Annotated in this window: 99 protein-coding genes, 1 tRNA gene and 1 riboswitch (1 of these 101 running past the window's edge); of the genes, 50 read left to right on the forward strand and 50 right to left on the reverse strand. The window is 34.9% G+C overall.

Annotated features, from left to right (window positions below):
* Positions 1-330 precede the first annotated feature (330 nt).
* The 3 genes from infB to rimP form a co-directional block, all read right to left on the reverse strand.
* A complete protein-coding gene (infB, locus tag ACP7AQ_RS07915) occupies positions 331-3228 on the reverse strand; it encodes a translation initiation factor IF-2 (RefSeq protein ID WP_426095064.1) in 2898 nt (965 codons plus the stop codon).
* A gap of 112 nt (positions 3229-3340) precedes the next feature.
* A complete protein-coding gene (gene nusA / locus ACP7AQ_RS07920) occupies positions 3341-4594 on the reverse strand; it encodes a transcription termination factor NusA (protein WP_282710868.1) in 1254 nt (417 codons plus the stop codon).
* A 13-nt stretch (positions 4595-4607) separates the two neighbouring features.
* A complete protein-coding gene (gene rimP / locus ACP7AQ_RS07925; RefSeq protein ID WP_426095269.1) occupies positions 4608-5072 on the reverse strand; it encodes a ribosome assembly cofactor RimP in 465 nt (154 codons plus the stop codon).
* A 175-nt stretch (positions 5073-5247) separates the two neighbouring features.
* On the opposite strand from rimP, the gene ACP7AQ_RS07930 reads away from it, so the two are divergent.
* The gene (locus tag ACP7AQ_RS07930; protein WP_426095065.1) at positions 5248-6072 is read left to right on the forward strand and encodes a universal stress protein; all 825 of its coding nucleotides are present in this window, start codon (positions 5248-5250) and stop codon (positions 6070-6072) included.
* A 134-nt stretch (positions 6073-6206) separates the two neighbouring features.
* On the opposite strand, the gene ACP7AQ_RS07935 is transcribed toward ACP7AQ_RS07930, so the two are convergent.
* Positions 6207-6277, reverse strand: a tRNA-Gln gene (locus ACP7AQ_RS07935).
* Between the two features lie 238 nt (positions 6278-6515).
* On the opposite strand from ACP7AQ_RS07935, the gene ACP7AQ_RS07940 reads away from it, so the two are divergent.
* Both ACP7AQ_RS07940 and ACP7AQ_RS07945 read left to right on the forward strand, forming a co-directional pair.
* A complete protein-coding gene (locus ACP7AQ_RS07940) occupies positions 6516-9797 on the forward strand; it encodes a glycosyltransferase family 117 protein (protein WP_426095066.1) in 3282 nt (1093 codons plus the stop codon).
* 71 nt (positions 9798-9868) lie between these two features.
* On the forward strand, positions 9869-10510 hold the full coding sequence (locus ACP7AQ_RS07945) for a polysaccharide deacetylase family protein (RefSeq protein WP_426095067.1): 642 nt from the start codon (positions 9869-9871) through the stop codon (positions 10508-10510).
* An 11-nt stretch (positions 10511-10521) separates the two neighbouring features.
* Here ACP7AQ_RS07945 and ACP7AQ_RS07950 read toward each other — a convergent pair whose 3' ends face one another.
* From ACP7AQ_RS07950 to ACP7AQ_RS07960, 3 genes are all read right to left on the reverse strand, one after another.
* Positions 10522-10818 (reverse strand): thioredoxin family protein, encoded by a 297-nt coding sequence (locus ACP7AQ_RS07950; RefSeq protein WP_114754879.1) that lies wholly within the window; start codon positions 10816-10818, stop codon positions 10522-10524.
* A 73-nt stretch (positions 10819-10891) separates the two neighbouring features.
* Entirely contained in the window at positions 10892-12127 is a 1236-nt protein-coding gene (locus tag ACP7AQ_RS07955) for a metallophosphoesterase (protein WP_426095068.1), read from the reverse strand.
* A gap of 204 nt (positions 12128-12331) precedes the next feature.
* Complete coding sequence (locus ACP7AQ_RS07960) at positions 12332-13822, reverse strand: hypothetical protein (protein ID WP_426095069.1); 1491 nt, start codon at positions 13820-13822, stop codon at positions 12332-12334.
* A gap of 368 nt (positions 13823-14190) precedes the next feature.
* Between ACP7AQ_RS07960 and polA the strand changes: the two genes are divergently transcribed.
* Positions 14191-17034: a DNA polymerase I gene (gene polA, locus ACP7AQ_RS07965; protein WP_426095070.1), complete on the forward strand. Its 2844-nt coding sequence runs from the start codon at positions 14191-14193 to the stop codon at positions 17032-17034.
* An 83-nt stretch (positions 17035-17117) separates the two neighbouring features.
* Here polA and ACP7AQ_RS07970 read toward each other — a convergent pair whose 3' ends face one another.
* Positions 17118-18140 (reverse strand): LacI family DNA-binding transcriptional regulator, encoded by a 1023-nt coding sequence (locus tag ACP7AQ_RS07970; protein WP_426095071.1) that lies wholly within the window; start codon positions 18138-18140, stop codon positions 17118-17120.
* A 435-nt stretch (positions 18141-18575) separates the two neighbouring features.
* Here ACP7AQ_RS07970 and ACP7AQ_RS07975 point away from each other — a divergent pair, with 435 nt between their 5' ends.
* The 17 genes from ACP7AQ_RS07975 (at position 18576) to ACP7AQ_RS08055 (ending at position 32704) form a co-directional block, all read left to right on the forward strand.
* Positions 18576-19319 (forward strand): ferritin-like domain-containing protein, encoded by a 744-nt coding sequence (locus ACP7AQ_RS07975; protein WP_426062925.1) that lies wholly within the window; start codon positions 18576-18578, stop codon positions 19317-19319.
* Positions 19320-19338: 19 nt separating this feature from the next.
* Complete coding sequence (locus ACP7AQ_RS07980; RefSeq protein ID WP_426062924.1) at positions 19339-20145, forward strand: ferritin-like domain-containing protein; 807 nt, start codon at positions 19339-19341, stop codon at positions 20143-20145.
* Positions 20146-20374: 229 nt separating this feature from the next.
* Positions 20375-20830: a 50S ribosomal protein L13 gene (gene rplM / locus ACP7AQ_RS07985; RefSeq protein ID WP_091202984.1), complete on the forward strand. Its 456-nt coding sequence runs from the start codon at positions 20375-20377 to the stop codon at positions 20828-20830.
* The gene (gene rpsI, locus ACP7AQ_RS07990; protein ID WP_091202987.1) at positions 20830-21216 is read left to right on the forward strand and encodes a 30S ribosomal protein S9; all 387 of its coding nucleotides are present in this window, start codon (positions 20830-20832) and stop codon (positions 21214-21216) included. The genes rplM and rpsI overlap by 1 nt, the downstream gene beginning before the upstream one ends.
* 219 nt (positions 21217-21435) lie before the next feature.
* Positions 21436-22263 (forward strand): 30S ribosomal protein S2, encoded by an 828-nt coding sequence (gene rpsB, locus ACP7AQ_RS07995; RefSeq protein ID WP_426095072.1) that lies wholly within the window; start codon positions 21436-21438, stop codon positions 22261-22263.
* Positions 22264-22373: 110 nt separating this feature from the next.
* Positions 22374-23198 (forward strand): translation elongation factor Ts, encoded by an 825-nt coding sequence (tsf, locus tag ACP7AQ_RS08000; protein ID WP_426095073.1) that lies wholly within the window; start codon positions 22374-22376, stop codon positions 23196-23198.
* A 154-nt stretch (positions 23199-23352) separates the two neighbouring features.
* Positions 23353-24006 carry a queuosine precursor transporter gene (locus ACP7AQ_RS08005; RefSeq protein WP_426062921.1) on the forward strand — a complete coding sequence of 218 codons (654 nt, stop codon included), beginning with the start codon at positions 23353-23355 and terminating at the stop codon, positions 24004-24006.
* A 2-nt stretch (positions 24007-24008) separates the two neighbouring features.
* Positions 24009-24569, forward strand: a complete 561-nt coding sequence (locus ACP7AQ_RS08010) for a DNA-3-methyladenine glycosylase I (RefSeq protein ID WP_426095074.1) — start codon at positions 24009-24011, stop codon at positions 24567-24569.
* A gap of 91 nt (positions 24570-24660) precedes the next feature.
* Positions 24661-24757: riboswitch (TPP riboswitch) on the forward strand.
* A 63-nt stretch (positions 24758-24820) separates the two neighbouring features.
* On the forward strand, positions 24821-25027 hold the full coding sequence (gene thiS, locus ACP7AQ_RS08015; protein ID WP_426095075.1) for a sulfur carrier protein ThiS: 207 nt from the start codon (positions 24821-24823) through the stop codon (positions 25025-25027).
* A gap of 255 nt (positions 25028-25282) precedes the next feature.
* Positions 25283-27106, forward strand: a complete 1824-nt coding sequence (gene thiC / locus ACP7AQ_RS08020) for a phosphomethylpyrimidine synthase ThiC (RefSeq protein WP_426095076.1) — start codon at positions 25283-25285, stop codon at positions 27104-27106.
* Positions 27107-27144: 38 nt separating this feature from the next.
* Positions 27145-27744: a thiamine phosphate synthase gene (locus tag ACP7AQ_RS08025; RefSeq protein WP_426095077.1), complete on the forward strand. Its 600-nt coding sequence runs from the start codon at positions 27145-27147 to the stop codon at positions 27742-27744.
* Positions 27717-28472, forward strand: coding sequence for a hydroxymethylpyrimidine/phosphomethylpyrimidine kinase (locus tag ACP7AQ_RS08030; protein WP_426095078.1), 756 nt, complete (start codon positions 27717-27719; stop codon positions 28470-28472). The genes ACP7AQ_RS08025 and ACP7AQ_RS08030 overlap by 28 nt, the downstream gene beginning before the upstream one ends.
* Positions 28465-29097, forward strand: coding sequence for a thiamine phosphate synthase (locus tag ACP7AQ_RS08035; RefSeq protein WP_426095079.1), 633 nt, complete (start codon positions 28465-28467; stop codon positions 29095-29097). Before ACP7AQ_RS08030 ends, ACP7AQ_RS08035 begins: the two co-directional genes overlap by 8 nt.
* On the forward strand, positions 29084-29854 hold the full coding sequence (locus ACP7AQ_RS08040) for a thiazole synthase (RefSeq protein WP_426095080.1): 771 nt from the start codon (positions 29084-29086) through the stop codon (positions 29852-29854). The genes ACP7AQ_RS08035 and ACP7AQ_RS08040 overlap by 14 nt, the downstream gene beginning before the upstream one ends.
* 310 nt (positions 29855-30164) lie before the next feature.
* Positions 30165-30542, forward strand: coding sequence for a GxxExxY protein (locus ACP7AQ_RS08045; RefSeq protein WP_426090825.1), 378 nt, complete (start codon positions 30165-30167; stop codon positions 30540-30542).
* A gap of 120 nt (positions 30543-30662) precedes the next feature.
* Positions 30663-31805, forward strand: a complete 1143-nt coding sequence (thiH, locus tag ACP7AQ_RS08050) for a 2-iminoacetate synthase ThiH (RefSeq protein ID WP_426095081.1) — start codon at positions 30663-30665, stop codon at positions 31803-31805.
* Between the two features lie 188 nt (positions 31806-31993).
* The gene (locus ACP7AQ_RS08055) at positions 31994-32704 is read left to right on the forward strand and encodes a HesA/MoeB/ThiF family protein (protein ID WP_426095082.1); all 711 of its coding nucleotides are present in this window, start codon (positions 31994-31996) and stop codon (positions 32702-32704) included.
* A gap of 3 nt (positions 32705-32707) precedes the next feature.
* On the opposite strand, the gene aat is transcribed toward ACP7AQ_RS08055, so the two are convergent.
* The 3 genes from aat to ACP7AQ_RS08070 form a co-directional block, all read right to left on the reverse strand.
* Complete coding sequence (aat, locus tag ACP7AQ_RS08060) at positions 32708-33346, reverse strand: leucyl/phenylalanyl-tRNA--protein transferase (RefSeq protein WP_426095083.1); 639 nt, start codon at positions 33344-33346, stop codon at positions 32708-32710.
* A gap of 107 nt (positions 33347-33453) precedes the next feature.
* Entirely contained in the window at positions 33454-33831 is a 378-nt protein-coding gene (locus tag ACP7AQ_RS08065; RefSeq protein ID WP_426062909.1) for a DUF3127 domain-containing protein, read from the reverse strand.
* A 32-nt stretch (positions 33832-33863) separates the two neighbouring features.
* Complete coding sequence (locus ACP7AQ_RS08070) at positions 33864-34736, reverse strand: flavin reductase family protein (protein ID WP_426095084.1); 873 nt, start codon at positions 34734-34736, stop codon at positions 33864-33866.
* 172 nt (positions 34737-34908) lie between these two features.
* Between ACP7AQ_RS08070 and ACP7AQ_RS08075 the strand changes: the two genes are divergently transcribed.
* Positions 34909-36054: a sensor histidine kinase gene (locus ACP7AQ_RS08075; RefSeq protein ID WP_426090820.1), complete on the forward strand. Its 1146-nt coding sequence runs from the start codon at positions 34909-34911 to the stop codon at positions 36052-36054.
* Between the two features lies 1 nt (position 36055).
* Here the strand turns inward: ACP7AQ_RS08075 and ACP7AQ_RS08080 are convergent, their stop codons facing one another.
* The 3 genes from ACP7AQ_RS08080 to greA form a co-directional block, all read right to left on the reverse strand.
* Complete coding sequence (locus ACP7AQ_RS08080) at positions 36056-37222, reverse strand: transglutaminase domain-containing protein (protein WP_426095085.1); 1167 nt, start codon at positions 37220-37222, stop codon at positions 36056-36058.
* A gap of 99 nt (positions 37223-37321) precedes the next feature.
* Positions 37322-37711, reverse strand: coding sequence for an HIT family protein (locus ACP7AQ_RS08085; protein WP_426062905.1), 390 nt, complete (start codon positions 37709-37711; stop codon positions 37322-37324).
* Between the two features lie 34 nt (positions 37712-37745).
* Positions 37746-38222, reverse strand: a complete 477-nt coding sequence (gene greA, locus ACP7AQ_RS08090) for a transcription elongation factor GreA (RefSeq protein ID WP_426062904.1) — start codon at positions 38220-38222, stop codon at positions 37746-37748.
* Positions 38223-38384: 162 nt separating this feature from the next.
* Here greA and ACP7AQ_RS08095 point away from each other — a divergent pair, with 162 nt between their 5' ends.
* A complete protein-coding gene (locus ACP7AQ_RS08095) occupies positions 38385-38798 on the forward strand; it encodes a hypothetical protein (RefSeq protein ID WP_426095086.1) in 414 nt (137 codons plus the stop codon).
* A gap of 90 nt (positions 38799-38888) precedes the next feature.
* On the opposite strand, the gene ACP7AQ_RS08100 is transcribed toward ACP7AQ_RS08095, so the two are convergent.
* From ACP7AQ_RS08100 to ACP7AQ_RS08130, 7 genes are all read right to left on the reverse strand, one after another.
* Positions 38889-39338 carry a hypothetical protein gene (locus tag ACP7AQ_RS08100; RefSeq protein WP_426062902.1) on the reverse strand — a complete coding sequence of 150 codons (450 nt, stop codon included), beginning with the start codon at positions 39336-39338 and terminating at the stop codon, positions 38889-38891.
* Positions 39339-39709: 371 nt separating this feature from the next.
* Entirely contained in the window at positions 39710-41878 is a 2169-nt protein-coding gene (locus ACP7AQ_RS08105; RefSeq protein WP_426095087.1) for a TonB-dependent receptor, read from the reverse strand.
* A gap of 265 nt (positions 41879-42143) precedes the next feature.
* Positions 42144-42548 (reverse strand): alternative ribosome rescue aminoacyl-tRNA hydrolase ArfB, encoded by a 405-nt coding sequence (gene arfB, locus ACP7AQ_RS08110; RefSeq protein WP_426095088.1) that lies wholly within the window; start codon positions 42546-42548, stop codon positions 42144-42146.
* Between the two features lie 13 nt (positions 42549-42561).
* Positions 42562-44685: a DUF4301 family protein gene (locus tag ACP7AQ_RS08115; RefSeq protein WP_426095089.1), complete on the reverse strand. Its 2124-nt coding sequence runs from the start codon at positions 44683-44685 to the stop codon at positions 42562-42564.
* A complete protein-coding gene (pnuC, locus tag ACP7AQ_RS08120; protein ID WP_426062898.1) occupies positions 44634-45269 on the reverse strand; it encodes a nicotinamide riboside transporter PnuC in 636 nt (211 codons plus the stop codon). The genes ACP7AQ_RS08115 and pnuC overlap by 52 nt, the downstream gene beginning before the upstream one ends.
* Positions 45269-45988 carry a geranylgeranylglyceryl/heptaprenylglyceryl phosphate synthase gene (locus ACP7AQ_RS08125; RefSeq protein WP_426095090.1) on the reverse strand — a complete coding sequence of 240 codons (720 nt, stop codon included), beginning with the start codon at positions 45986-45988 and terminating at the stop codon, positions 45269-45271. The genes pnuC and ACP7AQ_RS08125 overlap by 1 nt, the downstream gene beginning before the upstream one ends.
* Positions 45989-46132: 144 nt before the next feature.
* Positions 46133-46774, reverse strand: coding sequence for a 4'-phosphopantetheinyl transferase family protein (locus ACP7AQ_RS08130; protein ID WP_426095091.1), 642 nt, complete (start codon positions 46772-46774; stop codon positions 46133-46135).
* Between the two features lie 260 nt (positions 46775-47034).
* Between ACP7AQ_RS08130 and ahcY the strand changes: the two genes are divergently transcribed.
* From ahcY to ACP7AQ_RS08145, 3 genes are all read left to right on the forward strand, one after another.
* Entirely contained in the window at positions 47035-48351 is a 1317-nt protein-coding gene (gene ahcY, locus ACP7AQ_RS08135) for an adenosylhomocysteinase (protein WP_426095092.1), read from the forward strand.
* Positions 48352-48677: 326 nt separating this feature from the next.
* Positions 48678-49016, forward strand: a complete 339-nt coding sequence (locus tag ACP7AQ_RS08140) for a DoxX family protein (RefSeq protein WP_426095093.1) — start codon at positions 48678-48680, stop codon at positions 49014-49016.
* A gap of 7 nt (positions 49017-49023) precedes the next feature.
* Positions 49024-49362 (forward strand): DoxX family protein, encoded by a 339-nt coding sequence (locus tag ACP7AQ_RS08145; RefSeq protein ID WP_091203024.1) that lies wholly within the window; start codon positions 49024-49026, stop codon positions 49360-49362.
* A 214-nt stretch (positions 49363-49576) separates the two neighbouring features.
* Here the strand turns inward: ACP7AQ_RS08145 and rpmA are convergent, their stop codons facing one another.
* Together rpmA and rplU are read right to left on the reverse strand one after the other, a co-directional pair.
* Entirely contained in the window at positions 49577-49843 is a 267-nt protein-coding gene (gene rpmA / locus ACP7AQ_RS08150) for a 50S ribosomal protein L27 (RefSeq protein WP_086453627.1), read from the reverse strand.
* 23 nt (positions 49844-49866) lie between these two features.
* The gene (rplU, locus tag ACP7AQ_RS08155) at positions 49867-50289 is read right to left on the reverse strand and encodes a 50S ribosomal protein L21 (RefSeq protein ID WP_426062894.1); all 423 of its coding nucleotides are present in this window, start codon (positions 50287-50289) and stop codon (positions 49867-49869) included.
* A gap of 238 nt (positions 50290-50527) precedes the next feature.
* Between rplU and ACP7AQ_RS08160 the strand changes: the two genes are divergently transcribed.
* Together ACP7AQ_RS08160 and ACP7AQ_RS08165 are read left to right on the forward strand one after the other, a co-directional pair.
* On the forward strand, positions 50528-51853 hold the full coding sequence (locus ACP7AQ_RS08160; protein ID WP_426090809.1) for a M16 family metallopeptidase: 1326 nt from the start codon (positions 50528-50530) through the stop codon (positions 51851-51853).
* 11 nt (positions 51854-51864) lie between these two features.
* A complete protein-coding gene (locus tag ACP7AQ_RS08165) occupies positions 51865-53913 on the forward strand; it encodes an insulinase family protein (RefSeq protein WP_426095094.1) in 2049 nt (682 codons plus the stop codon).
* 86 nt (positions 53914-53999) lie between these two features.
* On the opposite strand, the gene ACP7AQ_RS08170 is transcribed toward ACP7AQ_RS08165, so the two are convergent.
* Positions 54000-54866, reverse strand: coding sequence for a DMT family transporter (locus ACP7AQ_RS08170; RefSeq protein ID WP_426095095.1), 867 nt, complete (start codon positions 54864-54866; stop codon positions 54000-54002).
* 109 nt (positions 54867-54975) lie between these two features.
* On the opposite strand from ACP7AQ_RS08170, the gene ACP7AQ_RS08175 reads away from it, so the two are divergent.
* Positions 54976-55380 carry a heavy-metal-associated domain-containing protein gene (locus ACP7AQ_RS08175; protein ID WP_426095096.1) on the forward strand — a complete coding sequence of 135 codons (405 nt, stop codon included), beginning with the start codon at positions 54976-54978 and terminating at the stop codon, positions 55378-55380.
* Positions 55381-55555: 175 nt separating this feature from the next.
* Here the strand turns inward: ACP7AQ_RS08175 and gldD are convergent, their stop codons facing one another.
* From gldD to mutY, 4 genes are all read right to left on the reverse strand, one after another.
* Positions 55556-56119, reverse strand: a complete 564-nt coding sequence (gldD, locus tag ACP7AQ_RS08180; protein WP_426095097.1) for a gliding motility lipoprotein GldD — start codon at positions 56117-56119, stop codon at positions 55556-55558.
* A 90-nt stretch (positions 56120-56209) separates the two neighbouring features.
* Complete coding sequence (locus ACP7AQ_RS08185; protein ID WP_426095270.1) at positions 56210-57505, reverse strand: gliding motility-associated protein GldE; 1296 nt, start codon at positions 57503-57505, stop codon at positions 56210-56212.
* A 23-nt stretch (positions 57506-57528) separates the two neighbouring features.
* Complete coding sequence (locus ACP7AQ_RS08190; protein WP_426062888.1) at positions 57529-57969, reverse strand: single-stranded DNA-binding protein; 441 nt, start codon at positions 57967-57969, stop codon at positions 57529-57531.
* A gap of 44 nt (positions 57970-58013) precedes the next feature.
* A complete protein-coding gene (gene mutY / locus ACP7AQ_RS08195; protein ID WP_426095098.1) occupies positions 58014-59081 on the reverse strand; it encodes an A/G-specific adenine glycosylase in 1068 nt (355 codons plus the stop codon).
* 133 nt (positions 59082-59214) lie between these two features.
* Here mutY and ACP7AQ_RS08200 point away from each other — a divergent pair, with 133 nt between their 5' ends.
* Positions 59215-59505, forward strand: a complete 291-nt coding sequence (locus ACP7AQ_RS08200; protein WP_066080765.1) for an HU family DNA-binding protein — start codon at positions 59215-59217, stop codon at positions 59503-59505.
* Positions 59506-59817: 312 nt separating this feature from the next.
* Positions 59818-61362, forward strand: coding sequence for an Rne/Rng family ribonuclease (locus ACP7AQ_RS08205; protein ID WP_091203035.1), 1545 nt, complete (start codon positions 59818-59820; stop codon positions 61360-61362).
* Between the two features lie 187 nt (positions 61363-61549).
* On the opposite strand, the gene pbpC is transcribed toward ACP7AQ_RS08205, so the two are convergent.
* From pbpC to ACP7AQ_RS08225, 4 genes are all read right to left on the reverse strand, one after another.
* Positions 61550-63925 (reverse strand): penicillin-binding protein 1C, encoded by a 2376-nt coding sequence (pbpC, locus tag ACP7AQ_RS08210; RefSeq protein WP_426095099.1) that lies wholly within the window; start codon positions 63923-63925, stop codon positions 61550-61552.
* A gap of 256 nt (positions 63926-64181) precedes the next feature.
* Entirely contained in the window at positions 64182-64772 is a 591-nt protein-coding gene (locus tag ACP7AQ_RS08215) for a transposase (protein ID WP_426095100.1), read from the reverse strand.
* Positions 64773-64900: 128 nt separating this feature from the next.
* Positions 64901-70558 carry an alpha-2-macroglobulin family protein gene (locus tag ACP7AQ_RS08220; protein ID WP_426095101.1) on the reverse strand — a complete coding sequence of 1886 codons (5658 nt, stop codon included), beginning with the start codon at positions 70556-70558 and terminating at the stop codon, positions 64901-64903.
* A 299-nt stretch (positions 70559-70857) separates the two neighbouring features.
* Positions 70858-71301, reverse strand: coding sequence for a nucleoside deaminase (locus tag ACP7AQ_RS08225; protein ID WP_426090800.1), 444 nt, complete (start codon positions 71299-71301; stop codon positions 70858-70860).
* Positions 71302-71362: 61 nt separating this feature from the next.
* Here ACP7AQ_RS08225 and ACP7AQ_RS08230 point away from each other — a divergent pair, with 61 nt between their 5' ends.
* From ACP7AQ_RS08230 to ACP7AQ_RS08240, 3 genes are all read left to right on the forward strand, one after another.
* On the forward strand, positions 71363-72214 hold the full coding sequence (locus ACP7AQ_RS08230) for an energy transducer TonB (protein ID WP_426095102.1): 852 nt from the start codon (positions 71363-71365) through the stop codon (positions 72212-72214).
* Between the two features lie 185 nt (positions 72215-72399).
* Positions 72400-74181 carry a 1-deoxy-D-xylulose-5-phosphate synthase gene (locus ACP7AQ_RS08235; RefSeq protein WP_426095103.1) on the forward strand — a complete coding sequence of 594 codons (1782 nt, stop codon included), beginning with the start codon at positions 72400-72402 and terminating at the stop codon, positions 74179-74181.
* A gap of 38 nt (positions 74182-74219) precedes the next feature.
* Positions 74220-75254 (forward strand): DUF3078 domain-containing protein, encoded by a 1035-nt coding sequence (locus tag ACP7AQ_RS08240; protein WP_426095104.1) that lies wholly within the window; start codon positions 74220-74222, stop codon positions 75252-75254.
* Between the two features lie 3 nt (positions 75255-75257).
* Here ACP7AQ_RS08240 and ACP7AQ_RS08245 read toward each other — a convergent pair whose 3' ends face one another.
* Both ACP7AQ_RS08245 and ACP7AQ_RS08250 read right to left on the reverse strand, forming a co-directional pair.
* Complete coding sequence (locus ACP7AQ_RS08245; protein ID WP_426095105.1) at positions 75258-76604, reverse strand: deoxyguanosinetriphosphate triphosphohydrolase; 1347 nt, start codon at positions 76602-76604, stop codon at positions 75258-75260.
* 134 nt (positions 76605-76738) lie between these two features.
* On the reverse strand, positions 76739-77200 hold the full coding sequence (locus tag ACP7AQ_RS08250) for an Lrp/AsnC family transcriptional regulator (protein ID WP_426062877.1): 462 nt from the start codon (positions 77198-77200) through the stop codon (positions 76739-76741).
* A gap of 157 nt (positions 77201-77357) precedes the next feature.
* On the opposite strand from ACP7AQ_RS08250, the gene metE reads away from it, so the two are divergent.
* On the forward strand, positions 77358-79682 hold the full coding sequence (metE, locus tag ACP7AQ_RS08255; RefSeq protein ID WP_426095106.1) for a 5-methyltetrahydropteroyltriglutamate--homocysteine S-methyltransferase: 2325 nt from the start codon (positions 77358-77360) through the stop codon (positions 79680-79682).
* Between the two features lie 83 nt (positions 79683-79765).
* Here the strand turns inward: metE and ACP7AQ_RS08260 are convergent, their stop codons facing one another.
* From ACP7AQ_RS08260 to ACP7AQ_RS08285, 6 genes are all read right to left on the reverse strand, one after another.
* Positions 79766-80461: a type 1 glutamine amidotransferase gene (locus ACP7AQ_RS08260; RefSeq protein WP_426095107.1), complete on the reverse strand. Its 696-nt coding sequence runs from the start codon at positions 80459-80461 to the stop codon at positions 79766-79768.
* Positions 80462-80517: 56 nt separating this feature from the next.
* Entirely contained in the window at positions 80518-81012 is a 495-nt protein-coding gene (locus ACP7AQ_RS08265) for an RDD family protein (RefSeq protein ID WP_426095108.1), read from the reverse strand.
* Positions 81013-81440: 428 nt separating this feature from the next.
* On the reverse strand, positions 81441-82172 hold the full coding sequence (locus tag ACP7AQ_RS08270; RefSeq protein ID WP_426095109.1) for a DUF3800 domain-containing protein: 732 nt from the start codon (positions 82170-82172) through the stop codon (positions 81441-81443).
* Between the two features lie 10 nt (positions 82173-82182).
* Complete coding sequence (locus ACP7AQ_RS08275) at positions 82183-84597, reverse strand: ribonucleoside-diphosphate reductase subunit alpha (RefSeq protein ID WP_426095110.1); 2415 nt, start codon at positions 84595-84597, stop codon at positions 82183-82185.
* A gap of 243 nt (positions 84598-84840) precedes the next feature.
* Entirely contained in the window at positions 84841-85818 is a 978-nt protein-coding gene (locus ACP7AQ_RS08280; protein ID WP_426095111.1) for a ribonucleotide-diphosphate reductase subunit beta, read from the reverse strand.
* 253 nt (positions 85819-86071) lie between these two features.
* Positions 86072-86647, reverse strand: a complete 576-nt coding sequence (locus ACP7AQ_RS08285; protein WP_091203042.1) for a DUF3109 family protein — start codon at positions 86645-86647, stop codon at positions 86072-86074.
* 1109 nt (positions 86648-87756) lie between these two features.
* Here ACP7AQ_RS08285 and ACP7AQ_RS08290 point away from each other — a divergent pair.
* The gene (locus tag ACP7AQ_RS08290) at positions 87757-88335 is read left to right on the forward strand and encodes a MarC family protein (RefSeq protein WP_091203045.1); all 579 of its coding nucleotides are present in this window, start codon (positions 87757-87759) and stop codon (positions 88333-88335) included.
* 131 nt (positions 88336-88466) lie between these two features.
* On the forward strand, positions 88467-88667 hold the full coding sequence (locus tag ACP7AQ_RS08295) for a hypothetical protein (RefSeq protein ID WP_113634088.1): 201 nt from the start codon (positions 88467-88469) through the stop codon (positions 88665-88667).
* 831 nt (positions 88668-89498) lie between these two features.
* Here the strand turns inward: ACP7AQ_RS08295 and ACP7AQ_RS08300 are convergent.
* Genes ACP7AQ_RS08300 through ACP7AQ_RS08310 form a run of 3 tightly spaced genes read right to left on the reverse strand, consistent with a single transcriptional unit; the run spans position 89499 to position 92100 of the window.
* Entirely contained in the window at positions 89499-91073 is a 1575-nt protein-coding gene (locus ACP7AQ_RS08300; protein WP_426095112.1) for a S41 family peptidase, read from the reverse strand.
* Complete coding sequence (locus ACP7AQ_RS08305) at positions 91074-91505, reverse strand: deoxycytidylate deaminase (protein ID WP_426062867.1); 432 nt, start codon at positions 91503-91505, stop codon at positions 91074-91076.
* A gap of 1 nt (position 91506) precedes the next feature.
* Positions 91507-92100 carry a HupE/UreJ family protein gene (locus tag ACP7AQ_RS08310; RefSeq protein WP_426095113.1) on the reverse strand — a complete coding sequence of 198 codons (594 nt, stop codon included), beginning with the start codon at positions 92098-92100 and terminating at the stop codon, positions 91507-91509.
* Positions 92101-92280: 180 nt separating this feature from the next.
* Between ACP7AQ_RS08310 and ACP7AQ_RS08315 the strand changes: the two genes are divergently transcribed.
* Positions 92281-92712, forward strand: coding sequence for a TerB family tellurite resistance protein (locus ACP7AQ_RS08315; RefSeq protein WP_426062865.1), 432 nt, complete (start codon positions 92281-92283; stop codon positions 92710-92712).
* A 60-nt stretch (positions 92713-92772) separates the two neighbouring features.
* Here ACP7AQ_RS08315 and fbp read toward each other — a convergent pair whose 3' ends face one another.
* Positions 92773-93792 carry a class 1 fructose-bisphosphatase gene (fbp, locus tag ACP7AQ_RS08320; protein ID WP_426062864.1) on the reverse strand — a complete coding sequence of 340 codons (1020 nt, stop codon included), beginning with the start codon at positions 93790-93792 and terminating at the stop codon, positions 92773-92775.
* 170 nt (positions 93793-93962) lie between these two features.
* Here fbp and ACP7AQ_RS08325 point away from each other — a divergent pair, with 170 nt between their 5' ends.
* The 4 genes from ACP7AQ_RS08325 to ACP7AQ_RS08340 all read left to right on the forward strand — a co-directional run bounded on the left by ACP7AQ_RS08325 (position 93963) and on the right by ACP7AQ_RS08340 (position 100544).
* Positions 93963-94469, forward strand: coding sequence for a GNAT family N-acetyltransferase (locus ACP7AQ_RS08325; protein WP_426095114.1), 507 nt, complete (start codon positions 93963-93965; stop codon positions 94467-94469).
* A 29-nt stretch (positions 94470-94498) separates the two neighbouring features.
* A complete protein-coding gene (locus tag ACP7AQ_RS08330; RefSeq protein ID WP_426095115.1) occupies positions 94499-95755 on the forward strand; it encodes an aspartate kinase in 1257 nt (418 codons plus the stop codon).
* 193 nt (positions 95756-95948) lie between these two features.
* A complete protein-coding gene (locus ACP7AQ_RS08335) occupies positions 95949-99380 on the forward strand; it encodes a hypothetical protein (RefSeq protein WP_426095116.1) in 3432 nt (1143 codons plus the stop codon).
* Between the two features lie 96 nt (positions 99381-99476).
* Positions 99477-100544, forward strand: coding sequence for a glycosyltransferase (locus ACP7AQ_RS08340; RefSeq protein WP_426095117.1), 1068 nt, complete (start codon positions 99477-99479; stop codon positions 100542-100544).
* A gap of 80 nt (positions 100545-100624) precedes the next feature.
* On the opposite strand, the gene ACP7AQ_RS08345 is transcribed toward ACP7AQ_RS08340, so the two are convergent.
* Positions 100625-101674, reverse strand: coding sequence for a sensor histidine kinase (locus tag ACP7AQ_RS08345; protein WP_426090770.1), 1050 nt, complete (start codon positions 101672-101674; stop codon positions 100625-100627).
* A complete protein-coding gene (locus ACP7AQ_RS08350) occupies positions 101675-102358 on the reverse strand; it encodes a response regulator transcription factor (RefSeq protein WP_426062858.1) in 684 nt (227 codons plus the stop codon).
* Positions 102359-102533: 175 nt separating this feature from the next.
* Here ACP7AQ_RS08350 and ACP7AQ_RS08355 point away from each other — a divergent pair, with 175 nt between their 5' ends.
* From ACP7AQ_RS08355 to ACP7AQ_RS08370, 4 genes are all read left to right on the forward strand, one after another.
* Positions 102534-105314 (forward strand): outer membrane beta-barrel protein, encoded by a 2781-nt coding sequence (locus tag ACP7AQ_RS08355; RefSeq protein WP_426095118.1) that lies wholly within the window; start codon positions 102534-102536, stop codon positions 105312-105314.
* 194 nt (positions 105315-105508) lie between these two features.
* Positions 105509-106696 carry a hypothetical protein gene (locus tag ACP7AQ_RS08360; RefSeq protein ID WP_426095119.1) on the forward strand — a complete coding sequence of 396 codons (1188 nt, stop codon included), beginning with the start codon at positions 105509-105511 and terminating at the stop codon, positions 106694-106696.
* Positions 106697-106800: 104 nt separating this feature from the next.
* Entirely contained in the window at positions 106801-107139 is a 339-nt protein-coding gene (locus tag ACP7AQ_RS08365; RefSeq protein ID WP_426062855.1) for a T9SS type A sorting domain-containing protein, read from the forward strand.
* 146 nt (positions 107140-107285) lie between these two features.
* Positions 107286-108266: an acyl transferase gene (locus tag ACP7AQ_RS08370; protein WP_426095120.1), complete on the forward strand. Its 981-nt coding sequence runs from the start codon at positions 107286-107288 to the stop codon at positions 108264-108266.
* Between the two features lie 69 nt (positions 108267-108335).
* Here ACP7AQ_RS08370 and tyrS read toward each other — a convergent pair whose 3' ends face one another.
* Complete coding sequence (tyrS, locus tag ACP7AQ_RS08375) at positions 108336-109628, reverse strand: tyrosine--tRNA ligase (protein ID WP_426095121.1); 1293 nt, start codon at positions 109626-109628, stop codon at positions 108336-108338.
* 183 nt (positions 109629-109811) lie between these two features.
* On the opposite strand from tyrS, the gene ACP7AQ_RS08380 reads away from it, so the two are divergent.
* Positions 109812-110801, forward strand: coding sequence for an NAD-dependent epimerase/dehydratase family protein (locus ACP7AQ_RS08380; protein ID WP_426095122.1), 990 nt, complete (start codon positions 109812-109814; stop codon positions 110799-110801).
* 13 nt (positions 110802-110814) lie between these two features.
* Here the strand turns inward: ACP7AQ_RS08380 and ACP7AQ_RS08385 are convergent, their stop codons facing one another.
* From ACP7AQ_RS08385 to ACP7AQ_RS08395, 3 genes are read right to left on the reverse strand one after another with little or no spacing between them, the layout of a single operon-like run.
* Positions 110815-111240 (reverse strand): DUF4296 domain-containing protein, encoded by a 426-nt coding sequence (locus tag ACP7AQ_RS08385; RefSeq protein WP_426095123.1) that lies wholly within the window; start codon positions 111238-111240, stop codon positions 110815-110817.
* Positions 111241-111250: 10 nt separating this feature from the next.
* Complete coding sequence (locus ACP7AQ_RS08390) at positions 111251-112591, reverse strand: dihydroorotase (protein ID WP_426095124.1); 1341 nt, start codon at positions 112589-112591, stop codon at positions 111251-111253.
* Between the two features lie 12 nt (positions 112592-112603).
* A complete protein-coding gene (locus tag ACP7AQ_RS08395; RefSeq protein ID WP_426062849.1) occupies positions 112604-113329 on the reverse strand; it encodes a polyprenol monophosphomannose synthase in 726 nt (241 codons plus the stop codon).
* Positions 113330-113432: 103 nt separating this feature from the next.
* On the opposite strand from ACP7AQ_RS08395, the gene ACP7AQ_RS08400 reads away from it, so the two are divergent.
* The 3 genes from ACP7AQ_RS08400 to ACP7AQ_RS08410 all read left to right on the forward strand — a co-directional run.
* The gene (locus ACP7AQ_RS08400; RefSeq protein WP_426062848.1) at positions 113433-114104 is read left to right on the forward strand and encodes a DUF4271 domain-containing protein; all 672 of its coding nucleotides are present in this window, start codon (positions 113433-113435) and stop codon (positions 114102-114104) included.
* A gap of 12 nt (positions 114105-114116) precedes the next feature.
* On the forward strand, positions 114117-114866 hold the full coding sequence (locus tag ACP7AQ_RS08405; RefSeq protein WP_426062847.1) for a uroporphyrinogen-III synthase: 750 nt from the start codon (positions 114117-114119) through the stop codon (positions 114864-114866).
* 292 nt (positions 114867-115158) lie between these two features.
* Positions 115159-115343 carry the 5' portion of an Lrp/AsnC ligand binding domain-containing protein gene (locus ACP7AQ_RS08410; RefSeq protein WP_426062846.1) on the forward strand. The gene runs 286 nt beyond the window's last position, so only the first 185 of its 471 coding nucleotides appear in the window; the start codon lies at positions 115159-115161; the stop codon falls past the right edge of the window.

Raw genomic sequence — 115343 nt, forward strand, 5'->3', positions numbered from 1 at the left:
AAGACAATACATACCCAAATCATCATCATTTGATGAAATAACTCCAGAGAGAATTATAGAAATACAAGAGAAATTAAACAATAGACCAAGAAAAAGATTTAATTTTGAAACACCTAATTATATGTTTAATCAAAAAGTTGCATTTATAACTTGAATCCTGCTCTTTTAAAGATATTTTATGATATTCCATTTTATTTTGAGAAAACGCAACAGTGCAGACTGCAATAAAAAATAATATAAGTAATTTATTCATGGCTAAATTTTTAAGTAAGTTATAAAAATAAAAAAAATCCCGATTGCTCGGGATTTTAGTTTTATTATAATGAAATTTTATTTCAACTTCTTTTTGATAGCAACTTCATGGTACGATTCAATAACATCTCTTTCTTCGATGTCATTATATCCTTTTACTTGAATACCACAATCGTAACCTTTGGCAACTTCTCGCACGTCATCTTTAAATCGCTTCAATGCTAAAAGCTCTCCGGTAAAGACTACCACACCATCTCTGATGATTCTCATTTTGGCGTTCTTAACAATTTTACCATCCATTACCATACTTCCGGCAATTGAACCTACTTTAGAGATTTTAAATATCTCTCTGATCTCAGCTGTACCCAGAATTTCTTCTTTCATTTCCGGAGCTAACATTCCTTCCATGGCATCTTTCAAGTCATCAATAGCAGCATAGATGATAGAGTAGTAACGGATATCGATTTCCTCTTTGTCTGCTAATTGTCTTGCATTTCCAGCAGGACGAACATTAAATCCAATAATAATTGCATCTGAAGCAGAAGCTAACATTACGTCAGTTTCAGTTATTGCTCCAACACCTTTGTGGATAATATTAATTTGAATTTCTTCAGTAGATAATTTAGAGAATGAATCAGATAAGGCTTCAACAGAACCATCCACATCTCCTTTAAGGATAATGTTTAATTCTTTAAATTGACCCAATGCAATTCTACGTCCAATTTCATCTAATGTAATATGACGTTGTGTACGTACGGATTGTTCACGCATTAACTGAGAACGTTTTGAAGCAATTTGTTTCGCTTCTTTTTCGTCTTCAAAAATATTGAACTTATCACCCGCAGTTGCTGCTCCATCAAGACCAAGAACTGAAACCGGAGTCGAAGGACCCGCAACAGTTACAATGTTCCCTCTTTCATCATGCATGGCCTTAATTTTACCATGATGCTTACCCGCCAACATATAATCTCCAATTTTCAATGTTCCGTTTTGAACTAATATTGTACTAACATATCCTTTTCCTTTGTCAAGGAAAGCCTCAACAACAGTTCCAGAAGCCGCTTTATTTGGATTTGCTTTCAAATCTAAAAGTTCCGCTTCTAATAATACTTTTTCTAATAATTCTTTCACACCTGTTCCCACTTTCGCGGAAATATCATGAGATTGAATTTTTCCACCCCAATCTTCTACAAGTAAATTCATACCTGCTAATCTTTCTTTTACTTTTTCAGGATTAGCATTTGGCTTATCAATTTTATTGATAGCAAAAATGATTGGAACTCCAGCAGCTTGAGCATGGCTAATTGCTTCTTTGGTTTGCGGCATAATGTCATCATCAGCAGCAATCACAATAATAGCAATATCTGTGACTTGAGCACCACGCGCACGCATCGCAGTAAACGCTTCGTGACCCGGTGTATCTAAGAATGCGATTTTTTGTCCGTTATCCAAAGTTACTCCGTAGGCACCAATATGCTGTGTGATTCCTCCAGATTCACCTGCAATTACGTTTTCTTTACGAATGTAATCCAGTAACGATGTTTTACCGTGATCGACGTGACCCATTACGGTTACAATCGGAGCTCTGAAAACTAAATCTTCTTCTCTGTCTTCAACAACCTGAATTGCTTCTTCGATGTCTACAGTGATAAATTCAACTTCATAACCAAATTCATCAGCAACGATAGTCAAGGTTTCTGCATCAAGACGTTGGTTCATGGTAACCATGATTCCAAGTGACATACACGTACCAATAACTTTAGTAATTGGCACATCCATCATGATGGCAATTTCACCAACTGTAACAAATTCAGTAACCTTTATAGTTTTACTTCCTTCGTCAATCGCTCTTTGTTCATCATCAGACTTCTGACGGTGCGTATCTCTTTTGTCTCTTCTATATTTAGCCGCTTTAGATTTACCACCTTTACCTTGTAGTTTCTCTAAAGTCTCTCTAATTTGATTTTTAACTTCTTCCTCAGTAGGCTCCACTTTGGCAACAATTGCAGGTCTGTTTCCTTTTACAAAACCAGGTCTTGCACTTCTGTTTGCGTTGAATCCACCGCCACCTACATTAGGTGTAATCTTGTTAGGATTTGGCGCACCAGGAACTCCTGGTACTGCAGGCGGTCTTGGAGCACCTGGTTTGGGAGCAATCCTTTTACGCTTGTTTTTATTTGCATTGGCTGCAGCCGAACCTGGAGCACCCGGTTTATTCGGAGTGATTTTTGGTTCTTCTTTTTTCTTTTTTGGTTTATTGAATTGCGATAAATCAATTATTTGGCCAGTTAAAGTAGTTCCCGATAGTTTTTGATATTGCGTTGTGATGGTTTCATCAACAGGAACTTCATCAACCTTAACTGCTTCGGTTTTCGCAACAACTTTTGGTTCCGCAGCGACTTCTTTTACAGCCTCTGTTTTCACCTCTTTAATTCCAACAACAGGTTTCACCTCTTTTTTGTCTGTAACAACTTTTTCTTCCAAAGGTTTTTCTGCTGACGGTTTTTCAGCTAAAACTTCTTTTTGAACAGCTTTTACCTCAGCGATCTTAACAACCGGAGCCTCCACTTTTTCAACAGCTTTTACAGGCGGTACTATTGAAGGTTTCTTACGATTCAGATCAATCTTACCAACTTGAACAGGAGCAGCTATTACCGCTCTCGCTTTTATAACTTCTTGTTGCTTCAGACGATCTTCCTCTAGCTTACGTTTGTCTTCAATTTCTTTTTCTCGTTCTAAACGCAAAGCTTCTTTTTCTTTTCTTTTCTCTTCGCCAACTTCTTTTGAAGCTTCTTTATTCCCCTTGTCACCAGCAAACTGACCGCACAAGACATTGTATACATCATCAGAAATTTTTGCGTTTGGATTTGCTTCAATAACAATCCCCTTATCTTTTAGATAATCCACAGCTCTTTCTAAAGAAATATTCAATTCCCTTAAAACTTTGTTTATTCTAATAATTCTCTCTTCAGACATAAAACCTTTTTATTATTACCTTTTTTGTTATTCCTCACTTTACTCCCAACTCGATACCTACCGAGCAAGAATTAATTGTAAAGTGGCATGTTTATCGTTGAAGACACATTGACTAACTATCAAATTCTTCTTTCAATATTCTCATTACATCCAGAATTGTTTCCTCTTCTAGGTCTGTTCTTCTTACTAAATCTTCTACATCTTGTTTTAAGATACTCTTTGCTGTATCCAAACCAATTTTTGCAAACTCTTCAATAACCCAGTCTTCAATTTCATCCGAAAACTCTGTTAATTCAACATCATCCTCATCAGCTGTAGCACCTGCAACATCTCCTTCACGAATAACATCTAACTCATAGCCAGTTAATAAACCTGCTAATTTAATGTTATGCCCACCACGACCAATAGCTTTTGAAACCTCTTCCAGTTTCAAGAAAACTTCTGCTCTTTTTGTATCTTCATTAATTTTAATAGAAGACACTTTTGCAGGACTTAATGCCCTTGTAATAAACAACTGTATGTTGCTGGTGTAATTGATAACATCGATATTTTCGTTTCCTAATTCCCGAACAATTCCGTGAATACGAGACCCTTTCATACCTACACAAGCTCCAACAGGATCAATTCTGTCGTCATAAGAATCTACGGCTACTTTTGCTTTCTCACCAGGTATCCTTACCACTTTTTTAACCATAATTAAACCGTCAAATACCTCAGGAATTTCTTGTTCAAACAATTTTTCCAAAAACTTCTCAGAAGTTCTAGACATAATAATTTGAGGCTTATTTCCTTTTAATTCAACGCTTTCTATTATTCCTCTAACATTATCTCCTTTACGGAAAAAGTCAGAAGGTATTTGTTTTTCTTTAGGTAAAATGATTTCATTTCCTTCATCATCAACCAAAATCACAACTCTTGGGCGCACGTGGTGCACTTCAGCAGTATAAATATCGCCTATTAAATCTTTAAATTGTTTGTAAAGATTCGTATTATCATGTTCATGAATTTTAGAAATCAAATTCTGACGTAAAGCTAAAATTGCTCTTCTCCCTAAATCAATTAATTTTACTTCTTCGGAAACTTCTTCACCAATTTCAAAATCAGGCTCGATTTTTCTAGCTTCAGTTAAAGTAATCTCAAGATGGTCAAAATCTAAGTCTTCATCCGCAACGATTACTCTTCTCTGCCATATCTCCATATCTCCCTTATCAGGATTTATAATGATATCGAAATTATCATCTGAACCGTATTTTTTCTTCAATGCATTTCTAAATACATCTTCTAAAATTGCCATAAGCGTTACACGATCAATAAGTTTATCATCTTTAAACTCTGAGAATGAATCGATTAATGCTAAATTTTCCATGCGAATTCTTTAATTAAAATGTTACTGTAACAATTGCTTCTTTAATGTCTCCGTAATGAAGTTGTAGTTCTTTTTGAACTGTTTCCTTTCCTTTACCTATTTTTTTCGGCTCTCTTGCTTTCCATGACAAAACTACAAAATCATCATTAGCTTCCACTAATTCTGCTTCAATTAATTCTGCCCCAGTCTTCAAAATCAATGTGCGTCCTATATTTTTCTTGTATTGTCTTATTAATTTCAATGGTGAACCTACTCCTACCGACGCTACTTCTAAAGAGTAATCCTGCTCTTCGCGATCCAATTCATTATCTATAAAACGACTTACATCGATACAGTTCTGAAGTGCTACTCCATTATCCCCATCTAAAGTCACAATAACCTTGAAAGCATCAGTAATAATAAGGTCTATCAAAAAAATTGATGGCCTTTCTAAAAGGCATTCCGCCAATAACGAATTTACTTTTTCTTTAAATGTCATATTTTTATAAAAAGAGGGGACATTTAGTCCCCTCATTATCTAGATTTTAATAAATAATGGTGCAAATATAGTGTTTTTTTTGTAAACTAAAATAATCGATTGCTGTAAAATAATTTCTTACCTTTATTAGCGTAACAAAATAGCAGTTATTAACATAATTTAACACTTCTTAATTATGAAACGCATTTTAGTCCCAATCGATTTTTCCGAACATGCTGAAAACGCTCTAAAAGCAGCTGCCATAATCGCAAAAAAGAACAAATGCGAGATCTTTTTACTACATTTATTAGAACTACCAAACCAAATGAGTGACGCCATGAAAAATGGCGGCAGTATTCCTGAAGTAATGTTATTCATTAAAAAAGCGAATGAAACCCTGCAAAAAATAACCGAACAACCCTTTTTAAACGGACTCTCTATAAATACTACTATTCAATTTGAAAGAGCATTTGACGGAATTTTATCGTTCAACAAGAAAAACAAGATTGACTTAATTGTTATGGGATCTCACGGAACTACCGGAATCGAAGAAACACTCATTGGTTCTAATACCGAAAAAGTGGTGCGCCTCTCCGAAGTTCCAGTTTTAGTTATAAAAAAAGATGTTGGCGAAATAAAATTTAAAAACATTGTATTTGCATCTGATTTTTCAACAGAAATCAAAAAACCTTTCAAAAAAATGATTGAATTCGTTGAAATTTTTGATGCAAACCTGTTGTTAGTGATGATTTGCACCCCAAATAGCTTCAAGGCTACTGTTTCTGCTGAAAAAACAATGAAAGAATTTATCGAAAACTATGATATAAAAAACTACTCTTTACATATTTTTAATGATGCCAATATTGAAAGTGGTATTTCCAATTTTTCAAAGACTGTTGATGCAGATTTAATTGGACTTTGCACTCATGGCAGAACCGGATTGGCACATTTTTTTAACGGAAGCATAAGTGAAGACTTAGTGAATCACACCACAAAACCTTTAATTACTTTTAAAATCTGATGGATGTGAAATTTGAACTGTAATAAATAATCAATCCTAAAATTGATAAATCCAGGAACAAAGTATTAAGTAGATAATTCTGTTTAAAAATAAAAATAAAAAAAAACCTCTCAAATTATGAGAAGTTTTCTTTGTTGGTCTACAAGGACTCGAACCTTGAAAGACTGCACCAAAAACAGTTGTGTTACCATTACACCATAGACCAGTATTGCTGTTAAGCGAGTGCAAATTTATACTAATTTTTAGTTTGAGCAAACTTTTTTCGTCTTTTTATCAAAAAATATTTTTCTAAAATTAAATTTAATTTCAAAAACAAACGAAAAAGATTCATAGTCAACACGTTATTCAATTGCATTACTTTTCCAGAAAATAGTGTTAATGCGATGGAGGTTAAACAAAAAAACATTTTCTTTGTGACTTACAATTAAATTAAACTTTAGTACATGGATAAAGCAGCATTCAATTTTAATAAATGGAATACAATTATTGGTTGGCTTACATTTGGAATCGCATTATTAACCTACACGCTGACAGTTGAGCCCACCATGAGTTTCTGGGATTGCGGCGAATACATTGCGACAGCGGCTAAATTAGAAGTTGGCCACCCACCGGGAGCTCCTTTATACCAAATGATTGGTGCTTTCTTCGCCATGTTTGCTGCAGATGAAACTAAAATTGCCTTAATGGTGAATATGATGTCCGTGTTTTCGAGTGCTTTTACCATTTTATTCCTATTTTGGTCTTCCTCGATGATCTTAAAAAAATTAGTTTCCCGATTTTCAGAATTAAACAGAAACAATGAAATTGTAATACTAGGAAGCTCACTTGTAGGCGCTTTGGCTTATACTTTCTCTGATAGTTTTTGGTATAACGCAGTCGAGGCCGAAGTTTACGCCATGGCTTCCTTATTTATTGCGTTATTATTTTGGCTCGGATTACGCTGGGAACAAGACATGAACAAACCAAGAGGAAATAAATGGTTATTAATCATTTCACTTGTTGTTGGACTTTCGTTTGGAGTTCACTTCATGGCTTTATTAACAATCCCTGCAATTGGATTTTTATACTTTTTCAAAAACTATAAAGTTGTTACAGTCAAAAGTTTCCTTATTGCAAACGTGGTTGTAATCGCTATTTTACTTTTTATATTCAAATTACTTCTTCCCATGACCATGGGATTCTTTGGTAAAACCGAAGTTTTTATGGTGAATAGCTTAGGATTACCGTTTGACTCAGGAACTATATTAGTAACTGTTTTGCTGGCTGCGCTGTTTTATTTTGGATTAAAATACACCAACAATAAAGGTCTTGCAAATTACAACACTTTAATTCTCTGTGTTCTTTTTATCCTAATCGGATTTTCTACTTGGACAATGTTACCAATTCGTGCCAACGCCAACACCGTTATTAACGAAAACAAACCTTCTGATGCTCGTGAAGTTCTTGCGTACTATAACAGAGAGCAATACGGTGTTAACCCATTGTTTTACGGTCCTCAATACACCGAAGCTTTTTCAGGTTTAGACGACGACAATCCTTATCTGGACAAAGCCCCCAATTATGAAAGAGATTACAAAACAGGAAAATATGTTATTGTCAATAATTTCAAAAATGCCGAACAAAATACGGATGACAACCACAAAACTATTTTACCAAGAATGTGGAGTGGCGATCATATTGAAAATTACATGAATTTCACAAATCCGCCAGAGTTCAGATTAAATCCTAATTATTCGTACGAAGACGATCTGGCCAAATATGGGATTGACCCTAGCCAACTTAGTGAAGAAGAATATAATAAAGCGATCGCGCAACTGAAAAATGAAACTGAAAAAATCGTCAACGAATTCAGACAAGCTTACTCTCAAAAACAAATTGACAACGAAGGTTACATTAAATTTCTAAAAAGTTACGGTGATTATTTATTGGTTGACAAACCAACAACCGTTGATAATATTGGCTTTATGGTTGAATACCAATTTGGCTATATGTATTGGAGGTATTTAATGTGGAATTTCGTTGGTCGTCAGAATGATGTTCAGGGAAGGTACGATTACTTAGACGGGAATTGGCTTAGCGGAATTTCATTTATAGACGAATTACACTTGGGCAGTCAAGAAAATTTACCATCAGATGTATTGAACAACAAGGGTAGAAATGTCTATTTCTTTTTACCGTTTATTCTTGGTTTAATAGGTTTAATGTACCACGCCAATAAGGATTTAAAAAGTTTTTACGTTCTGCTGGCTTTATTTCTTTTTACAGGAATAGCATTAAAAATATACTTGAACGAAAGACCTTTTGAACCACGAGAACGGGATTATGCGTTAGTTGGCTCTTTTTACGTGTTTGCCATCTGGATTGGTTTTGGAGTTTATGCATTATACGAAAGCATCCAAAAATATTTAGCTCCAAAAATTGCCGGCCCAATAATTATCTGCGCCAGTTTACTGGCTGCTCCTGTATTAATGGCTGCTCAAAACTGGGATGACCATGATCGTTCAGGAAAATCTACTGCTGTAGCCATGGCAAAAGCATACCTTACTTCTTGTGATCCTAATGCTATTTTATTTACTATTGGCGATAACGACACTTTTCCGCTTTGGTATGCCCAAGAAATTGAAAAAGTAAGAACGGATGTCAAAATTGTAAATACTAGTTTATTCATGACGGATTGGTATATCGATCAGATGAAAACCAAAACATACGAGTCAGATCCATTACCTATTTCATTTACACACGATCAGTATGTAGGAGATAAATTGGATTATGTGGCACATATTCCAAAAGTGGAAACCCGTTGGGATATAAAAGATTTTATTGATTTTATAAAAAATCCAAAATCAACGGTTGAAATGCAAAACGGACAAACCATTCATTTTTATCCTACGAATAAAATTAGAATTCCAATTGACAAAAACATCATTATGCAAAATAAAGTAGTTTCTGCCAAATACAATGATTCTATAGTTCCCTATATTGATTTGGATATAAGTAAAAATGCATTGTACAAAAACAGATTAATGATGCTGGATATTGTTGCCAATAACAATTGGAAACGACCTATTTATTTTAGCGGAGGCGCATTTGATGACGAAGATTACATCTGGATGAAAGAGTATCTTCAACTGGAAGGAATGGTATACAAATTAGTACCGATAAGAACAATTATTCCTAAAGATGGAGGCCCGCTTGAAATGGGACAAATAGACTCCGATAAAATGTATGATAAAGTAATGAAATGGGATTGGGGAAACAGCGAAAGCAAAACCATATATCACGATCCTGAAACAAGAAAAAACAGCATTAATTATCGTTCATACCTTTCAAGATTAATGAATCAACTGATTATTGAAGGCAAAAAAGACAAAGCAAAAATCATAATTGATTTGGCTATGACAAAAATGCCTTTGGAATTTTTCGGTTATTACTCTCTTTTAGAGCCTTTTGCTGGTGGTTATTATAAAATTGATGAAAAAGTAAAAGCACGACAATTGCTGGAAAAACTAATCGGTAAGTATCAAGAAAACCTCAACTATTACGGTAAACTTAAATCTTCCGAGCAAAGTAGTATTGCAACTCCTATAATAATCGATATCGAGCGTTATAGAAGCCTTTTGCAAGCCATGAAAGAAAATGGAGATTTAGATTTTTACAATAAGCATAAAATCACTTTCAACACGTACATCAAAATGTTTGAACGTTTTGGAAGAGAGAAAGAGTAATTTTAAATTCAATTAGAAAAAATAGCGGTGTTGAAAAATGTCGCTATTTTTTTTAATCTTAAAACTAAAAAATGAAATTTTACTGGGTTAAGACAAATTGGATCATCAAAAAAATATTTTCTAATTATACTTGGGATGTTTCCAATTCAGGAAATACCGTATATCTCACTTTCGATGACGGACCTATTCCAGAAATTACAACATGGGTTTTGGAAGAATTAAAAAAATACGACTTGAAAGCTACTTTTTTTTGTATCGGAGAAAATATTGAGAAGCATCCCGAAATATTCAAAAAAGTAATCCGCGAAGGTCATGCCATAGGTAATCACACTTTCAATCATTTAAACGGATGGAAAACGCCGACTGAAGCTTACATTAAAAACATAAAATTGTGCGAAGAAGTAATCGAAAAAACTACAGATTACAATTCAAAATCTAATCTATTCCGTCCGCCTTACGGCAAATTAAAAACCGCTCAAGCAAGAGCAATAGAAAAATTGGGATATGAAATAATTATGTGGGATGTACTTAGCGCAGATTTTGATACAACACTATCTAAAGAACAATGTTTAAATAATGTGCTGTCAAAAGTAAAACCCGGAAGTATTATTGTGTTTCACGATAGTATTAAAGCCTTCAAAAATCTTGAATATGTTTTACCAAAAACACTGGCTTTTTTAAAAGAAAATAATTTTAATTGTGATGTTTTGTGACATAAACAATTTTAGAATTGTTCCTGAACGATTCCAATAAGCGTATTGGCATCTAATTCGCCAGATTGTCTCCAGATCATTTGACCTTGTTTGTAAATCATCAGTGTTGGCAAACCTTTGATGCGCAAAGCATCTGCTAACTCTTGATTTTTATCTACATCAATTTTTATCACTTTCGCTTTATCGCCAAGAGCTGCTGCTACATCTCTGATAACAGGATGCATTGAAACTGAAGATTCGTTCCACTCTGTATAAAAATCAATTAATACAGGCACTTGAGTATTTATAAGTTCTCCAAATTTTGACATAAAACCAAAAATTTAATTTTTAAAATTCACTAAAAAGAGATATTTATTTTACAAATGTAGCATTTTAAACGAATTATGCCACATTAACGCCTTTTTTTAGTTCAATGACTGTTATTTCCGGCATAATACCTACTCTACCTGGATATGCGTGGAAACCAAATCCTCGATTGACATAAACGTATCGTCCAAGATTTTCATATAAACCAGCCCATTGCTTGTAAACATATTGAGCCAGGCTCCATTTGAAATAACCCGGAATTTCGATACCAAATTGCATTCCGTGCGTGTGACCAGAAAGCGTAAGGTGATAATGTTTCTCATCATGTTGCACGACATGCTCCCAATGTGAAGGATCGTGACTCATCAAAATCTTGAAATCTTCTTTCTTTAACGGTCCCCCAGCTTTATTTAAATCTCCGGCCTGCTTGAAGTTATGACCCCAGTTTTCGACACCAACCAACGCTATTTTAGCTCCTTCTTTTTCGATAAAAGTATGTTCATTCAGCAACAAATTGAAACCAATTTCCCCATACAGACTTTTTATAGCCCTAAAATTCTCTTCTTTGGCAGCCTCTGTTGGCCATGTTACATATTCGCCGTAATCGTGATTCCCCAACACGGAATATTTACCGTATTCGTGTTTTTTAATTCTATTGAAAGTTTCTATCCAAGGATGCATTTCCTTGGCATCCGTATTTACGATATCACCCGTAAACAAAATCAAATCTGAATTTTGTTCATTAACTAAATCAATAGCGTAATTAATTTTTTCTGGGTTATCAAAACTTCCGCTGTGAACATCCGATATTTGAGTAATCGTAAACCCATCAAAAGCTTCTGGCAAATCCGGGAAAAAAATACGTTGTTTGATTACTTTATAATTGTATTTTCCAATGGTCACACCATAAATTAAAGATAAAAAAGGAACTGCCGCTAACCCTAATCCTATTTGACTGACAAACTTTCGTCTGGAGTTGAGGAAATCCGTGCTCTTGTCATAATCGACAAAATAATTTACTATTCCTGCTCCCAATCTAAAAATATCTTCGCTCATTAGGACAAGAGTCAAAATTAATTTGGGAACATAAACAATAAGCAGTAAGCCTACAACACCCATCAATTGCCTAGTTTGCCCTGAATTTCGATCAAATTGCATCAAAGAATAAACAATATATACTAAAACCAATAGGCTTATAAGCTGAATTGAAAATAATACTGGCTTTGATTTTATTAAAGTTTTTAAAACTTGAAAAGAGTAAAGCTCAATAATAAGAAGGATGAGACACAAGAATACGATACGAAAGATCATTTTAATCAAATTTTACACAAAGTAACGACTTATGAAAATAGCTTAATTAATATTATAATAATTTTAACGTACCAATAGCAGCTAAATTTAAAAATAAAATCTTTGGAATTTTTTACCAAAGATTTTGTTTTTCTGCAGCCTATATCTTTTGTTTAAAGGAGACATTAAAGCAATGTGTAAAGTATTCTACTACTTTTTACCAAATTAATTGGCAGATAAATTAACGGAAGCAATTTTTACGTTTCCTGTTCCATCTTCACGAGCTACCCATAATTCAACAAAATTATTAGTTGTTAATTCAACTAATGTTTGGATTGATAATGAAATAACATCATCGGCAACACTAGATCGTACAAACACTTTTGATTTGTCAATAAGGATACCATTCTTTGCGATATAAAATACAAATGTAGTATTGTTGGCAGTGGTTTGAAAAGAAATAGAACCTCCTACTCTAAAAAAACGTTTTTTACTACCTAAATACGTTATCTTATTATTACCATCTTTAGCAAATCTAAAAAGATCTTCAGATGTAGTAGCACCATCCACTTTTTGAGCGGTAGTACCCGTTAATACTGTTGGAGATGGAGCTGCTACAGTATAATTGAAATTAATATTACCCACAGCGGATAAATCTGTTTCGGTAGGAATTCCTGCGCAGCGAACATTCCATTTATTATTAAAATTATAACCTGCATAAACCCTAGGTGTATATGGATTTACATATCCTGCTGGATAATCTCCTGTAAACACAACGGTCTCCATGACAGCATCTCCTGTTATTGTTGGATTGGAAGACACATCAAAGCCAATGCTTGAACCAGAAACCTCACTAAATCCTCCTTGCTTGGCCACTTGTCCAAATGTACCAACAATCTTTTCATAAGTCCCAGAATTTCCGAGAGGTAAAGCACCTCCGAACCAACCTGCATTGTTAATCAACAACTTTTTAATATCTTGATAAATAATTCCATTTGCATTACCTACATATTGTATAATACTCACAAATACTAGTGAAAAACCTTTGATAAGACCTACATTAGCTGAATTGGCAATGATACCATCTCTTAAAATTAAATTTGAAGTTCCGTCACCAGTAATATTAAAAACATTACCCCCCGCACCTGATGCCACTAACGCTAATCCCCTAATTGACCCACCTGTTGTTCCCATAAAAAGATCTCCACTAAGTTTAACCAACTTATCCTCTCCAGAATCTAAACCAATAACATAAGCATTATTCAATTCTATCGGCAAATCTACTATAATGGTACCGTTAATTTCATACAAAGTTGTCGCATCCAAAAGATATTTATTATTAGCACCTGCTGCTTTCTCCGCCGCCAAAACCGTCGCTAAAACGTCCGTAGATTTAATTCTTTTAAATTTTAATCTACCGTTAGTACCGCTATTAATAACATTCCAAGACGTTATAGAGGAATTGAAATGATAAAAAGATTTTAAATCCGTGTCGTACACCATTAAACCGTCAGCTGGAGATACAATGGCAACACGTTGTGCCGTTGTCATTCTGGGTGTCAACATTCCTTGAGTTGTAGAGGACACATCTAACACAGAACTTGCGTTCGGAGTAATAGTTCCAATGCCTACTTGAGCAAATACATTTGTTGTTATTGTCATAAAAAATAACAAATAGGCTAGTAATACCTTTTTAGTAAAGTAATGTTTTTTCATAACAAATAAGTTAAATTATTAAACTTCAAGACTATAATTGAGCTTTTTAAACTGTTGCTCAAAAATATACTTTACATCGATTAAATACTAATTTAATCGATTAAACGCACTTTTTTAAATTTACTATACTTATAATCTTACATTTTAATAGTATTAAAAATATCCATTTTACTTTTTGTAATTATTTTCTTATATGTAAAAGCTGGTAAAATATTTATTCCAAACAAAATGATAAAATTTGGATTATACCTTAAATTTATTCTTTTCAAAATTGGATTTTATGGCTCATCTTAGAAGAAATAATTCGCTCCTTTACTCCTTTATCTACCAAGTTTCGTACTTTTGAAAACTTTACAAAATCACAATTCATGTCACAACAGAAACGACTTTTTCTTCTAGATGCTTATGCCTTAATCTTTAGAGGTTATTATGCCTTCATAAAAAACCCAAGAATCAACTCAAAAGGACTCGATACATCGGCCATTATGGGATTCATGAATTCCTTGATGGATGTTATAAAAAGAGAAAAACCAGACCATTTAGCCGTTGCATTTGATAATGGTGGAAGCCAATTGCGAAATGACATATTTCCCGATTACAAAGCCCATCGAGATGCCACTCCTGAAGCCATAAAAATTGCCATTCCATACATACAAGAACTATTGAAAGCCATGCACATTCCTATTATTGAAGTAAAAGGATATGAAGCTGATGATTTAATTGGGACTATTGCAAAACAAGCGGAAAAAGAAAACTACAAAGTCTTTATGGTAACCCCAGATAAGGATTTCGCACAGCTTGTTTCCGAAAATATATTTATGTATAAACCCGCCCGAATGGGAAATGGAATAGAAATTTGGGGGATTCCTGAGGTTTTGGCAAAATTTGAAATCGAACGACCAGATCAAGTAATTGACTTTCTTGGAATGATGGGCGATGCTGCCGATAACATTCCGGGACTGCCCGGCGTGGGAGAAGTAACGGCTAAGAAACTTTTAAAGGAATTTGGAACCATGGAAAACCTTCTGGCCAACACAGACAAGCTGAAAGGAAAAATGAAAGAGAACATTGAAGCCAACAAGGAAAAAGGATTATTGTCCAAAACTTTAGCAACTATTCTTCTAGATTGTCCCGTTATTTTTGACGAAACAGATTATGAATTATCCACTCCTGATGTCGAGAAAACGGATGCGCTATTCAATGAATTAGAATTTAGACGAATGGCGGAACAATTTGACGCTATATTTAAAAAAGGCGGAACTGCCTCTAACAACACCAACCCAGTTGATGAAACCAAATTGTATAAAAAACCTCAAGCTAAAAACGAAGAACAGTTCGACCTTTTTGGAACTACCATTCATGACGATTCTTCTGAAGAAACACGTCATCAATATTACAGTTCATTAGCAAATACAGAACATTCGTATCAGATAATCCTAGGGGATTTAGGACTGAAATTGCTGTTGCAAAATTTACAAAAACAAACTTCAGTATGTTTTGATACCGAAACGACGGGTTTAGATCCTTTGCATGCAGAGTTGGTTGGAATATCATTCTCTTACGAAAAAGGAAAAGGATTTTATGTTCCGTTTCCGGAAAATCAAGAGGAAGCACAGACTTTAATCGAGAAATTCATTCCTTTTTTCGAAAATGAAAGCATCGAGAAAATTGGTCAAAATTTAAAATATGATTTAAAAATTCTTTCTAATTATAATGTTACCGTAAAAGGAAAGCTATTCGATACCATGATTGCGCATTATCTTATTAATCCGGATATGCGTCATAATATGGATATTTTATCGGAAACATATTTGAAATATTCGCCTCAATCCATTGAAACATTAATTGGAAAAAAAGGAAAAAACCAGAAATCAATGCGCGATGTTGAACTGGAAGAAATCAAAGAATATGCTGTTGAAGATGCCGATGTAACCTTGCAACTTAAAGAGATATTCACTTTGGAATTAGACAAAACCGGTACCAAAAAACTTTTTGAGGAAATCGAAATTCCATTGGTAAAAGTCTTGGCTGATATGGAAAAAGAAGGAATTCGTGTAGATGTGGATTTCCTTAAATCGCTGTCGAAAACATTGGATGATGATATCAAAATTTTAGAAGCGAACATATTTGAAACTGCGGGTGAAAAATTCAATCTCGCTTCCCCAAAACAATTAGGTGATGTTTTATTTGACAAATTGAAAATTGGTGGTGCAAAGCAAAAGAAAACCAAAACCGGTCAATACGCAACAGGAGAGGAAATCTTAAGTTATTTAGCCGCCGAAAACCCAATTGTAAAGGACATTCAGGACTGGCGACAATTAGTAAAACTGCAAAACACCTATGTTGATGCGCTGCCCAATCAAGTCGATGAAATCTCTCGCCGCATTCACACCGATTACATGCAAACTGTTGCCGCAACCGGTCGTTTGAGTTCCAATAATCCTAATTTACAAAATATTCCGATTCGTACGGAACGTGGTCGACAAATACGGAAAGCATTTGTGGCCCGAGATGAAAATTACACGTTGGTTTCTGCGGATTATTCTCAAATAGAATTGCGTGTAATTGCCGCATTAAGCGGGGAAGAAAACATGATAAAGGCATTCCAAAATCAGGAAGACATTCACAAATCTACTGCTTCTAAAGTGTTTAATGTCCCGCTTGAAGAAGTGACACGTGAGCAGCGAAGTCATGCCAAAACGGTAAATTTCGGAATTATATATGGAGTTTCAGCTTTTGGACTGAGCAATCAAACTTCATTGTCCAGAAGTGAAAGTGCGGCTCTGATTGAAGCGTATTACCAAACTTATCCAAGATTAAAATCCTATATTCAGGAACAAATAGAATTTGCCAGAGAGAACGGCTATGTGCAAACAATCCTTGGCCGTCGCCGTTATTTAAAAGATATCAATTCACAAAATGCCATTGTTCGTGGCGGTGCAGAACGAAACGCGGTAAACGCGCCGATACAAGGAAGTGCCGCCGATATTATCAAAATTGCGATGATTAACATTCATCAAAAACTAACCTCCGAAAACTGGAAAAGCAAAATGCTGCTACAGGTTCATGATGAACTTGTTTTCGATGTGCATAATTCGGAACTCGAAAAAATTAAACCGATGATAAAATATGAAATGGAACATGCGTTTAAACTCGATGTACCTTTGGATGTAGATTTAGGATCAGGAAAAGACTGGCTGGAAGCGCATTAAAATTATCTCTTATTGTGCCAAAAAAAATCTCTAATCATTCCGAAACGATTAGAGATTTTTTTGTAATTATAGTAAACGAGTTGCTACAATTTTCTTGTTGACTCTCTTTCTTTCAATTTTGTTTTAATGACAACGGTTTCATAAGGAACATGCTCTTCTTTGGATTCTAATCTGTCGATGAGCAATTTAGCAGCTACTTCTCCTATTTCTATTCCGTGCTGACTGACGGTTGTTAAACTGGGAGACAATCTACGGGAAGCAAGAATTCCATCGGCAAAACCAATGATTGAAATATGTTCTGGAACTTTAAATCCTTTTTTAAGCGCGATTCGTAAAGCGGCAACAGAATCATTTTCTTCCAAAGCAAAAATCCCATCAATTTTATTTTCAAAAACTTTTTCGATTTTCTCTTTTAAATCTTCTTCAGAGTCCGTTCTTAGGATTACGGCGCTATTCACATCAATATTATTTTTTTCCAAAGCTTTCAAATACCCTTCTGCTCTTAGCTTACCAACACTTAAATTATCGATAGAAGACAACAAAGCGATATTTTTGCAGCCCAAATCAATTAAATATTGGGTGGAATTTAAAGCAGAATCAAAATCATCTACAATTACTTTGTCACAATCAACGCCTTCCGCAATTCGGTCAAACATAACAATGGGAGTTCCATCATTAATAATTGCTGAGAAATGACCGTAATCCTGATTTTTTTGTGCTTCCTCAGAAACTGAAACAATAAAGCCATCAATAGTTCCATTACTCAACATTTCCAGTGTATGCGCTTCTTTCTCTGACGATTCATTGGAAATACACATAATAACGTTGTATCCTTTTTCGTCCGCTACTTTTTCGATACCGCTAAATACTTTAGCAAAAAAAGAATTTAAAATATTTGGTATGATGACACCAATGGTTTTTGTTTTTCTGTTTTTAAGATTCAGACCAATAACGTTGGGTTTGTAGTTTTTTAGTTTTGCGTATTCTTTAATTTTCACTTTAGTTACCTCACTAATTTCCGGACTATCATTAAGAGCTTTTGAAACTGTTGAGACAGAAACGTTAAGTTCTTTTGCTATTTGTTTTAATGTAGCTTTGGCTTTCATATATTTTAAAATATTAAAGGGAAACGAGAAGACGATATGGTAATTATACAAACTATTTCAACAATTCTATAATAATAATCAATATAATTACATCAATTTTACATTGTAATTAATTGAAAATCAATACACAAGACGTGGCTTATTATCATTATCTTTGTAATAACAATTCATCAATCGCAAATATACATATTAAATCATTAATCAGAAAGAATACAACTACTAACCTTTTAAATGTTCACAGTATGAAAAAATAGAGTTTTGATTCAATAAGTTAAACCAAAAACTACTCCTAATCTGCCCGAAAAATTACCGTAATTAAGTTTTTTATGTGGTATTATTAAAAAAATATAAAAATCTAAAACTGAACACCTTAAGAATTCGTTTATACCTACTAAACGTGTAATTACTATTAATAACCCTTAAAGAAAGTAAATTATGAAAAATGTAGTTTCGATTCAAGAAGTAAAACCATCTTGCACAAACAGAAGGAGCTTCCTGAAAATTAGTGGCCTCACACTTGTGGGCACCAGTTTGTTATTAGCGGGCTGTAATAATGACGATGATGAAAATAAACCAGTAAATCAGTTTCCCGGAGCACGAAATGGAGTTTTTGATTTAGGAGGCGGAGATTTTGGTGTTTTAACCTATGCTTATGCATTGGAACAATTAGAAGCCGATTTTTACACTAAAGTAGTAAACTCTTCAGGATTCACGACGAATTTCACAGCGCAAGATCAAATAATTCTTACCGATTTGTATCGTCATGAAGTAATTCACAGAGAATTTTTCAAGGCTGCCTTAACCGGTGCTTTACCCGACTCTAAAACTCAATTGCTACCCAACTTGTCTTTTACCTACGGAACCTTGAATTTTAGCAACCGCACCCAAGTCTTGGCTACGGCCAAAGCTTTAGAAGACACAGGAGTAGCTGCTTACAACGGTGCTGGAAAATTATTAGCTAGTCCCGACTACCTTTTATTAGCAGGGAAAATAGTTTCTGTTGAAGCAAGACACGCATCGGCTATTAGAAGTTTAATTAATCCAAATTCAAAAGATTTTGCCGGCGATGATGTTGTAAATGTAACTACGGGATTAGATGTTGCAAGTAATCCATCGCAAGTAATTCCAATAGCTGCCGGATTTATTACCACAAAATTTACTGCTCAGTATTTACCTTAAACTTTTAAATTTAGAAATTATGAACATATTAAAATTTATAGAGTCTCTTGCAGATGAAAGTGTAATGCAAGCTAAAGGCTCCAGAAGAGAAAGTTTGGGCCAATTCAGTAAATTAGGTAAAAATTTAGCACTAGCAGCTATCCCTTTCGGATTAGCATCAACTTCAGCCTATGCTGCTGATATTTCGCCAACTCCGAGTACGCCAATTGGAGCTTTACAATTGGCCTTGACATTAGAATATCTTGAAAAAGAATTTTATCAGATGGGTTTAGATTCCGGAGTCATTCCTCTACTTGAAAATTCAGGTCGTGATAGGAAAGTTTTTGAACAAATCTCCAAACACGAAACTAGTCATGTAACTTTTTTAATCGCAGGGTTGGGCGGTACGGCAAGTGCAAATTTTGTACCTAAACCCACTTTTGACTTTACAGTTGGCGGTGCTTTTAGACCCTTTAACGACTATCCAACATTTCTTGCCTTGGCGCAAGCCTTGGAAGACACAGGAGTAAGAGCGTACAAAGGACAGGCTGGAAATCTAATTTCAACTCCTGACTTGTTAACCGCTGCATTACAGATTCACTCTGTTGAAGCCCGACATGCCTCGGAAGTAAGAAGATTAAGAGGATTAAAAGGATGGATTACAGGAAATCAAAGAGGTGCAGGTATGCCCGCAGCAACACAAGCCGTATATGACGGTGAAGAAGTTACACTGCAAGCAGGATACAATACAGCTACACTGTTTGGAGCAGATGCAGGTTCAGAATCTTATGACGAGCCACTGACTACAGCTCAAGCGGTAGCAATAGCAAATATTTTTATCGTATAAAACAATTGCACTACTGATTAAAACCATTTGAATTTATAATTCAAATGGTTTTTTTATGTATCACACTATATATTACCGTATTATTACATTTATTATCATTATTTTCATAAAATAATAATCTATGGATTCCTCGTTAAAATTATCTTTTACAGGTGTTTGTATTTAAAATAATTAATTGTACTTTTGCAACCCCTTTATTGGGGATGGAATGTTTAATTAAAAATATATTATGGACGCATTAAGCTACAAGACACAATCAGCAAGCAAAGCCACCGTTACAAAAGAGTGGATTGTTGTAGATGCTGATGGTCACAACTTAGGTCGTCTTGCTTCAAAAGTCGCTATGATTTTGAGAGGTAAGTACAAGCCAAGTTACACACCACACGTGGACTGCGGAGATAACGTAATCGTTATCAACTCAGAAAAAATTAACCTTACAGGTAACAAAATGGATGAAAAAACATACATCCGTCACACTGGTTACCCTGGAGGTCAAAGAACTTTAACTGCTAAAGTATTGCAAGCGAAGAATCCTGCATTACTAGTAGAAAAAGCGATAAAAGGAATGTTGCCAAAAAATAAAATTGGCGCTGAACTTTTTAGAAATTTAAATGTTGTTGTAGGATCAGAGCACAAACAAGGCGCTCAAAAACCTAGAACAGTTAACCTTAACGATCTTAAGTAATGGGAGTTATTCACAAAATCGGTAGAAGAAAAACCGCTGTTGCACGTGTTTATGTTTCGGAAGGAACAGGAGTAATCGTTGTAAACAAAAAACCATTCGAAACTTATTTCCCAACTGCAACTTTACAGTACAAAGTATTACAACCAATGTCTATGACAGAAAATGTAAGCAACTTTGACGTAAAAGTGAACGTTTACGGAGGTGGTTCAACTGGTCAAGCAGAAGCTGTAAGAATGGCATTGGCACGTGTTATGTGTGAAGTAAATGCTGAAAACAGAGCTATCTTGAAACCACAAGGTTTATTGACAAGAGATCCAAGAATGGTTGAACGTAAGAAATTCGGTCAGAAGAAAGCCCGTAAGAGATTCCAATTCTCTAAACGTTAATATTCAATCTGAGCTTGTTTCAGATTATCAAGTTCATACGCTGGTTTTATTACCAGCCTAAAGTGAAAAGATGCTGAAATAAATTTAGCATAAAAATTTAAAAAAAACAGTTGTTGTTGCTCTCCTACTGAGGTAGGAAATAGTTTAGCATCTAAATGTATAAAGCCGAGAAATCGCCATTTATTCATTGCTAATCAACAGAACGTAAACTAGAACAAAATGGCAAACAAAGTAGAAGTAAAAGACTTACTAGAAGCAGGTGTTCACTTTGGACACATGACTAGAAAATGGGATCCAAACATGGCTCCTTACATCTATATGGAGCGTAATGGTATTCACATTATCAATCTATATAAAACTGCAGCAAAAATTGAAGAAGCTAATGAAGCTTTGAAAAAAATCGCTGCATCAGGTAGAAAAATATTATTCGTTGCTACCAAAAAACAAGCAAAAGACATTGTTGCTGAAAAAGCAAAAGCTGCAAACATGCCTTACATCACAGAAAGATGGCCTGGTGGAATGCTAACTAACTTCGTAACTATCCGTAAAGCTGTTAAAAAAATGGCTACTATTGATAAAATGAAGAAAGATGGTACATTCATGACTCTTTCTAAAAAAGAGCGTTTGCAAGTAGATCGTCTTCGTGCTAAATTAGAGAAAAACTTAGGTTCAATCGCTGACATGTCTAGACTACCGGCTGCATTGTTCGTAGTTGATATCAAAGCGGAACACATTGCAATAAAAGAAGCACAAAAATTAAACATTCCAGTTTTCGCAATGGTGGATACCAATTCTGACCCAAGAGAGGTTGAATTTGTAATCCCATCTAACGATGATGCTTCTAAATCAATTGATAAAATTTTAACTTTAGTTACAGCTGCAATTGTTGAAGGACTTTCTGATAGAGGTTCTGACAAGGAAGGTGATGCTACTGCTGAAGTTGTTGCTCCTACTGCTGAAGTTGTTGCTCCTACTGCTGAAGTTACTCCTGCTGTAGAAGCCGCTCCTGCTGCTGAAGCTGCTGCGCCGACTGCAACTGAAGAATAAATAAAATAAATTTAAAGATTGAAGGGTTTAAAGATTAAAAATTATTGATTGTAGAATTAGTAATTAAATCCTTAAATTTTTCAATCTTTTAATCTTTAAATATAAAAATTATGGCAACAATTACTGCTGCAGACGTAAATAAATTAAGAACAATCACTGGTGCAGGTATGATGGACTGCAAAAAAGCCTTGGTTGAATCAGAAGGAGATTTTGATTTAGCAATCGAAAACTTACGTAAAAAAGGACAAAAAGTAGCTGCTAACCGTTCTGACAGAGAATCTACTGAAGGTGCTGCAATTGCTGTTGTAAACGCTGATAAAACTGCTGGAGTTGTTATCACATTGAACTGTGAGACTGACTTCGTGGGGATGAATGAAAACTTTGTAAAAATGGCTACTGAAATGGCTAATTTAGCATTGAACTTCAACACTAAAGAAGAATTTTTAGCGGCTGATTTCAACGGAATCACTGTTGCTGACAAATTAATCGAGCAGACAGGAGTTATTGGTGAAAAATTAGAAATCAGAACTTTCGAGAAATTAGAAGGTGCTTTTATCGGATCTTACATCCACTCTGGAAACAAAATCGCCACTTTAGTTAGTTTATCAGCAAAATTAGAAGGTGCTGATGAAGTAGCAAGAAATATCGCTATGCAAGCTGCAGCTATGTCTCCTATTGCTTTAGACGAAAATGGTGTTGATGCTGAAACTATCGCTAAAGAAATCGAAATCGCTAAAGATATCCTACGTCAAGAAGGAAAACCAGAAGCAATGTTAGACAATATAGCTAAAGGTAAACTGGCTCGTTTCTTCAAAGACAATACTTTAGTAAACCAAGATTATATCAAAGACAACAAAATGAGCGTTTCTGCTTATGCTAAATCTTTAGATAAAGATCTTATTGTTACCGGTTTCAAAAGAGCTGCGTTAGGATAATTTACTCAAAATTTATTACAGAATCTTAAATTTATTTATATTTTGTTTAAAAATTCAAAATCCCATTCTTTAAATCGAATGGGATTTTTTTATTCCTTAAAACCACTTCTAAAAAAAAAATTAAAAGACTAAATTTGAAATTTAAATTTTATTTATGTTCAAAACCAAAAAAGACCTTGTCTTTGTTATTCTGGCCGGAATCTTCATTACTAACGCCGTTACAGCAGAACTAATTGGTGGAAAATTGATACAAATAGGTCCGTTTGTAATGAGTATAGGTATTTTGCCTTGGCCTATCGTTTTCCTGACGACTGATTTAATCAATGAATATTTTGGCGAAAAAGGAGTAAAAAAACTTTCATTGATCACAGCCTGTTTAATTTCCTATTCTTTCCTTGTTTTACTTTTTGCAATCAATATTCCTGCAGCAAAAGGAATAAGCCCGGTAAATGATGAACAATTTTTTGCAGTTTTTGGTCAAAGCATGTGGATTATTGTAGGTAGCATTATTGCCTTCATGGTTTCTCAATTAATAGATGTGACTGTTTTTTGGTTTTTCAAAAACCGTACGGGAAACAACAAAATCTGGCTCAGAGCAACAGGCTCCACTATAATTTCTCAATTATTCGATTCTTTTATTGTGTTGGGAATCGCTTTTTGGCTACCCGGAAAAATCAACTTTGATACTTTTATAACTTCGGCATTGACTGGTTATACATTCAAACTCGGAATTGCCATTCTCTTGACTCCTTTAATTTATTTGGGTCACTATTTAATAAAAAATTACTTGGCCTCTGAAAAAGAATAATTATGGATGAGAAAATGCGATGTGGTTGGTGCTCCTCGAGTGATTTATATAAAAAATACCATGATGAAGAATGGGGAGTTCCCGTTTATGACGATCAAAAATTATTTGAATTTCTAATCTTGGAAACGTTCCAAGCTGGACTAAGTTGGATTACAATTTTAAGAAAAAGAGAAAACTTTAAATTAGCTTTTGATGATTTTGACTATAAAAAAGTAGCACTTTACACCGAAGATAAAATCCAGGAATTACTTCAAGATGCCGGAATAATTCGCAATCAATTAAAAATTCGTGCAGCTGTTTCCAATGCGATTGCCTTTATGAAAGTCCAACAAGAATTTGGCAGCTTTTCCAAATACATTTGGGAATTCACCGAAGGAAAACCCATTCAAAACTACCGGCAATCTTTACAAGAAGTTCCTTCAACCACGCCACTTTCTGATGAAATAAGCAAAGATTTGAAAAAACGCGGCTTCAAATTCGTCGGTTCTACAGTAGTTTATGCACACATGCAAGCAACCGGCATGGTCGATGATCATGTAGCAAATTGTTGGAAAAAACAGTAATTTTTCAAAAATCAATAACAAAATAAGTTTAAAAAGTTTCTTTTTTTTTCAAAATTTAAGAATCACATCTAAAAAAATATCCTACATTTGTTTAACACTTTAGGGGTGTCTACAACATTGTAGGCTGAGAATTACCCTCTGAACCTGATCTAGTTCATACTAGCGTAGGGAAAAGTAAGATGACTTCCTGGTACATTTATGTACTCCTGTAGCCATTCCTAAAGTATAATTGTATACTAAATTCAAAAGGAATGGAACTCAAAATCAACAATCAAACGAAACAATTTGCAAATGACAGTCTAACTGTTCAGGCACTTCTTGACTTGGAAATTCCCATTAAACAAAATGGAATTGCCGTAGCCATTAACAACACCGTTATTCCAAAATCCAACTGGAAATCCCACATCATTCAAGAAACCGACGACATTCTAATCATCTCTGCAACTCAAGGAGGATAGTTTGGCTGCTCGGGCGGGCTATCCATTTCAAGTCCGCACTTGCAATCCTATAAAACATAGTCTTAGTCAAAGCTTCCTAACGGTCGCTTCACTAATCCTTGTTTTATCTGGCTTTCTACTTTACGGGCTTTCCATTTCTATCCCTAGCAGAAAAAGAACCAAGAAAATAGAGAAAATAAAAATAATCATACTAATTAATCCCGTCTTGGCTCCCTCCCCTTCGGGGAGGGCTGGGGTGGGGAAAACTTCAAACAAATGAAATCCGAAGAAAAAATATCAACCACTCCTTTTCCAAACTCTACAAAAATTTATGTAGCCGGAACCATTCACCCCATAAAAGTAGCGATGCGGGAAATTGCATTGGCGGATACTAAAATGTCAAATGGCAGAATAGAAAAAAACCCTCCCGTTACCGTTTATGACACATCCGGCCCATTCACCGACCCAAATATCGAAATTGACATTCGAAAAGGACTACCCCGCATTCGGGAACAATGGATCTTGGATCGTAATGATGTAGAAGAGTTAACTGAAATCTCTTCCGAATATGGAAAAAAGCGTTTGAATGACGAAAAATTAAACGAATTGCGTTTTGGATATTTACACAAACCCATGCGTGCCAAAAAAGGAGCCAACGTTTCCCAATTGTATTACGCAAAACAAGGAATTATTACTCCCGAAATGGAATATATTGCCATTCGTGAAAACCAACGCTTGGAGTTGATAAATGAACAAACTAAGGCAATGCAATGCCAACACAATGGAAATAGTTTAGGAGCCAATACGCCAAAATCTAAAATCACACCTGAATTTGTCCGCAGCGAAGTAGCCAGAGGCCGTGCCATTATTCCAAATAACATCAACCATCCCGAAAGTGAGCCTATGATTGTAGGTCGCAACTTCTTGGTAAAAATTAATGCTAACATTGGGAACAGTGCCGTAACCTCAACTATCGAAGAAGAAGTAGAAAAAGCAGTTTGGGCTTGCCGCTGGGGAGCTGACACTATTATGGATTTGTCTACGGGTAAAAACATTCACGAAACCAGAGAATGGATTATTCGAAATTCTCCAGTGCCAATTGGAACGGTGCCTATTTACCAAGCGCTAGAAAAAGTAAATGGTGTTGCCGAAGACCTGACTTGGGAAGTCTATCGAGATACGTTAATCGAACAAGCAGAACAAGGTGTTTCATATTTTACAATCCATGCTGGTGTTCTATTGCGTTACATTCATTTGACTGCGGAACGTGTTACCGGAATCGTTTCCCGTGGAGGCTCTATCATGGCAAAATGGTGTTTGTTTCACCATCAGGAAAACTTTCTTTACACCCATTTTGATGAGATTTGCGAAATCATGAAACAATATGATGTAGCGTTTTCATTGGGAGACGGTTTGCGCCCAGGTTCTATTGCCGATGCGAATGATGCCGCTCAGTTTGCCGAATTGGAAACACTGGGTGAACTGACAAAAATAGCGTGGAAACACGATGTCCAAGTATTTATTGAAGGCCCTGGTCACGTACCAATGCACATGATAAAAGAAAACATGGATAAACAACTGGAACATTGTGACGAAGCTCCGTTTTACACTTTAGGACCATTAACAACGGATATTGCTCCAGGTTATGACCACATCACTTCTGCCATTGGCGCGGCAATGATTGGTTGGTACGGTTGTGCGATGTTGTGTTACGTGACTCCAAAAGAACACCTTGGTTTACCCAACAAAAAAGACGTTAAAGACGGCGTAATCACGTATAAGATTTCGGCTCATGCCGCTGATTTGGCCAAAGGGCATCCCGGATCGCAATACCGTGACAATGCTTTAAGCAAAGCTCGTTTTGAATTCCGTTGGGAAGACCAATTCAACTTATCCTTAGATCCAGATACAGCTCGTGAATTTCATGATGAAACATTACCGGCAGATGGCGCCAAAGTAGCTCATTTTTGTTCCATGTGCGGACCAAAATTTTGTTCTATGAAAATCTCCCAGGAAATTCGTGATGTAGCCGAAATCGAAAAAGGAATGAAAGAGAAATCACAAGAATTTGTGGAAAGCGGAAAAGAAATTTACATATAAAAAATTAGAAGATCTAGAAAGGAGAATAGAGCAAAGTCATGATCGTAATCACAAATCCCCTTCCTGTACCTAATGAAATCGACACCATTCATTCTCTTTTTGAGAATGGACTGGAGTTGCTTCATATTCGGAAACCTGATTTTTCAGAAACAGAAATGAACGTTTTTTTATCAGAAATAAAATCCGAATTCAGACAGCAATTGGTTTTGCACAGTCATCATCAACTAGCTTCCGCAGCTGGAATACATCGGATTCATTTTACAGAAAAAGCAAGAATTGAAACATCCGAGAAAAGTTTAAAAATCTGGAAGAAAAACGGATTTTCACTCTCTACTTCGATTCATCAAATGATTGATTTTGAAAAATTATCTACTGTTTTTGACTATGCTTTTTTTGGTCCTGTTTTCGAAAGTATTTCTAAACCAAAGTACATTTCGAATATTGACTTTGTAAAGGAATTGGAACAAAGAAAGAATAACGAAACTTCATTAGTAGCACTAGGAGGAATTACTTATGATAAAATCAAAACTGCATTAAAATATGGCTTTGACGATGTGGCCCTTTTAGGAACCATTTGGAACAGTAATCATTCAATAGGAAATTTTAAACTATGTCAGAAAATAGGTCTTTCGTATTAACAATTGCAGGCTTTGATCCGTCTGGAGGCGCAGGAGTTTTAGCAGACATCAAAACATTCGAGCAACATCACGTTTATGGTTTTGCTGTCAATACCGGCAATACCATTCAAACCGAAAATCAGTTCTTCGAAATGGAATGGACTGACCAAGCTTATGTTTTGAAAACACTGGATAAACTGTTTAAAAATTACAGTATCAAAGCAGTAAAAATTGGAATTGTTCCTTCACTAGATTACCTGAAAGATATTGTTTTTGCTATAAAAAAGCTTTCGCCAAAAACAAAGATCGTTTGGGACACCGTTTTAAAATCTACAACCGAATTCCCTTTTATAACGATAGACAATCAAACTCTTTTGATTGAAATAGTAGAACAAATAGATTTGATAACACCCAATTACAATGAAATATTACAGTTTTCTACAGCAGAAAAAAATCCGAATTTAATTGCTCACGATGTATCAAAACATTGTGCTGTATTACTAAAAGGGGGTCACAATCCTCTGGTAATTGGTGTTGATTGTTTATATACTGGAAAGGAAATCTTCAGGCTCGCGCCAAATACTACTTTGGTTTTCGAAAAACACGGCTCCGGCTGTGTATTATCATCAGCGATTACAGCCAATTTAGCTTTGGAACAAGATTTAAAAACAGCTTGCATCAATGCCAAAAAATATATAGAAACTTACTTACAATCAAACCAAACAAAATTAGGATACCATCATGTATAATAAGTTACAATACATTTCGCAAGGAAATTCCGTTCAAGAACAATTGCATAACATTCATAAAGCACTGGACAATGGCTGCCATTGGATACAAGTGCGATTCAAAAATCAAAACGCACTTGAAGTTTGTACTTTGGCGGAAGCCGTAAAAATGTTGTGCAAAGAATATTTGGCCACTTTTATCATCAATGACAACGTCCATTTAGCACAACAATTGGATGCGGATGGAGTCCATCTGGGTTTAAGTGATATGAAAGTGGAAGAGGCCCAAATTCTTTTAGGAAAAACAAAAATTATTGGAGGAACGGCAAATACTTTTGAAGACGTGCTCCAAAGAACAGCCGAAAACTGTGATTATATAGGTCTGGGTCCGTTTCAATTTACGACAACCAAACAAAATTTAAGTCCCATTTTAGGATTGGAAGGGTATCGATCGATTATTAAACAAATGAAAATAAAAAACATCCAAATTCCCATTTATGCCATTGGAGGAATCACACTAGAAAACATTCAAGACCTGATGGAAACCGGAATTCACGGTATTGCCGTTTCTGGTTTGATTACACAAAGCGAAAATCCAGCCCTAATTATTAACCAACTTAACGAAAAATTATATGGTACCATTTAAAATAGGAGACAAAATCTTTCAATCCCGCTTGTTTTTAGGCACAGGAAAATTCGGTTCGAATCAACAAATGGAAGAAGCCATTTTAGCCTCTGGAACCGAGTTAGTAACCTTGGCTCTAAAACGAATCGATTTAGAAACCAAAACCGATCCCATTTTATCCCATCTTAAACATCCGCTGATTAATTTGTTACCCAATACTTCTGGAGCAAGAAATGCTAAAGAAGCCATTTTTTCGGCGCAATTAGCGCGAGAAGCGTTGGAGACCAATTGGCTTAAACTGGAAATTCATCCTGATCCAAAATATTTAATGCCCGATGCAATTGAAACCTTAAAAGCTACGGAAGCTTTAGCCAAATTAGGGTTTATTATTTTGCCTTACATCCATGCAGATCCGGTTTTGTGCAAGCGTTTGGAAGACGCCGGAACTTCAGCGGTGATGCCTTTAGGTTCTCCAATAGGCAGTAACAAAGGATTAAAAACCATCGATTTTTTAGAAATAATAATCGAACAGAGCAACGTTCCCGTGATTATAGATGCCGGAATTGGCGCACCATCTGATGCTGCAAAAGCAATGGAACTTGGCGCTGATGCAGTTTTGGTAAACACAGCAATTGCTGTGGCAGGAAATCCAATATTGATGGCAGAAGCTTTTAGAGAAGCGGTTATTGCCGGCAGAAAAGCTTACGAAGCGCAATTAGCGCAAAAAGTAAATCGTGCGATAGCTTCAAGTCCTTTGACAGCGTTTTTGTACGAGTAATGTTTTTTGGTCTATTTACAAGAAAACCACTGAAAAAATGGCCCGCAGATTTTACAGATTTACGCAGATGGTAAATAAAAAATCTGCTGAAATCCCTAGAATCTGCGTGCAACAAAAATTTATAAGCTAGTCGAAAGTTTAAACGTCGTAAAGTCAAAAGAAGTACTATTGTAAACAGTAATTTAAAATCAATCTATTGCGTCATTTTGTCTGATTTTAAAATACGAAATTATACAATAGCTGTTACTTAATTGTATGAAAATAACTATATTTAGTTTTTAATTAGTACTAATTTTTAAATTCTTAAAAAATGACTGAAAACGACATATCATTTAAAATAAGAGGAGCCATTTTCAAAGTGTACAACACTCTCGGTCCAGGATTATTTGAATCTGTTTACGAAAGTGCTTTGTATTATGAATTAACTAAAATAAATTTAAAAGTTGAAAGACAACTTGAAATCACTATTCCTTACGGCGAAATCATATTAGATGTTGCTTTTAAAATTGATTTATTAGTAGAAGACAAAGTAATTATTGAATTAAAATCTGTCGAAGATTTAGCACCTATTCACTATAAACAAATTACAAACTATTTAAAACTTACTGATAAAAAATTAGGCCTACTTGTCAATTTTAACACAGTCACTATTTTAGATGACATTAAAAGAATTGCAAATAAATTATAATTGAGAATAAAAGATTAGTACTCAGATTTTGCAAATAAAATTGACAAATCATAGAAAAATCTGCAAAAATCCGTAAAATCTGCGTGCCAAAAAACAGCATATTCTTTTCACAAAAAAACTATGAAAACATTTAATTCGGTTTTTAACACCTATGATTGGGATAGTATTAAATCCAAAATATACGGCACAACAACACTGGAAGTTGAACAGGCTTTGGCTAAAAACAAACGCAGTCTCGATGATTTTTTGGCATTAGTTTCACCAGCTGCCAAACCTTACTTAGAGCAAATGGCACAGCTAACGCATGAATCAACCAAAAAAAGATTTGGCAAAACGATTCAAATGTATGCGCCTTTGTATTTAAGCAACGAATGCCAAAACATTTGCACCTATTGTGGTTTTAGTTTAGACAACAAAATCAAACGAAAAACACTTACTGAAAATGAAATTACGCAAGAAATTGAGGTCTTGAAAAAAGCGGGATTTGATCATGTTTTATTGGTTACTGGCGAAGCCAATCACACCGTAAATATTCATTATTTTCTAAAGGTAATTGCTCAAATAAGAAATGATTTCTCTACCATTTCAGCCGAAGTACAACCGCTTTCTACAGCAGAATATGAACAATTACACGAAGCGGGTGTCTATTCGACTTTAGTATATCAGGAAACCTATCATCGTGATGTTTATAAACAATACCATACAAAAGGCAAAAAATCCAATTTTGATTTTCGTTTGGAAACACCGGATAGGATAGGAACTGCCGGTATTCATAAAATAGGATTGGGTGTTTTATTAGGATTAGAAGATTGGCGCACTGACAGTTTTTTTAACGCCTTGCATTTAGATTATTTACAAAAAACCTATTGGCAAACTAAATATGCAGTTTCATTTCCCAGATTACGACCGGCAGAAGGAGTGATTGCGCCCAACTTTATCATGGATGATGCTGATTTGACCCAACTCATTTGTGCCTATCGTTTGTGGAATCAAGATTTAGAAATCTCCCTTTCCACCCGAGAGAACGAAAAATTTCGAGATAATATTATTCCAATTGGAATCACCAGTATGAGTGCGGGTTCCAAAACTAATCCTGGTGGTTATGCAGTTGATCCACAATCCTTGGAGCAATTTGAGATCAGTGACGAACGCTCTGCTGCCGAGATTGCAAAAATTATTTCCAGTAAAGGATACGAACCCGTTTGGAAGGATTGGGATAAAAATTTTAGTCAAAGGTCGAATGTCGAAAGTCAAAAAATTTAGTCAAAGGCCAAGAGTCAAGAGTCTAAAAGTTTAGAAAGCAACATGGGTCCACACCTTATATCTATTACTAATAGCAACCGACTTTAAAAAAGTTCTCCATTGCGCTCGAACTGACATGTTTTTAACCTTTGACTTATGGACTTTATGACTTTTGACTTTATGACTTTTCAACTTTAAGACTAAAAAAAATGAGTATCATTCAAGATTTTTTACGATATAACCGTCAGATGATGCTGCCGGAAATAGGCGATTCCGGACAGGAAAAACTCAAAAAAGCTAAAGTTTTAGTGATCGGCGCAGGCGGATTGGGTTGTCCTATTTTACAGTATATAGCAACCGCCGGAGTAGGAACTATTGGCATCGTTGATTTTGACAAAATCGAATTGCACAACTTGCACCGTCAAATTTTATATACAGAGCAACAAGTTGGCAAATCAAAAGCACTTACAGCAAAATCAGTTTTGGAATCTTTAAATCCATTGATTGATATTGTTGCTTTTGAAGAAAAACTAACTATGGAAAATGCTATGCAAATCATCATGAATTTTGATGTAGTTGTGGATGGGAGTGATAATTTTGCTACTCGCTATTTAGTAAACGATACCTGTGTGATCTTAGGAAAATCATTGATTTACGGCAGCATTTTAAAATTTGAGGGACAAATGGCGGTTTTCAACTATAATGGAAATAAAAATCTTCGTGACTTATTCCCTGAACCACCAAATCCTAAAGATGTTCCTAATTGCAATTTTAATGGTGTACTGGGCACGCTTCCGGGAATTATTGGCACAATGATGGCGCATGAAACGTTGAAACTGATTATGGATTTACCTACATTGAAAAACGAATTGGTCCTTTTTAATACGCTGGATTGGAGTTTTAAGAAGCTAAAATTTTAAATATTATTTACTTTTTAATATTTCCATAAAATCTGTTCTGTCAATTTCCCTGCAACCCAAACTTTCGAGATGAGGATTATAAACCTGACAATCCAAGAGTTTATAATCTTCCTTTTTTAATTGGTTGACCAACGCTATAAGAGCCACTTTTGACGCATTTGATACTATTGAAAACATACTTTCACCACAAAAAACATGTCCCAAATCGATTCCGTACAAACCACCAACTAATACTTTATCTTGCCAGACCTCAACTGATTTTGCTATTCCTAATTCATGAAGTTTACAATAGGCTTCTATCATGTCATTGGTAATCCAAGTTCCGTTTTGACCGTCACGTTCTATATTTTGACACTTTGAAATTACGTCTCTGAAATTTTGATTGAAAGTAACAGTGAAAATATTCCTATTCAGAATGTTTCGCATACTTTTTGAAACAATCAATTCACCCAAAAATAGCACCATTCTCGGATTTGGTGACCACCACATAATGGGTTCGCCTTCTTCAAACCATGGAAAGATGCCGCTTTTATAAGAAAGCTGCAATCGTTCCAAAGATAAATCTCCGCCAATGGCCAAAACGCCATCCCAATTGGCTTCGGAAACAGGCGGAAAAAATAAATCTGAAGATAAATAATACATTTTTCAATTTAAAAAATTAATGGCAATCGCAATTTAAAAAAATAAAAAAGTCAGAAATTTAAGTAAAACTCAAACTTCTGACTTGTAACTTGTGACTTTTTTATCTCTTAGAATGGTAAATCGTCTGCTTCTTCTTCGTTTAGGTTTGTTGCTGGTGCAAATGCTTCAGCCGCTGGCATAGGAGGCATTTGCGCAGCAGTCGCTTCAGTCGATACTCTTTCTACTCTCCAACCTTGGATGGCGTTAAAATATTTAGTCACTCCTTGCGGATCAACCCATTCGCGTCCTCTCAAATTGATAGAAACTTTAACCGCTTCACCCACTTTAAAACTGTTCAATAAATCACACTTATCTTGTACAAATTCTACTAAAATATGTTGTGGATACTGCTCCTCAGTGGTTACAACTAATTCTCTTTTCAAGAAACTTCCGCTTCCCACATTTTTTGCATCCCCAAGCATTTTAATTTTTCCTGAAACTTCCATCTTCGTTGTTTTTAATGTTATTTATAATATTATTATTTTGCCAAAAGTACTTTCCAAGCCGATAAAACATCATTGTCATCCAGATATTTTTTTGCCGCCAGGTGTACTTTTTGCTGATCATCAGCACTTAAAACTCCTTTTACAGCAAAATTCTGTTGTACAAATATACTAACTTCTTCTGGTGTAGGCAAGGCTTCTACATTCCCCAACATACCTAAATCATTTCCGTTGAAAACCGGACTTTCTTTTACAAAATTAGGAATTGCATCCACTCCAATTCCTAATGTAGATAATGGTTTTGGCACTTCAAAAAGTCCTTGGTTCGATCTGGAATACCAATTGCCGCCTAATCTGGAAACCAAGTCAATTTTATATTGATCAATTGCTCCATTTTCGTCTAAAACAGACTCGTCAATATGAATACGAACTACTTCACAAAGCACTAAATTCCCAGCTCCACCCTCTGTCCCAAGCGGAATAATCTGAGTGACTTTGCATTCAAATTGAACAGGCGATTCTTTCACTCGAAAGGGTTTTACTACTTCCGAAGTGATCGGCGTCAAGCCTGATTTTAAAAACTCATCCACACCATCAGCGTACTCCGTACTGGCCAAGGAAATCTGTTGAACCATATCATAATTTACCACATTAATGACTACTTCCCCAGTTGCTTGAACATTAATTAACGTGTGTTTTATTGAATTGTCACGAACGCGTCTTGCGGGTGAAAATATAAGGATTGGGGGATTCGCACTGAACACATTAAAGAAACTAAAAGGCGACACATTTGAATTTCCTTTTGCATCCATGGTACTGGCAAAAGCAATAGGTCTTGGCCCCACTGAACATTGCAAATAACCCTGTAATTTCGCCGTTTCAATGCTTTTTGGATCAATAGTAATCATATATTTCAAAATTTGCTTAAGATACAAAAGTAGACAAATCGATTTAGTTTTTGCAGCAGAAGTCCCAATTTGAATAAAATTATGTGTGGATTTATTTTAAAAAAAAATCTTTAAGTAAAACTAAAATACTGCAGCATTTATTTCGTTACATTTATAATTCAAATTTTCATTTATGCAGTTTTCTGAAAGAAGAAATACAACCCGTTGGATTATAATTTTCGCCTCTTTTTTAATCATTTCACTGATACTTTGGAACACCTACACCTTTTTTCAAATTTTCAAAAATGAAGAACGATTAAAAATGAATCTTTGGGCACAAGCTCAAAAAACACTCATTAACGCTGGTGAAAATACAGATGTTGACCTTCCGCTTCAAATTTTTAGTGACAATACATCGATTCCTATTATACTCACAGAAAATGACAGCATTATAAACACCGTGAACATTGATGAGGTTATTGTAAAAAACAATAAAAAGGCAGTCGCATTTTTGTATGATTTAAAAAGCGAAAACGTCCCTATTGTTATTGAATATGTCCCCGGGAAATTTCAAAAACTCTATTATGGAAATTCGGCTTTACTAAATAAATTAAAATATTATCCCGTTGCTTTAGTGCTAATTATTGTGCTTTTTGGCGGTTTAGTTTACAATTTTTATCGAAGCACCAAAATGGCAACGCAAAACAAACTTTGGGCCGGTATGGCCAAAGAAACTGCACACCAGATCGGAACCCCACTCTCTTCTCTAATTGGTTGGGTCGAACTTTTAAAATCCGAAAATGAAGATGAAAGCACCACTTTTGAAATTGAAAAAGACATTGAACGTTTGCAAACCATTACCGATCGTTTTTCGAAAATAGGCTCGGAACCCAAATTAGAAAACAAAGATATTGTAGCCGAAACACGGCAATCTTACGACTATTTACAATCCCGATTCTCCAAACAAATTGAGTTTTCGTTCACTGCGCCAAAAGCTCCTATTATGGTGTCTCTCAATCCCACCCTTCACAGTTGGACAATCGAAAATTTGGTAAAAAACGCCATCGATGCGATGAAAGGAAAAGGAAAATTAGCTTTAGAAATTGATCAAGAAGGAAATTATGTAAAAATAAACGTTTCAGATACCGGCGGTGGAATTAAAAAAAAACAGTTTAAAAGCATTTTTGAACCTGGCTTTACCACCAAAAAAAGAGGTTGGGGATTGGGACTTTCATTAACCAAAAGAATCGTGGAGGAATACCATAAAGGAACCATAAAAGTCTTAAATTCTGAAATTGGCAAAGGAACAACAATGCAAGTAAGTTTAAAAAAAATCTAACTTAACGAGCTCCTAAACGGGACACTTTATAGAACATCGTTTTTCTGACTGTTTTAGAGGAATTCAAATAGTCTTGCACGAAAGAAGAATGCTCTTCGGCTTGCGACACAGCTCCGCTTATAGATTTTTTGATGGAAGCTACATTTGAAGCATTCTCACTGCCCACTGAGCCAACTTTGTAAATATCATTTTGACATTTGGATAATTTTTCTCTTGGTGCTTCAATCATACGGTAAATTTCATCATCTGAAAAAACAGGGCTGAATTTATTGTTTCTATAACGGACAAAATCATTCAATAACACAACGGCCTCATTCATTTCATTCACAATTGAATTTAATTTTTCTATATTAATACTGTGTTGTAAATAGATTAATTGTTTCTTTTTACCTTCATACCGTGCTGAAATCATCTCGTTGATCAATCCGTTTTTTTCGATTCGTTGTGCTGAAGCAAATAATTGATCAGCTTCAGACAAGCCATTATATTTGGCGATTTCTTTCCCAAAATCAAAGTATTTCTTGCTTGTATTGATTTGGATTTTACCTTCATAAAACTCCTTATTAGTAATAGGATAATTCGAAAATTGCCATAAATAGTCAAATGGAATATGGGAAGCGATTATTTTAGAAGGTTCTGCTTTAAAATAAGCATTATCTAATTTTTTATAAAATCTCCCATTATTGACATAACCTGAGCCCCAGGTTGGGTCAAAAACATACCATTTTTTATCAATTTTTGCAGCAATCCAAGCGTGAGCCAGCTCACTTACTTTTGCGTTCTGTTTAGTGTATCCTTCAATTATATAGGATTGAATTCCTATTTTTTGGGAGAGATCATTAAAAATAGAGGCGTAATGAATACAAACGCCTTTTCTGGTTTTTAAAGCCCTTGTAATTTTTTGTTGTACCGTCTCGCTAAAATTTACTGCATACATTCCGGGAACATCATAACTGATATTAGATGACGTCCAATAATATGCAGCTCGGATTTTATCCGTTTCTGTTTTAAAATTTGCATTGATATACTTTGCAATTGCTTGGGTTGAAGTTGTCGCTTTCTCGGGAATAGCCGCCATTTTAGCATCAATCAAAGAATATTCAGTGTTGACCTGTCCAAAACTAAAAAGTGAGCAAAAGAAAGAAAGAAAGAAAAAAATGTTTTTCATAGTACAGAATGAAGGCTTCATAAATCAGAAAAGGGAACAGGTTTTTACCTATTCCCTTTTAAACGAAAACCATACCAAAATATTTTATTTCTGCAACTATTATAAATTGGTTTTTATACTTTCTGCCAAAGCTTCAAATTCGTCTTTGGACAGCGATACTTTATTGTGAAAACGCATTTCATCCATTTCATTCAACGGAATCAAATGAACGTGCGCATGAGGAACTTCAAGTCCTACAACTGCCATTCCGATTCGTTTACAAGGAACCGTTTTTTCAAGGGCAATTGCTATTTTCTTAGAAAACTGCATTAGTCCCGCATACAAATCATCTTCCATCTCAAAAATCTTATTTATTTCCTGTTTCGGAATACAAAGCGTGTGTCCTTTTGCATTTGGATTTACGTCCAAAAAAGCCAAGAAATTTTCATCTTCAGCAATTTTGTAGCACGGAATTTCTCCGTTTATAATTTTTGTAAAAATACTTGACATTGTGAAATGGGTTAATTGTTAAATCTTTCGCTGTTTAATCGCGTGAAATTTCTAAAATTTCAAATTTCAAAACACCGTTCGGAACCGTGATCTCAGCAAATTCTCCAACTGATTTTCCTAACAAACCTTTTCCAATAGGTGATGTAACCGAGATTTTACCTGTTTTTAGATCGGCTTCACTTTCGGCAACTAATGTATAAGTCATTTCCATTCCGTTGGTTTGGTTTTTAATTTTTACATTCGATAAAACCAATACTTTAGAAAGATCTAGGTGAGACTCATCAATTAATCGAGCGTTCGAATGTACGTCTTCTAATTTAGCAATACGCATTTCAAGCATGCCTTGTGCTTCCTTAGCCGCATCATACTCTGCGTTCTCAGAAAGATCGCCTTTATCTCTTGCTTCAGCTATATCCGCGGATGCTTTTGGACGCATTACGCTCTTTAAATAATCCAATTCTTCTCTTAATTTTTTTAAACCTTCTGCTGTGTAATACGATACTGTACTCATAAATTCCTCATTTATATAAATAGAAAAAATCCCATCAGGACGGGATTTCTTTCCACAAAGATATTATTATTTCTTTTTCGTCAATAAATATACGTTAATCATATATAATTCAAAGTTAAATAAATTAAATTTGTTTCACTAATACTTTGACACTATTTTAAAATGAAAAAAATTCTGTTGCTCTTCGTTGCTGTTCCTTTCTTTTTTTCGTGCAGTGATTCAGGTTTTGACAACACAAATCCTTTTGTCTCGAATTACACTTTTACGATAGATATTAATATGAATTTGCCAACGTATTCGAATCTTAAATATGTGAGCAATGCGGTTTATTATCCTGGAATAGGCGCACGTGGCATTATTATTTTTAATACCGGCAGTGGTTACAATGCTTTTGATGCCGCATGTCCCAATCAAGCGATAAGTTCTTGTTCTACCATGACCATAAATGGGATAAATGCCGTTTGCGCATGTGACACTGAAGAATACAGTTTATTTACTGGACAGGGGACACTAAAATATCCTATGAAGCAATATAGAGTTCAAGTCAACGGAACGTTACTTCGGGTTTATAATTAAACCAATAAATCCGAAACGTTTAAAAACTTTTCGGATTTTTTAAAATGATGACAAAGCGCTTGTTTTAAAAGGGAAATATTATATTCTGAGTTACAATTTTGAATTATTTTTTTTGTCAAAAGTATATCTAATACCAAAAAGGCTTCTAATAATAACATCATCTTCAAACCTAAATTCTGGTGCCAGTTCGAAAATTATCGCTATTTTTTTAAAATCCTTGATTGGAAAAATTTCTAATACGGCTGGAATCACAAATGAATTCATTTGATCAGGACTACTAAAGGGACTCAAATTAATCCCAAATCCAATGGAGAATCTGTGGTATTCTTTAGTTTTAAAATTATAAAACACAGTACCTTCTACCGGCATATCTTCTAAATAATTGTTGGTAAAAATCTTTATTTCAAAACTTACTGCCTTGTTTTTATTGGTATTTATTCCCAAAGCATAATGAGAATATCCTGTTACAGCGATTTGCGAATAACTTTCAAGGCTTAGAGAAAACAAAATGATGATGAATAAAGGTTTGAAATTTTTCATTATAATAGTGATTGAGATTATAAATAGTTTTTTGTTTAACGATTGTAAATTTCAAAAAAAAAATATAATTTAAAGAATTGCCTTGTTTAATTAACTAAAATTTAACAAGTTTAATTTTATACTCATATTTCTAACTATCTTACATTTTGGTGTTTAAATCCAATAGATTTAATTCTATTACTACGAGAATTCAAATCCTATAAGAACAAATTTTATTTTTCTGACAAATTTAAAACAGAATATTTTTTTTATAAAAAAATAAAATTAACTTTCAGATAGATTTGCATCAAAATTCCTTGCTAATAGTACTATTCAAAAAATCCTGACAGTTAAACTATCAGGATTTTTTTCATTATAACTGATATAATACGCTAAAACTTCAGTGTCAATCCGGCAAGAAAATTAATTCCCGCTTGCGGATAATAATACGGATAAATATCATACATATATCCATTAGAAACATATTTTTTGTCTAAAAAATTATTTACTAAACCCGTCAAAATAATCGATTTAAAAACTGATTTTGGCTTAAACTCAAACGCAACGTTCAAATCATTCACAAAATAATCTGCCAACTTTGCAGCCGGCAATTCGATATTATTCATGTATTGTTCCCCAACGAATTTTTGCAACCATGAAATATGAAGATTCTCTACTGGTGTATAAACCAAAATATTTCCTGCAATAATTGATGGTGAGTATGCGATTTCAGTAGTCCCATAATCCTGACCTTCAACTGCTAAATCAATATTTTTATTGGCACTCAACGTAAAATTAGGACGAATAATCAATTGATTTGTTAACGCTATTGTAGCATCAACTTCCAACCCTAAACGATAACTTTTTTCGCTGTTGGAACGTATTGGAGCGCCTACATCATCTAAACTTCCTGTCAGAATCAACTGGTCTTTGTAGGCCATATAATACACATTCGAATTGAATTGTACTTTCTCTGCAACATATCTCCAACCCAATTCAAAGTCATTCAGCTTTTCCGGCTTTACATTTCCGCCTTCATAATCACTCCTATTCGGTTCGCGATTGGCTCTGGCATAAGACAAATACACCGAATTTCCAGAATTGATTGTGTAAGTAAATCCCGTTTTGGGGTTAAAGAAATTAAAAGTATCATCCACAACTGTTGACTGAACGCCGTTGGCTTTATAATTGACGGATCTATATTGCAAATCTCCAAATAAGCTTAATTGCTCCGTGATTTGGTAATTGGCTTTCGCAAAAATATTCCCGTCCGTTTTAATGGCATAATCATCGTAATAGCGATCTCCTACCTCACTCTGCGAGGCATTTCGTGCCCAAATCACTTTACCAAAATGATCGCCTTCGTACTTGTTCCATCCACCACCAAAAATAACATCCAGTTGATCATCTTTATAATTAGCAGAAAAGGTCGTTCCGTAGAAATCATTTTCTAACCATTTCTGACGCACTAAATCCGTCGTTGTTACTGCGCCAGCGGGCTGTAATCCATAATCAGCAAAATCAGCGTCTTCTTTATAATTTTCGTAAAATCCTTTTCCTTTAGTGTAATGCAAAGCAAAATTAGTATTCCAGTTTTCAGATATTTTTTCGTTCCAATGCAACTGAGAGTGATCTTGCTGGTAATTGTCGGTTTCATTGTCATAAAAACGAGCATTTCCTTGTTTGTCCGTAAAAGCACCTGCTGAATTGAATGTTCGATCATTTTGCAGCGTTTCTGCATCTATTCCGTTCCAAGACTGATACGTTTTTTCGGCACCTCCAAAAACCAATGCTTTTATCAAAGTACTTTTACCCACATACGTTCCCTGCAGGAAATACGATTTCAAATCAGATGCTCCACGATCCACAAATCCATCCGACTTGATAGCCGATAGTCGTCCTGCGATTTCGAAATGATTGTTCATTAAACCTGTACTAAATTTTACGGTGTGTTTCCTGGTGTTGAAACTTCCAAAAGAGTTGGAAAGTTCACCCGAGCTTTCTTTGGAAAAATTATCCGTAAGCATATTTAAGCTGGCGCCAAAAGCACCCGCTCCGTTAGTTGATGTTCCTACGCCGCGTTGCAATTGCAAACTCTCCAATGATGATGCAAAATCAGGCATATTTACCCAATAGGTTCCATGACTTTCAGAATCATTGTACGGAATTCCGTTGATCGTAACATTTACTCTGGTGGCATCGCTACCACGAACCCGAATTCCGGTATATCCTACACCATTTCCTGCATCAGAAGTCGTGACAACTGACGGCAAATAATTCATCAGAATAGGAATATCCTGTCCTAAATTACGGAATTTAATTTCTTTTTTACCTAAATTGCTAAAACTTACCGGTGTTTTTGTAGTAACCCGCACCGCAGAAACCAAGACTTCATCAAGTTGGTTTACTTTTGTGGTGTCTTTAATTTGAGAAAAACAGAGAAAAGAAAACAGAGAAAAGAAAATAGAAAATAGACGAATCGAAAGTGAGTTTGAAGGTTTCGCCTTTGCGCTTTGTGCTTTTTTGCCTTTGTGGCCAATAATATAAAGTAAAGTATTCATCCGTAAAAAGATTACGAATAAAAGGGGGAATTATTCTTTTGTTAAATTAAAAAATGATTGTTTTCTATGACAAATAAAGTAGTGTGCACGCTATTTTTTTATCATTTTTTCCCTTAACAGCATTACCTGTTCAGGTTCGTTGGGTATAATCTCAGCTCGTTATTTAGAGCACCCCTTTGAGACAGCGCAAATTTAGAAAAGATTTTTAGATATTCAGATAGTTTGACCGTTAGATTTTAAAAAAAAATAAAACTAAAAATTACAATTAATTTAAATCTGGTTTCCTGCGATTTTTCTTGACCTCAGAAATATTCTTTTTATCCTTTATTCGCTTTCTAATTACTGATTTTGGAATTTTAGTGGGCTTTCTTTCCTTAGGAATAAATAATGCATTTTTAATCAATTCCAAAAATCGCTTAATTACAATTTCTTTATTTCTAAACTGACTTCGGTGTTCATCGCAATTCAAGATCAGAACAGCATCAGTAGTCAATCTGGAAGATAATTTGGTTGCAACCAACAGTTTTTCCTCATCCGTTAACCCCTGAGAATGGTGCACATCAAAACTTAATACCACTTTCGAGGAAACTTTATTTACGTTCTGGCCGCCAGCTCCACTGCTGCGTACTGCTTTGAAACTTAATTCAGATAAGATTTTATCGATTTCCATTGCAAGTGATTTTTTAAGATTGATGTGCAGGTTTCAACAAATCATTCACTGTTTTTACTGGATTAAAAGTAATCAAAGGCACCTGAACAAAAACCGTCAGCCAGTTTGCCATTGCGCCGTTCCACAAACCGGGTAATTCGTATCCTTTGATACTTTCGCCCGACACATTTTTTTCAACAATAAAACCGCTGTTGTCGTCCACAAATTGAGTCAGATCAAAATTCTCATTTTTATAATTTTTAATGCCACAAACTAAATCAACCGGATTGAAATGGGTAGCGGCATTCAGAATTGCCTTTTGAGTATCATTATCTAAATCGAATTGAGAACTTTCTACTATTTGTAATGAAATCCCTCCTAGATCATCCCGTACCCAAAATGGGCCACCGCCAGGTTCTCCCTCGTTTTTCACCATTCCACATACACGTATTGGTCTGTTTAAAATCGTTTGCAGTTCCGTAATTTTATTTTTCAAGCTTTTGGAATAAAAACCATCCTTCATTGAAACATTTAAATTATCCTTCAAAAAAAGAATAATTTCATCTATTAATTGGGGTTCAATTGAAACAGAATCCAAAGCGTTTAAATAACTAAAAACCTTTTGCTGAATCCCAAATAATAATCCCGCTAAGCCTTTTTTGTACAGAGAAATTTTCTCTAAATTGTTTTGAATTACATTATCAATATTTTTGATAAACACAATATCAGCATCCAGATTATTTAAATTTTCAATCAAAGCGCCATGGCCTCCAGGTCTAAAAACTAATTGTCCGTTTTCATCTCGCAAAGGCTTATTTTTCATAGTAACCGCAATGGTATCTGTGCTTTTATTTTGATACGAATAACTAATATTTATTGCTACACCTGACTTTTTTTCAATTTCAGGTTTAATTTTATCTATAATGTTTTCAAAATGTTGTTGATGTGATTCTGAAACTGTAAAATGCAAATGAGAACTATTATTAGCACTTGAATAATGGGTGCATTCCAGCAAATGCTCTTCAACAGGAGTTGCGATATGGGTTTTATACTTGTGAAAAGGAAGAATGCCTTTTGGCTGATTCGCAAAATTAAAATAGTCCGATGACAAAAGTAATTTTATAAAATAGTAATTCTTAAAACTGCGGTCCAAAGAATCAAAATCTGTAAACTCCGCTCTCAGTTGCTTATCTATTGCTTCAAAAAAAGGAAATTGCTCCATTCCTACTATGAAAATAGAAAGTTTACTTGCTTTTTTTAGGTTGATGTAAGCGTTTATCGATTCGTTTTCAATATCAAATTCATTAATAAATTCCGTCAAAAACTTAAACATTCTGCTGGCCGCCCCAGAAGCAGGAACAAATTTGTTTAATTTTAGGTTTAATTTATGGGCATCAAAAAAATTAGCTTTTTCTTGAAAATCTTTTTCAGCTAATTTCAAAATACCATTTGACAATGTTGCCGGATTAATGACATCCGCTTTTGGTATTCCCTCTTTAAAAAAATTCAATTGCTTTTGAATATTTTTCATTGGAATTCCACACTCCTTTATATATACAAAATCAGCTGATGAAAACCCTAATTCTCTCGCTAAATTCAAATCATCGATAATAGCAATTGCTTTTTGAAGTCGCAAATCCTTGTTTCCGGAAAGTGTTATGAATGGCTTATTATTATCGATCAATGATTGCTTAAACACAGCAAAAACAGACTCTCTGCCTTCGGCTTTGTCTCTCAAGTCGTCTCTTTCCCAAGGCACATCAATGTCCGTTAGAAAAAACAAATCATACTCGTGATTGCGAGCCGCTTCATTCAACAACGGGTCACAATAGTTATAATATACCTCCGAAAAAACTTTAGTCACCATTAAATTAGTATCACAAAAAAGATATTTATTGGCAATCAGCGTTCGCTCATTTTCTAATCTGGCTTGACCATAAGCAATTGAAAGCATGTCGTCAACAGTACATATTTGTTGAATTGAGTTCCATTTTTCTTGTAAATAATCGCGTGCAAACTCAGGAACCCATTCGGTTTTATAATATTCCGCAAGTTGTTTGGCCAATGTGGTTTTGCCAGTACTTTCGGGACCAAAAAGAGCAATTTTTATAATTTCTGTGGTTCCAGTTTGCTGGAGTTGTCTGAGATTTTCTTCCATTCTAAATAGCCAAAAATGGCAACTATTGTAAATACTACGTATTGAAAACTGGTAAAAGTATAGCCTTTTGCAAAATATAACGGAATGGAAATTACATCTCCAACAATCCAAAATATCCAATTTTCTACTTTTCTTTTGGCCATCAGCCACATTCCCACAAAGAAAATCCCTGTAATGAATGTATCTATATAGGCATACCAAGTGGTGAATTTATCAAAATAATAATAAACTGAGACAACGAAGGCGACAGTAAATATAAAAAGAATTATTGCAATTCGTTTTTCTGAACTCGAAATTTTTGAAATGGGAAATTCTTCAGTATCCCCTTTTTTGCGAGTCCAATGATACCAGCCATAAATACTCATAACAAAATAATAGCCATTTATCATCATATCTCCCCATAGCGTCCATTTCCAAAGCAAATATACAAATATGGATGTACTTACTAATCCGGTTGGAAAAACTAAAATATTATCTTTTTTGGCGTACCAAACACTCAATAATCCAAAAATGACAGCTATAATTTCCAATATGATGTCTAATGTTGGGTATTCGCTGTATTGTGAAAAAAAATAATCTATCATTAATTATGGTTAAAAAAATTAATATTCTTTTCAAAAGCAGTTCCGATAATCACTAAATCGGCTCCGAAGTCATACGCATTCTTGATTCCCTGCAAATCTACGATTCCGCCGCCAACGAGTAATGGAACTTTAATGTTTTGAGCAATTAATGTAATCATTTCCAGCGGAACGGCTTGTTTAGCACCGCTTCCCGCCTCTAAATAAATCAACTTATTGCCTAACATTTCGCCTGCTTGTGCGGTTGCCAACACTAAATCTAAATTGCTCCGGTCTAAAGGCTTGGTTTTACTTACGCGTTCTACCGCTGTTTCTGTGCCACTGTCTATGAGAATATATCCCGTTGAAATAATTTCAAGTTTGGTTTGGTTTAAAATGGGCGCGGCTTTTACTTGATGTTCGATTAAATAATCCGGATTACGACCAGAGATTAATGACAAAAACAAAATGGCATCTGCTTCCGCTGAAATCTGGGAAGGATTTCCGGGAAAAAGAACTACTGGCAAATTACAGTTTTGTTTAATTTTTACAATTAGTTCGTCTAGAATAGTAGTTGTAACCTGGCTTCCGCCAATGAAAATATGAGTTGCCGGCGATTGATTTATTTTTGAAATTAAATCGGATAAATTTTCCAAAACTACTTTATCAGGATCCAGAAGAATCGCCAGAAGTTTTTGACGTTCGACTTTAGATTGAATGATTTCGTTATAAATGTTTGTCATTTTTGGCACGCAGATTACGCGGATTTTACAGATTTAAACTGATTTCTGTTAATTAGTATGATTAATTATTACCTGTGTTGTCATTGCTTGGCCATTTCGGGCACAACATGACAAACTGCGCGACGGAATACTGAATTCTGGACACTATTTTTGGAAAGCATAAACTAACGTAAAATCTTCTATTTCTTCAAAATGAATATTAAAATCTATAATCAAATTATTAAAATGAAGTTTCGCGTCATTTTGTTTAACATTTAATTCGAATGACTGAACGTTTATATGATTTTTGAAACTGATTCCTTTTTCGTTTCTAATTTTGAAAATTGCTTCTTTGGCACCCCAAATAACCGTTAATTTTCGAATGTATTCTTCACTGTCCAAATCCAGGAATTGAAATTCCGAATCACAAAATTTATCTGCGATCCGGGTGATTTTATCTCTTTGCAATTCGATATCGATTCCTACGGTTTCTTCACTGATAATAATCGCCGAAAAGTTATGCGAATGCGTTATTGAAATATGCTTTTCTCCATAAAGATGCGGTTTTCCAAATTCATCGTAATACAAATCTAAATCAGTGTGACCCGTTTCCTGCAATAATTTGCGAACACTGAGAAATGCGCGCTGGTGCATTTCGGATTTCATCCCGTCGAGCCGCATACGATTGGTCTCGTTTAAAATTACTTGTTCTAATAATTCTGTATAGGATTCGGTTACCTTCCAAACAAGAATTTGTGTGGTGTTCCCGACGATTCGAGATAAATTTATCGTTTTGAAAAGTGGCATCGTGTTATGATCTTGATTTTTAGCCCCGATTGAAGTGAAAATCCTTTTTATTTTTCTTTAAAAATAAAAAGATTGCAACAAAAAGCGGGAAATAGCTCCTAATAAAAATTATTTAGTTACTGTTCAAAAGATTAGCGGGGTAAACAATTCATAAATCTTATAGAAAACAGTTAAATTATAAAGTTATTCCGTAAATTCGCAAAAAATTTTCACCCGAGCCTGAAAGGCGAACGGACGAAGTAATTACAAATATACTATAAATGAGTACTACAACTATGCCTTTCGTGGCTTTCAAAGTAAAAGACATTTCTCTAGCGGCTTGGGGAAGAAAAGAAATTGAATTAGCAGAAGCTGAAATGCCAGGTTTAATGGCACTTCGCGCTGAATACAAAAACGAACAACCACTTGCTGGTGCTCGTATTGCAGGATGTTTGCACATGACAATCCAGACTGCGGTTTTAATTGAAACTTTAATCGCTCTTGGTGCTGAAGTGACTTGGAGTTCTTGTAACATTTTCTCTACTCAAGATCAAGCTGCTGCGGCGATTGCTGCTGCAGGAATTCAAGTTTATGCTTGGAAAGGATTGAACGAAGAAGATTTTGACTGGTGTATTGAGCAAACATTATTCTTTGGTGAAGACAGAAAACCATTAAACATGATTCTTGATGACGGTGGAGATTTGACTAACATGGTTATTGATCGTTTCCCGGAATTAGTTTCTGGAATTAAAGGATTATCTGAAGAAACTACTACTGGAGTTCACAGATTGTACGAAAGAGTAAAAGCAGGAACATTGCCAATGCCGGCAATCAACGTTAATGACTCGGTTACTAAATCGAAATTTGATAACAAATACGGTTGTAAAGAATCTGCAGTTGATGCGGTTCGTCGCGCAACTGATATTATGCTTGCTGCAAAAAGAGTAATCGTTTGTGGTTACGGTGACGTGGGTAAAGGAACTGCTGCTTCTTTTAGAGGTGCTGGTTCTATTGTTACTGTTACTGAAATTGACCCAATTTGTGCGCTTCAAGCTGCAATGGACGGTTTTGAAGTAAAAAAATTAGATACCGTTATTGCTACCGCTGATATTATCATTACCACTACTGGAAATAAAGATATCGTTTTGGGTTCTCATTTTGAAAAAATGAAAGACAAAACTATCGTTTGTAACATTGGGCATTTTGATAACGAAATTGATATGGCTTGGTTGAACACAAACCATGGTGCCTCAAAAATCGAAATCAAACCACAAGTTGACAAATATACTATTGCTGGAAAAGACATTCTTATCCTTGCTGAAGGTCGTTTAGTAAACCTTGGTTGCGCTACAGGTCACCCAAGTTTTGTAATGAGTAACTCATTTACAAACCAAACGCTTGCTCAAATCGAATTATGGAAAAACAGCGCGTCATACAATAATGAAGTTTACATGTTACCAAAACATTTAGATGAGAAAGTAGCAATGCTACACTTGGCTAAGTTAGGTGTTGAATTGGAGACTTTACGTACTGATCAAGCTGATTATATAGGTGTTCCGGTTGAAGGTCCATTCAAACCAGAATATTACAGATACTAGTCTGAAATTAGATTTTAAGATTATTGGATTTTTAGAACCCTTGCAGAAATGCGAGGGTTTTTTGTTTTTGGGCGTGACCACGTTACGCAACTTGTTGTTGTTAGTATGACCATATCACGGATTTTAATTACTAATTAAAATGTGTAAAGACCAAGGTTTAATTCACATCCCAATAAAAGTGAAACCTATTATTAATAAATCAGTAACGGAATCATTATAATCTAAGTTTATGGTATATTTGAGAGAATTATTTTTGTTCAGGAAATTCAACTTATTGAAAAGACTTAATCATAAAACCGAAAAAAAATAACCTTAACTACAAAATCATGAATACTTATTCTATTATCGCCCAACTTGTAATTGCGTTGTCCGTCAGTTATGTTTGGATTTTTAGATTTGATAACATCGTTAAAGAATTTAAACAATATGGACTTTCTGATTTAACACGAAATATTGTAGGCGCTTCTAAAATAGTGTTAGCAACGTTATTAATAACCGGCATCTGGTACCCAAAACTCGTGTTTATACCAGCGCTTTTAATGGCTTTTTTAATGGCAAGCGCACAATTTTTTCATTTTAAAGCAAAAAATCCCTGGTTTAAACATTTTCCATCATTATTCCTTTTGGCGTTATCCCTTTTTGTAGCACTATTCGCTTCCAAATAATTAAAATATGAATTTCTTAAATGTACTTATTTTCTTTTCGGCAGCCTCGTTTCTTATTTACGGAATCGCTTATTTTGTTTCTACAAATATGAAAAACGAATTCAAACGCTTTGGCCTCGAAAAGTTTGGAATATTAACCGCTGTTTTAGAATTGACAGGCGCTTTTGGTTTATTTATAGGCATCCAGAATTACACTATTTTAGTTTTTGCCTCAGGCGGCTTAGCTTTGTTGATGCTGCTTGGCGTGGGCGTAAGAATAAAGATGAAAGATTCTTTGTTAGTTTCCTTACCCGCCTTTTTTTACTTCCTTTTGAACAGCTATATTTTATACAAAACCTTAGAATAAATAATCAGAAGTTTAATTTTTATTGCAGTCAGCGAGAGTTTTTTAAAATAGCAACAACTTTTCTTAAGTGAATATACAAATTCATTCAGGTATCAAAAATCTGCAATCGAAACTTCAAACATAATTCATGATATCAATTTTTCATGAAATATTAAAACCAAAAAACCCGTCCCGATAAAATCGGGACGGGTTTTTAAATAATTGAGAAAATCAATTATGCTTCAACTTCGAATGGAAGTATGGAAACATACGATTTGTTATCTCTTTTCTTTTGGAAGAAAACAACTCCATCTACTCTTGCGTGTAGTGTGTGGTCTTTACTAATGTAAACGTTTGCACCTGGATTATGTTTTGAACCTCTTTGTCTTACGATGATGTTCCCAGCAATAGCAGCTTGACCACCAAATATCTTAACGCCTAAACGTTTTGATTCTGATTCTCTACCATTCTTTGAACTACCGACACCTTTCTTGTGAGCCATGACGTATTAGTTTTATTTTGTTATTATTCTTGTGTATCTTCTTTTTTAGCTTTAGCTACCTTTTTCTTAGGAGCTTCAACTTCTTCTGTAGTTGCTTCAGCTGCTGCTTTTTTAGGAGCTGCTTTCTTTGCACCACCACCAGTAATACCTTCAATTACAATTTGAGTAAGATATTGTCTGTGACCGTTTCTCTTTTTGTATCCTTTTCTTCTTTTCTTTTTGAAAACGATAACTTTATCTCCTTTTAAGTGTTGTAACACTTTAGCTTCTACTGAAGCACCTTCTATAGCTGGGGCGCCTAAAGTGATTGTTCCGTTGTCATCTAATAAAAGAACTTTGTCAAAAGAAACTTTTGAACCTTCTTCATTAGTCAAACGGTGAACATAAACCTTTAAGTCTTTGCTTACTTTGAACTGTTGCCCTGCTATCTCTACGATTGCATACATACTGGATTGTTTTAATAATTTTTAAGGTTGCAAATATACAATTAAATATTTACCTCGCAATCTGTTGAAGAAAAAAAATATTCTTTACGTCACAATTCTATATTTCATTGATTTTTTAAAGCTTTAATATGAAACATCTTGATGAACTAATGTTAAATCTCCCACGCCAAAATGATTTTTGTGTAACAAAAAATTAAATCCCCTACTAACTTAACATATTAACAAAATTATTAACCTTATGAAAAATTCATTAATGGCTTTAGGTGCTTTGTTTATGCTAGGAGGAGTCGCTTCAGCGCAGAAAGTAGCTTTTGAGGAATACAAATTAGACAATGGCTTGCATGTAATTTTGCACAACGATCCATCTGCTCCTACTGTGATTACATCAGTAATGTACCACGTGGGTGCCAAAGACGAAAATCCGGAAAGAACTGGTTTTGCTCACTTTTTTGAACATTTGTTATTTGAAGGAACCGAAAATATCAAACGCGGTGAGTGGTTTAAGATTGTGACCGGAAACGGCGGTGTGAATAATGCGAACACTACTGATGACAGAACGTATTACTATGAAGTTTTCCCTTCTAACAACCTAGAATTAGGTTTGTGGATGGAAGCAGAAAGAATGTTGCATCCAGTAATTAATCAAATTGGTGTTAATACTCAAAACGAAGTGGTGAAAGAAGAAAAAAGACTACGTGTTGACAATCAGCCTTACGGAAACTTTTTAGCGGAAGTAAAAAAGAATATTTTTACAAAACACCCATACCGTTGGGCAACTATTGGATCTATGAGCCATTTAGACGCTGCAACATTAGAAGAATTCCAAGCTTTCAACAAGAAATTTTACATTCCGAATAATGCTGTTTTGATTGTTGCCGGTGATTTCAAAAATGAACAAGCCAAGGAATGGATTCAAAAATATTTTGGACCTATAAAAAAAGGAGCTGCTATTCAAAGAGAAACATTTGTTGAAGAACCAATTACTCAAACCATCAGAGCAAAATTTGAAGATGCTAACATCCAAATTCCTGCAATTGTAGCAGCGTACAGAACGCCGTCTATGAAAACCAGAGATGCCAGAGTGCTAGACATGATTTCATCTATTTTAAGCGATGGAAAAAGCTCAAGATTATACAAAAAAATAGTTGACGACAAGAAAATGGCCCTACAGATTGGCGCTTTTAGTAATAGTCAAGAAGATTACGGAAGTTACATCATTTACGGTTTGCCACAAGCTCCAAACACTGCTGAAAATATTCTTGCTGAAATCGACTTGGAAATTGTAAAGCTTCAAACGGAATTACTTTCTGAAAAAGACTTACAAAAATTACAAAATAAATTCGAAAACCAATATGTAAACAGCAACTCGACCATTGACGGTATTGCTGACAACTTGGCTTCGTATCATCTGTTATATGGTGATGTAAACTTAATCAACACCGAAATCGAAATCTACCATTCTATCACTCGTGAAGAAATTAGAGATATTGCCAAGAAATATTTAAATCCAAACCAAAGATTAGTTTTGGATTACGTTCCATCTAAAGACAAAGCTCAAAACTAAGATATATCATTATGAAAAAATCAATATTAATTTTATCAAGCTTGTTCTTAACAGTAATCATGCAAGGACAAATCATCCCTCAGCCAAAACCCGGAGTCGCTCCGACAGTAAAAATTGGAAAACCGATCACCTTTGAATTAAAAAATGGCTTGAAAGTTATGGTGGTAGAAAACCATAAATTACCTCGAGTATCATTTAGTCTTACGTTAGACAATGACCCGTATACTGAAGGCGACAAAAAAGGAGTTGCTGACATGACCAGTACTTTAATTGGAAGCGGCACAACTAAAATTTCTAAAACAGCTTTCAATGAAGAAGTGGATTTCCTGGGAGCCAACATAAATTTTAGTTCTAATGGTGCTTTTGCAAGCGCATTATCTAAATATTCTGGAAGAGTTTTAGAATTAATGGCTGATGGAGCATTAAATCCAAATTTTACTCAAGAAGAATTTGATAAAGAAAAAACAAAACTTATTGAAGGATTGAAAATACAAGAAAAAAGCGTTTCAGCAGTAGCAGCAAGAGTTATAAATGTTTTAACTTATGGAAAAAACCATCCCGCAGGCGAATATGTAAGCGAAGCTACGTTGAAAAATGTAACACTTGCGGATGTAAAAGCAAATTACAATACTTATTTTGTTCCAAGTAACGCTTACCTAATTATTGTTGGTGATGTGAAATTCAAAGAAACAAAAAAAATGGTAGAGAAATTCTTTGGTTCATGGAAAAAAGCAGCTGCTCCTTCTATTCCTTACAACGATCCAAAAGATGTTTCGGCAACACAAATCAACTTTATTGATATGCCGAATGCAGTTCAATCAGAAGTTTCGGTAGGGAATATTTCGAAACTTAAAATGACTGATCCTGATTATTTTGCTGTTTTGATAGCAAACCAAATCCTTGGAGGTGATTTCAACAGTTATATTAATATGAACTTAAGAGAAGCTCACGGATGGACGTACGACGCTAGAACTAGCATTTACGGAGACAAACGCGTTTCTACTTTCAACGCCTCAACACAAGTTCGTAATGCGGTAACAGACAGTACCGTTGTAGAAATTCTGAAAGAATTTAAAAAAATCAGAACTGAAAAAGTGACTGACGAAATGTTAGCCAGCGTAAAAGCAGGATACATTGGACGATTTGTAATGCAAATTGAAAAACCACAAACGGTAGCAGGATATGCTTTGAGAATTCAAACGCAAAGTTTACCGGCTGATTTTTACGAGAATTACATCAAAAATATCAGCGCTGTAACAGCAGATGACATTTTAAGAGTTGCCAATAAATATTTCTTGGCTGACAACAGCAGAATTGTAATTGTAGGAAAAGCCGCTGATGTAGCTCCTGGTTTAGAAAAATTGAAATTCCCGGTATCGTACTTTGATAAATACGGAAATCCAACGGCTAAATCGGAATTCAAAAAATCGGTTCCAGCTGGAGTTACTGCAAAAAGTGTTATTGACAATTACATCAAAGCTATTGGCGGCGAAAAAGCAGCTTCGGCTGTAAAAACAATCGCAATGATCGGAACTACAACAATTCCACAAGCGCCTTCTCCATTAAATTTTACTTCTAAAATTGATGCTAAAGGAAAACTTATGGTTGAATTAGCCATGGGAACAATGAGCATAATGAAACAAGTAGTAAATGAAAAAGGAGCTTACGTAATGCAACAAGGACAGCGCCAAAACATCGAAGGAACAATGCTAACAGAAATGAAAGCAGCTGCAACACCATTTGAAGAATTATCTCTTTCTAAAAAACAAGGATTAACTTTAGAATCTATTGAGTCTATAAACGGAAAAGACGCTTATGCTGTTAAAAACGGAAAAACTACTTTGTTTTATGAAGTAGCATCTGGTTTGAAATTAGCCGAATCTAAAGTAGTTGAACAAGGCGGTAAAAGCATCACACAAACTACAAATTATGCAGATTACAAAGAAGTAAAAGGAGTTAAAGTTCCTTTTAATATCATACAAAATGTGGGTTTTGAATTGGATATAAAAATGTCTGATGTAAAAATTAATGAAGGTGTTTCAGATGCTGATTTTCAATAATCAAAATTTGAATGAGTGAATAAAGGCTGTCTATTTTTTAGACAGCCTTTATTTTTTTATGATATTTAAACTTTTCAAATTAATCGTTACTTCTTCGATGATAAATACACTCCGATTAAAATAATAAAGGCACCAAAAAACTGCACTGACGTAAGCATTTCATTGTCTAATAATCCCCAGCAAAAAGCAACAACAGGAATTAAATAGGTTACTGAAGTAGCAAAAACTGGTGAAGACATTTGGATCAATTTAAAAAACAAAATATTCGCAATTCCAGTTCCTACAACTCCAAGAATCATTATAAACATAATCGATTCCTGCACTTTTACATCATGTACTATTTCGAAGAAACCGGAGAAAAACAAGATTATGAATGCCGGAAAAAACAATACCATAAAATTCCCGGTAGTAATACTCAGCGGACTCAAATCATGCAAAAATTTTTTGATTAAATTCACATTCACCGCGTAGCATATCGACGCTATTAGAACTAAAATAGCATAATAATAGTTTTGTTCAGGATGATGCATGGCACCGTTCAAAATCAACAAGGCGCTTCCTAATAAACCAATTAGAATTCCAAAAATTTGATTTCTTTTGAATTGCAGTCCAAAAACCAAAGCGCCAAGAATTAATGTATTCAAAGGAGTTAGCGAATTCAAAATAGAACTCACAGAACTATCAATTTCAGTCTGTGCAATCGCAAACAAGTAAGCGGGTATAAATGTCCCGAATAAAGATGTTAAAGCAATGTATTTCCATTTATGTGCCGGAATTTTGGACAAACTTTTAAATCCTATCAATATTAAAAAAACAGCTGCAAAAATGATTCGCAACGATCCCAACTGTAAAGCCGTTAAGCCAATTAATCCTTTTTTTATTAGTATAAATGAACTTCCCCACACCAAGGCGAGAACTATCAAGTACAACCATTTTAACTGCTTTGAATCCATAAAAATAATTTTGCCCCAAAATTGTAATTATTTTATGAATTAGTCTTTCTTTTTTTAATTAATTTTGTGAGATACAAACATGCTTTTAATCTTTTAAATCTACATTATAATGAATTATAAAAAATCAATCGTAACGCTAGCACTTGCAAGTATTTCATTTGTAGGCTGTAAAGAAAAAGAAACGGAAATAGTTTCAAAAGAAACAGCAACTACAGAAGCTTTAAAAATCGAAAAAGACCCGAGCGATAGCGAACAGCCGAAGAAAATTGCAGCTGCCAATCTTCAGACAGCGAGTTTCTCTGTGGAAGGAATGACATGCGCTGTGGGTTGTGCCAAAACGATTCAAGAAGATTTAACCAAACTTGACGGCGTTCAGAAAGCAACGGTAGATTTTGAAAAAAAATTAGCTACTGTAACTTTTGACAAAACAGTTCAAACTCCAGAAAAATTGACAAAAGTTGTTGAAGCCGCCGCAGATGGTAAAACATACAAAGTTTCAAATATGAAGTCGTAATTCAGACTTTTAAATTGCATAAATAAAGCATTCGCCAGTAACCGAATGCTTTTTTTATACAAGAAAGTCAAAGTCATTTAAGAAAGCACTGTATCTAATATTTACACGCTTATTTGTAATTAAATGTCTTGTATGATTATAAAAAAATATTGCTTGTTGAAAATTTATAGTGTTATTATTTCCATTTCAAGGTTTCCATCAGTCGCTGCATGTCATTTTTGATATAACTCGCCGCCGGCATAATAGAATCATAATTGGGTTTTGCATAGAAATAAACGGAACCTGTCACAAAATGTCGCGTGCTGTCCGTAGCATAAAACTGTGAGTTGGTGGCCGCATTTCCCTCTACCTGATAAAACATACCGTATACTTTTTTATCGGGATTCAAATACGGTTGCTCCAGAATATCGTCCGCTTTTATCACGTGTTCAAAAGTCAATTTTTGCGCATCCCGCAACAGTTCATTAATGTTTTTCGTGACTGGTTTGTATGTGAGATAAATAGTTGCTTTCATTTTTGAATACGTAATGGTAAAACCGCAATCCGTCTCTTTTTTGATAATGGCAGCCGAATTCATTTCAAAAGTAAAAGGACATTCATTTGCGAAATTTACATATTTAGCTTCTGGATAATCCAGTCGAAGATGGCTGGATGGTTTTGGCAAGACATCATCTTTACAACTGAAACTCAGTAAGGACATTATTACTATTGCCAAGAAAGTGATTGTTTTTTTAAACATTTCTATTCTAAATTTATTTAATCTTTTATTTTTTTAAAGAATCGTATTCCACAAGAATTCCCTTTCCTTTGGAGGGGGCTAGGGGAAGGATTATTCAATTGTTACTTTTATTTGCTTCACCCGCTTTTGATCCACGGCTTCTATTGTAAACAGACAATTTTCGAATGAAATTCTCTGATTTTTTTTTGGAAAATTTCCTAAAATTTCAAGAATAAAACCAGCCAATGTCTCAGCTTCTCCTTTTTTTATTTCGAATAATTCTTCCTCGACATCAATTATTCTATAGAAATCCTTGAGGTTTATTTTTCCTTCAAAAAGGTAATTTTTATCATCAATTTGAGAAAAATTAATATTCTCATCGTCAAATTCATCACTAATATCACCTACAATTTCTTCAATAACATCTTCAAGTGATACCAAACCGGAAGTTCCTCCATATTCATCGACAACTATCGCGAGATGGCTTTTCATACTCTGAAAATCTTTCAACAAATTGTCCAGTTTTTTATTTTCAGGAACAAAGAAAGGCTCTCGCAACAATGATTTCCAGTCAAATTCATTCGTGTTAATATGCGGAAGCAAATCTTTGACATACAAAACGCCTTCTATCTGGTCTATATTGTCTCGATACACTGGAATTCTGGAAAATCCTTTCTCTATAATTTTAGGACAAATAACAGAGAATGATTCGTCTATTTCTAAAGCAAATATATCGATTCGGGGACTCATTACTTGCTTTGTATCGGTATTTCCAAAGCTTACAATTCCTTCTAAAATTTTTTGCTCTTCTGTAGAAGTTTGATCCGAAGCTGTTAATTCTAAGGCTTGTGATAATTGATCTACGGAGAAATTTGTTTTTTGCTTTCCCAATTTATTATGCAGATAAATTGTTGCAGCGCGCATGGGTAAACTTATTGGCGAAAGCAATTTGTCCAAAAAAGCAACTGGATACACAATCAATTTGGCAAACTTTCTATTGTTTCTACTGGCGTATACTTTTGGCAAGACCTGACCGAATAATAAAATTAAAAAAGTCGCGGTCAGTACTTCCAGAATAAATTTTAAAAGTGGTGCTGTTACTGCCGAAAAAATAGTTTTCCCAACAAATGAAAACAATAATACTACCGAAATAGTGATGAAATTATTAGCAACAAGAAGTGTCGCCACGAGTTTTTTTGGTTTTTCTAAAAGTGCAGCAATAAGTTTCCCTTTAGAGTTGTTTTCTTGCAGCGTTTCGTCAATGTCTTTTTGTGACAACGAAAACAAGGCTACTTCAGCACCTGAAATTAAAGCGGAACAAAACAGCAAAATAACTATTCCTGTAAAGCCAAATACTACATTAGTATCAATAACGTAAGCAAAAAATAAACTGGGCTCTGGGTCCAAATTAGTCAAGATTAATTAAACAATCAAAATGGCAAGTCATTAATAGGCAAGACATTATTTTCCGGGTCAAAATTAGTGTTTTTAGCAATATCAGCTGCAGGAATTTGTTTGTTGTTTTCACTGTCTTTTTTTGTGGAAAGAAAAGTAAATTCGGTTACCTGAATTTCAGAGGTGTGTTTTGTGCTTCCGTCCTCTGACTGCCATTGGCGGGACTTAATACGTCCTTCCACATATATTTTATCGCCTTTAGAAAGGTATTTTTCACAAAGTTCAGCCGCTTTATTGCGTACTACCAAATTATGCCACTCTGTAGAAGTGATTTTTTCATTGGTAGTTTTGTTGATGTATACTTCGTTTGTTGCCAACTGAAATCTTCCGATACAGTTGCCTCCGTCAAAATAATGCATTTTGACATCATCGCCAAGAAAACCAATTAGCATAACTTTATTTAATGTTCCGTTCATTTTAGAATGTGGTATTTTATCAAAGATACATTTTTTTAGAAACTCTATAATTCCTTTTCAATAAAATTATGAAGCACAATTGGGAACGGAAAAGTTCTCAACGTTTTAACGTCAATTCCGTTTTCAATCATTCCTTTTACTTTTACTTTCCAAAACTTGATGTGTAAATGTTGGTGTGACAATTTATGAATAATACTTTTTTCATTGTATTCTAACATGCTGATGACAGTATTGTCTTTAAAATAATCACCTTGAACAGTTTCACTTACATAATGGAAATCTTCCTCTTTTTCTGTTTCGATCAGAGGAAATTCATATAGATTATGCCAAATTCCTTTGTTCGTTCGTTTCTGAATAGTGGTATTTTCCATTTCATCTGTAACCACAAGATAATTGAAGTATCGGTTCCTTACCTTTAGTTTTTTGGACTTTACAGGCAACTGATTGACTTTATTTTTTTGCAAAGCGGCACAACTTTCATTGAAAACACAACTGCCGCAATTTGGACTTTTAGGAACACATTGCAACGCGCCAAATTCCATGATAGCTTGATTGAAAGTCGCAGGATTAGCTTCGCTCCGTTCGGCTCCGCCTCGGGTATCCTTTGGCATCAGTTCCAAAGCCAAAGCAGCGAATTCTTTTTTGGCGGAAGCCTGAGCAATATCAGTATCCAAATCGAAATAGCGGGACAAAACCCGGAACACATTTCCATCAACAACGGGAACGGCCTCATTATAGGAGAAAGAAGCAATGGCAGCGGCGGTGTATTCTCCTACCCCTTTCAGTTTCAATAAGTCATTATAATTGCCTGGAAATACTCCTGATAATTCCTGTGCTATATACTGCGCGGTTTTATGCAAGTTACGGGCTCTGGAATAATACCCTAATCCCTGCCAGAGTTTCAAAACCTGTTCTTCATTGGCTTTCGCCAAATCAAAAACAGTGGGAAAAGCGGTTGTAAAAGACAAAAAATAAGGCATTCCTTGCGCAACACGCGTTTGTTGCAACATAATTTCAGAGAGCCAAATGGGGTACGGATCAGTGGTATTTCTCCAAGGTAAATCGCGTTTATTTTGTAAATACCATTGTATTAACACGTTAGAAAAAATCATGTTTTAATTATTTGATAGCAAAAGTAAAAGTTTATGTGATTAAAATTTAATGAATTAGCTTGAATAATTGTTTTTTAAATTCCTATATTTGCAAACTCAAAAAAATAGTACAACATTATAAATAGGAAAGAAAATGACGAAAGCAGATATCGTAGCAAAAATTTCAGAAAAATTAGGTCTTGAAAAAGGAGATGTACAGGCAACTGTAGAGACTTTTATGAATGAAGTAAAAAATTCATTAGAAACTGGAGACAATGTTTATTTAAGAGGTTTTGGAAGTTTTATAGTGAAGACTAGAGCAGAGAAAACAGGAAGAAATATTTCTAAAAATACCACAATAAAAATTCCTGCACACAACATTCCTGCATTTAAACCTGCAAAAGTTTTTGTAGAAGGAGTGAAAACAAATAACGAAGCAAAATAATAATATTAATCATAAAATCGACAAGACATGCCAAGTGGTAAAAAAAGAAAGAGACATAAGGTAGCAACGCACAAACGTAAGAAAAGAGCGAGAGCTAACCGTCACAAAAAGAAAAAGTAGTTTTAAACTACTTTTTTCTTTTTAAACGTTCATTGAAATTGAAAGTTAGTCATCAGTATTCAGTTTTTAGTAGTCAGTCAACTGCCAACTTAACACTGCAAACTGCCAGCTAATTTTCCCCGGGTTCAATACCTGTTAAAATATTGTTTAATCCATTTGTTCGCTTTGGCGAATAAATAAAAAATTTACAGTGTGAATAAAGAATTAATCATTAGATCTAGTTCTGAAGCCGTAGATTTTGCCTTATTAAAAGATGGAAAACTAATTGAATTACACAAAGAAGAAGAAAAAAGCAACTTCCAGGTTGGTGATATTTTTATTGCCAAAATCAGGAAACCAGTTGCCGGACTTAACGCTGCTTTTGTAAATGTAGGCTTCGAAAAAGATGCTTTTTTACATTACCACGATTTAGGACCTAATTTAGCTTCCCAACTGAAATTCATAAAACTTGTAAGCGCAGGTAAATTAAAAGATTTCTCCCTAAAAACCTTCCAGTTTGAAAAAGAAATAGACAAAGATGGTACTATTACTGATGTAGTAAGTTCCAATCAATCTGTTTTAGTACAAGTCGTCAAAGAACCTATATCTACCAAAGGACCAAGAATCAGCGCCGAGCTTTCTCTTGCCGGAAGATTTATAGTTTTGGTTCCGTTTTCTGACCGAGTTTCTATTTCACAAAAAATAGAAGACAAAAAAGAAAAAGACCGTTTGAAACGATTAGTACAATCCATCAAACCAAAAGGATTTGGTGTTATTGTTCGCACAGTAGCCGAAGGCAAAAATACAGCCGAATTAGAAAAAGATTTGCAGAACCTGCTCAGCAGATGGACTGCAATGTGTAAAAAATTACCAACTGCTCATCATCCGTCTAAAGTATTGGGAGAACTCAACAGAGCTTCTTCAATATTGAGAGATGTATTCAATGATACCTTTAGTGGTATTCAAATTGATGACGAAGAGTTGTACAACCAAACAAAGGATTATTTGCAAGAAATTGCACCATCCAAACAATCAATCGTTAAGTTTTATCAATCAAAAGACACACCTATTTTTGAGAAATACAACATAGAGAGACAAATCAAAACTTCTTTTGGAAAAACAGTATCCATGAGTAAAGGGGCGTATCTTATTATCGAACACACTGAAGCTTTGCACGTCATCGACGTAAACAGCGGAAACCGTTCTAATAAAGCCACCAACCAGGAAGATACAGCCATGGAAGTAAATATGATTGCAGCTGCCGAAATCGCAAGACAATTACGTCTTCGTGATATGGGCGGAATCATCGTAGTAGATTTTATCGATATGTCAAATCCTGAAAATCGTAAAGTTTTGTTCGATTTCTTGAAAGAAGAAATGAGCGACGATAAGGCTAAACACAAGATCTTACCTCCGAGTAAATTTGGATTAGTTCAAATTACAAGACAAAGGGTAAGACCAGAAGTAAATATTAAGACCAGAGAAGAAGATCCAAACAATGAAAGTGGCGAAATTGAAGCGCCAATTCAAATCATTGATAAAATCGCTTTTGATCTGGAAAGAGTATTAAAAAACCACAAAGATGTTGTGCTTAATGTACATCCGTTTGTGGCCGCATACCTTACCAAAGGTTTTCCATCATTACGTTCAAAATGGTTTCTTGAACATAAAAAGTGGGTGAAAATCATACCTCGTGACGCTTACACGTATTTAGAATATCATTTCTACGACAAAAAAGAAAATGCTGTCATAGAATAAATAACAAACTCCTCAAGAAATTGAGGGGTTTTTTTTTGCTCTTTTTTTTTAGGAGCTGTTTCCTGCTGTACACTTGTATCTTTTTATTTTAAATAAAAAATAAAAAGGATACCGTTTTCATCAGGGCTGTAATAAATATTTTCAAAAAAACATTCTCTTTTAAAATAGGTATTTGGAATTTCATAAACTATTCCCTAACAATCTCAATTTTTCTTCGAATTTCGTTTCCAAATTCATCCACTACAGTGATGTAATGAGATCCTGTCGTGGCTGAAATAGGCATTTCGTGAAAGGTTTTGGTACTGCCTTTGAACACATTATCAACATACCAAAACAGCTTGCTTTCCCGTTGCGAATGCGCCACTTTTAAAATCACGGGCTGAACTTCACTATTGAAATTCTTCGTAAGATAGATTTTACTGTTTGTTTTTGGATAAATAAAATCCATTACAGCCGTTTGTGTTCCCATACAGTCACTCCTGAACGGGGGCAAAGGCAAATACTCAATATGCTGACTTTTGTAATACCAAGCCATCAAGGGAGGCAAAACAAACCAGTTTTTAGTCACTATATTTTCTATGTTTTCACAACTGCTGTTGACTTGAACTTGTAATGATTTATCCAAATGTACTGTTTTATGATACGGACAAATAGATGTGTTTTTTCCTTTCTTCGGAACAAGTTGTTTTATCTTGGGACAACCGTCTTTAGCCAAATGACCGCTTAAATTACAAACTTCAACTTCTTCTAAATCCTTAAATGGAGTATCAAACCATCGTTGTCTTGGCAATAAATTAAAAACATCAAATAAAATAGGTGCGGCACTGCTAACTCCCGTCAAGGTTGGCCTGCCCTCACCTGTTGCATTCCCAACCCAAACACCTACAACATATCTCGCATTCGTTCCTATCGCCCACGCATCACGATTCCCGAAACTCGTTCCTGTTTTCCAAGCTATCTTGAGCGAACTGTCATAGAATTTCCAAGCCTCATCTCCTTCGGGGCGATTGACTTGTTCCATTGCTTTATACGTGAGCCAAATCGATCCTGAGCCTAAGATATTCTTTTGCTTGGTTTCGTCTCCAAAATCAACTTGAAAATCATCTTGATAGTTTAATTCAGCAAATTCATTGGTTCTGTAATTTCCTTGATTTTTATTGAAAAAATTTAAAGTTGAAGACAAACCGGCGTAGGTTCGGCATAAATCCCATAAATTACTTTCGGCACCACCTAAAATAAGCGATAAGCCATAATGATCGGGCGGTTTTGAGATGTCCTTTAATTTAAATCGTTGCAATTCTTCATAAAATTTATTCACTCCAAAATCCTGTAACATCAATACAGAAGGAATGTTTAAGGATCTCGCTAATGCCCGATGCGCTGGAACTGCTCCATCAAATGTCAGGTTAAAATTCTGAGGCGTATACCCCGCAATCTGCGTCGGAATATCTGCTACTAGCGTATTGGGCAATAACTCCCCATCATCGAGCATACCGGCGTATAAAAGCGGTTTTAGAATACTTCCTGTACTTCTTGGTGCATCAATAATATCAACATCTTTTTGATGATTGCCGTCCGTAGGAGAGTTGGCCACATAGCTCATTATATTTCTATTGGACACATCAATTACCAAAATAGCTAAATTATGTACTTCATTTTGCTTGTATTGATTGTAATAATACTTTGCAATTTGATTGACTCTATTTTGCAACCCAATTTCTATTGTCGTTTTCACCTTGGTTCCTTCCTGATTCTTGGCAACACGTTGCAATAAATGAGGGGCAATTTGCGGTAAATCAAAAGGTTTTTGAGGTAATGGCTCATCTATCGAAAGCTCGTACGTTTGTTTATCAATAATTCCTTCCTGGTTTAATTTCAACAAAAGTCGGTTGCGCTTGCTCAATAATTTGATTTGGTTCTTCCCTGGATAAATCAAACTGGGCGCATTTGGCAAAACGGCCAAAGTTGCACTCTCCGCCCAAGACAGTTGATGGGATTGTACACCAAAATACCGCCAAGAAGCCATTTCGAGGCCCACCACATTTCCTCCAAATGGTGCATGTGATGCATATAATTCCAAAATTTCATTTTTAGAATACCCCAATTCTAATCGGGTAGCAAGAATGAGTTCAATTATTTTCTCAAAATAAGTTCTACCTTTCCCATTTCTAGACAAGCGAATGACTTGTTGTGTCAAAGTACTTCCTCCACGAACGACTTTGTCTGCCTTCCTGTTTTGCTGAAAAGCATTAACCATCGCAACAGGATTAAATCCGGGGTGTTTATTGAAATATTCGTCTTCAAAATAAACAATACACTTCTTAAATTTATCAGGAACACTGTTTTGTACTGGAAATCGCCATTGCCCGTCAAGAGCAATTTTGGCGCCAAGCAATTCTCCTTCTTTACTTTCAATTACAGTAGAATAAGGCTCTTGAAACAATGTTCGCGGCAACGAAAAATAATAAACCACCAACAGCAAAAAAGCTATTGATGATTTAATTTTATTTAATTTTATCCAATTGATTATGCGTTGCAGGAACGCTATGAGTTTGTTTTTCAAAGTAAACTTTTGTTTTTCTTCCTAAGAGGTTTTACTATCCTAACAGGTTTCCAAAACCTATTAGGTGTACATTCACTCCTCAATAAAAGATTAGTATAACCTAAATAAATACTTAACAGGTTTTGGAAACCTGTTAGGATAAGCAAACTTAACCTTCGCAATATTATCTCTTTTAATTAATTTAGGAAATTTTATTCAAACTAAAGATACCTAACAGGTTTTGGAAACCTGTTAGGATAAGTAAACCAAATATAATTTATTCATCCATTTTATCAATCGCGTCAATTACACCCTTATAAACCAGTCTCCTTTCGTCGTGATAAAACTTAAAATCCTCTAAACCTCCAAACAATTCGAAAATAAAATCTCTATCGATACTTGTTTCTTTATTTGACATATAAGAATGGTAGGACGAATGCAAATATGTTTCGAATGATTCCGTAAATTTATGTTTTACAGGATTTAAATGAACATATACTATCAATTGCTTCAAATACTCTTCATTTTCAATTCTGTTTCTTCGCAAATGTTCTTGAAATAAACTTCCTGTTCGATTATAAGCAGTATTTATGCTTTTGGCATACGAATTAAAAAAATTAGAAAAAGGTAAATGAATTTTCTCCTTAAATTTTCCTGGCAACTCCTTTTGATCTTTAATTTTCAAAACAATATGAAAATGATTCTTGAGCAAACAGTAGGCATTAACATCTGCAATTGGCAAAAGATATTTCTTCATTTTTTCCAGAAAATAATTATAGTTTTTCTCTTCAATAAAAATATTTTCTTTGTTATTACCTCTATTGTATATGTGATAATAATGACCTGATTCGAAAATATCTTTTTCCATATCTGATATACTTTTTTATTGTCTTAACAGGTTTCCAAAACCTGTTAGGTGTAACTTCATCCTAAAAATAAAAATCAATTTAATTCTTGTAATACCTAACAGGTTTCTAAAACCTGTTAGGATACGAATTACTTCACTACCTGTACCCAAAAACCTTTCGTCCTAGCCAAAAACGTATTGTCATACATTGCTTCGCATTGCAGTCCTGGCAAATAATAGGCTCCTAAATAAGAGGCATTTAGTAATATTCTAAAGGTTTTTACTTCTCTCGCTTTTAATCCAAAATAGAAATTGGTTCTATCATCGCGAATATCAATATAATCAGCCACATTATTGGTTACGTCACCGTAATCCGTGAAACGGGTATTTACAATTTCGAAACCAGAAGGCAAAATTTGGGACAACGCCACATTTTCTGCACGTTCATTTTTCAGGTTTTTAACGGTTACCTCAGCAACAAATTCAGTTCCTTGATTGATTTTAGACACATTGATAACACTTCCTTTTCTGTTTTTGAAAACAACAGAAGCCAAAACATTACTCTGAATCGCTATTTCTTGTCCAATTGGAAGAATTCCTGTATTCAGCACACGAACGTACAATCTATTCTTTCTGTTGTTTTTTAAAGTCACACTATTCAAACCCGTTTTGACAAGCAGACTTCGGTCTGCGATGGTTTTCATCGTTTTAATTAATTGTGCTTTTCCGTCTTTACTGAACTGAACATCGATTCCTTTTGGACCATTGCTCGCAGAAAACTTAGTCATTGCATACAAACAATAAGCTGTAGTTTGTGTGCTCATCCATTGGTCGCTTGACATATCTTTTGCTAGTTTTGTTGCCATTGCAAATGCTTTTTGCTTTTGTCCAAGCAACAACATTGTTTCCAAAGCCATTGCACGATTCCTGTCGCTAGAACCATAATAGTAATAATTAGAATTAGAATCGTCTTCTATATAACTGTTCAGCAGCAACGTCAAACCTGCTGATTTTTGCCCTGCCAATACATAAGCCGCTGCCAAACGCAATTTACTTTCGTTCGAAATTCCTTTGGTTTCACGCAATCTGTTCATCGAAGATAAATCGGGAGTACCAGCTAAAGCCAGAGTGTACAAGCGATAGGACTGCGCTAAATCATTTCCATACCTTGCCTCAAATCTCCATTGCTTAGCTTCTTTTTGCTGATATAAAATCCATTTGGATTTGAAATCGATTGGCAGAAAATAACCTTTTTTCTCTGCTTCAATCATAAAATGCCCTGAATACGAAGTGCCCCAATCATCTGCATCTGTTCCTCCTTGCCAATACGACATTCCACCATTCGATAATTGAAAACCTCCTAATCGTGTAATTGCAGCAGTCACATTTTTTTGAATTAATTGCTGACGCGTATCATCCAAATCGGCAATATCATTCAAATACAATTGTGGAAAAGCAGACGAAGTAGTTTGCTCGACACAACCATGTGGATATTGAATCAAATATTGTAATCGTCCGTTTAAATTAATTGTTGGCATCGAAGAAACCTCCAATTTTGCTTTGTTACTTCTAGCAATACCAAATGTTTTCCACGAAATAGTTTTAGTACTATTCGGTTCCAAAATCACATCGGTAAACGTATTGGTCACTGGATTCGGATTCGTCATGTCAATCTCTACATCGTACATTGATTTTTCCTTGCCGGAGGTCGCCACAATCTGCACTTTTCCAATCCCGGTAACAGAACCAACAGCCAAATTAAAATAAGCCATTTTTTCGTCTGGCTGTGCGAATGATAATTTTTGTACAGCACTTCCAATGACTTTTAAACCGTTATTCGTCTTAATCTGGATCGTAACATTTTTGATGTTTTTTTCCATCGCAAAAACAGTAACTGGAATGGTTACTTTCTCGGATGGAGAAATTTTCCTTGGCAACGACGCCAACACCATTAACGGACTGCGAACCGGAGTTGCTTTTTCGACACTTCCATACGCACTTGTAGTTGCATCTCCAGCCACAATCATTGTTTTTACAGCACCAATGTATTTCGGTAATTTTACTTGATGGGTTTTGGTTTGTCCTTTCTCCAATTTAAAAGGCCCCATATAAATCACAACCGGCTTGAATCGATTCGCCTTTTTGGCTTTTCCTCCACCCAAATCCTGATCTCCTCCAATGCTGAAAATCTGATTCACTCTTCCGCCATACGCTCCAATTACATCATCGTAAATGTCCCAGGTTTTTACACCCAAAGCTTCCCGAACATAAAAACTGTCCCAAGCATTTGGCGCTTTGAAACGGGTTAAATCTAATAATCCTTCATCAACAATGGCAATTGTGTAGGTCATTGCTTTTCCAGATTGTTCAAGCACTTTTAAAGCAAATAATTGCTCGGGACGCAACACATCTGGCATTACTAATTTGGGAGCAAGGATGGTGTTTTTATCAACCACTTCGATAGGTACAATTCCATACATACGGATTGGCAAATCATTTTTGGTTGAAGCGTGTGGTTGCAACAGCGTAATATTGAAATACACATTTGGCACCATAGAAGCTGTAATCGGAATGGTTATTTTGGTTTCTCCTTTTTGGGTCTTCGCCCAAAGCGTTTGTACTACTTTCGAGCCATTTTCGATAGAGATAAAAGCACGCCCTCCTGCACTAGATGGGAACGAAATTTGAGCATTTTCGCCCACGGCATACTTCTCCTTATCGGTTGAAAACACTAACATATTGGCTGTAGAAGCATCTGTATTTCTAGTTTTTCCAGACCATGTTGGCCAATCGATATTTACCGTCAAAGCCGTTGCGTGTGCGCCAGCAGCATCAGAAACCCGAATCATATAACGTCCCCACTCTTCATCAGCCAAGGCAAAACGGACATTTCCTTTTCCACTAGTATCGGTATTGACAATAAAAGTTTTATACGAAGTCGTCGCATTATCAGAGTTATAATTGGATAAATTATCGCTAGACGCATCCCACCACCAGCGCCATTCTACTTTGTACACTTTTACTTCCAGATTTCTAACAGACTTTGGTCTTCCGTTTTCATCGACAGTAACCACATCAAATTGGTTCATTTTACGGGTTTCTAGCATTCCGTATTTATTGGGCTCAGGTGACTTTATCCCCACATAAGTACTGTACGGAGAATAAGTCGTCGCTATAACATCAGTACTAAAATCGCCTCCTTCTTCATACACTTTGGTAATAAAGGACGCTTTCAACATTCCTGGTGCTTCTCCTTGTATTTTTGGGTCTATCGTAGCATTCGTTTTTCCATTATCATCCAATTTCCCTGAGAAAACGGTAACTTCTTCGGTGCTGAATTTTCGAACCAAGTCATCAAAAATATACTTTTCATAATTTTTGAAAGTCGTAGTTTGTTGCGAAAATTTGGCTTGCATTTCAACATTCAAATTTTTGGCCACAGCGCCATGAAGCCAAGCTACTTCAAGACTGCTGGTATTTGGATACGCTGATGAAAGTATAGCTCGTTTGAAGGTATTTTTTATTTTTAACCGATTGGGTTTGATGGTTTCAATTTTTAGACTTTTATAAAACTTCGCACCACCTACGCTAACCACTGCTTCCCAATTTCCGGTAGGCGCATCATTTTCTGTTGGAATTGTAAACGCATAATGATTCCATTCATTCGATTTTTGAACCGTTTGATACGTTACTTTTCCATTTGGATCGGCTAGTCTAAATTTTATAGGATGTCCTAGTGGAATTTTATTCGAAGCATCATTCAAAATGAAAGACAAATACAAATTGTCTCCAGGACGCCAAACGCCACGTTCTCCATAAATGAATCCTTTAAGTCCTTTTTGCAAAGTCTCGCCAGCCACATTAAAATTACTCACTGACAATGAATTCCCGTCGTCTAATTTAACATAAGTAGATTCCGCACCTTGAGTTATAATAGCAAAATAGGCAAATTTATCCAACTGAAAAGTCACAATTCCATCGCTATTGGTGGTCCCTGTAGTTATTTTTTGCTGCTGAAAAGTATACAAATCTACTCTTGCATTTGTAACTGGCTCAGTGGTGACAATATTATTTACGGCAAACAAATACGATTTGTTTTCGCCTCTTTTAGCAATTACCCCCAAGTCAGTAGCCAGAATATTGGTTGCTATTTTGGCATTATAAAAATAAGAACTAGAGCAAGGATCATGACTTTCTCGCCATTCGTAATCATCATAATAATCATCGTAAGAGTTTCCGCTGTAATTGACATCATTCTCATCAATATCTTCTTCCTCTTCGGTTGTATTTTCATCCGCGGTTTCGCATTTGTACAAAGAATATTTTTTCTTGTAAACAAATTCTACCCTATAAATCGCGCCTGGTTCAGGAGTAATTATTTTAGATAAATCCAAAGCAAAAGTGTTCCACTCACTCAGATTTATTAATGTATTTTCTTTTAAATTCAGGTTTGATTTGGCAATGGGTTGCGCAACTCTTTTCAGGTTTTGACTGCCATTGAGTTCGTTGTATTGCAAAAATTGCATGATGTTGTTTTTGTAAATTTTATACACTTTTACATCAACAGCACTCAGGTTTACAGCCTCAAAATTAAGTTTTAAATTATTAGAACTTGGCAGAATCGTTCCGTTTTTGATAAAACGAACGCTTGGCTTTATTTCATCAAATGATATTTTCTCGGTATAATTCTCATTTAACTTTCTACCGTATTGACTTTCTATTCCCTGAAAAACTTCCAACAACAGTTCTCCTGTAAGCTTTTGCAAATCAACAACCGGCTCAGGCTCAATTACGGCAACTTCTTCAGGCTCCTCAACCAAAGCACTATCGACAGCCATAGCTGTAGAATCAATAGTTACAACTTCTGCAACTGGTTCTGGAGCAACTTCAACCGGTTTTTGAACGGATACTTCATTAATAAAATAAACTTTCAACACATTTCCTTGTGCAGAAAACTTTAAATTATTCGTGTTTTGAATGGCAACCAATCCTTTAAAATCTTGTCCTTTTTCTAATGGCTCTGAAAAATTAATGGATAACGTTTGATTATCTCCTTCTTGAATTTCTGTCTTAACGACTTTGAACTCTTTCAATGCCGTAATCGGGAAATCGATAGTCCCTTTTTGATCGATATCAAAATCACTACCGTTGTATTTTATCTCAAGATTGCTTTTAGATTCCAATCGTTGAATGCTGTCAATTCTGAACTTGAATTCTTTACCAATTGTGTTCGCTTTTTCGAAAACAATTTTCAAATCGCTTCCATTATGCTCGGCTTCAATCAATTTTTTAGCAGTTTCCAAATCGATATTGTCTGCGGTTTTGAGCACACCATTCAGATATTGGTATTCTTGGCTATAGGATTGAACATAGAGCGTATTGACAACAAAATCCTGTTTTATAGTTTTTACCGTAAAATTGAAATTGGAAAGTTCCTTGCTTTTCTCGGCAACCTTTGGATTCAGTTTATCCAAATGCAAAGTCACTTGATATTCCGTGCCCGATTCTAGCTTTTTTTCGGGAATAAAAGCAATAGTATTGTTCGAAAGGGCAATTACTTTTCCGTCTATAGTAGGAGAAATAGTAAACAAATCGCTATCTAAAACCTCATTGATTTTCCATTCTTTTTTATCAAAAGCCAAAATTACCCTAATATCAGATTCTGAAGAAACAATTCCTCCCGTAAAACTAACGACAAACTCTTTGAATAATGAGAAATCTGAATTAAAATCGGCGACTGATTTTCTACCACACGCTTGAAACAAAAAAAACACAGAAAATACGTAAATTAATCCTTTTGTTTTCACTTTTATCTAGAGTTAATGGGTTATAAATTAAATTATTGTAACATCTCACAAGTAACACCAAAATTGGGATGTTACCGTTATACTGTAGTAAATGTAGATTATTTAATTTATTATTTTAGGAAGAAAATTCAACAATGTGAACAATTTAATTTTCCTTCACATTTCAGATTTACAAGGAGCTATTTACTTCGTCAGTTCAATACCGCTTGTGTCCTGCTGTATACTTGTATCTTTTTATTTTTAAAGAAAAAATAAAAAGGATACCGTTCCCATCAGGGCTAGCAAACATCTTGAATAGTTTACTTCCTTCTCTCCAGAAAAAATCGCTTCATCAACTCCGACGCTTCATTCGCCATAATTCCAGAAACGACAGTTGTTTTAGGATGCAATTGCGTTCCCATTTTTACAAAACCACGATTTTCATCAGTGGCTCCATAGACAATTCTTGAAATCTGACTCCAGTACAAAGCTCCGGCGCACATCTGGCATGGCTCCAGTGTGACGTACAGCGTACAACCCATTAAATATTTTCCGCCAAGATAATTCGCAGCAGCAGTGATGGATTGCATTTCGGCGTGAGCCGTAACGTCATGAAGTAATTCGGTTAAATTATGACTTCTGGCAATGACTTTATTATCAATTACAATTAGAGCGCCAACAGGAATTTCGCCCTTTTCAAAAGCCATTTCGGCTTCCTGCAAAGCTTTTTTCATGAAATATTCGTCGGTGAAAGGATTTATCATAAATACAAAAATAGGGCTTTACAATTTATTTTTTAGTATATTTAAATATTGAAATTTAAAAATGGAAAGAAAGTACAAAATAGCGATTCCCGAACCTTGTAGCGAAAACTGGGATGAAATGACTCCAAAGGAAAACGGTCGTTTTTGCTTAAGTTGTTCCAAGTCAGTTATCGATTTTACTACAATGCTTCCTGATGAAGTACAGCATTTTTTCATTCAAAATCAAAACAAAAATATCTGCGGAAGATTTAGAAAATCACAATTAGATACGATAACAATTCAAATCCCGAGTCATGCACTTTATATTCAAACTCAGTATCACAAAATGTTTTTGTTAGCATTGTTTATCACAATGGGAACCACTTTGTTTAGTTGTGCCGATAAAAATGGAAACAAACAAAAAATTGATGCTGTTGAAGTGGTTAGAGACAGTACAAAAGCATCTCGAATAACTGTTGGCATGATGTTGCCAGAAAAAAACAATACCCAAAATCATGTTCAACCTCCTGCACCAGCAACCAAGGTAAATCATGTGAAATTTATAAATCCCCAAACAATTGCTTGTGAAGAAACAACAAAGAACGAGACTGTTGTTGAAGATGTAATTTACAACGGAGGTATCGGTTTCGAATTCCCTCCAGAATATAAAGGCGGGATTGAAAAATTTTATACTTTTTTTAAAGAAGAGTTCAAACATCCAGAAAATATAAAAAATAAAATTACCGAAATCTCAATTTCATTCGTAGTGAATCAAGACGGCTCATTAACCTATGTCAAACCCCAATCCGAAATTAACGAGGCTTTAGAAAGTGAAATTATTAGAGTTTTGAAATTATGTCCTAAATGGAAACCAAGTGAACAAAATGGTAAAAAAACACGAACATTATACACTGCACCTATTTCTTTGATCTAAACAAAATAGTTTTGACAAAACATATTTATACCATAACTAATCGTAGCTGTTTCAAAAAGCAGCCAATCTAGACTTAGTTAACCCATTTAATTAACTACCTGTATATCGTAAGACAGGTATTAGAATCGTCTTAAATTGAAAAAAAGATTCCAATTTAAAACCGTAAATTTGCTTTTTATAAAACAATGAAAAACAGTTTACTTTCAAACATCAATAACCCAACCGATTTACGACTGCTTGACAAAGCCCAACTTCCTCAAGTCGCCCAAGAGTTACGCGATTTTATTATCGATATTGTGGCTGTAAAAGAAGGACATCTCGGCGCCAGTCTTGGAGTTATCGAATTGACTATTGCATTGCATTATGTTTTTGACACACCAAATGATTTATTGATTTGGGATGTAGGCCATCAAGCTTACGGACATAAAATACTCACGGGCCGAAGAGAAAGTTTTCACACCAACCGTCAACTGGGAGGTATTTCCGGTTTCCCAAAAAGAAGTGAGAGTATTTACGATGCTTTTGGCGTAGGTCACTCCTCCACTTCCATTTCGGCAGCTCTAGGAATGGCAATTTCTTCTAATTTAAAAGGCGATTTCAAAAAACAACATATTGCTGTAATTGGCGACGCTTCCATAGCTTCAGGAATGGCTTTTGAAGGCTTAAATCACGCCGGAGTTACTGATGCAAACTTGTTGGTGATTCTGAACGATAACGCCATCGGAATTGATCCAAGTGTGGGCGCTTTGAAACAATACCTCACTGCCGTAAAAGAAGGAAAAAATCCGAGGCAAAACAACATGATTAAATCCTTAAATTTTAACTATTCAGGTCCAATAGACGGTCATAATATTTTTGCCGTTGTTAAAGAATTAAAACGTTTGCAAAAAATAAAAGGGCCAAAATTTCTTCATATCATTACCACCAAAGGAAAAGGACTGCAACAAGCCGAAAAAGACCAGGTAAAATACCATGCTCCCGGAAAATTTGACGCTGTAACTGGAGAAATCTACCTTAAATCAGAAGAAAATTTACCTCCGAAATATCAGGATGTTTTTGGCTATACGGTACTGGATTTGGCCAGAAAAAACGAAAAAATAATCGGGATTACACCGGCAATGCCTTCCGGCAGTTCGTTAAAATTTATGATGGATGCGTTTCCTAAACGTGCTTTTGACGTGGGAATCGCAGAGCAACATGCTGTCACTTTAGCTGCAGGAATGGCAACTCAAGGAATGATTGTATATTGCAATATTTACTCGACTTTTTTACAAAGAGCGTACGACCAAATAATCCACGATGTGGCTTTACAAAATCTTCCGGTGATTTTTTGTCTGGATAGAGCCGGTTTAGTGGGAGAAGATGGAGCAACGCATCACGGTGTTTTCGATTTGGCTTATCTGCGTTGCATTCCTAATATGATTATTTATGCGCCTAACGATGAAATAGCATTACAAAATATTTTATACACTGCACAATTGGGATTAAATCATCCTATCGCTATACGTTATCCACGTGGTCGCGGCGTATCTGCAAATTGGCAAACGCAACATCATGGAAAGTATGAAAAAATAGAAATTGGAAAAAGTATTTGCATTAAAGAAGGTTATAAAGTAGCCGTTTTATCCAATGGAACTATTGGCAATAATGTCTCCATGGCTATGTCCAAAATAAAGCATCCAGAAAATATCGCGCATTATGATTTTTCGTTTGTCAAACCATTAGACGAAAAGGCATTAAATACCATTTTTAATGAATTTACAACTATAATCACCATAGAAGATGGTGTTGTAAAAGGTGGTTTTGGAAGTGCCATTCTCGAGTTTGCCTCTGAGAATAACTATACTTCAAAAGTAATGGTTCTGGGTATTCCGGATGAGTTTATTGAACACGGAACGGTCGCCGAATTGCAACAATACTGTAAAATTGACGTTAAAAGTCTTGAATTACTTTTTTCAAGTTGTTAAAATAATTATTTTGCAACCTCAAACACAACTACTCCAAAATGAAATTAATAACGTACGCCTTTCTCATACTTACCTGCATTATTTCTATTAATTGTTTTTCCCAAGAAGTAACAAACACCACTCTTTCCGATGGACTCACACCTGTAACAACACTAACAACCGCAGGAAAATCATTGCATGTCCCACTAAAAATACAAACCAAAACACACTACCTTCCTTTAACTTATTGGAGTAAAAAAAACAGTGTAGGCTTTGACATTTCCGAAGTGGCTTTCGTAAACTGGAGTGCTGGGGGGACAAGTTCCATTTCAGGATTATTAAAAGGTAAATTTCATAGAGTTTATACCCGTAGCAATTATATTTGGGCAAATGAGCTTTTAATTCGATATGGTTTGAACAAACAAGAACGCACCGAAGTAAGAAAAACAGATGATGCAATACAATTAAACTCTACATTTGGCTACCGTCAAGACACTTTATCCAACTGGTACCATTCTGCAAAATTCAATTTTAACACGCAGTTTACTAATGGATACGCCTATCCAAATACTAAAAAAGCGATATCAAAACCTTTTGCACCTGCTTATATTTTTATCGGAATTGGTGCCGAAAACGTAAACAAAGAGAAGAAAAGAATTTTTTACATCTCTCCATTTACATTTAAAACAACCTTAGTCTTAGATCAAACATTAGCCAATCAAGGTGCCTTTGGAGTTCCTAAAGCTACCTACGATCTGGATGGAAATTTGCTTACTGAAGGAGAAAAATCGAAGATGGAATTAGGGATATTAGCCTCTGGTCATATTAAAAAAGAAATTTTTAAGAATATCCATTTAGAAAACCGCTTAAGCTTGTATTCAGATTATGTAAATCGTTTTGGAAATATTGATGTGGATTATGATTTTCAAGTCGAACTTATTGTTAATCAATATGTAAAAGCTAATATTGGAGCACATGTTATTTACGATGATGATATCAAATCAAAAAGAGAAATTTCAGGCATACAAGTAACCGAAGGTCCAAAAACGCAAGTAAGGCAAGCTGTAGGTGTTGGAATTGAGTATGTTTTTTAAAAATTAATTCTTTTTTCGCCCATTAATAGTTTCAAATAATTCCAGTGCATTCCCATCGGTCAGCAAAGAGATAAAATGACAAATATGAAGTAATCGTCCGTACAAGTCTTCTTTTTCAAGATGATGTTTCTCAGGCAACATTTTCAGAATTAAAGAATCGTAATTAGACGCATTCCCGTTGTATTTATTATTAAAAGCCGTGATGAATTTATCTAGTAAGGTTTGAATAATCTGATAACCCACAATTTCTTTCTCAATCACTTCCCTACTTTGGTAAATATTATTAACACTAATCTTGATAATATCATCCATTTGTGCTTTATACTTACTTTTATCCATGATCGCAAAAGGAAATTTACCCTCCAGAATTGACGCTTCATTTTCGATAAAAACTTTCACTGCGTCATTAATTAAGCTTCCTATTGCCAAAGCCCGCAAATAGCTTATTCGGTCTTCTTTAGTTTCCAAAGTTTTATATTTCGAAGTATCGATGCTGTCCTTTACCAATTTTATCAGATATTCCAAAGCAAAATCTTCGGAAACTAATCCTAAGTTTATTCCGTCTTCAAAATCAATAATCGTATAACAAATATCATCAGCTGCTTCCACTAAATAAGCCAAAGGATGTCTTTCGAAACCTATATTATCTCCCGATTTATTTGGAATCAATCCCATCTCATTAGCCACATCTTGAAAAAAAGCTTTGTCTGTTTGAAAGAAACCGTATTTTTTATCGGCAATATTTTGTGTCGGCTTTTTTGGTAAACTTTCTTTTGGGTATTTCGTAAATGCACCCAATGTTGCATATGAAAGTCGAATTCCTCCTTCTACTCCTGGTCTTGAACTGTTTAAAACTGAAAATCCATTCGCATTTCCTTCAAAATCAATTAAATCCTGCCATTCTTTTGCAGTAAGCTGATTTTTATATTTTTGTCCGTTTCCAATGGAGAAATATTCTCCAATCGCTTTTTCGCCAGAATGACCAAAAGGCGGATTGCCAATGTCATGCGCCAAAGATGCGGCGGCAACAATAGCTCCAAAATCATTCATGTGATAGCCATGAACTTCTTTCAGATGCGGATATTTTTCTATGATTTTTTTTCCAACCAATCGTCCTAAAGAACGCCCCACAACCGAAACTTCTAAACTATGTGTCAATCTAGTGTGAACAAAATCAGTTTTTGATAACGGAATAACCTGTGTTTTATCCTGCAAACTTCTAAAGGCTGCTGAGAAGATAATACGATCGTAATCCACCTCAAAACCAAGTCGCGTATCATCTTGTTCTATACGTAATCTTTTCCCTTTGTCTCCCTGACGTTTTAGTGATAAAAGTTGTTCCCAGTTCATTATGATTTATAATTTCAGATTAACGAATTTTGATTCCAAATTAAAAAAAACCAAAAATACATTTTATTTTAAGATTTTACCCAGCAATTAAAATTCTCTCCAATCAAAAACTTCAATAAATTGCTTCCGCATTATCAAATCGCCAATGCCGTACTGTGTTTAATTTCTCCCATTACAAAAACGCTTTGTGTATTCCCAATATTCTCGATAGTGGATAATTTATTCATCACAAAATCCTGATAACTGGACATATCCTCGACCAGAATTTTCAACATAAAGTCATAATCGCCTGCAATATTGTAACATTCTATAATTTCCGGAAGGGCAACAATATCTTTTACAAAATTACTACCTACGTTTCTGGCGTGTTCTTTGAGCCGAACATTACAAAAAACAGTCATCCCAAGATTCAATTTTTTCTTGTTCAATAAGGCCACATATTTCATAATATAGCCGTCCCGTTCCAGTTTTTTTATACGTTCATAAACAGGTGTTACCGTAAGAAATAATTTACTGGCTAACTCTTTAGTATTGATGTTCGAGTTTTCCTGCAAATGCTTTAAGATTTGCAAATCAATGTTATCTATATTTTCCATAGTATTTTTTACTGTTAAAAATCATTTTTAAAGTTTCATACCGAACTAAAACCTATCATCTATCAATATAATACTTTTATTCACTGAAACAATTCGCTAATTTAAGTTTTAATATCCAATACAATAACTTTGTTCCGTAAAAAATACTTTTTTAAAAATGAAAACAAACAATCTAGGTTATCCAAGAATTGGTAGCAACAGAGAATTAAAAAAAGCATGTGAATCGTATTGGGCAGGAAAAATCTCCTCAGAAGAACTTTTAACTGTAGGCGCAACTATCCGCAAAGAAAACTGGCAATTACAAGCAGAAGCCGGAATTGATTTAATCCCTTCTAATGACTTTTCGTTTTACGACCAAGTACTGGATTTATCACTTACTTTGGGAGTTATTCCAAAGCGTTATCAAGAATTAGCCAAAACAAACTCCAATATCGATCTGTATTTCGCCATGGCCAGAGGTTCGCAAAAAGACGGACAAGATGTGGTTGCCATGGAAATGACAAAATGGTTTGATACTAACTACCATTATATTGTTCCAGAATTCACTCAAGATCAAGAATTTAAATTATTCTCAGAAAAAATAATCGATGAATTTAAAGAAGCCAATGCTTTAGGAATCGCAACAAAACCAGTTCTACTAGGACCCGTAACTTATTTGCTCCTTGGAAAAGAAAAACAAGCAGGTTTCCATAGAATCGATCTTATCGAAAAATTACTTCCGGTATATTTTGAAATCCTTCAAAAACTGGAAAATGAAAACGTGGAATGGATCCAATTTGACGAACCATTTTTAGCTTTGAATCTAACTGATAAAGAAAGAAATGCAATAACTTATGTTTATAATGAAATCAACAAGCGTTTCCCTAAAATCAAATTAATTCTTGCGAACTATTTTGATTGTTTCGGAGAAAATCTTGAAACCGTTCTTGCTTTGCCTGTTGATACTTTGCATTTAGATTTAGTGCGTTGTCATTCCCAATTAGATGACATCTTAGAATCAGGAAAACTATCCAGCACGGTAAGTCTTTCCCTTGGCGTTGTTGATGGCAGAAATATTTGGAAAAATGATTTCAAAAAATCGTTAGCCCTTATTCAGAAAGCCACGGACGCACTTAGCGAAAACAGAATCCTAATTGCGCCATCGTGCTCCCTGATTCATTCGCCTTGTGATTTAGATTCAGAAACCAATGATACTACGCTGACTCCCGAAATCAAACAATGGCTGGCTTTCGCCAAACAAAAAATAGAAGAAATAGTACTGCTACAAAATTTCGCTTCAGGTGAGATAACGCTCGTTGATTCTGTCCTATTTCAAGAAAACACAACCGCCAACGAAAACCGAAAAACATCTAAATTAATCCATAATGATGTGGTGAAAAATCGGGTTACCAGCATTGCAACTGGTGATGATCAAAGAGAAAATCCATTTTCAGTCCGTAGAAAAAAGCAAATAGACGTTTTGAAGCTTCCGTTATTCCCAACTACTACTATTGGTTCTTTTCCACAAACTACCGAAGTCCGAAACTGGAGAGCGAAGTTCAAAAAAGGCGAATTAAGCCCACAACAATATGATGATTTACTCCAAAAAGAAACCGAAGAAACGATTCGCTTTCAGGAAGAAACAGGCATTGATGTACTGGTTCACGGAGAATTTGAACGCAACGATATGGTGGAATATTTTGGAGAGCAACTCGACGGATTTACGTTTACCAAAAACGGCTGGGTACAAAGTTACGGTAGCCGCTGCGTGAAACCTCCCGTTATTTATGGTGATGTATCGCGTCCCAACCCAATGACTGTGCAATGGTCGGCCTTTGCACAATCGCTTACGCCAAAATGGGTAAAAGGAATGCTAACCGGTCCCGTGACTATTTTGCAGTGGTCTTTTGTCCGTAACGATCAACCTCGCTCAGAAACCTGCACCCAAATTGCATTGGCGATTAGAGATGAAGTAATCGACTTAGAAAAGGCAGGAATTAAGATTATTCAAATTGATGAACCCGCCATTCGAGAAGGATTGCCTTTACGCAAAGAAGAATGGGCAACCTATTTGGATTGGGCAGTAAAAGCGTTTAGAATTTCGGCGAGTGGTGTAAAAGATGATACCCAAATCCATACCCACATGTGCTACAGTGAGTTTAACGATATTATTCAAAATATTGCTGATATGGATGCCGATGTTATCACCATAGAATGTTCGCGTTCGCAAATGGAATTATTGGATGCTTTTGCCGATTTTAATTATCCTAACGAGATAGGACCTGGCGTGTATGACATTCACTCGCCTCGTGTTCCTTCTAGTTCCGAAATGGTTAAATTATTAGAAAAAGCGTCAGCAGTGATTCCTGTAGATCAGCTTTGGGTAAATCCGGACTGTGGCTTAAAAACCCGCCACTGGGACGAAACCAAAAAAGCACTAATCGAAATGGTAGCTGCAGCTAAGGAAATGAGAATTGCTGTCGCAAACATTGCAATCGTTTAACAACCTGACTTCAGGTAAGCACTAAAATAAAAACCTAGTAGATGCTCGATTTACTAGGTTTTGTTTTAAAAAACAATCGGGTTCTATTTAAACAAATTATCCAAAAGAGAAAACATCAGTCGATTATTTTCTTTTATAAATGTAGTACTACTTACGATCTCATCATAGGTTTGAACATACGTGTCTTTTACTAATTCTGATTGCTCATGAAAAGCCATTTTTTTCATAGCCTCATCCGTTACTTCCAAATGGAATTGAAGTCCCAATACTTGATCATTATATAAAAAAGCCTGATTTGCACAGGCTTCTGATTCCATTAAGCGAGTAGCATTTTCAGGAATCGAAAACGTTTCCCCGTGCCAATGAAAAACAGAAAATGATTTTGGATAAGCCTTTAGTATCGCAACATTTGAATCTAAAATTGAAACAGGAAACCAACCAATTTCTTTTTGCTCATTATCCGTAATATTTCCTCCCAACACATTTGAAATTAATTGCGCTCCCAGACAGATTCCGATTATTTTTTTTCGCCGATCAATTGCGGACTTGACGAATACTTTTTCGTCTTTTAGCCAAGGAAATATGGCTTCGTCATGAATACTCATGGGACCGCCCAAGATAATCAGAGCGTCTATCGTATCAAGATCCGGAAATTTAGGATTGTGGTATAATGTGGTATACGAAAGGGAATGCCCGTTCTCTTGAATCCAATTCTCTATACAACCCAGACCTTCAAAAGGAACGTGCTGTAAGCAATGGATATTTAATTTTTTACTCATACTGTCTTGTGCAGGTTTTCTACAAAATTAATGAATCATTACCTTCAGAACTAGAATTATACTCCAATTTCATCCGATGGAACAAACATTTTCATTTTCTCGACAAACTCGTGCTTTTTTACCACATAAGTTGCTGATAAAGTATCGTGCAAACCCCTTTCTGTTTTACCAAGAAATGAAAAAGGGTCCATAGGATTTAGACGGGATACTGCTCGTATCATAAAGTTTTTGGTATTGGGTTTGGAACCATCAACTCGTACTACAATAGTTTTGGTGAAATACTTAGCGAAAGTTCTGGAGAAGTACATTTCCGTAAATACATAGTAAAAAAACAAAATAATAAGTCCAAAGAACAAATTTTCAATCAAACTTAGTGATTTAAGCCAGTTCGATGCTCTGTCACTATAAGTTAAGTCTCCAATAATATTTACGGTGGTGCCAATACTGATTCCGATAATGTAAATAATAAAAACATCGATAAGAAGATTTAGCAAACGCTGACTTTTGGAAGCTAATAAATCATCTGTAACAGTAAATTTTTTATTTTCCATGTAATGAATGTAAAAAGGTTTATTTTTAAAGGGAGCTATCTCAAATATAGTGAATTATTTACAAATGTTAATATTAAATCTTGGTGTTTTAGCCCTGATTACTTCACTCAACTTTCATTTTGTTTAGAGTTAAGTGAACTTTGTTTGAAGTGGAAATCTTTTTTATATTTTCCTTTAAAATAAAAAGATTCCAAAGAAAAGCGGGAAATAGCTCCAGAAAACAAAGGCTTTCTAATTATTTTTATGTTTTATAAGAACTTTAATATGTAATCCATAGCTACAGACTGCAACTTTTTGCTAAATATTAATTTATTTATTACAAATTTGTAATATCTTTGCAAAAGAATTACACATCATTTGATGTAAATATAATAGGATTGGGGTGTCCCCGGTCGACAAAAAAGGCTGATTTAATCAGCCTTTTTGTTTTATGGAAAAACTTTCAAACCATAGCGTTTACCATTTTTCGTGTAAAATTTTTCTTTGATTAATTCAAATGATATATTAACTCCTTCTGGAGTAATTATTTTTCTAGCTATTGGATATGCCAATAAATCCGAGATCTGTAAACCATTACTATTTTCTTTCTTACCAAGAAATTTATATTTAATTGCATACTTTTTCATTCTTTCTACATCCACATAATAAGTCCCAATTTGACTTAATTTGTGTAAATGACTAGATAGTTTCAAATCTTCTTTCCTACCTCTCTTTTCGATTATTATCTCTAAAGATTTACAATCTTTCATCTCATCAAGACAGAAAATTGTTCTTTCTAAGATAAAGGATAAAGCAATTTCATAAACATCATCTTCTAATTTTCCATATTTTTTAATAAATGCAATTTTATCAATCGCAGAACTAATAATATTGTAATTACTTGAAGTAAGAATGTGATTTATATCTTCATAAAATCTTTCTTTAATCGTTAAATCAAATAAAATTTTAAATTCATTATTACATTTTCGTATATCCCGCGAATGTAAAATCACATTAGTATTGTTCCAGTATTTTATTTTCAAACTATTTAGAACTGAATTAATATTAAAATATTCAACTTCAGAAACTAAAACGCCACAAAGTAAAAACACTGGAAAACCTTCATCAATAGTCTTCAAACCATGATCTCCACTTTCATCAATAAATAAATAATATTTCAATTATTATTTATTAACTCCCACACATTTCACATTCGTCAGGCCCTGCATTTTTAGACAATTCAAGCATGGCTCTGTATTCATCCGAAGTCATTTCTACTGCTTCAGCGACTGCAGGAAAAGAGATTGATTGCTCTTTAATTTCGATTGGCTCTGCTTTTTTGTCATTGTTTAATGTAAATTTAATCGCATCCACCGCAGCTTTTGTTCTTAAATAGTACATTCCCGTTTTCAATCCAGATTGCCAAGCGTAAAAATGCATTGATGTCAATTTTGAATAATTGGCATTTTGCATGAACAAGTTCAATGATTGTGATTGATCCACAAAATAACCACGCTGACGAGACATATCGATAATGTCTTTCATGGACATTTCCCATACTGTTTTGTACAATTCTTTCAAATCTTGCGGAATATTCAGGTCTTGAACCGAACCGTTATTTCGCATTAATTCTTGTTTCAATGTTTCGTTCCACAAACCACGCTCCACTAAATCGTGCAACAAGTGTTTGTTTACCACAATAAATTCTCCTGAAAGGACTCTTCTGGTGTAAATATTAGAAGTATAAGGTTCGAATGCTTCGTTGTTCCCCAAAATTTGTGAAGTCGATGCCGTTGGCATTGGCGCGACTAACAACGAGTTTCTCACTCCGTGTTCCATCACTTCTTTTCGTAATGAAGCCCAGTCCCAACGACCAGATAATTCTTCATCTTTCATTCCCCACAAATTGTATTGGAATTCTCCTTGAGAAATTGGCGAACCTTCAAAAGTGGAATAAGGCCCTTCTTCTTTGGCCATTTCCATCGATGCGGTTACCGCTGCAAAGTATAATGTTTCAAAAATTTCCTGATTCAGTTTTTTAGCCTCGTCGCTCGTAAACGGCATACGCAACATAATGAAAGCATCGGCTAATCCTTGCACTCCAAGTCCAATTGGTCTGTGGCGTTTATTCGAATTTTCTCCTTCAATTACTGGATAATAATTTCTATCGATTACTTTATTTAAGTTTCTAGTTACCCGTTTTGTAACGGTATACATCAATTCATGGTCAAACTTTCCATTAGAAACAAACATCGGCAAGGAAAGAGAGGCTAGATTACAGACTGCAATTTCATCTTTGGATGTAAATTCCATAATCTCGGTACACAAATTCGAAGAACGAATCGTACCCAGATTTTTCTGGTTTGATTTTCTATTAACTGCATCTTTATACAACATGTAAGGCGTTCCGGTTTCGATTTGCGATTCCAGAATTTTCTCCCACAGTTCATGCGCTTTAATGGTTTTTCTACCTTTTCCACGTTTCTCGTAATCAATGTACATGGCTTCAAACTCTTCGCCATACACATCATACAATCCCGGACATTCATTAGGACACATCAACGTCCAATAACTGTCTTCCTGTACTCTTTTCATGAACAAATCCGAAGTCCACATCGCAAAAAACAAATCTCTGGCGCGCATTTCTTCTTTTCCGGTATTCTTTTTTAAGTCCAAAAATTCAAAAATATCTGCATGCCAAGTTTCGATGTATATTGCAAAACTACCTTTACGTTTTCCACCACCTTGATCTACATAACGCGCCGTATCATTAAAAACACGTAACATCGGTACAATTCCGTTTGACGTACCATTGGTTCCACGAATATAGGAACCCGTTGCTCTTACATTGTGAATCGAAAGTCCAACACCGCCAGCTGATTGCGAGATTTTAGCCGTTTGTTTCAACGTGTCGTAAATCCCGTCAATACTATCATCTTGCATCGCCAAAAGGAAACAAGAAGACATCTGAGGTTTTGGAGTTCCTGCATTGAATAATGTAGGCGTTGCATGCGTAAAGAATTTTTTCGACATTAAGTCGTACGTTTCAATCACCGATTCTAAATCATCTAAGTGAATCCCAACCGAAACACGCATCAACATGTGTTGCGGACGCTCCACGATTTTACCGTTTATTTTTAGCAAATAGGATCTTTCCAAGGTTTTAAACCCAAAATAATCATAATTAAAATCTCTGTTATATATCACGTGTGAATCCAAAAATTCAGCATTTTTCATAATCACCTGATGTACTTCATCAGATAACAAAGGTGCATCTTGTCCATTTCTCGGGTTTACATAATGAAACATATCGTTCATTGTTTCCGAAAATGATTTTTTAGTATTGGAATGCAAATTCGAAATTGCAATTCTTGCTGCCAATTGTGCGTAATCAGGATGCGCAATAGTCATTGAAGCTGCAGTTTCGGCTGCTAAATTATCTAATTCTGACGTAGAAACTCCATCATAAAGCCCTTCAATTACTCGCATTGCGACTTTCACGGCATCAACCAAATCATTCAAACCATAACATAGTTTTTTAATTCTATCTGTGATTTTGTCGAACATTACCGGCTCTTTGTGCCCGTCTCTTTTTACTACGTACATACTTTTGTTTGTTTTTTAAAACAGAAAATCCCTTCGCTGTTTTTCGTTATTTGTAATTTATGCTGAACTTGTTTCAGCATCTTTTTATGGAGCTATTTCCAGCTATCCATTGCAATCTTTCTAGTCCTGAACTTGTTTCAGGATCCTGAAACAAGTTCAGGACTAGAAAGGATTTCCATTACTATCTGGGCTATTGCAAGAGTAGCACAAAAAATATTTAATGGATCAATAAAAATTCAAATTTTAAAAATCAGCGTCAAAAGATATTTTTTGAGCATCACCATCCGTGTTCATTACACCTGCTTTTTGATATTCGGCTACTTTCTTTTCAAAGAAGTTTGTTTTCCCTTGAAGAGAAATCATATCCATAAAATCAAATGGGTTTGTAGTATTATATTCTCTCTCGCAACCTAATTCCACTAACAATCTGTCAGCAACAAATTCTAAATATTGTGTCATTAATACGGCATTCATTCCTATCAAACTTACAGGAAGTGACTCGGTGATAAATTCTCTTTCAATATTTAAAGCATCCACAATAATACCTCTGATTCTTTCTTTTGGCACTTTATTCACCAAGTGGTGGTTGTGTAAATGCACGGCAAAATCACAGTGAACTCCTTCATCACGAGAAATCAATTCGTTAGAAAACGTCAATCCTGGCATTAATCCACGTTTTTTCAACCAATAAATAGAACAAAATGCTCCCGAAAAGAAAATTCCTTCAACCGCTGCAAAAGCGATCAATCGTTCTGCAAATGAATCCGATTCAATCCATTTTAGAGCCCAGTCCGCTTTTTTCTTAATTGCAGGAAAAACTTCTAACGCATTGAACAAGTCATCTTTCTCCACTTCATCTTTTACATACGTATCAATTAATAAGGAATAGGTTTCGCTATGAATGTTTTCCATCATAATTTGAAAACCGTAAAAGAATTTTGCTTCCGCATATTGTACTTCGTTCACAAAATTTTCAGCTAGATTCTCATTTACGATTCCATCTGAAGCAGCAAAAAATGCCAAAATATGCTTGACAAAATAACGCTCATCATCAGAAAGTTTGTTATTCCAGTCATTTAAATCTTGTGACAAATCAATTTCTTCAGCAGTCCAGAAACTGGCTTCCATACTTTTATAAAATTCCCAAATATCATGGTGTTTGATTGGAAAAATTACGAAACGATTTTTATTCTCTTGTAAAATTGGTTCAACTTGTGCCATTATAGTAGTTTGTTTTTTTTGAGATTTTAACGGAATAAACACCGTTTTGAGAGTTACAAAGATTGTAAAATATTGCTAGAATTAAAAGCCAAACTTATTCACAATCGGTTATAGTTTTTAACAAATAGAAAAATTAAAGAGAATTTTTATTCAAACTATAAAAAACTGTAAATCAGTTAATTAAAATTTAAAAAACACTGTAAAGTACCGTAGAATATAGGATTTTAAAAATAGAAAACAAGGATTTTTTATTCTATTTTGAATTATTTTTAAGCTCTTCAGCAACTGTTTCGAGCTCTGCATACCAATCCTCTCCAAACCTTCTTACGAGAGCTTCTTTGACAAATTTATAAACCGGAACTTCTAACTCTTGACCTAAAGAACAGGCTGGATCACAAATATCCCATTTATCGTAATTAACGGCAGCAAATTCCGTAAAATCTTTTACACGAACGGGGTACAAGTGGCAGGACACCGGTTTTTTCCAATCGATTATTCCTTGATTGTACGCTTGCTCGATACCGCATAGAGCCGTTTTACCGTCAAAAATTACATACGCGCAATCTTTGTTGTCTATTAAAGGTGTTTCAAGATCGCCATCAGTTCCTTTTACCCAAGTTCCTTGCGCTTCGATCGCAGCAATTCCTTGCTTGCGTAAAAATGGTTTTACTTTTGGATAAATAGATTCGAGGATTTGAGTTTCCTCCAAACTTAAAGGTGCTCCAGCGTCGCCGTCTACGCAGCAGGCGCCTTTACAAGCAGTCAAATTGCAAACAAAATCTTTTTGGAGTAAGTCTTCAGAGACGATGGTTTTTCCTAGTTGAAACATTATTACGAGGTAGTATGATTATAAAATGCAAATATAATCAAACTAAGACAAAGGGGAATTTTAAAATGTAATTTTAAAACACTACTTAGAGAATTATAATTTGAGTTTTGATTAGACATAATTATATAATTATTCTCGTATTTGTCGATGGTTATACGTTTTAAACCTCCAAAACTGCCGTCTGATTGAAAAGACGGTACTGCTCAAGCAAGTGTGATTTTACAAATAGAATTATTTAAATTACCCCTATATACATTGACTTTGCTATCACATATTAAATTACTAGGACGAGATTCTAAATTAAAAATCAGCCAGCTGTGAGTAGCTTTGAAACTTATTGAGGCAATATTTGAATAAGAAGCCAAATAATAAGCCTCTTTAGCATCAATTGTAAAATCTCTAATTAATCCATAGTCTGAAGTAAATTGAGAAATATTTCCCGAGACATCTATCTACTTTAAGCTTCCATCCAAAAAATCATCGACAAATAAATCACTCTTTTTTTATCAAAAAACAGATCACCAGCAGAAAAATCAACTTTTAAAAACGGAATGGCGTTTCCATACACACCAATTTTATCAATGTTCGTTAAAATATTTTCAATTTTTAAAGCAAATAAATTGCCTTTGGAATTCAACGACACCACCTAATAATTATCTTTTACAAAAGTTGAAATGGCACCGGAAATAGCTATTTTATATATTACCCATTTATTGATAAAAATAGAATGAAGGATTTATCATATAATTAAGCATGAGGAAAAGAAAGAATTTCATTCAAATTTGAGGAATATCAAATTGTGAAGGGATTTAGAACATTTTACAAATAAAAATACAGTGATTAAATATCAATATTACTCCTATAAACATATCACACATTTTAACCAAATCAGCTAAAAAAATATTTGATTTTGGAGTTAAAAACAATAAAATACAAAAATGCTTGATAATGACCATTTTTTAAAAAACCAATAAATAATAAATTTAATTATTCCAAATTCTTAAAAATTGATAAAAATTATTTCTAGAGAAAATCTCTAAAGTATTACAGTGGAGAAAACTAGAAGCAGATGTGAGATTAAAAATATAACTTTGCAAACAAAAAAAGATATGTTAGAATTCGACATTAGAGAAATTATCACAGTGGGTATGGTACTTTTTGCCGTAATTGATATTGTGGGATCCATCCCGATAATTGTTGATTTAAGAACGAAACATGGACACATTGAGTCTGAAAAAGCTTCGATTGTTGCCGGTGTAATTATGATTGTCTTCCTTTTTGCAGGGGAAGAACTTTTAAAATTAATTGGTATCGACGTAAATTCTTTCGCCGTTGCCGGTTCATTTGTCTTATTCTTTTTGGCGTTGGAAATGATTTTAGGAATTCGGATTTATCGGGACGAGGAAGCCAGTTCAGCCTCGATTGTTCCGCTTGCGTTTCCTCTAATAGCCGGCGCGGGAACGATGACTACCTTACTTTCATTACGGTCTCAGTTTTACACAATTAATATTGTCATCGCCATCATATTGAATATCATACTGGTATACATCGTTTTGAAATCCTCTTCTAAAATAGAAAAAATGCTTGGCGAGAATGGACTTGGAGTCATTCGAAAGACTTTTGGAGTTGTACTGCTTGCTATTGCTGTTAAATTATTCGCTGCGAATGTTAAAGGTTTGTTTGTCTAAATTAAATTTACATAAATTTACCCTCCAATTCAATGCTACTAAATAAATTAGATTTTTTGGGAGTTTTATTTTCAGTTTAAAAAACCAATCTCAACTATCTGTTTCTTTTAAAACAAAAACAATAACGTATTATGAAAATTTTCACTAACATTTTGGTATTTTTAGCAATAGCTCTAATCCTTTTTAATGTTACTTTGCTGGATTTTAGAAATCCCTTTCAAGGAGAAAGTGTCGTTGCTTTTATTGGAATCGCGGCTTCGTTTTGTGCTGTAATGATTCTATTAATCTTTAGAATTTCAAAAAGAATTGAAGAGAAAACCAACGAAAAGTAATCCTTTATTTTGATGTACTTATTTTAGGTGCTGGTGTTTCAGAAATGTCGTGTTCGCTTATTTTAGCTTCTGCTAAAAAGACATCTCTTCTAGCCGATCAAAAAATCGGCGTTTTTACCCATCAAAAAATATCTAGATTTCAAGAAGCGCTGTTGAATGCTGTCTACGGAGAATATCTCGTGCAACATTAGGCGCTGATTTATTGAAGGAAAGCACGACACATTTTTAAGAAACGTATTCGAAGATTACACAAATCCAAGTGAAAAGTACTGAAAATCGAAGGCAGTTTTCACGAATTTACAGTGACCACAAACAAAACTACCTACAAAACCAGTATAATTGTGGTAGAAATTAGTTCAGCTAACATTTTCTCCATTGAAATTTTGATGCAGTATATAGAACGGCATTAAAAATCACTTTTCGAAAAACAAAGAATACAACTCAAAACCATTGACCATGAAGTTGTTGAAGGCATTTATGTGACAGAAACTTAAGCAGATTGGAGAATTCAACTGCTCATTGCTGCCGGAAGTGGAGCAGCTGTTGCAACGGACATTCTTACTTTATGGAGTGGCGCGACCCAAACTCATGCTTATAATAGTATCAGTTGAAAAAGTTGAATTAAACTTTTAATTATCCCTCAACGCTAGACTATTAATTATTTCAAGACAGAATTTTCATTCAATTCAACTTTCTTTAAAATAGATTTAATTCCTTCAAAATCTTTTTGTTTTAAACAAATTTCAAAATCATTGGTAAGTCTTGTAACCTACCATTGTTCATTGACTGTCATTCCAGAAAACTTAAATTGCATATTGCAGAAAATATTTATTATCTCTGATTTAAAACCTTTTTAACCATCGCATCTTCTTTCAAAACAATTTGATAATAATAGTTTTCCCCGTACAATTGTCGGGCAAATTCAGCGGCCAAATACCTTTTTACCAAAGCCTTGCTTTTTCCAAAATTTAAATCCAACCCATTTCCGAAAATAAATTTTTGAAACGCATTGAAATAGAAATCCGTTGCATTCATTTTAGTTTTAAATTGGTCGAAAGACAAACCTTTAAAAGTGCTTCTATGTTTATCTAATTGTTCAAAAACAAAATTACCAACGATTCCGGATTGTAATAAATAAGCGGCACTTTCATTTCCGTGCTCCACTTCCAGCGGTACAAAAACGTCAGGCACAATTCCGCCGCCGCCGTAAACAATTTTACCTTTTTTAGTTCTGAATTTTATAGTGTCCGAAACTTTTATGCTGTCTTTTTCATACAATTCCCCATTTCCAAAACGGGCTTCAGATTCTTTGAAATACGCTTCATTTCCTTTTGAATATGGTTTTTGAATCGAACGACCGGTAGGCGTGTAATATCTGGCAATAGTCAATCGAACGGCTGAACCATCAGCAAAATTCATTTCTCGTTGTACCAATCCTTTTCCAAAAGAACGGCGCCCTACAATGGTTCCTCTATCATTATCCTGAACTGCACCGGCAAGAATTTCACTGGCCGAGGCGGTGTTTTCATTGATTAAAATAAAAACATTTCTTTTTTCAAAATTGCCTTTTGCAGTAGCAAATGTTTTATCAATATTTCCGTTTTTGTTTTTGGTGAACACAATTAGTTGCTTATCCGTCAACAGTTCATCGGCAATAGCAATGGCCTCTTCCATGTAACCTCCACCGTTATCTCGAACGTCAATAATAAGTGAATTTGCACCTTGCTGTTTCAGTTTTGTTAAACCTAACATAAACTCACTGTAGGTCGTTTCCGAAAACCTATTTATTTTAATGTAGCCTGTTTTATTACTCAAAAGCAGCGCCACATCCACACTTTTCAGAGGAATAATATCGCGCTTAATTTTCACTTTTAGTCTTTTGTCTTCCGATTTTCTGTAAATGGTAAGTTCAATATTTGATCCAACCGTTCCTTTCAATTTAGAATACAAACTGTCACTTGGCAATTTTCGCCCAAACAATTTTGTTTTATCGGCATATAAAATTCGATCACCTGCTTTAATTCCAGCTTTTGCCGAAGGGCCGTTCTCCACTGGTTTTATAACGGCAACAGAATCTTTATACATGTAAAAATTTACGCCAATTCCCACGAAATTCCCCTTCATACTTTCCATCACTTCCTGCTGGTCGCTGGGCGGAATATAAACGGAATGTGGGTCTAATTTTGCCAAAATATTATCAACGGTAAGGTTTACAATAGAATCTGTGTTGACATCATCTACATATTCATTATCAATAAAATCGATGAGTTTATTCAGTTTATTTTTCGAATTATTTTTGACTAAATAATCCGCTGTATTAGGGAAATTCAATAGCCCGCCCAGAACAATACCCAAAGCGAGTGTTGCAAAAATAAGAATGGGCAGATATTTAGTATTAAAGTTCATTTATTCTTCTAAAATTGAAATATGTTCCACTTCAACTCCTGCTTTTATCAAAAATTGAATTCCAGAATCATCGCGGTAACCTTTATGGTAAACCACCCTTTTTATTCCTGACTGATGAATCAACTTGCTGCATTCCTTGCAAGGCGAAAGCGTAATATATAAAGTCGCGCCTTCACAAGATTGCGTGGATCGGGCTACTTTCAGAATCGCATTTGCTTCAGCGTGTAAAACATCCCAACGTGTCAAGCCTTCTTCATCTTCACAGCAGTTTTCAAAACCAGTAGGTGTTCCGTTGTATCCGTCGGAAATTATCATTCTATCCCGCACAATAATCGCACCAACTTGTTTGCGTTTACAGTAAGACAAAAGACTCCATTCTTTGGCAATTCTGAGATACGCTTTATCGTATTTATTCAATTTTTTTTCGCTCATTTTATCTTTTCCACATTTCACTTTCAACAATCATAGGTATCACTACTCCTATTATAAAGGCCGACATTACCAATGTCCAATCGCGTTTCGAAAATCTAAAAACGGTTTGAACTATATACGATAAAATCAAAACCACAAAAACCACTACAATCTGAGCCGCTTCTATTCCTAACGCAAACTCGGACAATGGCAATATTTTAGATGTAGCATCACCGCCCAGAATCGATTTGAAATAATTTGAAAATCCCAAACCATGGATTATCCCAAAGAAAAGTGTGATAAAAAACACCACATTTATACTTTCTTTCTTGCTTGATTTTCCTGCCGTAAAAAGATTAAATAAAGCCGTTATGAGTATCGTAATTGGAATCAGCAACTCGACCACATTTACTTTTATAGCAATTATTTCAAAAACCGAAAGCATCAAAGCCATTGTGTGACCAATGGTAAAAAGGGTAACCAAAAGCACAACTCGTTTCCAATCCTTGAAGGAGAAAGGAACTGCTAGTGCTATTAAAAATAAAACATGGTCATAAGCATGAATATCTAAAACGTGTTTTAATCCTATTTGAAAGTAAATCCAAAATTCTGACATCGGTAAATAATTAGGTTGATAAAGGGGTTGTAAACTTACGATTAATTTTGAAAATGATTGATTTGATTATTTAAATAAATGCACTTCAAAAGACATCGGATGCAAAGAAAAAATATAAAAAAAATAAAAATTATTAATTTAAAAATAGATTTATCTTTGTCAGATATAAAACCAATAATTATGTCATTTTCAGATTTATTTGATAGCGAATTCAAGCAGAGAAATAAAGGCCATTTTGCATCAATTGTACGTGTAGCACTTACTGACGAGGAATTTTCGCCAGAAGAAAAAGCATTTTTAGACAAACTGGCAGTTCGATTAGAAATTTCTCCTGCAGAATATGAAGAGATTCTAGAGAATCCTCTAAAATATCCAATCAATCCTCCTTATTTGTACGAACAAAGAATAGAGCGCTTGTATGATTTAGCCCGAATCGTTCACGTTGACCATCATTTAGGTGACAAACAAGAGCTGATGCTGAGAAAAATTGGTGTTGGTTTAGGGTTTAACACTGAAAATGTGAATTACATCGTAGATAAAGCACTGATTTTAGTGGATAAAGAAGTTGATTTCGACACTTTTCTCTTCGAAATGAAAAACATGAACAAGTAATTACAAATCATACGAAAAAAGCTCCCAGAAATCTGGGAGCTTTTTTTATAAACCTGAATTTTAGTATTTGCTTAATTTAGCTTCGTGCATAAATTCTTCCGCTTTTTCTACCATGTTGTAGCTTCCGCAAAAGAACGGCACCCTTTCATGTAATTCTGTCGGTTCAATTTCCATGATTCTGCTAAATCCATTAGAAGCTTTTCCTCCGGCTTGTTCCGCAATAAAAGCTAATGGATTGCATTCATACAGCAATCGTAATTTTCCTTTTGGCGCTTTGGAACTTGTAGGATATAAATAAATCCCACCTTTAATCATATTTCTGTGAATATCGGAAACCAAACTACCTATATATCTTGAAGTATATGGCCGGTCCCCTTCCTCTAATTGGCAATATTTGATGTAATCTTTTACTCCTTGCGGAAAATGAACATAATTCCCTTCGTTGATGGAATAAATATGACCATCTGTTGGGAATTTCATTTTTGGATGCGATAAATAAAAGGTTCCAATGGCCGGATTCAACGTAAATCCATTGACTCCGTGTCCTGTTGTATAAACTAACATTGTTGACGTTCCGTAAATTACATATCCTGCAGCAACCTGATTAATTCCAGGCTGTAAAAAATCTTCAAGGGTAACTGGAGTTCCTATTGGAGTAATTCTTCTGTAAACCGAAAATATAGTTCCAACCGAAACATTTACATCAATATTTGATGAACCGTCAAGCGGATCCATTAGCACTACATACTTATTATTATGGCTGTTATCACTTCCTTCTACGGTGATGAAATCATCATTTTCTTCAGAGGCGATACCACAAACTATTTCGCGATTGATCAACGTTTGTATAAAAACTTCATTGGCATAAACATCAAGTTTTTGCTGATCTTCACCTTGTATGTTCTGTTCCCCCGCTGCCCCTACAATGTCAACTAATCCAGCTTTGTTCACTTTATAATTGACGACTTTGGCAGCCAATCGGATGGAATTAATGATTCGGGATAATTCGCCTGACGAATATTGAAAAGCGTTTTGATTTTCAATAATAAATTCTCCTAGTGTTTTGTTGCGTTCTTCCATTACGAAATCGATGTAGTTAATTTGAAGTCACAAATATCGTTTTTTTTGTGAAAATGATTTGAATATAATTTAGTTAGTTTGCCAGTATTGTATATTTGCTGAATAAACCACAAAATTATTGTGTAAAAATTCAATTTTATTACATTTTTGAACCATTAAAATAAAAATTTATGAATATTCGAAAAGGAACTCAGCAAGACATGCAAGCCGTTTTGGGCCTTATTCAAGAATTAGCTGCATTTGAAAAAGAGCCAGATGCTGTTCTTGTAACTGTTGACGATTTAATTCGGGATGGTTTTGGTCCTGTTCCTTTATTTCATGTTTTTGTTGCCGAAGTGGATGATGATAAAAGTGATAGCGAACCGGCGAAGCAAATAGTTGGTATCGCATTATGGTATTACCGCTTTTCAACTTGGAAAGGAAAAACAATTCATTTAGAGGATTTAGTGGTAAAAGACAAAATGCGTGGAACCGGACTTGGATACGCGTTGTATTCTGAAGTTTTAAAACAAGCGAAAAAAGATCAGGTCCGAAGAGTGGAATGGAATGTGTTAGACTGGAATACACCGGCAATCGAATTATATGAAAAATCAGGTGCAAAAGTGCTTCGAGATTGGTTTGTGGTACAAATGGACGAAATAGGAATCAATCATTTCGTGGAAGATAAATTAAAATAAAGCATAAAGAACAATTTTTGGTTAAAACTATGAGAATATTCAAATTTGGAGGAGCTTCTGTAAAAGATGCCGCAGGAATTAAAAACGTATATGAAGTTTTACAAAAAGTGGGATACGAAGATGTATTGTTGGTCGTTTCTGCAATGGGAAAAACGACGAATGCATTGGAAATTGTCATAAAAAACTATTTCGACAAATCGGCCGAATTAAATTCAGCTGTCCAAGAAGTAAAAAAATACCACAATCAAATTTTGATGGATTTATTTGAGGAAGACAAAAATGACGTTTTTGCCGCTGTAAATACACAATTTACTGATTTAGAATATTTCTTAACACACAATAAATCTCCCAATTATAATTTTGTTTACGACCAAATTGTAAGTTACGGAGAATTAATTTCGACTACTATCCTGAGTCATTTCATGAATTTCATGGGTATAAAAACGCAATGGTTGGACGTTCGTAATTTCATAAAAACAGACGCAAATTATAGAGATGCCGAAGTGGATTGGGAATTGACACAAAAAAATATTGCCAAAAACGTTAAACGAAAAATACTGAACATCACACAAGGTTTCTTGGGTTCAGATGAGAATAATTTCACTACCACTTTGGGTCGTGAAGGTTCTGATTATACTGCTGCAATTTTTGCATATTGCTTAAATGCCGAAAGCGTAACTATCTGGAAAGATGTTCCCGGAGTAATGAATGCCGACCCAAGATATTTTGAAAATGCCAGCCTATTAAATCAAATTTCCTATCGCGAAGCCATTGAATTAGCTTTTTACGGCGCAACGGTTATTCACCCAAAAACGTTGCAGCCTTTACAGAAAAAAGAAATTCCTTTATATGTAAAATCCTTTATAAACCCATTATTAAAAGGAACAAGTGTTGCTAAAGGTGTCGATTTAGAACCGTATCTGCCTTGTTTTATTGTCAAAAGAAACCAACTTTTGATTTCGCTTTCCTCAATAGATTTCTCTTTCATCATGGAAGAAAACATTAGTGAGATTTTTGCATTGTTTCACCAATTCAAAATAAAAGTAAACTTAATTCAGAATTCTGCAATTAGTTTCTCAGTATGTGTGGAAGATAAATTTGATACTTTTAAAGCATTGAATGCCATTTTATCTAAAAAATTCAAAGTTGAATTTAATGAAAATGTCACTTTATATACCATTAGACATTTCGATGACAAAGCAACTCAAACTGTCGAAGAAAACAAAATTGTCTTGTTGAAACAAGTCAGTCGTGAAACCATGCAAGTCGTGACAAAAGAAGTTTAAAAACTGTTTAATACTATTGAAAAATGGGAATCGAAATTAAATTTTGATTCCCATTTTTTGTTGCTCAAAGAATATAAACAAAAGCATAACGCGAGAATATCGTTATTTATATATCGACTCATTTTCTGATTGACACATGTTCTAATTATCGAATTATAAATACTACTTTTGATACTTTCGAGTTATAGTATTTATGTTGAAAAAATTACTTTTTTGGATTGTAATAAGCTGTTTTTCCGGGCTCCATGCGCAGGAAATAAATTCGTTGTACAAAACCAAAAAAATCCTTCCCTCACGCGACACGATTTACTTAGAAAAAGAAAGCATTAATTCCAGTTTTTTCAAATTACTTGACGCCAATGGCAAGCGAATCGACAGCACATTATTTAAAATAAATTTCGAAAAAGGTACGCTACTTTTCAAGGAAAACAGCGATATTAGCTCCGATTCGCTTACAATACAGTATCTTAAATTTCCGGCAATATTAACTCAAGAATACCATATTTACGACTCCAGCCGAGTAGTCGGTAATGAGGCAGGAACTGGAAATTTATACAAAATTGAAGAAAAAAACACAAACAAAAATGTGCCTTTTGACGGATTGAACACTTCCGGAAGCATTACGCGTGGCTTGACGATTGGAAACAATCAAAATGCGGTTTTGAACTCCAATTTAGATTTACAAATCACAGGTAAAATTTCCGAAAAAGTAAGTTTAAGAGCCTCCATTCAAGACAGTAATATTCCGTTGCAGGACGGCGGCTATTCTCAAAAACTGGATCAGTTTGACAATGTTTTTATGGAATTGTTCAGCGAGGACTGGAATATTAGAGCGGGCGATATCTTTCTGGAAAACAAGAAAACCCAATTCCTGAATTTCAATAAAAAAGTACAGGGACTGGCAACCAATTTCAACTTTGGAACCGAAGAAAACAAAACAAATGTATTTGCATCAGCGGCTTTAGTTCGAGGACAATATGCCAAAAGTGATATTGTGGGACAAGAAGGCAATCAAGGTCCGTACAAATTAAAAGGGCAAAATGGCGAATTGTATGTTGTGGTGGTTTCGGGTTCAGAGCGGGTTTATGTCAATGGAATTTTACTGAAACGAGGCGAAAACAATGATTATACGATAGATTACAATGCGGGTGAAATTGTATTTACGCCACTTTTTACCATCACTTCCGAAATGCGAATTGCTATAGAATACCAATATTCCGATCGAAATTACACGCGTTTTGTAACTTACGCCGGAGCCACGCATGACAACAAGAAATGGAGTTTTGGAGGCTATTTATATTCGGAAAACGACTTGAAAAACCAACCGTTACAACAAAATTTGTCACAGGAACAAGCCCAAATATTGGTGAATTCCGGAGACAATCCAAGTTTGATGACTGCGCCTTCCGCCTATTCTGACACTTACTCCGAAAACAAAGTATTGTATCGAAAAACGCTCGTTAATGCCGTAGAAATTTTCGAATATTCAAATGACGCACAGCAAGAATTATTCAATGTCCGATTCACTATGGTAGGAACCAATAACGGGAATTATATTTTGACCAATACAGCAACAATCACCCGAGTTTACGAATACAATGCTCCTGTAAACGGGATTCCGCAAGGAAATTACGAACCCATAATTCAACTTATTGCGCCAACGAAGGTACAAGTCGCCACCTTTTTAGGAAAATTTAAACCCACTGAAAAAACAGCTGTAGATTTTGAAATTGGCATCAGCAACAATGATAAAAATTTATTTTCGACCATTGATGATGCGAACAACAAAGGTTTGGCTGGAAAAATAAATGCCAAACAACGACTTTTTTCAAAAAAATGGCAAATGGATGCTTTCACTAATTATCAATTTGTGCAAAACAATTTCAGGTCTGTGGAACGGCTTTATAATATAGAATTTGACAGGGACTGGAATTTAGGAAATGCAGGCACTGGAAATCAAAGTTTATTAGTTTCCGGGTTGCAATTGGATTTAAATCCAAAACCAAAATCCACTAATAAAGGATTAGTACTGTATCAATTTGAAAAACTAGATTTCTCCGAAAATTTTTCGGGCAGCAGGCATGTTTTAAATGGTTTGTTTCGAATTAAAAATTGGACTTTTCAAAACCAAGGCAGTTTTTTAAAAAGCGATGGAACTATTTTATCCTCGAAATTTTTAAGAAACCAGTCTCAAATGCGTTTTCATTTCGATAAAAATTGGGTTGGTTCCAGCTTGCGATTAGAGGATAATCAGGAAAAAGACAAAGTTAAAAATCGGTTTTCAGCTTTAAGCCAAAAATTTACAGAGTACGGTTTTTTCACTGGAAGAGGTGACAGCACCAAGGTTTTTATGGAATTGGGTTATCTCAGAAGAACCAATGATAGCTTACAGAACAACTTGATTCAGCGCGTAAATTCCTCCCAGACTTTTATGTTGAAATCAAAATTAATTCAAACCAATAAAAGTGATTTGTCCCTTTACGCCAATTACAGAGTCTTGGAATTTGTGGACGCTACACGAAAAAAAGAACCAACATTAAATTCCAGAATCGTGTATGCGGACCGTTTTTTCAATCAATTAATCCAAAGTACAACGGTTTACGAAACGAATTCCGGAACCATTCCGCAACAGGAATTTACCTATCTGGAAGTACCAGCCGGACAAGGCGTTTACACTTGGAATGATTACAACGGCAATGGAATTCAGGAATTACAGGAGTTTGAAGTCGCTCCCTTTATCGATCAGGCGAAATTTATCCGGGTGTTTTTACCCAATCGGATTTATATAAAAACATATCAAAATAAGTTCTCCCAATCCGTGACCTTAAACCCAAATCAATGGCAAAATGAGAAAGGAATAAAAAAATTACTTTCTTATTTCTACAATCAAACCGCTTTTTTAATCGACCAAAAAACGAGAAGTGACGGTGCTAATTTTGAATTAAATCCGTTTAGCGGTTCCAATGAAAATGTGCTGGGACTAAATTCCAGTTTAAGAAACAGTTTGTTTTACAATCGAGGAAAACAAAACCATTCGATTACCTATTCTTACTTTCAGAATAAAACGAAAAACTTATTGTCCATAGGTTCGCAGGCAGCTAGCAACAGTTCCCATCAATTGCAGTACAACCATTTATACAATAAAAGCTGGCTGTTTGGTTTTTTTGCCAAAACGATAGAAACCGCCATTCAATCGGAGAATTTCCCAGAGAAAAACTTCGACATCAACGGTTATCAATTGGCTCCAAAAATCAGTTATTTATTTTCCAAGAGTACCAGTTGGGATATCTTTTATGAATTACAAAAGAAAGAAAATCAAAGTGGCGGTACGGAAACGCTGCTGCAAAATCGCTTTGGGACCGCCTTTTCTTATGCAGGAACTAAAAAATTCACAATGAACGGAGAAGTTTCTTTTTACCAAAATAAATTTGATGGAAATGAATTCTCTTCAGTAGGATTTCAAATGCTGGAAGGATTACAAACGGGTCAAAACTTGACGTGGAGATTGCTTTTGCAAAAAAATATCACACAATTTTTAGATGTAAACGTTAATTACCAAGGTCGAAAAAGCGAAACAAGCCAAGCCATTCATACTGGAAACGTGCAATTAAGAGCTTATTTTTAATGAAATAATTTAATGGTTTGGTAATCCCTTAGAAATATGCGCAACGGGTTGATTACCTAACTTTCAAAGTAAAAACAACGAACTTATTTATCGCACATGGATTTGAAATCGGAACAAAAAACTATTTTAGTTGCACCTTTGAATTGGGGTTTAGGTCACGCGACACGATGCATTCCAGTCATTAAAGCGTTATTAGAAAACAACTATATCCCAATAATTGCATCCGATGGGATAGCGTTGGCATTGTTAGAAAAGGAATTCCCCAACATACAAACACTGGAACTTCCCTCATACCAAATAGAATATGCAAAAAAAGGACAAAATTTCAAATGGAAATTACTAAAAAATAGTTTGAGAACCCTAAAAGCTGTTCGCCAAGAAAAAAAAATAACTGAAAACTGGATTGAAAAATACGCCATTGACGCCATTATTTCGGATAACAGGATGGGTGTTTTCGATAGGAAAGTTCCCTCGGTGTATATTACACACCAATTGAATGTATTGACAGGGAACACGACTTGGATTACAAGTAAAATCCATCAATATGTTATGAATAAATATACCGAATGCTGGGTTCCGGATCATCCCGGCAATCTAAATCTGACGGGGAAATTGGGCCATATTGACAGCGTGAATCCCAACATTAAATATATTGGACCGGTAAGCAGACTGCAAAAGAAACTATTGCCCAAAAAGTACGACTTGCTCGTGATTCTTTCGGGACCGGAACCTCAACGGGGATTATTAGAAACCCATTTAAAAAAAGAAATCGCTCGGTTTGAAGGAAATGTGATTTTTATTGAAGGAAACGTTGAATCTGAGCAGAAAATTGTTGTAAAAGGAAATGTAACTTATTATAATTTCATGAATTCAACAGCGCTGGAACAAGCTTTTAACGAAAGTGAAATGGTGCTTTGTCGTTCCGGTTACACCACAATAATGGATCTTGCAATCTTGAGAAAGAAGGCTTTTTTTATTCCCACACCCGGGCAATACGAACAGGAATATTTGGCTAAAAAATTAAAGAAAGAAGGCCTAGCTCCTTATTCGAATCAAAATGATTTCAGGATGGAAAACATTCAGGAAATTCACAATTATAAAGGGTTGCCACGATTAGATTCTAAAATAGATTGGACAAATTTATTTCAGGTTTTTGAGAAATAGCAAATTTTTTTTAGGCATAAAAAAAACCAATTCTGATGAATTGGTTTTTAAAATAGTAAATCTTTAGTAACTATATTTTCTTAATTGTTTCTTACTTTTTCAAGGGTAAAAGAAAATTCAGACCCGACTCCAAAAGTACTGTCTACATAAATTTTCTCCTCATGGGCTTCAATTATGTGCTTTACAATAGATAATCCCAAGCCAGAACCTCCTTCTGTTCTAGCACCACTTTTATCTACTCTGTAAAAACGTTCAAAAAGTCTCGAAATATTTTTTTTCTCTATTCCTTCGCCGTTATCGGTTACCCGAACGATTACTTTTTCATCTGTTAAGTCTTCAATACTGACTTCGGTTGATCCCTTTAATTTTCCGTATTTAATAGAATTCACAATCAAATTCATGACCACTTGCTGGATTTTTTCCTGATCGCCCAGAACCATAATAGGTTTGTTGTATTTCATATCAAACATCAACAAAATATCTTTTTTGGAAGCTTTCATTTCAAGCAAATCAAACACATTTTGAACGAGTTTAACGATATCAAATTTAGCTACTTCCAAGTTCAATTCGCCAATTTCGAGTTTGGAAATCATATCTAAATCCTGAACAATGTAAATGAGTCTTTCCACACCTTTTTCGGCTCGTTCTAAGTATTTTTTTCGAATTGTTTTGTCGTTCATGGCGCCGTCAAGCAAAGTTGACAGATAGCCTTGAACCATAAAAAGCGGAGTTTTGAGTTCGTGAGAAACATTGCCCAAAAACTCTCTTCTGTATTCTTCACGGACTTTTAATGTTTCTATTTCCAGTTTTTTATCCGTGGCAAACTTTTTGACTTCACGGGTAAGTGTGGCCATATCAGTAGTTATAGGCTGATTCCTAAACGTACTTGATTCCAATAAAGAAACATCATCGTATATTTTTTTTACCTTTTTATAAATGAAACGTTCCACCCGATATTGAATTACGACAAAGGAAAATGTAGCAATTGACAAGGCAAAAAGAAGGGAAAACTGATAAGAAATAGTAAAAAACAAGTAGGTGAGATAACTAACTAATCCTGTAGAAAAAAGAGTAATATATAAAGCCGACTTGACGGCAAAACGATATGTTTTTTTAAAATTTATTGTCATTTACACTTCAAACTTATATCCCACTCCTTTGATTGTTTTGAAGAAATCTTCGCCTATTTTTTCACGTAATTTTCTGATGTGAACGTCAATTGTTCTTCCGCCCACTACTACTTCATTACCCCAAACTTTATCCAAGATTTCGTCTCGTTTGAATACTTTTCCTGGTTTTGAAGCCAAAAGATAAAACAACTCAAATTCTTTTCTGGGTAATGCAATTTCAATATTATCTTTTACAATTTTGTATTCTTCCCGGTTAATTTCGATTCCGCCTACGTTTAGTGTTTCGCTGTTTTGCTCTTTTTCCTTTAATCGGCGCAACAAAGCTTTTACTTTACTAACTAATAATTTAGGTTTGATAGGTTTGGTAATGTAATCATCCGCACCAGCATCAAAACCAGCAACTTGCGAGTAATCTTCGCTTCTGGCTGTCAGGAAAGTGATGAGAACATTGCTAAGTTCCGGAATTTTTCGAATGTTTTCACAAGCCTCCATTCCATCCATTTCCGGCATCATAACATCCATTATAATAAGGTCTGGAATTTCCTTTTTTGCCTTGGCTACAGCCTCTTTCCCGTTTGCCGCTGTAAAGATTTGATATCCTTCCTGAGAGAGGTTGTAACCTACAATTTCTAAGATATCCGGTTCGTCGTCTACTAATAGAATCTTGGTGTGTTTTTTCTTCATAAAGCGCCAAAAATTGTTTTTGAATTGTAAATGTAATAATAAATGGGGTATTGAAAAGCTGTTAACCGTAATTTAATATTGGGTTCATTTTACAGCACAAAACAAAACATAACCATAACAAGCCAGTAACTTACATTTTACATTTCGGGCGTTACTTTGCAAAAAAATTAAACAAATGAAACTCAAGTTACTATTTTTCACGTTATTACTAACAGGCATTTCTTTTTCACAAAATAAAGGAACAGTTACTGGAATGTTAACAGACAAAGATGCTAATAATCAATCCTTACCATTTGCTAACGTTGTTATTAAAGGTACAACAAATGGAACCAACACAGATATTGATGGGAAATATTCCATTGCTGCAGCACCGGGAAACTATATTATTCAATTTAGTTTCGTAGGTTATGAATCCGTAGAAGTTCCCGTAACTATTGTTGCAAATGAAATTGTAACTATAAATCAAGCATTAGGTTCCGCCGGATATAAATTAGAAGACGTAATTGTTAGAGCTGCAGTAAATAGAGAAAAGGAAACTGCCTTATTATTAGACCAAAAACAAGCGGTTGTGATCAAACAAAGCATCGGCGCACAAGAAATGGCCCGTAAAGGTATTAGTGATGTTGAAGAAGGTTTGACAAAAATCACTGGAATTACTAAAGTTGACGGTAGAGGATTATTTATTAGAGGTTTAGAAGACCGTTACAATAACTTATTGATAAACGATTTACAATCACCGTCAAACAGTCCTTTCAAAAAAATCATTCCACTGGATTTGTTCCCTACAGATGTCGTAGGAGTTCTGAACATCTATAAAACCTTCAATCCTAATATTTCTGGAGATTTTGCTGGAGCAACCGTTAACATTGAAACACCGCAAGCAAAAAACATTACTAAGTTGAATATTGGTTTTGGCTACACAACTAACAATAATCTTAAAGATTTCCTTATTTCGGATGATTCAAACTCTACTAAAGGAACTTTAGGACTTATCGGAAAAGACAGAGCACTTCCAAGTATTTTTGGATCAGTTCCCAGTGGACAAAGACTTTCTCCAACAGAACATGAAAATGGATTTGGTAACAAATCATGGGATGTCAACAGTACACAAAGTCCATTGAATTCCAGCATTGGTTTTTTACATGCACAAAAATTCAGTCTTAAGAATGAGAAAAATATCAGTTATATTATGTCATTTAATTTTGACAATAAATACACTTTCAGAGAAGGTGTAGACAGAACTTTTAATCTTGGACAAGGGAACTTCGACAATAATTTATACAATACACAATACAGTTACTTCACTACATTTTCAGGTTTAGCTGGAATGAAATACAAAACAAACCGTTTTAATTTAAATTTTAACACGTTTTTAATTAAAGCGACCGAAAGCAAAATTCAAGATCAATTAGGATACACAAACAGTTTAGCAAATCAAACGAATAATCTTATCCGATTAAATCAGTATGAGGAGTCTAATTACTGGAACACTCAATTGTACGGGGATTATAAATTATCTGAAGACGGCAAACACAGTTTGAAAGCCGGAGGTTCCTATATCAAAACTTCTTTTCAGCAACCGGACAGAAAATTTATTACTGGTATAAAAGTTAACGAAAATGACATCAATATGTCTTATGGTGGTAACAACCTGAACCGTCAATTCTTAGATGTAAAAGGAAACTTTTATTACTCATCACTTTTGGAATATAATTTGAAATTTGGAAACCAAGAAGATTCTAATACACTTTCTGTTGGATACAACAGTTCGCTGAACGACATGGAATCTTCGTACCGTTTCTTCTCAGGAAGAAGAAGTATTGAGAAAAATTATACTGCCGATTTAAATACTATTAGCCAAAACATCAACCAAGACATCAACAACGGAATTGTTTATGTTCAGGAAGAGTCTAATGGAGATTATAAATTTAAATTGAATCAGTTTATCAATGCAGGATATTTCAATTTGTTTATGAATCTTGGAGAAAAATGGGATTTGAATGCCGGAATTAGAGCTGAAAATTCTACTCGTGTAATAAAATACAGAAACCAAGGTGATGTTTTTGGAAGTGCTTTCCGCAAAAAGACCGATGATAAACTTGATATCTTACCGTCTGTAAATGCAAAACGCATTTTAAGTGAAAACAGTAATTTGAGACTTTCATTGGCAAAAACAATAACTCGACCAGTTGCAATGGAATTGTTACCAATAAACTACATTAATCCAGACGGAACTTCAGAAAGTGGTAATTCAGATTTGAAAGACAGTGAAAATTACAATGCTGATTTCAAATATGAATTATTCCCAAACAACAAAGAATTGTTTGCTGTAGGAGTATTTGGAAAAGTAATTAACAATCCTATTGAAAGAGTTTTCAAACCAACTGCAAACAGTGGTGGTCAAATCACAACTTTCAAAAACTCTGAACAAGCCGTTATTTATGGTGCAGAAATAGAAATGCTTTTACAATTGAGCAGAATTAACGAATCACTTTCTAATTTCTCCTTTGGTCTGAATACGTCATTGATGAGTACTGATGTAAAAGTAAATCCTACTAAACAAGGAAACGAATTAGAAAATAGTACTAACCGAAAATTACAAGGAGCATCAAGCTGGTTGATTAATTCCGATCTAAAATACGATTTTGTCTTGAGAAAAGACTGGAAAAACTCTATGACATTAGTTTATAATGTTTACGGAGACCGAATTTTCGCGGTAGGTTCATCAGGAATTGATCACATTTATGAAAAATCATTCAGTAAATTAGATTTCATCTGGACGAGCTCACTTTCAAAAAATGTCGAACTTAAATTTGGCGTAGACAACATCTTAAATCCAAGTTATAAAAAAGAGTTAGGAAGTAAAAGCACTATAAATATTACTGAAGACTCATTAGTGTTAAGAGAATTCAAAAAAGGTGTCGGATTCTCTGTTAACATCGGATACACATTTTAACAACAAAAAAATTATTGATAAGAAAAAGAGCTCCTAAAGCTCTTTTTTTTGGTTACCCAAGTAACATAAAATTTACATCAAATTGATTGTTATATAATACTTTAGTAACAATTACGTAACTAAATTACAGGAGACTCGATGTACTTTTGAATAAAATAAATAATAAAAAAAATTATAATTTTAAAATCATTAAAATGAAAAAATTAGTATTCAGCCTTGCCTTATTAAGCTTAGTTTTTACAAGTTGTACTTCAAGTGACGATGATGTAGCGGTTACTCCACCCTCGGCAACAGGCGATATCACCGGTGACATTGCGGCATCAAAAACGTACATAAAAGGTGCTTACGCTTTAAGCGGCACCGTGAGAGTAAAAAGCGGCGTTACTTTAACTTTTGAAGCGGGTTCAGTAGTTACTGCGGATGCTTCAAATGGTACAGATGCATTGTTAGTAGAAAACGGAGGAAAATTAAATATTGCAGGAACTGCTGCTGAACCAGTGGTGTTCACTGAAAAATCTAAAACTGCAGGTTCTTGGGGTGGTATAATCATGTTTGGTGATGCTCCAATTGTTTCTGGGAAAACTGCAGACGGATCGCCTATCACTAATGCAACTTCTGAAGATGGTACAAATATTGTTTACGGTGGTACAAATGCAGCACATAATGGTGGTTCACTAAAATATGTTAGAGTAGAATATGCTGGTAAAAAAATACTTGACGGAAATTCTGAGATGAATGGTTTCTCATTTTATTCAGTTGGCTCTGGAACAGTATTAGAAAATTTGGTTTCATATAAAGGCGCTGATGATGGATTTGAATTTTACGGAGGAACAGTGAGTGCTAAAAACCTTATTTCTTATGGAAATACAGATGATTCTTTTGACTGGCAAGATGGATGGCAAGGTCAGGCGAACACCAACTGGTACGCGTATCAAACTGGAGCTGGAAATTTTGGAATGGAAATCGAATCAAAAAGTGTAAATAATGCATTCTTTCCTAAAGTATCAAATATTACTTTAAGAAGAGCAACAGGAACAGTTACAGAGGCAGGAAATCCTCTTGAAGTAGATGCAATCCAATTTAAAAAAGAAGGAAATGGAGAATATTCTAATGTAGTAATTTCTGGATATACATCAGCAAATGCGACTTCAGTAAGAATTCAAGATGCTGCTACAAACACCAATCAAGTTCTTACAGGAAAAATTAAAATGCTTAATGTAAAAATTGCAGACAATACTTCTTTATGGGGTGCTGGCACAACAACTTTCACAGTAACATTTTTACCTGCGAACTATACAACTAGTACTACTGCTAATGGAGCTGTATTGACTCCTGGTGCTTGGGCTATAGTTGATGGGGTTAACTTATTAGGAAATTTGTAAATAACAATCTATATTTCATATCAAACATCCTGAGCAATCAGGATGTTTTTTTTTGGTATGCTTTTTGAATTTATATTTGTACATTTACTTCTCAAACTTATCTGATGGCAAAAAACTACTTTTATATTATTACTGTATTGGTTCTTTTATTTTCTCTGAACGGCAGTGCTCAAGAAATTAAACAACAACCAAGAATGCAAGAAACCGCCACTATAGAAGGTTTAAGCTTGTACCCGAATCCTGTGAGTAATGGCAAAGTTTACATTTCTACAAAAAACGAACTTGATAAAGAAATAATTATTTTTGATGTCTTAGGAAAAAAAGTACTTCAAACCGTGATCAGCTCTAGAGAATTAAATGTTTCGAATCTTTCTTCAGGAGTTTACATTATAAAAATCAATGAAAGAGAAGCATCAGCAACCAGAAAATTAATTATCCGATAATTTCAAAAATACAGCACTAAAGCTCCAATTGCAATTGGGGCTTTTTTTGTGTCTTGTTCAAAAGGAATTAATCCTAAGACTCAAGTTTATCCAATTCCGTTATTGGTTTGCCTTTGAATTTTTGATTACTTTTGCAAAAAAAATTCTTGATCACATCAACAGATATATTTACCATTTCAAGTCAAAAACAGTTTGAAAAAATTGCCTTGAAAATGTTTCGTTTCCAATATGAAAACAATAAAGTGTATCAGGAGTTTTGTGATTTTTTAAAAACAAATCCTCAAAAAGTAAAATCTCTTCAACAGATTCCATTTTTACCAATTCAGTTCTTCAAAAGTCACGAAGTGGTTTCGAATACCAATCCCATTCAAGAAACCTTCACCAGCAGCGGAACCACCGGAATAATTACCAGCAAACATCTAGTTACCGATGTCAGCTTGTATAACGAAAGTTATCGTAAAGGATTTTCTGAATTTTATGGCAATATTGAAGATTATGTTGTTTTGGCCTTGCTTCCATCCTATCTGGAACGAGAAGGCTCTTCATTAATATACATGGTAAAGGATTTAATTGCAGAATCAAATCATACCGACAGTGGTTTTTACCTGCACAATCATGACGAACTAATTGCTAAACTTATCGCTTTAGATGAGGCTGGCCAAAATGTGATTCTGATTGGGGTGACTTTTGCGTTGTTAGACTTAATCGAGAAACAACAGTTCCAACTGCAGCATACCATTATCATGGAAACGGGCGGTATGAAAGGCAAAAGAAAAGAAATGATTCGGGAAGAACTGCACGAACAATTGTGTAAAGGTTTTGGCGTTTCGGCCATACATTCAGAATATGGAATGACCGAATTACTTTCGCAAGCGTATTCTTTAGGAAACGGAGTGTTTGAATGCCCCTCTTGGATGCAAATCCTCGTTCGTGATACAGAAGATGCTTTGACCTACATCCAAGACGGAAAAACAGGCGGAATCAACGTGATAGATTTGGCTAACATCAATTCCTGTTCGTTTATTGCCACGCAGGATTTGGGCAAAAAAAATCCCAACAACTCTTTCGAGGTATTAGGACGTTTTGATAATTCTGATATTCGTGGTTGTAATTTGATGGTTTTGTAAGAAGGTTTATGGTTAATTTGCTTAGTCGGTTAACTGAAGTTACAATTAAACAATTTACCAGTTAAACGATTAAACCACTCGCACCACAAAATAATTTTTCTTTCCGCTTTGCAATAATACGAACTGATTGTTGATTAAATCTTTGCTCAAAAGCACGAATTCTTCAGCTACTTTTTCTTTATTTACTGAAATAGAATTGGCTGTCAAAGCTCGCCTTGCTTCACCATTCGATTTTAGAAATCCTGTTTTTTCGTTTAGAACGTCAACAATATTAATTCCAGTTTCAATTTCATTTCTGCTGATTTCCGCTTGAGGAACTCCATCAAAAACATCTAAGAAAGTGGCTTCGTCCAATTGTTTCAAATCATTCGAAGTAGAATTTCCGAACAAAATATTCGACGCTTTTATTGCATTTTCTAAATCTTCTATTGAATGAACCATCATCGTAATTTCTTCGGCCAGACGTTTTTGTAACATACGCAAATGTGGCACTTCTTTATGTTTTTCAGTTAGAACTTCGATTTCTTCTTTCGATAAAAAAGTAAAAATCTTGATGTATTTTTCCGCATCGATATCAGATGTATTCAACCAATATTGGTAAAATTTATATGGCGAAGTTCTTGCGGCATCCAACCAAATATTTCCGCCTTCGGATTTTCCAAATTTGGTTCCATCCGCTTTTGTAATCAACGGACAAGTCAACGCATACGCTTTTCCACTGGCGATTCTACGGACTAATTCAGTTCCCGTGGTGATATTTCCCCACTGATCACTTCCTCCCATTTGAAGCGTACAATTCTTTTGTCTGTACAAATGCAAAAAGTCATATCCTTGAACCAATTGATAGGTGAACTCTGTAAAAGACATTCCTTCGGCAGCTTCGGATGACAAACGCTTCTTCACAGAATCTTTTGCCATCATATAATTTACGGTAATATGTTTACCTACATCACGAATAAAATCCAGAAAAGAAAAATTCTTCATCCAGTCGTAATTATTCACTAACTCAGCCGCATTAGCCGCATCGGAGGTAAAATCCAAAAAACGAGCCAATTGCCCTTTTATAGCTTCTTGATTGTGACGTAATGTTGGTTCGTCCAATAAATTTCTTTCATTCGATTTTCCTGATGGATCACCAATCATTCCTGTTGCGCCACCCACTAAAGCTAATGGCTTGTGTCCAGAAAGCTGAAAATGTTTCAACAACATCACGCCAACTAAATGTCCTATATGCAATGAATCGGCAGTTGGATCAATTCCCACATACGCCACACGCATTTGTTCCATCAAATGTTCTTCTGTGCCGGGCATAACATCGTGGAGCATTCCTCTCCAAGTTACTTCTTCAATAAAATTCTTCATCTTTTTTAATCAATTTGCACAAAGATAATAATATCAATGGCAAAAATCAATTTCAATTACAATAACAATTTTTGTAAAAAAATTAATTTTAAAGTGCTAAATTGAAGTTGTGATTGAAAATGTCATCCGATTGAAATTGCTATTGCTATTGCCATTGAAATTGATTTCATTACATTTGTAAATATGATTTTAGTCACAGGAGGAACTGGTTTAGTGGGCGCGCATCTATTGCTTCATTTAATTGATAATGGAGAAAAGGTACGCGCTATGTATCGAAGTGTCGCTTCAATGCAGAAAACCAAATCATTGTTCGCTACCTATAAAAAGGAATTCCTATTTGAGCAAATCGAATGGATTCCCGCAGATATTACTAAAGTTCCTTCCTTAGAAATTGCCTTTCAAAATATTGACAATGTGTACCATTGCGCCGCTTTGATTTCTTTTGACCCCAAAGATGAAAATCTATTGCGAAAAACAAACATTGAAGGCACGGCTAATATTGTGAATTTCTGTATTTCTTATCAAATAAAAAAACTGTGTTTTGTCAGTTCCATTGCTACTTTAGGTGATTTACTGCCTCATGAAAAATTCATCACAGAAGAAACGGAATGGAATCCGGAAAAGTACCATACTGATTATGCCATTTCTAAATATGGCGCCGAAATGGAAATTTGGCGCGGACAACAAGAAGGTTTAGATGTTATAATTGTTAATCCTGGTGTCATTCTCGGGCCCGGTTTTAGAGAACAAGGAAGTGGGCAACTTTTTACGAAAGTAAAAAACGGGTTGAAATTTTATACAATGGGCTCAACGGGATTTGTTGCCGTAACTGATGTTATTCGAATGGCGCATCAATTAATGCAAAGCGAAATTAAAAATGAACGCTTTACTTTGATTGCAGAAAATAGTATTTTCCGTGACATTCTCAATTCTATGGCCGATTCATTTGGTGTGCAACGACCTAAAATTCATGCTAAACCCTTTTTTATGGAAATACTCTGGAGGCTGGATTGGTTTGTTTCAAATGTGTTTCAGCAAAAGAGAAAATTATCCCAAGCCACTGTAAGAGCTTCCTATTCGGTAAATAATTATTCTAATGAGAAGATTAAAGACCGATTGGAAACTGATTTCATTACTATTCATCAATACATAAAAGAGATTTCTAAACTGTAAAACTGCAGTTATATTATTTCAATTTCGTTGTGTCACCGACTATAGGAGCTGGTTTTTTATTTTTTTGAAGAAGTAGTTTCTTTTTCTTTTTTTCTAAATTCACTAATGAATCGACGCTTTTTTTATTGGCATCCAGTCGTTTTGAAATCTGTTCAAACATCAATTTATAATCATCATAATCCGATGCGTAATACACATTGCTTTTGGCAAACTGAAGGCTGTCAATTTTATATTTTTTATAAATATAGTCTCTTGAATTTATTTTAAAAGTATCCAAAGAAGCTGGATTTTGATATTTTATCGCCTCCAAAACAGCTAAATCATACATCACATCAAGCATCACGTCTTTCTCGATAAGACGTTCTGGTTTTTGCACTACTACGTCTTTACAACTTACTAAAAGAGTCAATATTGCTAAAAATGATACGATTTTTTTCATCTGATAAATTTTATCTTTCGAACAATAAGCGTTTTCCTGCACGAATATCTTTCACTTTAAAAGCGTTGTAGACTAATTGTCCGTTCACAAAAGTATGGGTAATTCTGGATTTAAAAGTAAATCCTTCAAATGGAGACCAACCACATTTAGCCAAAATGTTTTCTTTTTTTACGCTCCAAGGCAAACCTGAATTTACAATTACCAAATCGGCATAATAGCCTTCTTTAATAAAACCTCGTTTCTCTATTTTGAATATTTTTGCCGGATTGTGGCACATTTTCTCCACAATTTTTTCTACACTTATTTTTCCTTGGTGGTGCGCTTCAAACATAGCCACAACAGCATGTTGCACTAATGGTCCGCCGGAAGGCGCATTCAGGTACGATTGCTTTTTCTCTTCTAAAGTATGTGGCGCGTGATCTGTAGCAATCACATCAATTCGGTCGTCCAGTAATGCTTCCCAAAGCACTTTTCTGTCATTAGCGGTTTTCACAGCAGGATTCCATTTTATTAGGTTGCCCTTCGTAGCATAATCATCATTGGTAAACCACAAATGGTGCACGCATACTTCAGCAGTAATTTTCTTTTCTTCCAATGGAATTTTATTTGTAAACAAATCCATTTCTTTCGCAGTGGAAAGATGAAAAATATGCAAACGAGCGCCTGTTTTCTTAGCCAACGCAACCGCCTTGGAAGACGAAATATAACACGCTTCCTCGCTTCGGATGAGGTGATGCACCGTAACGGGAACATCCTCTCCAAACTCTTCTTTGTATTTCGCTAAATTATTTTTGATGGTCGCTTCATCTTCACAATGCACCGCAATAAGCATGGGCGTACTCGAAAATATTTTCTCTAAAGTTGCTTCATTGTCCACCAACATATTTCCGGTTGACGAACCTAAAAATATTTTGATTCCGGCAACATTCTTTGGATTGGTCTTTAAAACTTCTTCCAAATTATCATTGGTAGCGCCCATCATAAACGAATAATTCGCAAAGGACTTCTGGGCAGCCAACTCGTATTTTTGCTCTAATATTTCTTGGGTGACTGCATTGGGAATAGTGTTGGGTTGCTCGATGTAGGAAGTAATACCGCCTGCAACTGCCGCTCTGGATTCGGATTCAATATCGCCTTTGTGCGTCAGTCCAGGCTCTCTAAAATGCACCTGGTCATCAATTGCACCCGGAATCAAATAATTTCCTTCGGCATCAATAATCTTACAGTCCGAAAATTTGGCACTGATACTTTCTGAAATTTCAACAATTAAGTCATTCTCAATTAATACATCGCCTTCAAAAATCACTCCTTCATTTACTATTCTGGCATTCTTAATTAAAACCCTGTTCATCGTATCTTTTTCTTATAATGTGTTATATAATCTTTTTAATCTGAGCGCAATAACTCCAAAAACGGCTTCGACAATTATCGAATTACTCATTTTGGACTGCCCTTTTGTTCTGTCGGTAAAAATAATTGGAACCTCCGTAATTTTAAACTTTTTACAGTAGGTTCTGTACTTCATTTCAATTTGAAAGGCGTATCCAACAAATTTTATCTTATCTAAGTTGATCTCTTCTAAAACTTTTCTTTTGTAACAGACGAAACCGGCTGTGGCATCATGAATTTTCATTCCCGTAATCATTCGCACATAAACCGATGCGAAATACGACATCAAGACGCGGCTTAAGGGCCAGTTTACCACATTTACTCCCGTCACATAACGGGAACCAATCGCTAAATCGGCATCACCAAAATAACAAGCGCTGTATAATTTTTCTAAATCATTGGGGTTATGGGAAAAATCAGCATCCATTTCAAAAATGTAATCATATTTTTGTCGCAGTGCCCATCTAAATCCATGAACATAAGCGGTTCCCAAACCTGCCTTCTTTTCTCTTTGTTCCAAAAACAATCTATCCTCAAATTCTGATTGAAGTAAAACGACCTTATCAGCAGTATGATCCGGCGAATTATCATCAATAATTAGAACATGAAAAGGTTTGTGTTGCGAGAGCACTGATCGAATAATGCTTTCTATATTTTCAATTTCGTTATAAGTAGGGATTATAACAATGCAATCATTCATATTTTGACTAATTTCCCTGCAAAAGTACCCTTTTTTTGCCATTTCAGCCTTAATAAAATTATAATAAAAAGAATGATAGAAAAATTAGTAATTTTGCAGCGTTATGATCGAAACTATTCTTCACCCCCGAATAACTGAGAATAAAGACTGGGCAACCGTACTTTTTGTTCTGTCTTTTGCAATTATTGCGATTACTAAATCTGTTTTCGAAAATCGATTTGGTGATTTTGCAAACCTAATTTTTTCCAACAAATACACCAAAGTTTATAGGGACAGCAGCCATATGAGAAGCGGATTTACTGTCGCCTTATTTTTTGTCCAAGTCATTTCTCTTGCATTTTTCATTCAAATTTCGCTGAGTTATTTTGGTCATGCCTTAAAAACAGATTGGTTGCTCTACATTCAGATATTTACGTTTTTGGTTTTCTTTATTTTATCGAAATATTTGATTGAAAAAATAATTGCCACATCCTTCAATATCGAAGAATTTATGGAACAGTTTAACTTGCAAAAAGTGACTTACAGAACGTATATTGGATTATTCATACTGCCTTTGAATATAATTTTGTTTTATTACGACTCAATTTCAAGAAATATTCCGTTAGTAATTATAGCTATAATACTGATAATAAACATACTAACTTATTTTGTTTCAATAAAAAATTATCAAAATTTAATATTCGGTAAGTTGTTTTATTTTATTTTATATCTTTGCGCTCTCGAAATAGCTCCGTATTATTTTATGTATTATTGGTTTACAAAAGAGAGTGCTTAGAAAACGTTATATATGAAAGTGAAAACAATTTTGGTGTCACAACCCGAGCCCAAGGTGGAAAATTCGCCTTACTTTGAACTTCAGCAAAAGTATAAAGTAAAAATTGATTTCAGACCTTTTATTCATGTAGAAGGAGTTAATGCCAAAGAGATTAGACTTCAAAAAATCGATCTCAATCATTACACCGCTATTATTTTAACCAGTAAAAATGCTGTTGACCATTTTTTCAGAGTAGCTGATGAAATGCGTTATAAAGTTCCGGAAGGATTAAAATATTTTTGTCAATCAGAAGCCATCGCTTTTTACCTGCAAAAATATGTAGTGTACAGAAAACGTAAAATTTACGTAGGACCAAAAGATTTTGCCGATTTATCTCCATTAATAAAAAAATACAAAGACGAAAAATTCTTGTTGCCTGCTTCAGACCAATTAAATGCCGATGCGCCTATTACGTTAAACGCATTAAAAGTAGATTGGACTCCAGCTGTTTTTTACAAAACGGTGATGAGCGATTTGTCTGATTTAGCTGATGTATATTATGATATTTTGGCTTTCTTCAGCCCAACCGGAATAAAATCATTGTTCAAAAACTTCCCAGATTTCGAACAAAACAACACTCGAATTGCCGTTTTTGGAAGCACGACTCAAAAAGAAGCTTTAGATCATGGTTTGAGAGTCGATATTCTTGCACCAACACCAGCAACGCCTTCTATGACAATGGCTTTGGAAAAATACATTATTGAAGCCAATAAAGGAAAATAAAAAAATACTTTTTAGATACAATTACAAAAGCCATTCGCAATCTGAATGGCTTTTTTTATGGCGCCAAGTGTAAAATCGCGTTGTGGTTCTTTTTCATGTATTAACGATAAGTAGAAATTAGTCCTGCTGTCAGTTTAAGCGCAGTCCATAATAATTTTAGCATTTCGACTGCACTCTATGTGACAAAAAACTTGCAATTAAAACGTAGTAAATATCGAATTTAATCGTTTTTACATTAAATTTGATTTCCAATCTAAACTAAATTTTGTATTTTAGTTTAAAATAACAACTCATGAAAATTAATTCCTTAATTGTAGAAATTGACGGCATAGACAAAGAAATTTTACGCGACCTAATGGAAGATGCCCGAAAACCAATTCTTCAAATCGCCAATAAAATAGGAATTTCAGGAGCGGCAATTCATCAACGTTTGCGGAAACTGGAGCAGTCTGGCGTTATTTCGGGATCAAAATTCAC

The sequence above is a fragment of the Flavobacterium sp. DSR2-3-3 genome (assembly GCF_049896585.1).
In the GTDB taxonomy this organism is placed as follows: Bacteria; Bacteroidota; Bacteroidia; order Flavobacteriales; family Flavobacteriaceae; genus Flavobacterium.

What these genes read in the sequence shown, in the direction of transcription:
- infB (WP_426095064.1), bottom strand. Translation starts at nt 3,228, where the DNA reads ATGTCTGAAGAGAGAATTATTAGAATAAACAAAGTTTTAAGGGAATTG.
- nusA (WP_282710868.1), bottom strand. Translation starts at nt 4,594, where the DNA reads ATGGAAAATTTAGCATTAATCGATTCATTCTCAGAGTTTAAAGATGAT.
- rimP (WP_426095269.1), bottom strand. Translation starts at nt 5,072, where the DNA reads ATGACATTTAAAGAAAAAGTAAATTCGTTATTGGCGGAATGCCTTTTA.
- ACP7AQ_RS07930 (WP_426095065.1), top strand. Translation starts at nt 5,248, where the DNA reads ATGAAACGCATTTTAGTCCCAATCGATTTTTCCGAACATGCTGAAAAC.
- ACP7AQ_RS07940 (WP_426095066.1), top strand. Translation starts at nt 6,516, where the DNA reads ATGGATAAAGCAGCATTCAATTTTAATAAATGGAATACAATTATTGGT.
- ACP7AQ_RS07945 (WP_426095067.1), top strand. Translation starts at nt 9,869, where the DNA reads ATGAAATTTTACTGGGTTAAGACAAATTGGATCATCAAAAAAATATTT.
- ACP7AQ_RS07950 (WP_114754879.1), bottom strand. Translation starts at nt 10,818, where the DNA reads ATGTCAAAATTTGGAGAACTTATAAATACTCAAGTGCCTGTATTAATT.
- ACP7AQ_RS07955 (WP_426095068.1), bottom strand. Translation starts at nt 12,127, where the DNA reads ATGATCTTTCGTATCGTATTCTTGTGTCTCATCCTTCTTATTATTGAG.
- ACP7AQ_RS07960 (WP_426095069.1), bottom strand. Translation starts at nt 13,822, where the DNA reads ATGAAAAAACATTACTTTACTAAAAAGGTATTACTAGCCTATTTGTTA.
- polA (WP_426095070.1), top strand. Translation starts at nt 14,191, where the DNA reads ATGTCACAACAGAAACGACTTTTTCTTCTAGATGCTTATGCCTTAATC.
- ACP7AQ_RS07970 (WP_426095071.1), bottom strand. Translation starts at nt 18,140, where the DNA reads ATGAAAGCCAAAGCTACATTAAAACAAATAGCAAAAGAACTTAACGTT.
- ACP7AQ_RS07975 (WP_426062925.1), top strand. Translation starts at nt 18,576, where the DNA reads ATGAAAAATGTAGTTTCGATTCAAGAAGTAAAACCATCTTGCACAAAC.
- ACP7AQ_RS07980 (WP_426062924.1), top strand. Translation starts at nt 19,339, where the DNA reads ATGAACATATTAAAATTTATAGAGTCTCTTGCAGATGAAAGTGTAATG.
- rplM (WP_091202984.1), top strand. Translation starts at nt 20,375, where the DNA reads ATGGACGCATTAAGCTACAAGACACAATCAGCAAGCAAAGCCACCGTT.
- rpsI (WP_091202987.1), top strand. Translation starts at nt 20,830, where the DNA reads ATGGGAGTTATTCACAAAATCGGTAGAAGAAAAACCGCTGTTGCACGT.
- rpsB (WP_426095072.1), top strand. Translation starts at nt 21,436, where the DNA reads ATGGCAAACAAAGTAGAAGTAAAAGACTTACTAGAAGCAGGTGTTCAC.
- tsf (WP_426095073.1), top strand. Translation starts at nt 22,374, where the DNA reads ATGGCAACAATTACTGCTGCAGACGTAAATAAATTAAGAACAATCACT.
- ACP7AQ_RS08005 (WP_426062921.1), top strand. Translation starts at nt 23,353, where the DNA reads ATGTTCAAAACCAAAAAAGACCTTGTCTTTGTTATTCTGGCCGGAATC.
- ACP7AQ_RS08010 (WP_426095074.1), top strand. Translation starts at nt 24,009, where the DNA reads ATGGATGAGAAAATGCGATGTGGTTGGTGCTCCTCGAGTGATTTATAT.
- thiS (WP_426095075.1), top strand. Translation starts at nt 24,821, where the DNA reads ATGGAACTCAAAATCAACAATCAAACGAAACAATTTGCAAATGACAGT.
- thiC (WP_426095076.1), top strand. Translation starts at nt 25,283, where the DNA reads ATGAAATCCGAAGAAAAAATATCAACCACTCCTTTTCCAAACTCTACA.
- ACP7AQ_RS08025 (WP_426095077.1), top strand. Translation starts at nt 27,145, where the DNA reads ATGATCGTAATCACAAATCCCCTTCCTGTACCTAATGAAATCGACACC.
- ACP7AQ_RS08030 (WP_426095078.1), top strand. Translation starts at nt 27,717, where the DNA reads ATGTCAGAAAATAGGTCTTTCGTATTAACAATTGCAGGCTTTGATCCG.
- ACP7AQ_RS08035 (WP_426095079.1), top strand. Translation starts at nt 28,465, where the DNA reads ATGTATAATAAGTTACAATACATTTCGCAAGGAAATTCCGTTCAAGAA.
- ACP7AQ_RS08040 (WP_426095080.1), top strand. Translation starts at nt 29,084, where the DNA reads ATGGTACCATTTAAAATAGGAGACAAAATCTTTCAATCCCGCTTGTTT.
- ACP7AQ_RS08045 (WP_426090825.1), top strand. Translation starts at nt 30,165, where the DNA reads ATGACTGAAAACGACATATCATTTAAAATAAGAGGAGCCATTTTCAAA.
- thiH (WP_426095081.1), top strand. Translation starts at nt 30,663, where the DNA reads ATGAAAACATTTAATTCGGTTTTTAACACCTATGATTGGGATAGTATT.
- ACP7AQ_RS08055 (WP_426095082.1), top strand. Translation starts at nt 31,994, where the DNA reads ATGAGTATCATTCAAGATTTTTTACGATATAACCGTCAGATGATGCTG.
- aat (WP_426095083.1), bottom strand. Translation starts at nt 33,346, where the DNA reads ATGTATTATTTATCTTCAGATTTATTTTTTCCGCCTGTTTCCGAAGCC.
- ACP7AQ_RS08065 (WP_426062909.1), bottom strand. Translation starts at nt 33,831, where the DNA reads ATGGAAGTTTCAGGAAAAATTAAAATGCTTGGGGATGCAAAAAATGTG.
- ACP7AQ_RS08070 (WP_426095084.1), bottom strand. Translation starts at nt 34,736, where the DNA reads ATGATTACTATTGATCCAAAAAGCATTGAAACGGCGAAATTACAGGGT.
- ACP7AQ_RS08075 (WP_426090820.1), top strand. Translation starts at nt 34,909, where the DNA reads ATGCAGTTTTCTGAAAGAAGAAATACAACCCGTTGGATTATAATTTTC.
- ACP7AQ_RS08080 (WP_426095085.1), bottom strand. Translation starts at nt 37,222, where the DNA reads ATGAAAAACATTTTTTTCTTTCTTTCTTTCTTTTGCTCACTTTTTAGT.
- ACP7AQ_RS08085 (WP_426062905.1), bottom strand. Translation starts at nt 37,711, where the DNA reads ATGTCAAGTATTTTTACAAAAATTATAAACGGAGAAATTCCGTGCTAC.
- greA (WP_426062904.1), bottom strand. Translation starts at nt 38,222, where the DNA reads ATGAGTACAGTATCGTATTACACAGCAGAAGGTTTAAAAAAATTAAGA.
- ACP7AQ_RS08095 (WP_426095086.1), top strand. Translation starts at nt 38,385, where the DNA reads ATGAAAAAAATTCTGTTGCTCTTCGTTGCTGTTCCTTTCTTTTTTTCG.
- ACP7AQ_RS08100 (WP_426062902.1), bottom strand. Translation starts at nt 39,338, where the DNA reads ATGAAAAATTTCAAACCTTTATTCATCATCATTTTGTTTTCTCTAAGC.
- ACP7AQ_RS08105 (WP_426095087.1), bottom strand. Translation starts at nt 41,878, where the DNA reads ATGAATACTTTACTTTATATTATTGGCCACAAAGGCAAAAAAGCACAA.
- arfB (WP_426095088.1), bottom strand. Translation starts at nt 42,548, where the DNA reads ATGGAAATCGATAAAATCTTATCTGAATTAAGTTTCAAAGCAGTACGC.
- ACP7AQ_RS08115 (WP_426095089.1), bottom strand. Translation starts at nt 44,685, where the DNA reads ATGGAAGAAAATCTCAGACAACTCCAGCAAACTGGAACCACAGAAATT.
- pnuC (WP_426062898.1), bottom strand. Translation starts at nt 45,269, where the DNA reads ATGATAGATTATTTTTTTTCACAATACAGCGAATACCCAACATTAGAC.
- ACP7AQ_RS08125 (WP_426095090.1), bottom strand. Translation starts at nt 45,988, where the DNA reads ATGACAAACATTTATAACGAAATCATTCAATCTAAAGTCGAACGTCAA.
- ACP7AQ_RS08130 (WP_426095091.1), bottom strand. Translation starts at nt 46,774, where the DNA reads ATGCCACTTTTCAAAACGATAAATTTATCTCGAATCGTCGGGAACACC.
- ahcY (WP_426095092.1), top strand. Translation starts at nt 47,035, where the DNA reads ATGAGTACTACAACTATGCCTTTCGTGGCTTTCAAAGTAAAAGACATT.
- ACP7AQ_RS08140 (WP_426095093.1), top strand. Translation starts at nt 48,678, where the DNA reads ATGAATACTTATTCTATTATCGCCCAACTTGTAATTGCGTTGTCCGTC.
- ACP7AQ_RS08145 (WP_091203024.1), top strand. Translation starts at nt 49,024, where the DNA reads ATGAATTTCTTAAATGTACTTATTTTCTTTTCGGCAGCCTCGTTTCTT.
- rpmA (WP_086453627.1), bottom strand. Translation starts at nt 49,843, where the DNA reads ATGGCTCACAAGAAAGGTGTCGGTAGTTCAAAGAATGGTAGAGAATCA.
- rplU (WP_426062894.1), bottom strand. Translation starts at nt 50,289, where the DNA reads ATGTATGCAATCGTAGAGATAGCAGGGCAACAGTTCAAAGTAAGCAAA.
- ACP7AQ_RS08160 (WP_426090809.1), top strand. Translation starts at nt 50,528, where the DNA reads ATGAAAAATTCATTAATGGCTTTAGGTGCTTTGTTTATGCTAGGAGGA.
- ACP7AQ_RS08165 (WP_426095094.1), top strand. Translation starts at nt 51,865, where the DNA reads ATGAAAAAATCAATATTAATTTTATCAAGCTTGTTCTTAACAGTAATC.
- ACP7AQ_RS08170 (WP_426095095.1), bottom strand. Translation starts at nt 54,866, where the DNA reads ATGGATTCAAAGCAGTTAAAATGGTTGTACTTGATAGTTCTCGCCTTG.
- ACP7AQ_RS08175 (WP_426095096.1), top strand. Translation starts at nt 54,976, where the DNA reads ATGAATTATAAAAAATCAATCGTAACGCTAGCACTTGCAAGTATTTCA.
- gldD (WP_426095097.1), bottom strand. Translation starts at nt 56,119, where the DNA reads ATGTTTAAAAAAACAATCACTTTCTTGGCAATAGTAATAATGTCCTTA.
- ACP7AQ_RS08190 (WP_426062888.1), bottom strand. Translation starts at nt 57,969, where the DNA reads ATGAACGGAACATTAAATAAAGTTATGCTAATTGGTTTTCTTGGCGAT.
- mutY (WP_426095098.1), bottom strand. Translation starts at nt 59,081, where the DNA reads ATGATTTTTTCTAACGTGTTAATACAATGGTATTTACAAAATAAACGC.
- ACP7AQ_RS08200 (WP_066080765.1), top strand. Translation starts at nt 59,215, where the DNA reads ATGACGAAAGCAGATATCGTAGCAAAAATTTCAGAAAAATTAGGTCTT.
- ACP7AQ_RS08215 (WP_426095100.1), bottom strand. Translation starts at nt 64,772, where the DNA reads ATGGAAAAAGATATTTTCGAATCAGGTCATTATTATCACATATACAAT.
- ACP7AQ_RS08225 (WP_426090800.1), bottom strand. Translation starts at nt 71,301, where the DNA reads ATGATAAATCCTTTCACCGACGAATATTTCATGAAAAAAGCTTTGCAG.
- ACP7AQ_RS08230 (WP_426095102.1), top strand. Translation starts at nt 71,363, where the DNA reads ATGGAAAGAAAGTACAAAATAGCGATTCCCGAACCTTGTAGCGAAAAC.
- ACP7AQ_RS08235 (WP_426095103.1), top strand. Translation starts at nt 72,400, where the DNA reads ATGAAAAACAGTTTACTTTCAAACATCAATAACCCAACCGATTTACGA.
- ACP7AQ_RS08240 (WP_426095104.1), top strand. Translation starts at nt 74,220, where the DNA reads ATGAAATTAATAACGTACGCCTTTCTCATACTTACCTGCATTATTTCT.
- ACP7AQ_RS08245 (WP_426095105.1), bottom strand. Translation starts at nt 76,604, where the DNA reads ATGAACTGGGAACAACTTTTATCACTAAAACGTCAGGGAGACAAAGGG.
- ACP7AQ_RS08250 (WP_426062877.1), bottom strand. Translation starts at nt 77,200, where the DNA reads ATGGAAAATATAGATAACATTGATTTGCAAATCTTAAAGCATTTGCAG.
- metE (WP_426095106.1), top strand. Translation starts at nt 77,358, where the DNA reads ATGAAAACAAACAATCTAGGTTATCCAAGAATTGGTAGCAACAGAGAA.
- ACP7AQ_RS08260 (WP_426095107.1), bottom strand. Translation starts at nt 80,461, where the DNA reads ATGAGTAAAAAATTAAATATCCATTGCTTACAGCACGTTCCTTTTGAA.
- ACP7AQ_RS08265 (WP_426095108.1), bottom strand. Translation starts at nt 81,012, where the DNA reads ATGGAAAATAAAAAATTTACTGTTACAGATGATTTATTAGCTTCCAAA.
- ACP7AQ_RS08275 (WP_426095110.1), bottom strand. Translation starts at nt 84,597, where the DNA reads ATGTACGTAGTAAAAAGAGACGGGCACAAAGAGCCGGTAATGTTCGAC.
- ACP7AQ_RS08280 (WP_426095111.1), bottom strand. Translation starts at nt 85,818, where the DNA reads ATGGCACAAGTTGAACCAATTTTACAAGAGAATAAAAATCGTTTCGTA.
- ACP7AQ_RS08285 (WP_091203042.1), bottom strand. Translation starts at nt 86,647, where the DNA reads ATGTTTCAACTAGGAAAAACCATCGTCTCTGAAGACTTACTCCAAAAA.
- ACP7AQ_RS08290 (WP_091203045.1), top strand. Translation starts at nt 87,757, where the DNA reads ATGTTAGAATTCGACATTAGAGAAATTATCACAGTGGGTATGGTACTT.
- ACP7AQ_RS08295 (WP_113634088.1), top strand. Translation starts at nt 88,467, where the DNA reads ATGAAAATTTTCACTAACATTTTGGTATTTTTAGCAATAGCTCTAATC.
- ACP7AQ_RS08300 (WP_426095112.1), bottom strand. Translation starts at nt 91,073, where the DNA reads ATGAACTTTAATACTAAATATCTGCCCATTCTTATTTTTGCAACACTC.
- ACP7AQ_RS08305 (WP_426062867.1), bottom strand. Translation starts at nt 91,505, where the DNA reads ATGAGCGAAAAAAAATTGAATAAATACGATAAAGCGTATCTCAGAATT.
- ACP7AQ_RS08310 (WP_426095113.1), bottom strand. Translation starts at nt 92,100, where the DNA reads ATGTCAGAATTTTGGATTTACTTTCAAATAGGATTAAAACACGTTTTA.
- ACP7AQ_RS08315 (WP_426062865.1), top strand. Translation starts at nt 92,281, where the DNA reads ATGTCATTTTCAGATTTATTTGATAGCGAATTCAAGCAGAGAAATAAA.
- fbp (WP_426062864.1), bottom strand. Translation starts at nt 93,792, where the DNA reads ATGGAAGAACGCAACAAAACACTAGGAGAATTTATTATTGAAAATCAA.
- ACP7AQ_RS08325 (WP_426095114.1), top strand. Translation starts at nt 93,963, where the DNA reads ATGAATATTCGAAAAGGAACTCAGCAAGACATGCAAGCCGTTTTGGGC.
- ACP7AQ_RS08330 (WP_426095115.1), top strand. Translation starts at nt 94,499, where the DNA reads ATGAGAATATTCAAATTTGGAGGAGCTTCTGTAAAAGATGCCGCAGGA.
- ACP7AQ_RS08335 (WP_426095116.1), top strand. Translation starts at nt 95,949, where the DNA reads ATGTTGAAAAAATTACTTTTTTGGATTGTAATAAGCTGTTTTTCCGGG.
- ACP7AQ_RS08340 (WP_426095117.1), top strand. Translation starts at nt 99,477, where the DNA reads ATGGATTTGAAATCGGAACAAAAAACTATTTTAGTTGCACCTTTGAAT.
- ACP7AQ_RS08345 (WP_426090770.1), bottom strand. Translation starts at nt 101,674, where the DNA reads ATGACAATAAATTTTAAAAAAACATATCGTTTTGCCGTCAAGTCGGCT.
- ACP7AQ_RS08350 (WP_426062858.1), bottom strand. Translation starts at nt 102,358, where the DNA reads ATGAAGAAAAAACACACCAAGATTCTATTAGTAGACGACGAACCGGAT.
- ACP7AQ_RS08355 (WP_426095118.1), top strand. Translation starts at nt 102,534, where the DNA reads ATGAAACTCAAGTTACTATTTTTCACGTTATTACTAACAGGCATTTCT.
- ACP7AQ_RS08360 (WP_426095119.1), top strand. Translation starts at nt 105,509, where the DNA reads ATGAAAAAATTAGTATTCAGCCTTGCCTTATTAAGCTTAGTTTTTACA.
- ACP7AQ_RS08365 (WP_426062855.1), top strand. Translation starts at nt 106,801, where the DNA reads ATGGCAAAAAACTACTTTTATATTATTACTGTATTGGTTCTTTTATTT.
- tyrS (WP_426095121.1), bottom strand. Translation starts at nt 109,628, where the DNA reads ATGAAGAATTTTATTGAAGAAGTAACTTGGAGAGGAATGCTCCACGAT.
- ACP7AQ_RS08380 (WP_426095122.1), top strand. Translation starts at nt 109,812, where the DNA reads ATGATTTTAGTCACAGGAGGAACTGGTTTAGTGGGCGCGCATCTATTG.
- ACP7AQ_RS08385 (WP_426095123.1), bottom strand. Translation starts at nt 111,240, where the DNA reads ATGAAAAAAATCGTATCATTTTTAGCAATATTGACTCTTTTAGTAAGT.
- ACP7AQ_RS08390 (WP_426095124.1), bottom strand. Translation starts at nt 112,591, where the DNA reads ATGAACAGGGTTTTAATTAAGAATGCCAGAATAGTAAATGAAGGAGTG.
- ACP7AQ_RS08395 (WP_426062849.1), bottom strand. Translation starts at nt 113,329, where the DNA reads ATGAATGATTGCATTGTTATAATCCCTACTTATAACGAAATTGAAAAT.
- ACP7AQ_RS08400 (WP_426062848.1), top strand. Translation starts at nt 113,433, where the DNA reads ATGATCGAAACTATTCTTCACCCCCGAATAACTGAGAATAAAGACTGG.
- ACP7AQ_RS08405 (WP_426062847.1), top strand. Translation starts at nt 114,117, where the DNA reads ATGAAAGTGAAAACAATTTTGGTGTCACAACCCGAGCCCAAGGTGGAA.